At 61.6% G+C, this 92,763-nt stretch carries 88 protein-coding genes and 7 pseudogenes; 44 read left to right on the top strand and 51 right to left on the bottom strand.

The annotated features are described in order from the left end of the window. Positions 1-149: 149 nt before the first annotated feature. The gene (locus GL300_RS20510; protein ID WP_155041558.1) at positions 150-2,528 is read right to left on the bottom strand and encodes a penicillin acylase family protein; all 2,379 of its coding nucleotides are present in this window, start codon (positions 2,526-2,528) and stop codon (positions 150-152) included. A 335-nt stretch (positions 2,529-2,863) separates the two neighbouring features. On the opposite strand from GL300_RS20510, the gene GL300_RS20505 reads away from it, so the two are divergent. Continuing rightward, on the top strand, positions 2,864-3,376 hold the full coding sequence (locus GL300_RS20505; RefSeq protein ID WP_155041557.1) for an AmiS/UreI family transporter: 513 nt from the start codon (positions 2,864-2,866) through the stop codon (positions 3,374-3,376). Between the two features lie 29 nt (positions 3,377-3,405). Here GL300_RS20505 and GL300_RS20500 read toward each other — a convergent pair whose 3' ends face one another. Together GL300_RS20500 and GL300_RS20495 are read right to left on the bottom strand one after the other, a co-directional pair. Then, a complete protein-coding gene (locus GL300_RS20500) occupies positions 3,406-3,936 on the bottom strand; it encodes a dihydrofolate reductase family protein (RefSeq protein WP_155041556.1) in 531 nt (176 codons plus the stop codon). A gap of 152 nt (positions 3,937-4,088) precedes the next feature. Next, the gene (locus tag GL300_RS20495; RefSeq protein WP_246195282.1) at positions 4,089-4,424 is read right to left on the bottom strand and encodes a winged helix-turn-helix transcriptional regulator; all 336 of its coding nucleotides are present in this window, start codon (positions 4,422-4,424) and stop codon (positions 4,089-4,091) included. Positions 4,425-4,550: 126 nt separating this feature from the next. On the opposite strand from GL300_RS20495, the gene GL300_RS20490 reads away from it, so the two are divergent. Then, the gene (locus tag GL300_RS20490; RefSeq protein WP_155041554.1) at positions 4,551-5,399 is read left to right on the top strand and encodes an SDR family oxidoreductase; all 849 of its coding nucleotides are present in this window, start codon (positions 4,551-4,553) and stop codon (positions 5,397-5,399) included. A gap of 93 nt (positions 5,400-5,492) precedes the next feature. On the opposite strand, the gene GL300_RS20485 is transcribed toward GL300_RS20490, so the two are convergent. The 3 genes from GL300_RS20485 to GL300_RS20475 form a co-directional block, all read right to left on the bottom strand. Continuing rightward, positions 5,493-6,608, bottom strand: a complete 1,116-nt coding sequence (locus tag GL300_RS20485) for a zinc-binding dehydrogenase (RefSeq protein ID WP_155041553.1) — start codon at positions 6,606-6,608, stop codon at positions 5,493-5,495. A gap of 204 nt (positions 6,609-6,812) precedes the next feature. After that, positions 6,813-7,490: an alpha/beta fold hydrolase gene (locus tag GL300_RS20480; protein WP_155041552.1), complete on the bottom strand. Its 678-nt coding sequence runs from the start codon at positions 7,488-7,490 to the stop codon at positions 6,813-6,815. A 4-nt stretch (positions 7,491-7,494) separates the two neighbouring features. Further along, entirely contained in the window at positions 7,495-7,968 is a 474-nt protein-coding gene (locus tag GL300_RS20475; RefSeq protein ID WP_343043140.1) for an Lrp/AsnC family transcriptional regulator, read from the bottom strand. Between the two features lie 119 nt (positions 7,969-8,087). On the opposite strand from GL300_RS20475, the gene GL300_RS20470 reads away from it, so the two are divergent. The 4 genes and pseudogenes from GL300_RS20470 to GL300_RS27315 all read left to right on the top strand — a co-directional run bounded on the left by GL300_RS20470 (position 8,088) and on the right by GL300_RS27315 (position 9,499). Beyond that, positions 8,088-8,798 carry an AzlC family ABC transporter permease gene (locus tag GL300_RS20470; RefSeq protein WP_155041551.1) on the top strand — a complete coding sequence of 237 codons (711 nt, stop codon included), beginning with the start codon at positions 8,088-8,090 and terminating at the stop codon, positions 8,796-8,798. After that, positions 8,795-9,091 carry an AzlD family protein gene (locus GL300_RS20465; RefSeq protein ID WP_155041550.1) on the top strand — a complete coding sequence of 99 codons (297 nt, stop codon included), beginning with the start codon at positions 8,795-8,797 and terminating at the stop codon, positions 9,089-9,091. The genes GL300_RS20470 and GL300_RS20465 overlap by 4 nt, the downstream gene beginning before the upstream one ends. A 23-nt stretch (positions 9,092-9,114) precedes the next feature. Next, a pseudogene (locus GL300_RS27320) lies at positions 9,115-9,300 on the top strand (PhzF family phenazine biosynthesis protein); the annotation flags it as partial. A gap of 22 nt (positions 9,301-9,322) precedes the next feature. Continuing rightward, the gene (locus GL300_RS27315) at positions 9,323-9,499 is read left to right on the top strand and encodes a hypothetical protein (protein ID WP_343043139.1); all 177 of its coding nucleotides are present in this window, start codon (positions 9,323-9,325) and stop codon (positions 9,497-9,499) included. 9 nt (positions 9,500-9,508) lie between these two features. Here GL300_RS27315 and GL300_RS20455 read toward each other — a convergent pair whose 3' ends face one another. From GL300_RS20455 to GL300_RS20440, 4 genes are all read right to left on the bottom strand, one after another. Next, complete coding sequence (locus GL300_RS20455; RefSeq protein WP_155041549.1) at positions 9,509-10,648, bottom strand: aldo/keto reductase; 1,140 nt, start codon at positions 10,646-10,648, stop codon at positions 9,509-9,511. Beyond that, positions 10,638-11,357 (bottom strand): DUF4405 domain-containing protein, encoded by a 720-nt coding sequence (locus GL300_RS20450; RefSeq protein WP_155041548.1) that lies wholly within the window; start codon positions 11,355-11,357, stop codon positions 10,638-10,640. The genes GL300_RS20455 and GL300_RS20450 overlap by 11 nt, the downstream gene beginning before the upstream one ends. Beyond that, positions 11,354-11,794, bottom strand: a complete 441-nt coding sequence (locus GL300_RS20445; protein WP_155041547.1) for a cytochrome P460 family protein — start codon at positions 11,792-11,794, stop codon at positions 11,354-11,356. Before GL300_RS20445 ends, GL300_RS20450 begins: the two co-directional genes overlap by 4 nt. Before the next feature lie 134 nt (positions 11,795-11,928). Further along, complete coding sequence (locus GL300_RS20440) at positions 11,929-12,822, bottom strand: LysR family transcriptional regulator (protein ID WP_155041546.1); 894 nt, start codon at positions 12,820-12,822, stop codon at positions 11,929-11,931. A 174-nt stretch (positions 12,823-12,996) separates the two neighbouring features. On the opposite strand from GL300_RS20440, the gene GL300_RS20435 reads away from it, so the two are divergent. Continuing rightward, positions 12,997-13,986: an aldo/keto reductase gene (locus GL300_RS20435; protein ID WP_155041545.1), complete on the top strand. Its 990-nt coding sequence runs from the start codon at positions 12,997-12,999 to the stop codon at positions 13,984-13,986. A gap of 276 nt (positions 13,987-14,262) precedes the next feature. Here the strand turns inward: GL300_RS20435 and GL300_RS20430 are convergent, their stop codons facing one another. Beyond that, a complete protein-coding gene (locus tag GL300_RS20430) occupies positions 14,263-15,576 on the bottom strand; it encodes a tetratricopeptide repeat protein (RefSeq protein ID WP_155041544.1) in 1,314 nt (437 codons plus the stop codon). 29 nt (positions 15,577-15,605) lie between these two features. Further along, the gene (locus GL300_RS26260; RefSeq protein WP_170297755.1) at positions 15,606-15,737 is read right to left on the bottom strand and encodes a YjiS-like domain-containing protein; all 132 of its coding nucleotides are present in this window, start codon (positions 15,735-15,737) and stop codon (positions 15,606-15,608) included. Between the two features lie 191 nt (positions 15,738-15,928). On the opposite strand from GL300_RS26260, the gene GL300_RS26255 reads away from it, so the two are divergent. Both GL300_RS26255 and GL300_RS20420 read left to right on the top strand, forming a co-directional pair. Then, positions 15,929-16,069, top strand: coding sequence for a hypothetical protein (locus GL300_RS26255; RefSeq protein ID WP_170297754.1), 141 nt, complete (start codon positions 15,929-15,931; stop codon positions 16,067-16,069). A 38-nt stretch (positions 16,070-16,107) separates the two neighbouring features. Beyond that, entirely contained in the window at positions 16,108-17,877 is a 1,770-nt protein-coding gene (locus GL300_RS20420) for a BTAD domain-containing putative transcriptional regulator (protein ID WP_170297753.1), read from the top strand. A 27-nt stretch (positions 17,878-17,904) separates the two neighbouring features. Here GL300_RS20420 and GL300_RS20415 read toward each other — a convergent pair whose 3' ends face one another. Both GL300_RS20415 and GL300_RS20410 read right to left on the bottom strand, forming a co-directional pair. Beyond that, the gene (locus GL300_RS20415) at positions 17,905-18,735 is read right to left on the bottom strand and encodes a DUF1194 domain-containing protein (protein ID WP_155041541.1); all 831 of its coding nucleotides are present in this window, start codon (positions 18,733-18,735) and stop codon (positions 17,905-17,907) included. Positions 18,736-18,828: 93 nt separating this feature from the next. Then, positions 18,829-19,533, bottom strand: a complete 705-nt coding sequence (locus GL300_RS20410) for an SDR family oxidoreductase (protein WP_155041540.1) — start codon at positions 19,531-19,533, stop codon at positions 18,829-18,831. 101 nt (positions 19,534-19,634) lie between these two features. On the opposite strand from GL300_RS20410, the gene GL300_RS20405 reads away from it, so the two are divergent. Together GL300_RS20405 and GL300_RS26430 are read left to right on the top strand one after the other, a co-directional pair. Beyond that, on the top strand, positions 19,635-20,507 hold the full coding sequence (locus tag GL300_RS20405) for a LysR substrate-binding domain-containing protein (protein ID WP_155041539.1): 873 nt from the start codon (positions 19,635-19,637) through the stop codon (positions 20,505-20,507). A 205-nt stretch (positions 20,508-20,712) separates the two neighbouring features. After that, positions 20,713-21,252, top strand: a complete 540-nt coding sequence (locus tag GL300_RS26430) for a glyoxalase superfamily protein (RefSeq protein ID WP_155041538.1) — start codon at positions 20,713-20,715, stop codon at positions 21,250-21,252. A 93-nt stretch (positions 21,253-21,345) separates the two neighbouring features. On the opposite strand, the pseudogene GL300_RS20395 reads toward GL300_RS26430, so the two are convergent. The 4 genes and pseudogenes from GL300_RS20395 to GL300_RS20380 all read right to left on the bottom strand — a co-directional run bounded on the left by GL300_RS20395 (position 21,346) and on the right by GL300_RS20380 (position 22,798). Then, positions 21,346-22,056, bottom strand: a pseudogene (locus GL300_RS20395) (TonB-dependent receptor domain-containing protein). A gap of 5 nt (positions 22,057-22,061) precedes the next feature. After that, positions 22,062-22,334, bottom strand: coding sequence for a hypothetical protein (locus GL300_RS20390; protein ID WP_155041536.1), 273 nt, complete (start codon positions 22,332-22,334; stop codon positions 22,062-22,064). Next, entirely contained in the window at positions 22,261-22,488 is a 228-nt protein-coding gene (locus GL300_RS20385) for a hypothetical protein (RefSeq protein ID WP_155041535.1), read from the bottom strand. The genes GL300_RS20390 and GL300_RS20385 overlap by 74 nt, the downstream gene beginning before the upstream one ends. Positions 22,489-22,540: 52 nt before the next feature. Next, entirely contained in the window at positions 22,541-22,798 is a 258-nt protein-coding gene (locus GL300_RS20380) for a hypothetical protein (protein ID WP_155041534.1), read from the bottom strand. 91 nt (positions 22,799-22,889) lie between these two features. Here GL300_RS20380 and GL300_RS26830 point away from each other — a divergent pair, with 91 nt between their 5' ends. Together GL300_RS26830 and GL300_RS20370 are read left to right on the top strand one after the other, a co-directional pair. Further along, positions 22,890-23,054: a hypothetical protein gene (locus tag GL300_RS26830; protein WP_246195270.1), complete on the top strand. Its 165-nt coding sequence runs from the start codon at positions 22,890-22,892 to the stop codon at positions 23,052-23,054. A 215-nt stretch (positions 23,055-23,269) separates the two neighbouring features. Further along, complete coding sequence (locus GL300_RS20370) at positions 23,270-23,719, top strand: metal ABC transporter solute-binding protein, Zn/Mn family (protein WP_155041533.1); 450 nt, start codon at positions 23,270-23,272, stop codon at positions 23,717-23,719. A gap of 252 nt (positions 23,720-23,971) precedes the next feature. Here GL300_RS20370 and GL300_RS20365 read toward each other — a convergent pair whose 3' ends face one another. From GL300_RS20365 to GL300_RS27510, 4 genes are all read right to left on the bottom strand, one after another. Then, positions 23,972-24,133 carry a hypothetical protein gene (locus GL300_RS20365; protein ID WP_155041532.1) on the bottom strand — a complete coding sequence of 54 codons (162 nt, stop codon included), beginning with the start codon at positions 24,131-24,133 and terminating at the stop codon, positions 23,972-23,974. A gap of 184 nt (positions 24,134-24,317) precedes the next feature. After that, positions 24,318-24,785 carry a CYTH domain-containing protein gene (locus GL300_RS20360; protein WP_170297751.1) on the bottom strand — a complete coding sequence of 156 codons (468 nt, stop codon included), beginning with the start codon at positions 24,783-24,785 and terminating at the stop codon, positions 24,318-24,320. Between the two features lie 79 nt (positions 24,786-24,864). Further along, complete coding sequence (locus tag GL300_RS20355) at positions 24,865-25,221, bottom strand: DeoR/GlpR family DNA-binding transcription regulator (RefSeq protein ID WP_155041530.1); 357 nt, start codon at positions 25,219-25,221, stop codon at positions 24,865-24,867. 224 nt (positions 25,222-25,445) lie between these two features. After that, positions 25,446-25,550, bottom strand: a complete 105-nt coding sequence (locus GL300_RS27510) for a DeoR family transcriptional regulator (protein WP_425495930.1) — start codon at positions 25,548-25,550, stop codon at positions 25,446-25,448. Between the two features lie 395 nt (positions 25,551-25,945). On the opposite strand from GL300_RS27510, the gene GL300_RS20345 reads away from it, so the two are divergent. The 4 genes and pseudogenes from GL300_RS20345 (at position 25,946) to GL300_RS27505 (ending at position 28,146) form a co-directional block, all read left to right on the top strand. Beyond that, positions 25,946-26,554, top strand: coding sequence for an ABC transporter permease family protein (locus tag GL300_RS20345; protein WP_155041528.1), 609 nt, complete (start codon positions 25,946-25,948; stop codon positions 26,552-26,554). A 151-nt stretch (positions 26,555-26,705) separates the two neighbouring features. Further along, a complete protein-coding gene (locus tag GL300_RS27310) occupies positions 26,706-26,942 on the top strand; it encodes an ATP-binding cassette domain-containing protein (RefSeq protein WP_343043137.1) in 237 nt (78 codons plus the stop codon). After that, positions 26,941-27,189, top strand: a pseudogene (locus GL300_RS20335) (TOBE domain-containing protein); the annotation flags it as partial. The gene GL300_RS27310 and the pseudogene GL300_RS20335, both read left to right, overlap by 2 nt. 618 nt (positions 27,190-27,807) lie before the next feature. After that, a complete protein-coding gene (locus GL300_RS27505; protein ID WP_155041526.1) occupies positions 27,808-28,146 on the top strand; it encodes a histidine phosphatase family protein in 339 nt (112 codons plus the stop codon). Between the two features lie 1,733 nt (positions 28,147-29,879). On the opposite strand, the gene GL300_RS20325 is transcribed toward GL300_RS27505, so the two are convergent. Then, the gene (locus tag GL300_RS20325) at positions 29,880-31,565 is read right to left on the bottom strand and encodes a Na/Pi cotransporter family protein (protein WP_343043136.1); all 1,686 of its coding nucleotides are present in this window, start codon (positions 31,563-31,565) and stop codon (positions 29,880-29,882) included. A 192-nt stretch (positions 31,566-31,757) separates the two neighbouring features. Here GL300_RS20325 and GL300_RS20320 point away from each other — a divergent pair, with 192 nt between their 5' ends. Then, complete coding sequence (locus GL300_RS20320; RefSeq protein WP_343043135.1) at positions 31,758-32,795, top strand: LacI family DNA-binding transcriptional regulator; 1,038 nt, start codon at positions 31,758-31,760, stop codon at positions 32,793-32,795. A 3-nt stretch (positions 32,796-32,798) separates the two neighbouring features. Here GL300_RS20320 and GL300_RS20315 read toward each other — a convergent pair whose 3' ends face one another. From GL300_RS20315 to GL300_RS20275, 9 genes are all read right to left on the bottom strand, one after another. Then, on the bottom strand, positions 32,799-34,379 hold the full coding sequence (locus tag GL300_RS20315; RefSeq protein ID WP_170297749.1) for a metallophosphoesterase: 1,581 nt from the start codon (positions 34,377-34,379) through the stop codon (positions 32,799-32,801). Beyond that, the gene (locus GL300_RS20310; protein ID WP_155041524.1) at positions 34,376-35,005 is read right to left on the bottom strand and encodes a dual specificity protein phosphatase family protein; all 630 of its coding nucleotides are present in this window, start codon (positions 35,003-35,005) and stop codon (positions 34,376-34,378) included. Before GL300_RS20310 ends, GL300_RS20315 begins: the two co-directional genes overlap by 4 nt. After that, positions 35,002-35,847 carry an inositol monophosphatase family protein gene (locus GL300_RS20305; protein WP_155041523.1) on the bottom strand — a complete coding sequence of 282 codons (846 nt, stop codon included), beginning with the start codon at positions 35,845-35,847 and terminating at the stop codon, positions 35,002-35,004. Before GL300_RS20305 ends, GL300_RS20310 begins: the two co-directional genes overlap by 4 nt. A gap of 84 nt (positions 35,848-35,931) precedes the next feature. After that, positions 35,932-36,774: an inositol monophosphatase family protein gene (locus GL300_RS20300; protein WP_211595246.1), complete on the bottom strand. Its 843-nt coding sequence runs from the start codon at positions 36,772-36,774 to the stop codon at positions 35,932-35,934. A 60-nt stretch (positions 36,775-36,834) separates the two neighbouring features. Further along, a complete protein-coding gene (locus tag GL300_RS20295; RefSeq protein ID WP_246195269.1) occupies positions 36,835-37,935 on the bottom strand; it encodes an ABC transporter substrate-binding protein in 1,101 nt (366 codons plus the stop codon). 22 nt (positions 37,936-37,957) lie between these two features. Then, positions 37,958-39,061, bottom strand: coding sequence for an ABC transporter substrate-binding protein (locus GL300_RS20290; RefSeq protein WP_155041520.1), 1,104 nt, complete (start codon positions 39,059-39,061; stop codon positions 37,958-37,960). A 55-nt stretch (positions 39,062-39,116) separates the two neighbouring features. Continuing rightward, on the bottom strand, positions 39,117-40,205 hold the full coding sequence (locus GL300_RS20285; protein WP_155041519.1) for an ABC transporter substrate-binding protein: 1,089 nt from the start codon (positions 40,203-40,205) through the stop codon (positions 39,117-39,119). 20 nt (positions 40,206-40,225) lie between these two features. Next, a complete protein-coding gene (locus GL300_RS20280) occupies positions 40,226-41,374 on the bottom strand; it encodes an ABC transporter ATP-binding protein (RefSeq protein WP_155041518.1) in 1,149 nt (382 codons plus the stop codon). Continuing rightward, on the bottom strand, positions 41,374-43,200 hold the full coding sequence (locus GL300_RS20275; RefSeq protein WP_155041517.1) for an ABC transporter permease: 1,827 nt from the start codon (positions 43,198-43,200) through the stop codon (positions 41,374-41,376). Before GL300_RS20275 ends, GL300_RS20280 begins: the two co-directional genes overlap by 1 nt. 1,744 nt (positions 43,201-44,944) lie before the next feature. On the opposite strand from GL300_RS20275, the gene GL300_RS20270 reads away from it, so the two are divergent. The 3 genes from GL300_RS20270 to GL300_RS20260 all read left to right on the top strand — a co-directional run bounded on the left by GL300_RS20270 (position 44,945) and on the right by GL300_RS20260 (position 49,899). Then, positions 44,945-46,486, top strand: coding sequence for a carboxylesterase/lipase family protein (locus GL300_RS20270; protein ID WP_211595245.1), 1,542 nt, complete (start codon positions 44,945-44,947; stop codon positions 46,484-46,486). Positions 46,487-46,542: 56 nt separating this feature from the next. Beyond that, the gene (locus tag GL300_RS20265) at positions 46,543-48,075 is read left to right on the top strand and encodes a carboxylesterase/lipase family protein (protein WP_155041515.1); all 1,533 of its coding nucleotides are present in this window, start codon (positions 46,543-46,545) and stop codon (positions 48,073-48,075) included. Between the two features lie 150 nt (positions 48,076-48,225). Then, positions 48,226-49,899: a carboxylesterase family protein gene (locus tag GL300_RS20260; protein ID WP_211595244.1), complete on the top strand. Its 1,674-nt coding sequence runs from the start codon at positions 48,226-48,228 to the stop codon at positions 49,897-49,899. A gap of 406 nt (positions 49,900-50,305) precedes the next feature. On the opposite strand, the gene GL300_RS27500 is transcribed toward GL300_RS20260, so the two are convergent. The 3 genes and pseudogenes from GL300_RS27500 to GL300_RS20245 form a co-directional block, all read right to left on the bottom strand. Then, on the bottom strand, positions 50,306-50,497 hold the full coding sequence (locus tag GL300_RS27500; RefSeq protein ID WP_425495929.1) for a transposase: 192 nt from the start codon (positions 50,495-50,497) through the stop codon (positions 50,306-50,308). A 287-nt stretch (positions 50,498-50,784) separates the two neighbouring features. Continuing rightward, positions 50,785-51,946 (bottom strand): annotated as a pseudogene (locus GL300_RS20250) (IS256 family transposase). A gap of 371 nt (positions 51,947-52,317) precedes the next feature. After that, on the bottom strand, positions 52,318-53,613 hold the full coding sequence (locus GL300_RS20245) for an NAD(P)/FAD-dependent oxidoreductase (RefSeq protein WP_155041513.1): 1,296 nt from the start codon (positions 53,611-53,613) through the stop codon (positions 52,318-52,320). A gap of 157 nt (positions 53,614-53,770) precedes the next feature. Between GL300_RS20245 and GL300_RS20240 the strand changes: the two genes are divergently transcribed. The 10 genes and pseudogenes from GL300_RS20240 to GL300_RS27495 all read left to right on the top strand — a co-directional run. Further along, complete coding sequence (locus GL300_RS20240; protein ID WP_155041512.1) at positions 53,771-54,694, top strand: LysR substrate-binding domain-containing protein; 924 nt, start codon at positions 53,771-53,773, stop codon at positions 54,692-54,694. An 87-nt stretch (positions 54,695-54,781) separates the two neighbouring features. Then, positions 54,782-55,822: an aromatic ring-hydroxylating dioxygenase subunit alpha gene (locus tag GL300_RS20235; RefSeq protein ID WP_155041511.1), complete on the top strand. Its 1,041-nt coding sequence runs from the start codon at positions 54,782-54,784 to the stop codon at positions 55,820-55,822. Positions 55,823-55,824: 2 nt separating this feature from the next. Beyond that, positions 55,825-56,979: a 2Fe-2S iron-sulfur cluster-binding protein gene (locus GL300_RS20230; RefSeq protein WP_155041559.1), complete on the top strand. Its 1,155-nt coding sequence runs from the start codon at positions 55,825-55,827 to the stop codon at positions 56,977-56,979. A 117-nt stretch (positions 56,980-57,096) separates the two neighbouring features. Beyond that, a pseudogene (locus GL300_RS26820) lies at positions 57,097-58,131 on the top strand (DUF2817 domain-containing protein); the annotation flags it as partial. A gap of 108 nt (positions 58,132-58,239) precedes the next feature. Then, entirely contained in the window at positions 58,240-59,016 is a 777-nt protein-coding gene (locus GL300_RS26815; protein WP_246195275.1) for an ABC transporter ATP-binding protein, read from the top strand. A gap of 75 nt (positions 59,017-59,091) precedes the next feature. Further along, the gene (locus tag GL300_RS20220) at positions 59,092-59,892 is read left to right on the top strand and encodes a transporter substrate-binding domain-containing protein (RefSeq protein WP_155041509.1); all 801 of its coding nucleotides are present in this window, start codon (positions 59,092-59,094) and stop codon (positions 59,890-59,892) included. A gap of 64 nt (positions 59,893-59,956) precedes the next feature. Next, entirely contained in the window at positions 59,957-60,664 is a 708-nt protein-coding gene (locus GL300_RS20215; RefSeq protein ID WP_155041508.1) for an ABC transporter permease, read from the top strand. A 1-nt stretch (position 60,665) separates the two neighbouring features. Further along, complete coding sequence (locus GL300_RS20210) at positions 60,666-61,349, top strand: ABC transporter permease (RefSeq protein ID WP_155041507.1); 684 nt, start codon at positions 60,666-60,668, stop codon at positions 61,347-61,349. 978 nt (positions 61,350-62,327) lie between these two features. Then, positions 62,328-62,720 carry a hypothetical protein gene (locus GL300_RS20205; RefSeq protein ID WP_155041506.1) on the top strand — a complete coding sequence of 131 codons (393 nt, stop codon included), beginning with the start codon at positions 62,328-62,330 and terminating at the stop codon, positions 62,718-62,720. A gap of 85 nt (positions 62,721-62,805) precedes the next feature. Further along, a pseudogene (locus tag GL300_RS27495) lies at positions 62,806-62,991 on the top strand (thiamine pyrophosphate-dependent enzyme); the annotation flags it as partial. 143 nt (positions 62,992-63,134) lie between these two features. Here GL300_RS27495 and GL300_RS20195 read toward each other — a convergent pair. Genes GL300_RS20195 through GL300_RS20180 form a run of 4 tightly spaced genes read right to left on the bottom strand, consistent with a single transcriptional unit; the run spans position 63,135 to position 66,000 of the window. Further along, entirely contained in the window at positions 63,135-63,863 is a 729-nt protein-coding gene (locus GL300_RS20195) for a transporter substrate-binding domain-containing protein (protein WP_246195274.1), read from the bottom strand. Continuing rightward, on the bottom strand, positions 63,863-64,621 hold the full coding sequence (locus GL300_RS20190) for a hypothetical protein (RefSeq protein WP_155041504.1): 759 nt from the start codon (positions 64,619-64,621) through the stop codon (positions 63,863-63,865). The genes GL300_RS20195 and GL300_RS20190 overlap by 1 nt, the downstream gene beginning before the upstream one ends. 27 nt (positions 64,622-64,648) lie before the next feature. Then, positions 64,649-65,812, bottom strand: coding sequence for an NAD(P)/FAD-dependent oxidoreductase (locus GL300_RS20185; RefSeq protein ID WP_170297747.1), 1,164 nt, complete (start codon positions 65,810-65,812; stop codon positions 64,649-64,651). Continuing rightward, positions 65,809-66,000, bottom strand: coding sequence for a rubredoxin (locus tag GL300_RS20180; protein WP_155041502.1), 192 nt, complete (start codon positions 65,998-66,000; stop codon positions 65,809-65,811). Before GL300_RS20180 ends, GL300_RS20185 begins: the two co-directional genes overlap by 4 nt. A gap of 119 nt (positions 66,001-66,119) precedes the next feature. Here GL300_RS20180 and GL300_RS20175 point away from each other — a divergent pair, with 119 nt between their 5' ends. Then, positions 66,120-67,022 (top strand): LysR substrate-binding domain-containing protein, encoded by a 903-nt coding sequence (locus tag GL300_RS20175; protein WP_155041501.1) that lies wholly within the window; start codon positions 66,120-66,122, stop codon positions 67,020-67,022. On the opposite strand, the gene GL300_RS20170 is transcribed toward GL300_RS20175, so the two are convergent. From GL300_RS20170 to GL300_RS20135, 8 genes are read right to left on the bottom strand one after another with little or no spacing between them, the layout of a single operon-like run. Further along, positions 67,023-68,261, bottom strand: a complete 1,239-nt coding sequence (locus GL300_RS20170; RefSeq protein WP_211595242.1) for an MFS transporter — start codon at positions 68,259-68,261, stop codon at positions 67,023-67,025. Continuing rightward, a complete protein-coding gene (locus GL300_RS20165) occupies positions 68,254-69,219 on the bottom strand; it encodes a D-2-hydroxyacid dehydrogenase family protein (RefSeq protein ID WP_155041499.1) in 966 nt (321 codons plus the stop codon). Before GL300_RS20165 ends, GL300_RS20170 begins: the two co-directional genes overlap by 8 nt. A gap of 54 nt (positions 69,220-69,273) precedes the next feature. After that, positions 69,274-70,944, bottom strand: coding sequence for a peptide ABC transporter substrate-binding protein (locus GL300_RS20160; RefSeq protein ID WP_155041498.1), 1,671 nt, complete (start codon positions 70,942-70,944; stop codon positions 69,274-69,276). A 36-nt stretch (positions 70,945-70,980) separates the two neighbouring features. Then, a complete protein-coding gene (locus tag GL300_RS20155) occupies positions 70,981-71,922 on the bottom strand; it encodes an ABC transporter permease (RefSeq protein WP_155041497.1) in 942 nt (313 codons plus the stop codon). Then, positions 71,919-72,869 carry an ABC transporter permease gene (locus tag GL300_RS20150; protein ID WP_155041496.1) on the bottom strand — a complete coding sequence of 317 codons (951 nt, stop codon included), beginning with the start codon at positions 72,867-72,869 and terminating at the stop codon, positions 71,919-71,921. The genes GL300_RS20155 and GL300_RS20150 overlap by 4 nt, the downstream gene beginning before the upstream one ends. Positions 72,870-72,873: 4 nt before the next feature. After that, entirely contained in the window at positions 72,874-73,824 is a 951-nt protein-coding gene (locus tag GL300_RS20145) for an ABC transporter ATP-binding protein (protein ID WP_155041495.1), read from the bottom strand. Then, positions 73,821-74,867 (bottom strand): ABC transporter ATP-binding protein, encoded by a 1,047-nt coding sequence (locus tag GL300_RS20140; RefSeq protein WP_155041494.1) that lies wholly within the window; start codon positions 74,865-74,867, stop codon positions 73,821-73,823. Before GL300_RS20140 ends, GL300_RS20145 begins: the two co-directional genes overlap by 4 nt. A 60-nt stretch (positions 74,868-74,927) precedes the next feature. Beyond that, on the bottom strand, positions 74,928-76,325 hold the full coding sequence (locus tag GL300_RS20135; protein ID WP_155041493.1) for a CapA family protein: 1,398 nt from the start codon (positions 76,323-76,325) through the stop codon (positions 74,928-74,930). A gap of 336 nt (positions 76,326-76,661) precedes the next feature. On the opposite strand from GL300_RS20135, the gene GL300_RS20130 reads away from it, so the two are divergent. From GL300_RS20130 to GL300_RS20105, 6 genes are all read left to right on the top strand, one after another. Continuing rightward, positions 76,662-77,324, top strand: a complete 663-nt coding sequence (locus GL300_RS20130) for a formate/nitrite transporter family protein (RefSeq protein WP_425495928.1) — start codon at positions 76,662-76,664, stop codon at positions 77,322-77,324. A gap of 257 nt (positions 77,325-77,581) precedes the next feature. Then, the gene (locus tag GL300_RS20125) at positions 77,582-77,941 is read left to right on the top strand and encodes a hypothetical protein (protein ID WP_155041491.1); all 360 of its coding nucleotides are present in this window, start codon (positions 77,582-77,584) and stop codon (positions 77,939-77,941) included. An 84-nt stretch (positions 77,942-78,025) separates the two neighbouring features. Continuing rightward, on the top strand, positions 78,026-78,757 hold the full coding sequence (locus GL300_RS20120; protein WP_170297745.1) for an outer membrane beta-barrel protein: 732 nt from the start codon (positions 78,026-78,028) through the stop codon (positions 78,755-78,757). A 40-nt stretch (positions 78,758-78,797) separates the two neighbouring features. Then, entirely contained in the window at positions 78,798-79,685 is an 888-nt protein-coding gene (locus GL300_RS20115; protein WP_155041489.1) for a peptidyl-prolyl cis-trans isomerase, read from the top strand. Continuing rightward, positions 79,685-80,671 carry a HupE/UreJ family protein gene (locus GL300_RS20110; protein ID WP_155041488.1) on the top strand — a complete coding sequence of 329 codons (987 nt, stop codon included), beginning with the start codon at positions 79,685-79,687 and terminating at the stop codon, positions 80,669-80,671. Before GL300_RS20115 ends, GL300_RS20110 begins: the two co-directional genes overlap by 1 nt. A 33-nt stretch (positions 80,672-80,704) precedes the next feature. Continuing rightward, on the top strand, positions 80,705-82,654 hold the full coding sequence (locus GL300_RS20105; RefSeq protein ID WP_155041487.1) for a DUF3604 domain-containing protein: 1,950 nt from the start codon (positions 80,705-80,707) through the stop codon (positions 82,652-82,654). Positions 82,655-82,959: 305 nt separating this feature from the next. On the opposite strand, the gene GL300_RS20100 is transcribed toward GL300_RS20105, so the two are convergent. Beyond that, entirely contained in the window at positions 82,960-83,895 is a 936-nt protein-coding gene (locus tag GL300_RS20100) for a LysR family transcriptional regulator (protein ID WP_155041486.1), read from the bottom strand. 139 nt (positions 83,896-84,034) lie between these two features. Here GL300_RS20100 and GL300_RS20095 point away from each other — a divergent pair, with 139 nt between their 5' ends. The 6 genes from GL300_RS20095 (at position 84,035) to GL300_RS20070 (ending at position 89,554) form a co-directional block, all read left to right on the top strand. Then, entirely contained in the window at positions 84,035-84,985 is a 951-nt protein-coding gene (locus GL300_RS20095) for an ABC transporter permease (RefSeq protein ID WP_155041485.1), read from the top strand. After that, positions 84,982-85,776, top strand: coding sequence for an ABC transporter permease (locus tag GL300_RS20090; RefSeq protein ID WP_170297744.1), 795 nt, complete (start codon positions 84,982-84,984; stop codon positions 85,774-85,776). The genes GL300_RS20095 and GL300_RS20090 overlap by 4 nt, the downstream gene beginning before the upstream one ends. Positions 85,777-85,806: 30 nt before the next feature. Then, on the top strand, positions 85,807-86,871 hold the full coding sequence (locus GL300_RS20085) for an extracellular solute-binding protein (protein WP_155041483.1): 1,065 nt from the start codon (positions 85,807-85,809) through the stop codon (positions 86,869-86,871). Positions 86,872-86,878: 7 nt separating this feature from the next. Continuing rightward, the gene (locus GL300_RS20080) at positions 86,879-87,976 is read left to right on the top strand and encodes an ABC transporter ATP-binding protein (RefSeq protein ID WP_155041482.1); all 1,098 of its coding nucleotides are present in this window, start codon (positions 86,879-86,881) and stop codon (positions 87,974-87,976) included. 4 nt (positions 87,977-87,980) lie between these two features. Then, positions 87,981-88,679: an aspartate racemase/maleate isomerase family protein gene (locus tag GL300_RS20075; protein WP_155041481.1), complete on the top strand. Its 699-nt coding sequence runs from the start codon at positions 87,981-87,983 to the stop codon at positions 88,677-88,679. A gap of 407 nt (positions 88,680-89,086) precedes the next feature. Then, on the top strand, positions 89,087-89,554 hold the full coding sequence (locus GL300_RS20070) for a P-loop NTPase family protein (protein ID WP_155041480.1): 468 nt from the start codon (positions 89,087-89,089) through the stop codon (positions 89,552-89,554). A gap of 94 nt (positions 89,555-89,648) precedes the next feature. Here the strand turns inward: GL300_RS20070 and GL300_RS27490 are convergent. From GL300_RS27490 to GL300_RS20060, 3 genes and pseudogenes are all read right to left on the bottom strand, one after another. Continuing rightward, positions 89,649-89,717, bottom strand: a pseudogene (locus GL300_RS27490) (DUF6680 family protein); the annotation flags it as partial. Between the two features lie 211 nt (positions 89,718-89,928). Beyond that, a complete protein-coding gene (locus tag GL300_RS20065; protein ID WP_155041479.1) occupies positions 89,929-90,435 on the bottom strand; it encodes a hypothetical protein in 507 nt (168 codons plus the stop codon). 1,307 nt (positions 90,436-91,742) lie between these two features. Continuing rightward, a complete protein-coding gene (locus GL300_RS20060) occupies positions 91,743-92,165 on the bottom strand; it encodes a glyoxalase superfamily protein (protein ID WP_155041478.1) in 423 nt (140 codons plus the stop codon). Positions 92,166-92,763: the final 598 nt, after the last annotated feature.

Here is a 92,763-nt window from a genome sequence, read left to right as displayed (position 1 = left end):
CGTCAGCCAAGACCTGTCCGCCACTATCACCACATCCGCCGGGAATGACCCTCGGTCGACATGATCGCGGATCACCGGGTTGCGGCTGCAGGAACGCCGCCTTCTGGCGACATGTGTGGGGCCGCCCGGTCAGGGCGGCCCACTTATCTTCAGCGTGCGATGCTGATCGTTTCGCGTGAGACGGCGGCTGCCTCGACGTCATCACGGGACAGCGCCTGCACCCGGCAGTCGAAGTCCTGATACAGCTGCAACTGGTCCCGATAATGCGGCGAAGCCTTACCGTCCGGGTCGATGAAGCCACTCTGGCCTGGTGGAGTGACCGCGCAGAACTCGACCTTCCCGTTCCGGAACGTGACCCGGTTATTCTCGGTGCCACGGTTCATGGCCGTCCCGAGTGATAGCGTTTCGGCTGCGCCCGCCTGCGGAATACCCAGATAGTTCTGCGTCTCAAAGACATGCTGCTTGATCTCGATCCGCCAATCTGCGGGGGTCGTACTGCCGAATTGTTTGGTCAACTTCTCGGCGGCCTTATCCAGCGCAGCGAGGATAATTTCGTTCCGCCCCGCCGCATCGACGCCGTTGAAGAAATCATGGGTCTGTGGGACGCCGGACTTCTCGGCCAGAAGCGCGTTGTTCAGAAGCTGAGCCGGGCGCGAGATGCGATTGTACTGGATCGCCGCAGGGATGGCGGCACCGTCATCGATCAGCACGTCCTGAACCATGATATCCAGCCATGTCTGGAACAGACCGACCGCCGGGGATGTTGCGCGGCCATCCTCGGCACGGATCTGCTGTCCGTCCCAATTCCGCAATATCTCGACCAGTTCGGCACGCGGGCTTTTCGGGTCGAGGTTTTCGGCAGCGGCAAGGATCACCGGCACGAAATAGCGGGCATTGATATCAAGAAAACTGATCTCGCGATTGATGTTCCAGACCTCTTCCGGGGTCAGCTTTTCCTTGGCATCCAGCCGCGAAAAGATCTCGACGGCGCGATCCGCCGAACCCCATGGCGTTCCCTCGAAATCAGAGCTGTCACCCTTGCCCGAGCGGTTGTTCCAGTTCGCGATCCAGCCTTGTTCCGGATTATAGACCTTGGGAGCGTCGGAAAAGGGACGGATGCCCAGCCAATCGTCCTTGCCCGGTTGCGCCGGCAGCCGCGTGTCATGGCCCTTGGCGCGCTGTGGCACATCGCCGGGCGAGACATAGCCGATATTGCCGTCGCGGTCGGCATAGTACCAGTTGATCGTTGTCGCGACCTTTTCAGCCTGCCCCAGCCATTCGGCATAGCTCTGTGCCTTGGTCGAGTTGACCCACGCCATCAATGTCGAGATTTCCTTGCCATCCCAGGACCGCTTGAACGCATAGGCCGTTCCGTCCTTGGCATCGATCTGACCAACCGTGCCGTAGCTGCTTTCCCAAACCGTCGTCGTTACATCCGGCTGGCCCTTGATACGGAACGTTTCGGGACGTGCGCGCATTTCGGCCCAGCCGTCCCCCTTGCGGTATTGCTGCGGGTTCTCGGGGTTCAGTTCCAGACGGTAGTAGTCGTTCACATCGCGCGGCCCGGCGGTCGCGCCCCAGGCAATGGCGCCATTCGTCCCGAACAGGACATTGGGAACGGCAAAGGGGGTATTGCCGGTCAGATCGAAGCCTGCGCCATGCAGCCCGATGCTGAAGACATAGGCCGGGTTGAAATTCCCGAATTGCGGGCCATTGATCAGGATCGTGCTGCCATCCGTGGTCTTTTCCGGGCCTGCAATCCAGAGATTGCTGGCACGAGGGCGTTCATCATCGCCGGGCAGCTTGCCCGCATCCAGAAGGCCCGCAAACTGACCGGGACGGGGCAGATCGACAGCAGCCTTCTGCTGATATTGTTCACCGTCAGGAACGGTCGTGGGGGCCAAAGGATCTTCATTCCAGAGGATCTGGTCGAAAATCGTGGCCGCTTGATCAGGACCCAGCTGCGCTTCAAGCGCGGCCAGCGTCTTGGCATTGCCAAGTTCCGAGCTGTAGCCCGAGAAGCGCCCAGCCATGGTTCCGACATAGATCATTGCCACGTCGAATTCCGTCCAAGGTGCCGGATCAAAGCCGAATTCCTTGAACTGTTTGGGCAGCAGGGCGTCGGGCTTGGTCAATACCTGCTCAAGCCAGCGGTTATAGCCCGCCGCGTAGCCACGCAGGATGTCGCGTTCGTCCGGGCTGAGCGCCTCGATCTGGCGGCGGATCGAGGCGTGATCGAACATCGCGCGTGTTTCGATGTCGAAGGGCAGTTGCTCGGCGCCCAAGACCTCGGAGACCTGACCCAAGACCGAGCGGCGCGCCATTTCCATCTGGAACAGCCGGTCCTGGGCGACGCTGTAGCCGAAGCCAGCGTAAAGGCCGAAAACGTCATCCGCATAGACATGCGGTACGCCCCAATTGTCGCGAATAATCTCGACCGAACTGTCGGCCAGAGCAGGGAATGCAAATAGCACAGGCAAGCTGGCCGAGCGCAGCATGCGCCCAAGCCGAGTCAAAGACCGGACCATATTTTCCTCCTGGAATCGGCGCCTCCCGCGCCGCAGATAAGGCGTATAGTCAACCGATCGGTCGGTCAATTAATTATTGCACAGATTTTCCGCATCCGGTGAACCGCGCATGACAGCGCTGTTTGAGCCCGGCTGCACTGGGATCAGGCGCTGGCACCTGTCACGCGCGGGCCTTTGCAGGTGTCGTCCAAAGCCATGGACGTGGTCCACGTCACAGATGTTCGTGGTCGATTCCCCTGATTTTCGGAATGCTGTTTGTTGGAACCGCGCGATAGTCGCGGCGTCCCGCTCCGGATACTCCCACCTGACCGTGCAGGCGGAGGGCACAGGGATTCATGCTGACCGGTTTCGTTCTATTTTATGTCGGGGCCGTTCTGGTCATCAATGGCCTCTGGTTGCTGGGCAAGATCGATGGGCGCGAGATCGTCATCATCAATCTGGTGACGGCATCGGTCTCGGGCGCGGTGGTCCTGCATGACGCGTTCGGCGACGAAGCGAACGCTGCCTCGATCCGCAATGCGGGTTTGTCGCTGTTGTTCTGTACGACCTATCTTTGGGTCGCGTGGAATAGATTATCCGGGGCCGACGGTCGGGGATTGGGTTGGTTCAGCCTGTTCGTCGCCATAACGGCAGTGCCGGTCGCGGCCCGCGGCTTTCTGGCTGCCAGCACAGGGGCCGAATTCTGGATGGCGGCGAATTGGCTGGCCTGGGCGCTGCTGTGGTTCCTATATTTCACGCTTCTGACCTTGCGCTTGCCGATATCCCGTCCGGTCGGCTGCATTACCGTTCTTGTCGGGGTGCTTACCGGCTGGATGCCGGGATACCTGCTGATGGAAGGTGCGCTGTAGGGGGCGCTCGTGCGCGCTTCGCAGCGTCATCAGGCAGAAATATAGGTCAGTCGGATCACCTGATCGGTGATCAAATCGCTGGCCACAAGGCGAAGCGGTGGCCGGGCAGCGGCGAAGAAGGGCTTACCGCCCCCCAGCACGACGGGATGAAGATAAAGGCGATATTCATCCACAAGCCCCAGATCAGTCAGGCTTTGCGCCAGCTCTGGTCCGCCGACCTGGATCTCGCCAGTCAGTTCAGCCTTCAGCCCGCGTATCGCCGCCTCAAGATCATCCGCGACAAGCGTGGCGTTGGGACCCACCGATTTCAACGAGCGTGACACGACCCATTTGGGCTGGCTGCGCCATGCCGCCGCGAAATCGCGCAGATCCGGAGTCCATTCGGGATGATCCTCGTCCCAATAACGCATCACTTCATACATGCGGCGGCCATATAAACTGCCGGTCAGGCCGCGCACGAACTCGACCCAGTGACGGAAAAGAACGGCATCCGGCGCAAAAGGCTCGTGGTCGACATAGCCGTCCAGTGACTGGTTCAACGCGACGACGAGTTTCGCCATGCTGCATGCTCCATCCCAAGGGCTTCAGAATAGCCTGAAGCGCCACTGCGAGCTACGGGGTATCGCCGGGCTGATATGGTCGGTTGGCAGAGGATGGATCGCGCTCGCCAAAACTGCGTGGTCGGATCGAGGCGTGGGCGATCTTTTAATGCCTACTCGACCGAGCCCCGCCAGTTTTCGGCAATGCGTGGCAGGTTCGTTTCGATCCAATCCGCCAGAAGCCTGACACGTTCTGCCGCCTCGACGCCGAGGGGCGTCAGCCGGTATTCGACATGCGGCGGCACCACATCATAAGCCGTCCGCAGGACCAGGCCGTCTGCCTCCAGCCATTGCAGGGTCTGGGCCAGCATCCTTTCGCTGACGCCGCCGATCGCCCGCCGCAACTGGCTGAAGCGATAGCTGTCGCCTTCCAGCGCAATCAGCACCAGAACGCCCCACCGGCTTGTCATGTGTTTGAGCACCTCGCGCGAGGGGCAGGCCGCCGACATCAGATCGCCACGGCGGAATTTTTCGGACAGGGTCACGGCGATCTCCATACTTACAGAAACGTGCGTACTTACGATTGGTAAGCAGCCTGTCTACATGCGAGTCATCGAAATCGAAAGGACAAACAGATGACCATCGCAGTCACAGGATCGACCGGCCAGCTTGGCCGCCTCGTTATCGCCGCGCTGAAACAAAAGCTTGCGCCGTCGAACATCGTGGCGCTGGCCCGCAGCACGGCGAAGGCCGCCGATTTGGGCGTGACCGTCCGCGAGGCGGATTACGGCTCGGTCGCGGCCATCGAAACGGCGCTGCAAGGGGTCGATACGCTACTGCTCATCTCGTCGAGCGAGCTTGGCCAGCGCGCGGAACAGCATCGCAACGTCATCCGGGCCGCGCAGGCGGCGGGCGTGTCGCGCATCGTCTATACCAGCCTGCTGCGTGCCGATACGTCGACGCTCAGCCTTGCCCCCGAGCATGTCGAGACCGAGGTCGCTCTGAAACAATCGGGCCTGCGTCACACCATCCTGCGCAATGGCTGGTATACCGAGAATTACACCGGTTCGATCCCCGCAGCGCTGGCCAATGGCGCCTTTATCGGCAGCGCTGGCAACGGGCGCATCTCATCGGCGGCGCGGGCCGATTATGCGCAAGCGGCAGCCGAGGTCGTGACCGGCGAAGGTCATGACGGGAAGGTCTACGAATTGTCGGGGGATGAAAGCTACACCCTTGCCGATCTGGCCGCCGAAATCTCGCGCCAGACCGGCAAGGATATCCCCTATACCGATCTGCCCGAGGCGGATTATGCGGCGATCCTGACCAAGGTGGGCCTGCCCGAGGGCATCGCGCAAGCCATCGCCAGTTGGGATGTCGCGGCCTCGCAAGGCGCGCTTTATGACGAAGGCCGGACGCTTTCGGCGCTGATCGGTCGCCCGACGACCCCGCTCGGCGACGTGGTTGCACAGGCGCTTACGGCGTGACCCATGACCAATCCCCATCGGAGCCAGCGGGCTTCGATGGGGGTAATATGCAGCCGTGGACGCAGGTGGGCGTTCGGGCAGCCGCGCCCGCGCTCACGGAACGATCAGATATTTAGCACCGGTGGATTTGCGCTGATAAGCCGCCGCGATCTCGGGTTTCAAGGCGTCGGCCAGACTGATCGTCGCGGTGTAATGGCTTGCGAATGTCGTCGTCATCTCGCTTGTCACACGTTCGCGCATGTTCTGAACGATTGCCGGATCTGTGCGCTGCAAGAAGTGAAACAGCAGCCAGCCGCCAATGCCCCAGCTAAATCCGAAACCCCGCCTCAGCGTCGTCGGACCGGTATCAAGCGCGCCGTAGATATAGACCTGCTTCTTGGCTGCGGAGCCGTAGCGGTCATAGGCGGTCATTTTCCGGACAGCGACCGCCTCCATCGCGTTCAGGATGGTGCTGGTCATTTCGCCGCCGCCGATCGCGTCGAACGCCAATGTCGCCCCGGTCTCGGCGATGGCTTCTTCCAGTTTTTCGCGGAAATCCTCGGCGCTGCTGTCGATGACATGGGTGGCACCGATACCCCGCAGCAAGTCGGCCTGCTGAGGGCTGCGGACGATATTGACCAGCTCGATCCCATCATCCTTGCAGATCCGAACCAGCATTTGCCCAAGATTCGAGGCGGCGGGCACATGAATGATCGCCTTGTGCCCCTCGGCACGCATCGTCTCAACAAATCCAAGCGCGGTCAGAGGATTGACGAAAAGCGAGGCCCCCTCGGCCGCGCTGGCACCATCCGGCAGCACGATGCAGGCCTCGGGCGAGATCAGGCGCAACTCAGCATACATGGCCCCGCCGATCATGGCGACGCGCTTGCCGATCAGGTGTTGCAGATCCGGACCCGCCGCGATCACCGTGCCCGAACCTTCGTTTCCGACCGCCATGGATTGCCCCAGCCGCGCCCGCACCATTGCAAGTCCCTGCGGCGCCACCGTGGCAGACAGGACCGGATCATCAGCGGTCCCCTCGGCCTTGAGCGAGGCCATATCGGCCGGGCCGAACAGAAGGCCCAGATCGGAGGGATTGATTGGCGCTGCTTCGACCTGAACCAGCAACTGACCCGCGGCAGGTTCGGGCACGGATACGCGTTCAAGACTGATCCGCAGCGCGCCTTCGGGCGTGATGGTCGATCTGAGTTCAAGACTGGTTCGTGACATGATGTCCTCGCTGATTTGGGATCCGCGCCCGGTGTCTACCTTGCATGGGACGAGTTCGTTACGGTTTTGTCAAAGCGTTCGGTCAATCGTCCGACAGGGTCGATCTTCGTGCCCGAGGTTGCTGCTGAAGGTCGCAGGCCTTGCAGCGGAGATAGTCGGCCTCATGGCGATCACAGGGGACAAGTCCGCTACGGACGAACCGCGTCAGTCGCTGAGGAACCTCACCAACCTGTCGCTCAAATCCTGCGGCGCCTCCATGGGGATCATATGGCCAGCCTCCAGCATCTCGATTTGAGATCCCGCAACGCCCCGATGCAATTCTTCGGCTTCGTCAAGTGAACGCAGACGGTCCTCGCGGCCTGCGACGATCAGCGTGGGGCACCTGATTTCCGCAAGGCGCGCTGCATCACCCTCTCTTTGGAACAAAGCCTGCCGCCGGAACGTCTCGCCGCCCAACCGCACGCTCATCTTATGTATCCGATCGATGAGGTCGGCGTCCTGCTCGCGGTCGGGATGCACCGATTGGCGTATCGACGCGCGGCTCAGGCCGCGGAACAGCGCCGGGTCCGCTCCTGCTACAGCCGCCTTGCGTCGCTGCTGCACCTGATCGTCCCCACGTGCAGAGGTGGCGATCAGCACCAGATGCGTCACGCGGTCCTGTGCGAGATATACCATCTCGCGCGCGACATATCCCCCCATCGAAAACCCGATCAGCGCAAAGCGGGCCGGGGCCATGCCAAGCGTGTTCCGAGCCATATCCGCGATCGACGCTCCTTGTGTCGGGTCGGAATGGATCAGCGGGCCAAACCCGGCAAGCGCGGGCTCCACATCGTGCCAAAGATCACGATCCAGCATGAAGCCGGGGATAAGGACGACCGCCATCGCGTTATACCGGCATCGCAAAGGACCGCTTCACCATCTGGCTTGGCACGTCGGTCTTGACGTTCTGAACGCCCTTGATACGGCTCAGATGTTCCGACTGGAACCGGCGATAATCCTCGATGTCAGCCGCCACGACACGGACCATGATATCGCAATCCCCAAGCATCAGGTAGCACTCGACCACCTCTGGAAAGCGCACGACCTCGCGTACGAAATGCTCGATCGTGTCCTCATCTTGACTGGTCAGCCAGATACGGCAGAACAGCACCTGCTTCCTGCCAATCTTCGCCGGGTCGACCACAGCAACATAGCGTGTGATCACACCTGCCTCCTCGAGCATCTTCACCCGCCGCAGGCAGGGTGAGGGCGACAGCCCAACCTCTTGCGCCAGTTCGACATTCTGCATCCGACCATTGCGCTGAAGCGCACGAAGAATGCGCCGATCCGTCTCATCCAGATCATAGGTTTCCGATTTCACGATATGGCCTAAATTTAGCAGCTGATGCCAAATATTCTTCGATAACCATCATCTTCGCAACCCGATTGCGCAGCACATTGACTATGTTCCGCCAACACATATTGCGGACGACTACCATCATGACATTCATTACCGAACAGGCCAGCTCGGCCCAAAACTCCGAGATACAGCGGGGCATTCGCGCGGTGACGCCGATCCTGTTCGGCCTTGTCCCCGTGGCTTTGGCCTTTGGTGCCCTCGCCTCGCAGAAAGGCCTGACCGCATCCGAAGTGTCATTGATGACCGGCCTGAACTTTGCCGGAGGCTCCGAGTTCGCGGCCATCGGTTTGTGGCAGGCTGTGCCGCCGCTTTTGCTGATCGTCGCCATTACCTTCCTTGTGAACAGCCGGCACCTGCTGATGGGGGCGGCGCTGACGCCGCATCTGGCCGGGCTTCCCCGCTGGAAGGCCTATGCCGTGCTGGTGCTGATGTGCGATGAAAGCTGGGCTTTGGGCCTTGCGGATGCGCGCAAGCACCGGTTCTTCAGCCTGCCATTCTATTTCGGTCAGGCCGTGACCCTGTATCTTGGCTGGATGGCACTCTCGACGCTGGGCGCGCTGGCGGGCCCGCTTCTGGGCGATATCGAGCAATATGGCGCGGACCTCGCCTTCCCGGCGGTGTTTCTAGTCCTGTTGCGTGGCATGTGGCCGGGCGTGGTGAAAGCATCGCCATGGCTTGCCAGTCTGGCGGTCGCGATCGCGGCCTATCTGGCCCTGCCCGGCGCGTGGTATGTGCCGCTGGGGGCGCTGACCGGGCTGGGCCTGTCGTGGCTGATGGCGGGCCGGACATGATCGATCCGTGGACGCTCATCATCATCATCGGCATGGCGACCGTGACGGTCACGACGCGGATCGGAGGCTATGCCCTTCTGCGCGGCCGCACCCTGTCGCCACGCCTTCTGGCCACGATGGAGGCGGCGCCGGGCTGTGTCCTGATCGCCGTGATCGCCCCGCATTTCGCCACGGGGCGGCCCGCAGACATGCTGGCGCTGGTCATCACTGTCGTCGCCGCGCTGCGCCTGCCCATGCTGCCGACCGTGATGATCGGCATGGCATCCGCCGCGATCTTGCGGCAGGTTCTTTGAACCCTCACTAGGCCGACTATCGCCTGCACATCTTCACGCCCCGCAGCGAATTGCCCTTCGCAGGCCATCCGACCTTGGGAAGCGCCTTCGCGCTGCTCAAGGCTGGCATGGTCACGCCGACGAATGGCCGCATCGTGCAGGAATGCGAGGGCGGCCCGGCCGAGATCGAGGTCCGGTCTTTCGCCCCGTCTTGCGGCGTGAACGAAGATCCGTTCTGCGGCAGCGGAAACGGTGCCGTCGCGGCATACAGGCTGCGAGGCGGCGATCGGCCACGGGCATGCCTATGCCGCAACGCAAGGGGCGCGGGTCGGTCGCTACGGTGTCATTCAGGTCCGCGTGCCGGAAGGCGGGCTGATCACGACCAGCGGGGCCTGCGTCATCACCGTCAGCGGAGAGCTAAGCGCATAGCCACGCAGGTCAGCCGCGCTCGGGTGCTTCGACATCCGAGAAGACCTGAACGGCATCGGGCAATCGCGCGCCCCGAAGCTCGATTGTGCGCAAAGCAGTGTCGAGTTCCGACAGCTCTACAGCCGTGAAACTGATATCGGCGGCCCCGACATTCTGCACCATATGCGCCATCTGCGTCGTGCCCGGGATCGGCACGATCCATGGCTTTTGCGCCAGAAGCCAAGCAAGGGCGATCTGACCGGGGGCGGCATTCTTGCGCGCGGCCCATGTGACCAGAAGCTCCACCAAAGCAAGGTTATGCGGCAGGTTCTCGGGGGTGAAGCGCCCCTCGATACCACGGATATCGCCTTGGGCGAATGTGGTCGCCGCGTCGATTACCCCGGCAAGGAAGCCGACGCCCAGCGGGCTCCATGGGACGAAGCCGATGCCCAGCTCCTCGCAGGTGGCAAGCACTGCGGCTTCGGGTCCCCGCCACAGCATCGAATATTCGCTTTGCACTGCGCTGACGGGCAGTTCGGCATGGGCGCGGCGCAGGGTGTTCAGACCCATCTCGCACAGGCCCCAATGCAGCACCTTGCCTTGGGCGATCAGGTCCTTGACCGCGCCCGCGACATCCTCGATCGGAACCTCGGGATCGACGCGGTGCTGATACAGCAGATCGATCCGGTCGGTCTTAAGCCGCGAGAGCATACCTTCGACCACAAGCTTGATATGCTCGGGCTTGCTGTTCAGCCCCGGCAGCCGGGCGCCGGTCTGCTGGTCGATGTTCCAGCCGAATTTCGTCGCGATCACAATGTCATCGCGGAAACCGGAGATCCCTTCGCCAAGAATGCGTTCGACCTCATGCGGGCCGTAGGCTTCGGCAGCGTCAAAGAAGGTCACGCCCCGGTCATGGGCCGAGCGGATGATATTGTGCATCTCGGGGCGATAGGGGATCGTGCGCTGATAGGTCCGGCTCATGTTCTGCACGCCAAGGCCGATGCTGGAAACCTCGAGCGCGCCCAGATGGCGGCGCCCGGGGGACGGCACGGGCTTTGCCCCCGTTCCAGTCTGTGCCTGCGCGGCGCGGGTCAGGGGAATGGCCGCAAGCGCGCCCGCCACCATAATCAGGCTGCGGCGCTTGATATTCGGCAGGGTGTCATCGGTCATGAACGGTCTCCTTTGGGATGGGAAAGCGGGAACGGTGCCGCGCCAGAAGCCTGACCGCCGTATGCGCCAGCACCGCGTAAAGCGTCGTGATCGCGAGCCAATGGCCGAAATAGGGCAGCGTGGATTCGCTGAAATCCCACATGGTCAGGCTGTAGTCGAAGCCCAGTCTTGTGCCCAAACCCATTACGAAGGAGCTGTTCAGGCCCAGACCGGCCACCAGAATGGCAAATCCCCTACCTGCACCGGCGATGACGGGGGTTTGCAGGAATGGCAGCCGGGTCCGCGCCATCGCCAAGACGATGTGCCAATGCAGACCGATATGCAGCCCCGCGATCACCACAAGCCAATAGGCGGCAAACCAATGGATTTCGCGCAAGGTGAAGATACCGGGCAGCTTCAGGATGCCGCGCAGCGTTTCCGAAATCATGACGCTGGTGGCCAGCAGGATCAGCATGGTCATGGCAATGAGCAGGTTCAGGCCCAATCGGACCAGCCGCGCCGCGTCATAGCGCCCGCGCCCGATCGTGCCGAACCAGCGCCGGTTCAGGATCACATGGCGTCCGACCAGAACCAGAAAAGCGGTGCCGATCACCTCATGGGCAAGGTTGCCAAGCCACCAATAGCCCATGCAGACCAGCAGCAGCGCAAGTGCAACCGCGTCCGGCAGAAGCCGGGTCAGTAGCGGGTTGCGGCGGGTGGGCCTGCTCATTCGAACCGCCGCAGATCGTTATAGGTGAAAAGATACTCGCGATCCGCGCGCGACTGGTGGCAGGACTGGCAGCGGGATGTGGTCTCATCCATGTTGATCGAGCGGTCTGGCCAGAACCACTGGAACTGCCAATCGGCGGTGCGGCCTTCGGGATCATCCGCGCCCCAGCCCTCGCCGTTCTGCATCACGAAATAGCGGTAAACCTGACCGCCCCGGTGATCGACCAGCACGACATGGGTGCCGAACGGGATTGGCTCACCGCGCTTCACCGCCTCGATTGCCGCGCGGCTGGTCAGCATATGCTCGGTCACGTCACCGCGGGTGACGGTGGTGTAATGCTCTAGCTGCTCCAGCGGAGGAAAGGTCACGCGGTTCGGCTCGGCCTGCAAGGGCAGCGTCAGGACCGCGTAGGCAGCGAAGATTGCGGATTTTCGCATGGCGGCAGGGATCTCTCTGATGGTTCAGAAAGAAAGAAGCACGCGCGCGGCCACGGAATTAGCCCATGTCATCCGCAAGGGCCTATTAGGCAGACCGATTAATCACGACGGGTTGATAAGCCTTGGCGGAGAATTCAAAGCCGATGGCGCAGGGTCTGGATGACGAGGGCGAAGGCTGCCGAATTCTGCCGCCGGCTGGGATAGTAAAGGTGATATCCCGGAAAATCCGCGCACCAATCGCCAAGAACAGAAACCAGCGCGCCGCTGGCAATATCCGCGCGCACGAAGGGTTCGGGCAGGTAGGCAAGGCCCTGCCCATCCAGCGCCGCATTCCGACGCAGGGCCAGACTGTTCACGGTCAGCGGCCCCTCGACCCGAACGCGCAACTCGCGGCCATCCTTTTCGAATTCCCAGGCAAAGATCTCTTTCAGGGTCGGAAGGCGCATGTTGATGCAGCGGTGACCAATCAGGTCCTGCGGCACCAGAGGGGGCGGGTTTGCCGCCAGATAGCCGGGGGAGGCCACCACCGCCATGCGCATATCGGGGCCGATCCTGACGGCGATCATGTCCTTTGCGACCCGCTCGCCCAGACGGACCCCGGCGTCAAAGCGTTCGGCCACGATATCGGTCATGCCGTAATCGACCGAGATTTCGACATGGATATCCGGGTATTCGGCCAACAGCGGCACCAGAGCGGGCTGCAGGATCGAGATCGCCGCATGTTCGCCCGCGCTGATGCGGATCACGCCAGCCGGTCGGTCGCGAAAGTCGCCCAGACTGTCCAGCGCGGTCTTAATTTCGGTGAATTGCGGGCCGATGCTATCAAGCAGCCGCTGTCCGGCTTCGGTCGGGGAGACGCTGCGGGTCGAGCGCGACAAAAGCCGCACCCCAAGCCCTTCCTCCAATTGGCGCACGGTCTGGCTGAGCGCGGATTGCGACATGCCAAGCTGGGCCGCCGCGCGGGTGAAGCTGCCAGCCATGGCCACGGCAACGAAGGCATGAAGGTCGTTGAAGCTGCGGCGCGGCATTATGATGATCTTCTTATAAACCCATCCCGTTTATCCACTCTAATCGATGGATATCGCCGGGGCTAGATAACACCGGACAATGCGAGAGCGTGGATTTCACATGCGACCCATGTCGAGAAGGGCCTTCAAGCCTGACCCGCACTTCGCGTCAATCTGTGATCAAGGAAGCCAATGATGCAGTATAGAAAACTCGGAAATCTGGAGGTCTCGGCCCTCGGCCTTGGCTGCATGGGGATGACGGGCGTCTACGGGTCCGGCACCAGCAAAACGGATATGATCGGCCTTGTTCGCGATGCGCATGATCGCGGCGTGACCTTTTTCGACACCGCCGAGGCCTATGGTCCCTTCGCGAATGAAGCGCTGCTTGGTGAGGCATTGCAGCCGATCCGCGATCAGGTGGTCATCGCGACCAAGTTCGGCTTCGATATCGACGCTCAGACCGGCGCGCGCAGCGGCGGCACCAATAGCCGCCCCGAGCATATCAAAGCCGTGGCCGAGGCGGCGTTGAAGCGTCTTCGGACCGACCGGATCGACCTGTTCTATCAGCACCGCGTCGATCCCGCCGTGCCGATCGAGGATGTCGCGGGCGCCGTCGGTGATCTGATCGCCGAGGGCAAGGTCAAGCATTTTGGCCTGTCCGAAGCAGGGGTGCAGACCATCCGCCGCGCCCATGCCGTCCAGCCGGTCACAGCGGTGCAAAGCGAATACTCGCTGTTCTGGCGTGGTCCCGAAATCGAGCTGCTTGCGGTGCTGGAAGAACTCGGCATCGGCTTTGTCCCGTTCAGCCCGCTGGGCGCGGGCTTCCTGACCGGCAAGATCGACGAGACCACGACGTTCGAGCAGGAGGATTTCCGCAACTTCGTGCCCCGCTTCTCGCCCGAGGCCCGCAAGGCCAATCTGGCGCTGGTCGAGGTGATCCGACGCGTCGCGACCCGCAAGGCTGCGACCCCGGCCCAGATCGCCCTTGGCTGGCTTCTTGCCCAGAAGCCGTGGATCGCCCCGATCCCCGGCACGACAAAGCTGCACCGGCTGGAAGAGAACCTTGGCGCGGTCAATCTGGATCTGACCCCCGCCGATCTTGCCGAGATCGACGCGGGAGCATCAAAGATCGCGGTCCAGGGCGAGCGCCTGCCCGAGGCTGTGCTGAAGATGACGGGTCTTTGAGCGATTTCGCGGCGCTCTAAAGGCGCCCTCTGTTCGCACCCGCCGCAGCGCGCACCCGCCGCGATCCGATCTGGCGCGCGGCGGGTTGTTTCGTGTCCTTCACTCGGTCTTGCTGGCACGCTGTTCGACATGGCCCGGTGAATTTCGCGTGAAGAGCTCCGCAGGGGAACCGCACCGCCTCGGGCAGGCCGCGCCCTGACAGGCCATGCCATCCATCACGGGGCAGCGGGGGGCGGGCCGTTGGATCGGCCGCTTGGTCGGGAATTGCACCCCCCCTCAGACCGCCTGCGCCCGGCGCAGGAACAGCTGCGTCAGCGGGCTTTCATGGCGCATCGCCGCACGTTCGGTCGCAAGACCCCGCGCCAAAGCGCCATTGCCGGAACGGATCGCGGCCTCGATCAGGGTCAGGTCCAGCACGTCGCGTTGGGCGTCACTGCCGCCAAAGCGGCGTGACATGCCGCGCACCGCGCGCAGGCGGCAGGCGCAATCGGCATAGTCGCCCCCGCCAAAGCCCAGCAGGGCATGGGCGACGGGCAGGCCGATATCGGCACTGAAGCGGGCATTGTCGCCCGTGCCATGCGCAGCCTCGGCAATGGCGGCCAGAACCTGCTGGGCTGCGGCAGCGCGGCCCGATCCGATCAGCGCCATGATCATATGCACGTCATTGAAGGCATATAGCCCCGGCTGGCCCGACTGCTGCCAGCGATCCGCGACTCCCTCCCAGCGCCCGGCCACATCGACCCCGCGCAGCGTCAAGCGCCACAGCATGGCCGAGGCGTCGATCAGATCGATCACCGTCACCAGCCCCGAGCCGATGATACGGCTGTCGAGCAGGTCGAACACCGCCTCGAACTGGCCCAGTTCAAGGTGATACAGCGCCAGATGCCACCAGTTATGCACGGCAAAGAAGCTGTCCTTGGCCCATGACCCGCCATCGCCCATCCAAAGGATCCCCTCGGCCGAGCGGTTCTGCATCTCCAGCACATGGGCCACCGCGTGTTGCGACCAGCCATCGCGCGGCTCAAGCTCGACGCCCATGCGGCCAAAGCGCTCGGCATCAGCGAAATGGCCGGTCTCCTCAAGGCCAAAGGCCCGCATCCCCAGAAGCGCGTGATAGCCGGGACGGCCCGCATCCCAAGCGGGCATGGCGCGCGCGATACGGTCGCGCAACATGCGGGCATCGCCGCCAAAGAAATCGATCTGGTGGCCTGCGATCAGCGCCAGCCCGTCATGGGGATCGGCCAAGGTGACATCCTCGAGGATCCGGCCCGCCTGATGCCAGCCGCCCGACAGCAGCGCACCAATGGCCGCGACATGGCCCTTTTCGCGCGTGGTCACGGCGCTGGCGGCAGCGGCGCGGTGGCTTGCCTCGGCGATGGCATAACCTGCGGGCTCGGTCCCCAGCAGGTGCAGCCAGGCGCGCATGGCATGGGCCATGGCAAAGCCGGGATCGGCCTCGATGGCGCGGTCGATGGTTGCGACCGGATCGGCGCGGTAGCATTGCAATTCGGCCAGCGCCTGTTCATAGGCGGCGCGGCCGGTTTCCGTGGCCCCGCTCAGGGCAAGGCCATGCATGTCATGGATGGTCATGGTCATTCTCCGTTGGAAATGGGTTCAGGTCAGCGCGGGCGGATGCGACCGGGGTCGATGCCGATGTCGCGCAGCATGTGGTCGGACAGGGTGGCGATCTCGCAGCGCGTCGGGCGGGGCGCGCGCCACGCCGAAAGCCGGTGGTAAATGCGGGGTTTCATCAGAGCGGTCCTTTCCGTCAGGCTTGTTCCGATGCCCTTGTCGCAGGCCCGCGTGATCCCAGCGGTAAAGCGCGGGGGTGAAAGCGTTAAACCAGCGGTAAATCGTGGGACCGTCGCGCGCCTATGGCATTGGCAAGCGCCCCGCTCCCGCACCATAATCGAGGTCGATCCAAATATTGCTGGACTGCGCCATGCCCGGCCCCGCCCTTCACGCCAGCCCCGCCGCCGCCCTGCAGCTGACCTTGCTGGGGGGATTTGCCGCGCAGACAAATGGGCAGGCGTTGGCCTTGCCCACGACCAAGGCACGCCTGCTGCTGCTTATCTGGGCGTAAGTCCGGGACGGCTGCATCCGCGCGGCAGGCTATGCGGGTTGTTCTGGGAGGACCGCGCCGAGGAACAGGCCCGCGGCAGTCTCAGGAACGCCCTGTCCCATATCCGCGCCGCCTTGGGCGAGGCCGCCGTGATCGGCAATCGCGAGGCCGTGGGCCTGCCTGCGGGCGGCGTCGCAAGCGATCTTGCCCGCCTCGAGGCGCTGGCCCAGACCGGCGGCGCCGATCCGCGCGAGGTGCCCGCCCTGACCGGCACCTTCCTTGACGGGATCGAGGCCGAGGGGGTGCTTCTGGGTGATTGGCTGGATTTTGAGCGCAGCCGCTGCCGCAGCCTGTCGCAAACCCTGCTGGAGCGCATGGCGACCGAACTGGCCGCCCGGGGCGACATGCCCACCGCAATCGATCTGGCCAAAAGACTGGTCGCCCTTGACCCCTTCCGTGAGGCGAGCCAGCGCCAGTTGATCCGCCTTCTTGCGGATTCCGGGGACAGCGCCATGGCGCTGGCACAGTTCCACAATTGCCGCGACCTGCTGCGCCACGAACTGGGCATCGCCCCCTCGGCCCAGACCCGCGCGCTGGCCGAGGAACTGGTGGGCGAGCCGCCCTCCGCCCCCGAAACGCAGGGCGATGTCCAGCTTTCGGTCGCCGTCCTGCCCTTCAGCGATGCCGATGGTGATGCCGATGGCCGCTTTCTGGCCGAAGGCATCGCCGATGACATCACCACCGAACTGACCCGGCATCGCGACATCCTCGTCATCGCCCGGCAGTCCAGTTTCCAGTTCCACGGTTCCCATCCGGGCGAGGCAGCGCAAAGCCTTGGCGCGCGGCATATCCTGACCGGCACGGTGCGCCGTCGGGGCGAATTGGTCAGCCTGTCGGTCCGCTTGCTGGATGCCGCCACCGGTCGCAACCTGTGGGCCGAGCGCCATGAGCGCCCCTATGCCCAGCTTTTTGCCATGCAGGATGCGGTCGTGGCGCAGATCCTTGCCGGGGTCGATGCCGAGATGCGCCAATCCGAACGCGAGCGCGCGGCGCGGCGTCCTCCCTCGGATCTGGACGCGTGGGAGTTGTTCCATCGCGGCATGTGGCACGCCTATCGCTTCCAGCCCGACGAGGCCGAGCGTGCGCGCAAGATATTCACCCGCGCGGCCTCGCTTGCGCCGGATTTCGCACTGCCGCTGGCGGGGCTGGCCTATATCGGGCTGGTGGGGATCACATGGCGGATGGTGCCCGACCCGCAGGCGGTGCTGGCGCAGGCAATCGCGCATGGCCGGGCCGCGGTCGAGGTCGACCCGACCAGCCCCTTTGCGCAGGTCGTGCTGGGGCGGCTTTTGACCTATGCCGGGCAATTACCTGCGGCCTTCGACCATCTGCGGCTCGCGCGCGATCTTAACCCCAGCTATGCCTCGACCTATTATGGGCTGGCGACCGCGCATCTTTGGGCGGGCGAGCCGGAAGCGGCCCTTGCCAATGCCCAGCAGGCGCAGCGCTTCAGCCCGCGCGATCCGCTGGCGGCGATGTTCCTGACGGTCCAGTCCTTTGCTCATGTCATGCTGGGCCAGCCGGACATTGCCGAGGAACTCGCCCGCCGCGCCATCGATATGCTACCCCGCGAGATCTGGTCACGCCTTGCCCTGACCTTTGCACTGGTCGAACAGGGCCGGACCGACGCCGCGCGGCAGGTCATCGCGACGGCGGCGCGTGAATTGCCCGGCGTTTCGCTGGAGGGGATCCGTCCGATCAGCGCGGGCGTCACCCCCGAGTTTCGCGACCGGGTCCTTGCCGCGTTGACCGCCGCCGGATTGAACTGACGGGCCGAGGGGCGCGTGATCCTGTTGTCATTCACTCCAGCTTCGTTGCCGTTCTTCCCACAGGCGCTCACCGACAAGGCAATCGCTGGGTGCCGTGCCAGCCACGCGGACCAGCCTGTCCTGCGCCAAAGGTTGCCCGCCCGCGATTTCCAGAACCAGTTTGTGACGAACCGCCATGGCAAACTGATCCCAGCCGGTCACGGCGATGGAAAACGCACCCATGCCGCCGATCACGCAATCGACGTAGTACCGATCCAGATCGGGAATGCTGCTCCAACCGCCATTGTTACCGGTGCCCGTCAGCAAGGGCAGCCCATTGATCGTTATCCCCCGGGTCACGGCCGCATCACGCGCTTCGGTCACGGCGCGGCCCTGATTGTTGGGGCCGTCGCCCGAAACATCAATGACATGGCGCAAACCGGAAAATCCGTTGCCATCGAACAGTCCGGACGAAAAGTCGATGGCCCCCGAAATCGAGGTCCGCGACACCGGCCCGGACGACCCCGTCTCGATGAGGTCGGCGAAAGCATTGGCCGCCTCGGCGCTGTCGATCAGCATCCAGGGGATCGCGACGTTCTGCGACTGCGCCCCGGCCCATTCGACATAGGTCACCGCAATCCGTTTCATGTCCCCGAACAGGATCGCCTTCTGGATCTCGGCACTGCGGAAGGCTGCAGCATAGCCCCGGCGCTGGATCATCTGCTCGGACGGATCGATCGAACGAGAGATGTCCACGGCCAGCACAAGTTCCACCCCGACGCCAAGATCGGTTGTGGCCGATTGGCCAAGTGCCGGGCTGGTCAGCCCGACCACCGCAAGAAGCGATGTTGCAAGGCAACTAAGCGGGACAGGTTCCATGCCACCAGCCTGCCAGAACACCGGCAAAGGCCAAATCACATTTCCGAACTGTAGGTGATCCGGTCCACGCGAACGCCTTCGGGTCCCCGAAGCTCACACCGAACGGATCAACCCGCCATCCACGCGGATGCTCTGACCGGTGATGTAGCCCGCACCCTCGGACAGAAGAAAGGCGATGGTGGCCGCAATTTCTTCGGCGCTGCCATATCGACCCATGGGCACGCTGTCGCGCCTTGCATCCGTCGCGGGCAGGCTGTCGATCCAGCCGGGCAGGACGTTGTTGATACGGATGCCTTTCGCGGCATATTCATCCGCGAAAATCTTGGTGAAGGTGCCAAGACTTGCCCGAAACGCAGCCGAGGTCGGAAACATCAAGCTGGGCTGCGTAACCCAGGCGGTCGAGATATTGACGATCGCCCCACCGCCCTGCGCCTCCATGATCGGGGTAACAAGGCGGATCGGGCGCACGGCGCTCAGGAAATAAACCTCCATCCCCTTATGCCAATCCTCGTCCGAGATATCGAGCAGCGGCGCGCGCGGGCCGTGACCGGCAGAGTTGACCAAGGCGTCGATCCGGCCCCATTTTTCGACGGTTAGATCGACCAGCCGCTTTACATCGGCATTCACAAGGTTTGAGCCGGTGACGCCGAAACCACCCAGTTCGCGGGCCAGCGCCTCGCCCTTTCCCGACGAGGACAGGATGGCGACCCGATAGCCATCCTGCGCCAATTTGCGCGCGGCGGATGCGCCCATGCCGGACCCGCCGGCGGTGATGATTGCGACCTTTTGGGTGGACATGACAGGCTCCTGTTATCGATTCCGGTCAGAATGCCAGATCACGCCTGATCTTTCGCGCCAGAAGGAAACCTGCCAGACTGTAGAAAAATTATCGGTTCCTCATGCCTTCGCGTTCTGGTCTGCCGCCGCTGAATTCTTTGCGCGCCTTTAAGGTTGCGGGCCGCAAGCTGAATTTCCGCGCCGCCGCCGACGAGTTGGGCGTCACGCAGGGTGCCGTCGCACAGCAGGTCCGTTTGCTGGAAAAGCACCTTGGCGTTCCCCTGTTCCACCGTCTGCCGCGCGGTGTCGCGTTGACCGCACATGGTGCCACCTATCTGGCCGAAGTGAACCGAGCCTTCGGCATCCTGACCGAGGCGACGGGGCAGCTTGCCGCGTGCTCTGATGCCGTCACCATCAGCGTCACCCCGACCTTTGCGACAAAGCTTCTGATTCCGCGGCTGGCGGACCTTGCCAAATCCCTGCCCGGGATCGAGCCGCGCATCATCGCGACCGAGGCGCTTTCGGATTTCGACCGCGACCGGGTCGACATCGCCGTACGCCTGACCCGCCCACCCTTTCCGGCCGGTCTGGAGGCGCGGCTGCTGTTCCAGCAGGAACTGATCGCGGTCGCAAGCCCGCAGCTGGTTGGCGCCACGCCCCTGCCCCTCTCCCCCGATCGCCTGCGCGGCCTGCCGCTGCTGCACGATGCCCAGAACTTCTGGCCGCTTTTCTTTGGTACCACCGGCAGCCTGCCTGGGACCGTGTTCAACCAGACGACACTGGCCCTCGACGCCGCCATGGCAGGTCAGGGCATCGCCCTTGCCTGTCGCGCATTTGCACAGGCCGACCTCAATTCCGGCAGACTGGTGCAGGTCGCAGAGCGGGCGCTGGCCACCGAGCCAAGCTATTTCCTTGTCCGCAAGCGCAGCACGTCATCGAAAAATGCCGCCGAAGCAGTGTGGAGCTGGTGCGCCAAGCATCTGGCGTTTCCGTAGCGATCGTCAAAGTGCAGCGTGGAGACCATCGCGAGCATGCTTGACGCCTCCGCGATGGTTTGATCCTGTGGCGGCGGGTTCATGCTGCCTGCCACTCGCGCCGTTTTCGGTCTGGTGAAAGTATCACGGACGATATCCCGCTATCCCCGTCCAGTGTTCTTCGGCAATGCGAGCACCGATCCGTCACACTGGCAGGAGATGGTGAATGACCAATACGGAACAGGCCAAGGCCATGGCGCGCCAATTGCGCGCCGCACTCGCATGCGAAGGGACCGAGGTTTCCCATTCGCGGGCGATGGAACTCGTGTCCAAAGCGATGGGATACGCAGACTGGAACACGGCGGCGGCGGCTTTCGGGCGCGAGGACAGGACAACCGATGGTTTCCGGTTCAAGACCTGCAGCCCGATCCTGCGGATATTCGACGAGGCCAAGGCCCGAGAGTTCTACTGTGATTTCCTTGGCTTCGGGGTTGTCTTTGAGCATCGCTTCGCGCCCGACATGCCGCTTTACATGGGGATCGAGCGGTCGGGGCTTAGCCTGCATCTGTCCGAGCATCACAGCGATGCCAGTCCCGGCTCGAACATCTTCGTGACAACTGCCAATATCCGCGAGTTTCATCGCGAACTGACCGAGAAACAGTATTCCTACGGTCGGCCGGGGCTTGAGCAGCTGCCATGGGGGTTGCAGCTTCAGGTCCATGATCCGTTCGGAAACCGCATCCGCTTCTGCGAGCAGGACGATTAGGCCGCACCGCCAGCGCCACCCGATTCTGCATCGTATGACAAGCATGTCTTCCTGCCGGGCCTTGATCCAAGGTCCGGCAGAGCTGGCAGGGCGTCAGAAACGCGCGCGCAGGGTCCGTTCGGCACTACGCTCATCACCATAGACGACGGTGGCGTAGAACCCGATGGTGGCGAAATACTTCTTGTTCGGGATGTTGTTCACCGTCAGCGACAGCTCGGTCTTCTCGGTCACGCCATAGGCGGCGGTGAAATAAAAGACCGCATAGGAGCCCTGATGGACGTTAGGCTGCTCGACCTCGGAGGCAAAGTCCATGCTGTCCGTGCCGCTTCCCAGCGCATCGCGCCGCCCAGCGTCAGCTTGTCCTCCAAAACGCCAGCCAGCCGGTAGCCGGTGGCAAGCTTCAGGGTATGCGCGGCTGGTCGGCGTAAAGCTAGTGACCGTCGTCATCCTTGGAAAGGCGGAAAGTATGGCCCGCCGAGACATTCCAGCGATCATTGAGCGCGCCAGCGGTCTCAAGCTGAAGCCGCGGGTCTCGGTGCCGTCGATACTGCGGTTCTGGACCGTGTCCCAGTCCAAATATTCAGCCACGTCCTTCTGGTTGGTCTGAAAGATCGCCGCCGAGGCATACATCGCGTCGTCCAGCAGCCCGGCCTTGACCCCCAGTTCATAGTTGTAGCCATAGGTCGGGTCGAGCTAATTGCCGCCGGCATCCTGCACAAGCTGCGGCTTGTAGATGCTGGTCCAGCTGCCATAGGCGGTCCAGGCAGGGTTGATGTCATAGGTGAAGCCAAGATAGGGCGTCATCTCGCCTACTTGTATTCAAAGGTCGGTGCGCCGGCGCTGGTCTCCTTGCCCTCCCGCCAGTTGATCCGCATGCCCGCGAGGATGGCCAGCGCGTCGCTCGCGCGGAACTGCACCGTGCCGTACAGCGCGTATTGCGTGGCATCACTGGTCCATTCGTTCGTCGCCTTCTCCGAGAGGCGCGGACGCGGATAGCTGCCGTCCCAGTCAAAGACATTGCCGACCGGTGCCAGCGTCGAGGTAGCCGTAATACTTGCCCTTGCCGTCCGAATACATCGCACCCAGCACGAACTGATGATCGCGGCCCAAAGCCTGGAAATCGCCATTCATCACCGCGTTGATCGAATTCTGCTTGTAACCGCCATCATATTTCGCGGCGCAGGAAGACATGCCCAGTCCGGTTTCGCGATCCTGCGCGCCACTGATCCAGGGCAATTAGGAATCAAAATCGTTGCTGGCATAGGTCAGCACCACACGCCCAGTCCAGTCATTCTGGAACACATGCTCCAACGAGGCATAAGTCTTGGTCCGTTCGGTATGGACCACGCCCTGCATCAGGCCGAGTGGCGCCGCGCACGATTTCCACATGGTCATACAGCGCCATGTCGGCATTGTTGTCGCCGAACTGCCAGACCCCGTCGCGCGGGATCGGCACGCCGCCATACCGATAGGCGTGGATCGGGAAACCGCGCGAGCAGTAGTTGATCCCGTCGCTTTCAAATGCCTGAACCGGGATGCTGGTCATCGTCGCCTAACTGAAGATCGTGGGCTCTGGTCGGTGCTCTGCCGGTCATCCCTGCGGCGGCGCGGACGGTCGCGCGCTCTGGTGGCTTCCCGTGAGCATCGCCACCTTCGCCACGCTCACGGGCATCCTGCTGCCGATGCAATTCGACCTGCCGGTGCCGTCCGGCGCGGCGATCATTCTGGTCGCGGGTAGCTGCTTCCTGATCTGCGCCGCACAGCGCGCCTTCCTGCCCGCCTTGAGAGGAGATAGCGCATGAAAATACTGGCCTTTGCCGTCCTTATGCTGATCACTCCCGCTGCGCAGGCGCTGGCCCGAAGATCCGCTTTACCCGGCCGCACGTCACGCCGATATCCGCATCGTCGAGATCTACGCTGCCCGGCCGCTGGACGACCCCATGCCAGGCATCGCCTTGCTGAATCAGGATGGCAGGGACGCCCTATTACCTGTCGGGATTGAAGCCGATGCCGCCGCATGGGCGAGGAAACGGCGCCATGGCTATCGCCCACCCGGCTGGGCAAGGTAGCCGAGATCGTCGCGGGCTACCTGTCGCGACTGGCACCGTCCAAGGCAGCGCTGATCGTCGCCAATCCCTCGGCGCTGAAACACGATCTGCTGGTCTTGAAAGCCGAAGCCGATAAGACATTGGTCCAGCGCGACAGCATCGGAATCGAAGCCCTGTCCTCACAGTTCGGCTATTTCGCCGCCGATCTGGGACTGGACCTGCGCGCCAGCATCATCGCCGCGCCCCGCGAATGGTCGCACGAACGGGCGAGCAGGCTGGTCGACTGGCTGCACGCCGAAGGCATTGAAACCGTCCTGACCGCCCGCGATCTGCCCGAGCCCTTGACCGGTGTCCTGAACGCGGCAGATATCGCGATTATGCATCTTGCCCCCTGCCCACGGATAACCCGATTGGCGTGATCGTAGAAATATCGCGGCACTGGCACCACCGTCGTGAACCGCCTGCCTGTCCGCAGCATTTCCCGCGAGCAGCATTCCTCAGCGGATCGATGGGCGTACCGGCAGGTTTTGAATGAAGCGCTGCGACATGCCGGGGTCTGATCCTGAAACCGCTGCTTCGGCGCGGACACATTCCCCAACATGCAAAATCCGGCGCAAGGGGCTGCCGCGACTTGCATTGTCAACCGGATCACAACGTTGAGCCGGGGTCGGTCACCGGCAAAACTGCTTTGTCGCAATCAGATCATCATAGGCGTCTGCAGCGGCCATCAGAATGGTCTTGATGCGATCGCGTTCCAACAGCGCGGCGGCTACAGGATGGTCTGCAAGCTCCATCTCGGCCAGCACATTCTGCGCGGTCACGATGTCGTTCAAAATATCAAGCCTGGTCTGAAGGTTCTTGAGTGCGCACGTCAACTTGTCTCGAGTTTGAAATATTCAGGATAGCGGTCGGAAAGCACTTATCCGCGTTCGGATTTCGACAGCACACCGACCCGAACATCGGACAGATCCGCAATCTCGTTCGCCGTGAAAAACAACGCCAAGACCGGGCCGGAGATCAGTCCCAACTCGCATTCATGGATCGCGGACCGCCGATCGCCCAAACGTATCTCTCCGCTATCCAGCGCAACCTCAATCTGCGCGCCTTCACGCTGCAGTACCCAGAGCGAGCGATCAACATCGATCTGAAACAGTTGCACCAAGTCCCCAGACGATCGCCAAGCAGGTCGCGCACGGGCGTGGCCCCGTCGAGGACCAGGGTGTCTGCGTCAATCAGAATCTCCCATTCCGCGCGCCTGAAAAGGCCACCCGACTTTGCCTTGGCACATTTTACCGTCTGCACAAGCCGGCCACCCTCCTTGCGTATCCGCAACGAAATGCCCGCGTTAAACAGCTTATGGTCGGCGGTATCGAAATAGATTGCGTGCTGACTGCGATGCACATGCGGTTCCGACAGCAGCTCGGATTTATTGAGGGCTGCAATCGATTGCGGTGAAAGCTGCAGTTTCAACTCGATATCGAACACGGCTCCCCCCTTGCCTCTCAATATTTTAACCCAGAGTGGAAGGCGAACAAACAACGGAGAGGCCGATAATCTCGATACGCTAGCAACTGATCAGTCGCCGTCCCAAGACCTGCATTTCCTTTTGGATCTCGGCGGGCAGGACGCCACCACAGATGACCATCTCGGCCGCCCATAACTTGCCATCCACGTGAAGGGCGATACGATCGATCTTGGACTGATCGATCGCCAGAATCCGATGCCGTGCGCAGTCGAAAATGGCCTTGCGGGCGCGGACCTCTGCCATGTTGAAGTCCAGAAGGTCGCCGTCTCTGGACAGCCCGCCCACGCTGAACACCGCAAAATCGGGGCGCAGGCGGGAAAAGAACTCGACACCTTCCGATCCGATGAAATCCAGACCCCGGAGCAGGACCGCTCCACCGGCTAGCGAGACGGTCACGCCGGGTGCCCGCCTGAGAGGTCATGGTCCCCTGGATGCTGTTGGTGAAGACGATCAACCCCGCGTGCTGGCCGAGGGCGCGGGCACATGCCTCGACCGTCATGCCGGTACCAAGGGCCACGCTGGCCTGTGAGGGAATGATGGCTGCAATACAGCGCCAATCCGAGCCTTTTTGTCGCGCGATACCGCCTGCCGGGGCCGGTAGATATTCTCGGTCGGTCTCGTCAGGTGCGCTTACCGTAACGGCGCCGGATCAGCCCACCATCGTCAAGCTGCCTCAGGTCATTGAGAATGGTTTGGACACTCACGTGCAGTCGTTCGGCCAGCATGCCGGCTGACAGTTCCCCATGCGTCGACAGGAGGTTCGGAATCTGATCATGGCGTTGGGCGATTGCGCGGCTATTCATTTTTTTTGAAAGTCATTTTGACCAGATTATCTGCCACGACGATTCCCGATCAAGGCTGAAGATTAAACCAGAAAAACTGCCATTTCTGCGTCATCTCGGGGCGTTACCAGCCATGCCGGATACCGCGTTCAGCTTTCGAACGAAAATCCCATGAGAAGATTGGCAAGGTCCCGTTCCGCGCTTGCATTGGCCTTGGCCCTGTCGCTGCCCTTCGCAGCATCGGCCGACGTGCTCAGGATTTACACCTCGCAGCCCAACGAGGATGCGTAAAAGACGGTCGATGCATTCAAGGCCACACATCCCGGCGTCGAGTTTGAATGGCCTATGGCGTACCTCTGACGCTTGAAAAGGCGATGCTGCGGGCGTGGGACCAGGTCCTTTTCCGTCAGCCCGTGGCCATGCGGGCCTATGGCAATTCGCTGCTGCTGGCCGGATCGGCTGCGCTGATCCTGATGGTCGTGGCTGCCGCTGGCTTGGTTGATGGCCCGCAGGCCCGGCTAGGCGACCCGTGCACTGGATGTGGTGACGATCTGCCCTATGCGCTGCCGGGCGTCGTGCTGACCATCGCTGGCATCCTCAGTTTCCTGCGGATTCCGTTCATCAACCTGACGCTTTACGGCACCCTGACCATTACCCTTCTGACCTATCTCTCGCGCTTTTTGGTGGTGATGTTGCGGCCTGTGCAGGCGTCGGTCGGCCAACTCGACCCTGCGATGGAGGAGGCTGCGGCCAGCCGCGGCGCGGGCCTTGGCCGACGGCTGCACAGCATTTTCCGGCACTTGGCGGCACCGGCTGCAGCGGCAGGAGCGATCTTGGTGTTCCTTGACTGCCGTGAACGAACTGACCTCTCGGCAGGCTCTGGGCCGCCGGGACCGAGACGCTGCGCGTCGTCATCTTCAACCCTGAGGATAGCGGCAAGACGGTGATGGCCTCGGCCCTCGCTGCATCGATCGTAGGGCTGATCATTGCTCTCATGGCAGTCGTGTAACTGGCTGCCTTTCGTCTACCGAAAGGAAGTGCGCCGTAGCAGGCCTGAGTTTCTGCAGCGTCTCGAAGCTTTTCGACGGTCAGACTGCGTTGGACCGGATCGACGTCGAGGTCGGCGCGGGCGAATTCGTGGTGCTGCTGGGGCCTTCAGGTTGCTGCAAGACCACGCTTCTGCGTCTGGCCGCAGGTTCGAACGGCCGATGCAGGCGAAATACGGCTGGACGGGCGACTGCTGGCCTCGGCGGACATCGCGGTCAAGGCGCTTGGCCAGCGGATCTAGGCGCGGGCCACGACTGCGCATCCCACTCATCTATGCACCCGGCCTGAACAGGTGCTGATAGATGCGGACGGCCCGATTACAGGCCGGGTCAGCGCCTGTAGTTATCAGGGCGGACGCTTCCGGCTGGTTGTCGAGACCGAGGGCGAGACACTGATCAACCATGCCGCGACCCGCACCGAAATCGGCACCGAGTTGCATCTGGCAATCCGCGCGCCTTGGGCCTTTCGCGATCGCGATCGCGATCGCGATCGCGACGCTGTTCCGGTCCCGCTGCGGGAAAGCAAGCATGCGTGATCAACCCGTCGAAACCTAAGCCATTACCCTCTGGAGCGCCGATCCGTCCTGAGTAGAAGTCCTGCTGGGCGTGGTAAAAAGGGGCCAGCATGCATCCGACTGTGGACCGGGCGAAAGGTCTGGCTGCTTGATGTCGGCGTTATTACCCATGACCATGTTGACCATAGCGGAGGTGGGGTACATCCAATGCGCGCGGGACCTCCGATTCACGCTACAGCGTAGACCGCACGGTCGCTTCCGCCCGTTGCAACTCGGCTGCTGCTGCCCGCATGTCGCTCTGGGCAGGTCTGGATTGTTCTATTCCGGTGACTGGTCCGAGCAGTCGCGGTGTTTCGCCTTCACAATACGCCCTCAGCAGCCGGTACGGCGCTGCACTTGACCGAGAGCTTAACGCCCTGCCCGTCGGCGTTCAGGCGCTGTTCCCCACGCCTCCTTCGGACCGAGCCGGTGCTGCATCTGCTGCCCCGCGGCGGATGCAGCCTTGACGAGGCCTGCCGCGTCGCTTGCGCGACCATGCTGGAGTTGGGAGGTTAAGGAACGATGCCCGGCTGGCGGGCCTTCTTGACCTACCTTTAGACCTCAGGGCCCGCTTCCTGATCCGCGGGCACGCCGAACGCCATGCCGGGATGGTCTGGCATGGCGTGCAAATACTACCAGACCAGCGCGCAATACTCACCATACCTTGGCGCGCAAAGGATGGTACCGTTGTTCTGCGCGCCCCAAGGATTACCTGCTTCAGCCCAATCTTGGGGCAGAGGTTGTCCTAGGCGGAAGAATGTTCCTCTGACCCCGGTGCGTCGTTTCTGCCTGATCCGTCACGGTTGGACCGATGCGAACCGTGGCGGCTGGTTCTCGGCTTTCACCGAGACACAGTTGACCGATGTGGGTCGAAACTCAGCGCGCAGATCGGCGCATTTGCCATGGCCGACCTCGCTGCGTCTTTACGTCATCCCATAAGACTGCGCTTTGGAAACCACCCGCTCGGCATTTCCTGAGCACGCGCGGACCATCGTGACCGGTCTGCGCAAACGGCACTGGGGGCGACTTCAAGAATAGCCTGAACACCGAACTGCCACATCGGGACGGCACCCTGTCCAATGGCAAAGGCTGGCATACCTCTTTTCCTGCCGCGGCATCGCCCTGAGCATGTGTCTTTCGAACCCCGAAAAGGCAATGCCGATCATCATCTGCCATTCCGGTCTTATCCGTTCCGCGCCCATTTTTATGCCGTTCGTTTGGGGGCCTTGTTCATGGCGCAGAAAAACACTGGATGGCCTTTCACGAGGCGATGGCCGAAGCGCCGTCAATATCGTCTATCATCCAGCCTAAGTGGTTGCCTTCTGGTGCGGCGTCGGCCTGACCGCCTGCAATGCGCATCGGGAGGCTTTTGAGGCCAAGTCTGTTGGCCGCTTGCGCAGAGCATGCACGCCAGGTCTATGATATCCCTAAGATTTCTGGATTTGGCCTGCACATGCCTTGAAGAATGAGGGGGTAAGCTGGCCTTATTTGTGGGCTTCAGCATCCGTACGGTCAGTGGTTCGACCTATGTAATCGATAAAGTAAAGGGATTCCGTTGTCCTGTTCATTGCCTCCTCTTTGATCCAGTCTGGAAGCGAGCGGCATACGAGGAAAATAGACACGCTCAGGTTAATGATGATGAGCCACTTCATATCCCAGACCTCTTTAATAAAAATGCAACAAATTTAAGTTGGTGTATGGAAAATTATCCTCACACCCTGAAGGTGTATTTTGGGTCATGTTTCGGATGAGTGCGTCTGCCAGCGTGGCGTGAGTTCCGGCCTATGAGCTACCCCCAATAGCCCCGCTATCATGAGCTTGTTCACGGGGCTCAGGATCAACTGATTTCAGTCGGCTGCCGTGATTTAGGCTCCGCAAGGAAATCGTCGTTGAGCGCGCCTTTCTGACTGACATGCAGATGACGCATCTGAGCCGCTCTTTCCCATGCGCAATGGCGGTCCCGCGTCGATGACCGGCACGTGTTGAGCGGGATAGGAACACTGACGGTCGTCGCGATCTGGATGAACGCGTTTCCCGTGTTGCGCCGCATCGAACTGCTTGATGGGGCGTGACCTGCGGCCCCATCCGTGCCCGTCCAGCGGAACCGGGCATAACGTCGCCAAGAAGCTGGTCGTCATCCACCACGGACGGACCGAATAGCTGGGGGTCCGTCCGTCCCTATCCGCAGGAGGCAGCTATAGCATGCTTAGGTCCTGCGACACGCTCATGGGGAGGACGGTCTATGAAGGATGTTGTGATCGGTATGGACTTGGCGAAACGCGCTTCCCAGGTTCACGGTGCCAGAAAATCTGGAGAACTCCTCTTTCGAAAGAAGCTTGCGCGAGAACAGTTTCGTGGATTTATGTCGGGCCTTCAGCCCTGTCTCGTGGTCTTCGAAGCTTGCGGCAGCTCTAGCTACTGAGTGCGCGAGGTTGAAGCGATGGGGCATGAGGCTCGCCTCATAGCACCCAATACGTTCAGTCGTTTGTGAAACGGCAGAAAAATGATGCTGCCGATGCCGAAGCGATTGTAAGCGCCGCCCGCCAGCCGGAGATGCGCTTCGTGTCACCGAAGAGCGAGGAGTAGCAAGCCCGTGCTGCGATCTTCCGGAGCCGACCGTGCGGTCAAAATCCTCTTGCTTCGGGGACGGCAACCACAGAGGACAGTAAGGATCACGCATTTCCCGCAGGGCCATCAATGCGCGCTTTGAGAATGGCGTCACTTTTCAACCGACTTTCCTCCAGCATCCCTAGTCCTTCGAGGATGGGATAGGCGACCGAGGCGATATGGGCGTTCACGCGCTTCAGGTCGCGCAGGATGTCCAGATGGATGGTGCTGGTCTCCAACGTCTCGGCCCGGCCGATGCGCATCCGCTGCAAATGGTGCTCGGCGGATTCGGCCTCGATCCGGCGGCTTTCGACCTTGCGGGCCACCAGACGCCGTGCCAAGGTCGCATCGCGCGACAGGAAAATCGCCTGCGCCATGCGCAGATTTTCCTGAGTATGCTGGAAGAAAGCCGCAATCTCGGCCTGACCTTCGTTTGAAAAAGCCAGTTTCTTACGCGCCTTCTTCACCGCGATCTCGGCAAGGCCACCTTCGACGATATCGCCGATATGCTCCAGATTGATGGCATAGGACACGATCTCACCGGCGCGACGGGCATCATCCTCGTCCAGCGCGCCACGGCATAGGCGGGCGACATACAGCTTGATCGCTTCGTGCTGCTGATCGACCTGCTCCTCCAGCCGGGCGATGTCGGTGAAGGGGGCTTCATCGGAATCGCGCAAGGACGTGACGGTGCGCTCCAGCATCTCGCTGACCAGATCGCCGACGCGCAGTGTTTCACGCGCGGCCTGGGCCAAGGCCATTTCCGGCATCGACAGCAGGCTGTCATCCAGATGACTGCGGGATGCCGGAGTGCCTGAGGTTGCGGGCGTCAGCCGTTCAGCCAGACGCGAGATCGGCGTCAGCAGCGGCAGGAAAACGATCAGTAGCGCCAGATTGAAGGCGACATGCGCCCCGACCACGAAATGATCGGGTTGGGTCAGGATTTGGCCCAGTCCCCGCGCAATCGGACCTGCCAGAACCAGCACGGCCAATGCGCCGATCGCGCGGACCAGCAGATTTGCCAAGGTCAACCGCTGCGCTGCCACGCCTTCCGCGCGGACGGCCAGCCAAGGCGGCACGGCGCCGCCCAGATTGGCCCCGGCCACCAGCCACAATGCCAGTTCCGGCCCGACGACTCCGGCCCCGGCCAGCAGCATGACCAGCACGACGACCGCCAGGCTGGACGATCCCAGAATGGCCAGCCCGGCCGCGATCAGCAGGGCGAAGGCGGGCGCGTTGCCAAGGCCGGACAAAATGGCGACGGTGGTTTGCGATCCGCGCAGCGGCTCGGTCACCGCGCCCAGCAATTGCAGGGCCAACAGCATGAATCCCAGCCCGAGCACCGCGCGGCCCATGTTCCTGTTGCGGTTCGAGCCCGTGGTATTTTGGACCAGTACCCCCAGAAAGATCGCCGCACTCGCCATCCAATGCAGATCGGCGGACAGGATAAGGGTAACGATTGCCGTGCCCAGATTGGCCCCCAGCATCATCGCCTGCGCCATCCGCGGCCGCAGAATATCGCGGGCCGTGAATGAGGCGATGATGACCGCCGTCGCCGTGCTGGATTGCAGGCCAAGCGTGGCCACGAACCCCCAAAAGGCGGCGGCCACCCGGTTGCCCGCGCCGCGCGCCAGCCATTGCCGCAAGACCACGCCATAGGCGCGCAGCACCCCGGTCTTGATCAGGCGCAGCCCCCAAAGCAGCAGCGCCGCAGCGCCCAGAAGGTCGATCAGCTGGATGGTAGAATGCACGATGCCGCTCTCCGCTCCGACGGCGGTCGGATCAGGTTACAGTGCATCTATCTGCACAGCAGTGCAATATCTTTGCACAAACGGCACCTGAACTGCGTCGAAGCTGACGGCATGACTTGCAATTCGGCCAAGTTTCCTGAACAAAGGGGGAAAGCAGGATACTGACCCCGCGTGCGAGATCGGAGCCATATCGTGCAGTCCCGGTATGAGGTTGCGGTGGCCAAGTCGAAGCTTAAACCCCGGAAGGCCTCGGTCAGCGCCAGCAGGGTGGCGGAAGTTGCGGGCGTTTCCCGCTCGGCGGTGTCGCGCACCTTTACCGATGGGGCCAGCGTTTCGCCCGAGACGCGTGCCAAGGTGCTCGCCGCTGCGGAAAAGCTGGGCTACCACGTCAACCATCTGGCGCGTGGGTTGATCCATCACCGCTCCGGGATCGTCTGCCTGATCGTGGCCGAGATGCAGACCCCGTTCCAAGCCAGCTTTGTCGAGGCCGCGACCCGCCGCCTGCAGGACAAGGGCAAGGTGGTGATGGTGCTGAATACCGCCGGTCAGCCTGCGAATGTCGAGGCCGCCTTGCGCCAGACGTTGAATTACCGGGCCGAGGCGACGGTTGTGGTGTCAGGTGCGCCGCCGCTATCCTTGGTCGAAACCTGCATCGAGAACGGCCAACGGGTCATCCTGATCAACCGCGACGACGCGATTGAAGGCCCGCAATTCCTGATGATCGAGAACGAAGCTGCCGCGACCGAGGCCTGTTTCATGCTGCGCCGTGCCGGATGCACGCGGCTGGCCGTGGTCAGCTCGACCGCCGGGACCCCCAGCATTGTCGCCCGCGAAACCGCCTTTGTGGCCGCGGCAAAAAGCGCCGGGATCGAGGTCGCGGTCAGCCGCGCCGGCCCGACGGGCTATGCCTCGGGTGCGGAAAGCGCGCGGCAGTTGCTGGCCGGATCGAACCGACCGGACGGGGTGTTCTGCGTCACCGATCTGCTGGCGCTTGGCTTTCTGGACGCGACCCGGATCGAGTTTCGGCTGCGCATCCCCGAGGATATCTGCGTCATCGGCTTTGACGACATCTCGGCGGCGTCCTGGCTGGGCTATGACCTGACCACCTTCCGCCAGCCCATCGCCGAAATCGCCGACTACATCGCCGAAATGCTGGATGAGGACGAGGGCGGCCCGGCCAAAGTCCGCTTCCCGGTCCATGTCGTCTGGCGCAAGACCGTCCGGCCCTGAGGATCAACTGCCCCTGACCGACAGGTCGCGCATATCCAAGGTGAAATCACCATTCGGCAGCCTGCCCAGATAGCCGCGCAGTATCCGCAGCAGTACCAAGAAGCGGCCCGCAAGGCTGTTGTCAGACCCTGGCGGAATACTTTCGCAAAGCCGTCGGTAAAAGTCCAAACGCTCGGGGGCGACATAGGCTTCGGCCAGCGTCCCGGCTTTGCGCAGGCGATACCAGTCCTCGACCAGCTGCCACATGGTCAGATCCGGGGCATCGGCCAGCGGCACGCCCAGCAGCGCCAGCAGGTCGTCGACGCGGGCATTATCCACGAATTCCGCCATTTCCGCAGGCCATTCGCGCGGGACGTAGCGGCCACGGACCAGTTCTACCAAGTGATGGTCCAGAAACGCGCCATGATCCGCAGCATGCATCGCAGGCCCGACTGAGGCCCCGGCTTCGGCCCGATACGCGGCGAATGCCAGATCATGGCCGGGCACCTGCGACAACGGCAGGCTGCGGATCGTCACCCGGTCGCCATCCAGATCGACGATCTTCATCGCCGGGCAGAAACCGACCGGAGAGGGGACCGAGATATTGAACAGACCCCGGCCCCCATAAGGGTGAAAAGCCGTATCATTCACGTGCAGATGACCCGAGAAATGAAGCGGCACACCGGTCGCGGCAACGGCCTCGGCCACCACTGACGGCGGGGTGCGGCGGGCCAGCCCGGTCGGGCCAAAGATCCGCAATTCATCGCTGCCAGTGCCGGCCAGCACGTCCAGCACCGGATAATGCGAAAACGCCACCAATTGCTTGCCGCCCGCCTTGGCCCGCGCCGCCACATCGCGCATCCACGGCAGCAGATGTGCCCGGTGACGCAGCACCGTCGGCCAGCCGCCATCGGTCGCGTCGTGAAAGGCAGCGGGGTCCGTGAAATCCTGCGCATTATCCCGCGGCACGCTGACATTGCTGTCAATGGACAGGACCCAAAGCCCTTCGACCGGCTCAACCAGATAGGAGGCGTCGACCATCCGGCAGCTGGTGCCACCATCCGGGCTGGGCACAAGATAGGTTCGCGCCGCGAAATCAGGGTCGGTGCCGAAGGGGCTTTCCCAATGCATATCGCCCGGCTCGGGCCGATAGCCCAGATGCTGCATCCGGCGCAGCGCCGCATCCATGCCCAGCGTCGCCGCCTCGGGGCAATCGGTGCTGCATAAGGTTTGCGGCGTGCCATCGGCGGTCAGAAAGGTCTTTTTCTGTGGCCGCCCGTGCAAGGCGAAGAAATCGTGATTGCCCGGCGTCGCCAGAACCCGTAGCCCATGCCGGTCGCGATATTCAGCGATCAGCGCCACAGCGGCCGCGATATTCGGTGCCTGCCCATCATCGGTCAGATCGCCGACCAGCAGCACCAGCTTGGCCCCTTCCGCGACCGCGCAGTCCAACGCCGCGCGAAAGGCCGGAATGCTTTCATTGAACACCCGTGTCGAGGCCAGCGTATCGCCAAAGCTGCGGATCGCCGCGTCAAGACCTGCCCCCTCGGGTCGCCAGCCGCAGTCATGGACATGCGGATCGGCAATCACAGCAATGCGGATCACGCGGCGGCCTCGTCCCCGGCGCGCGCGGCCTCGATCAGATGCACCCAGCGCGCCGTGCGCTCGGCGGCGGCGATCAGCATGGGTTTTGGCGTTTCATGCCATTCGTCCGGATGCAGCTCGCGTTTCACGCGGACATGGTCGATGGCAGAATTCAGGGTCGGGAATTCCTTGGGCAAATGCAGATGCAGAAACAGCGCCACCAGAATGACCGAACGCGAACGTCCGGCCCGGCAATTCACCAAGACATTGCCGCGCTCGCGCAACGGATAGCTGGGCTTGTCCGGCATCACCTGATCCAGCGCACCGCGCAGCTGGTAGTAACCAGCCAGCATCATCGTATCGGGATTGCCCGGCCCATCGACGATGCCCAGCTTGTAATAGCGGATCAGCGCCGGGCCATAATCGACCCGACTGTCATGCGAGACCTCATCGGGGACCGGGACATAGTTGAAATCAAGGTTCACCGCGCAATTCAGCACCGTGCTGATGCCATTGGCGCGCAGCAGGGCCACATCCGAGGCCCCCTCGCGCCCGCCGACATACAGATCGATGCCGTAGCCGGGCAGGTTTTCATAAACGGGGCTGATCAGCGGGCGGTCGTGATGCCGTGTGGGTTTGTCACTCATGCGGTCCTCAACAATCCTTCTTCGTCTTGCGCAAGCAGATCTGGTCCGGCCAGCAGCGCGATCCCGGTTGATCGCGACAGCAGTTGTGCCACATGCGGATTGGCGGCCAGAACCGGCGCGCCCTCGGTCAGCCCGCCCAGCGACAGGAACGGGCCGGTGACCCCGCCCGCCTCGCGCACCAGCAGCAGACCGGCAAGGCAATCCCATGAATTCATGTGCAATTCGGCATAGCCGTCGCTGCGGCCATCGGCGACATAGGCCAGACCAAGCGCGCCGCAGGCCCCCCGTCGCACATTGCTGCCCGCCTCGAACAGGGTCGATACGGCGGTGATATAGTCCAGCGTCGGGCGGCGGTTTGACCAGCCCATTTCAAATGAAGTCGCCGTCACATCTGCCGTCGCCGAAACATGAATCGGCTTGCCGTTCATCCGCGCGCCCCGGTCCTTGCGGGCCAGATAGACCTCATCGAGGATCGGGTTCACGATCGCGCCCAGCTGCACCTCGCCATTCGCCACGAAGGCGATCGAGATGCAGAAATGCGGGATGACGCGGGCGAAATTCGCGGTGCCGTCGATGGGATCGACCACCCAAGCCTGACTGCCGGGGCGACCGCCGGTTTCCTCGCCCAGAAACCCGTCTTCGGGGAAGGTCTCGGCGATGCGGCTGCGGATATGAGCCTCGACCATGCCATCGGTTTCGGTCAGATAATCCTGCGGGCCCTTCATGCCGACGGGCTGCCCGACCTGCCGCGAAAAGCCCTCCTTGGCCAGCAGCGCCGCGGATGTCAGCAGCTCAAGCAGAAAGGCTTCGCGGCGGTCGATGGCTTCGGTGTCAAGTGTCATGCATTCGCCCTTTTATGACATCGTCTTCGCTGGATTTGCACAGCAGTGCAACCCTATTTGCAGCTTGGCCTGCGCCATCTCTGTTCAGTCCTGCGTGGCCATGGGCCGGCTGGTGGCCCGATGCCGGGAAATCTCGGTCGCGATGGATTTCAGCGTCGGATAATCGGCCCCGCCACGCAGGGCCAGATAGCCGGGATGCTCATAGGCCGGGGCATTGTCGCTGCATTTTCCCATCGAGAACGGCAGATAACGCCCGCCCGCCCGCTCGACGATCAGAATGCCCGCCGTGACATCCCAAGGATTGGCCCCAAAGCCCGCCGCTGCATCGACCCAGCCGGCGGCGACATGAGCCAGCGACAATGCCGCGCTGCCGGGGCGACGCAGGGTGGCTACCGTCTGGACCATGCGCCCGAAGCGCTGCAAGGACAGCTCGGTCCCGTCCAGCCGGAAATCGCGGGTCACCGGATAGCCGCAGATCAGCGTGGCATTTTCCTCGGCAGGGGCATCAATGCTGCGCAGCGGCTTGCCGTTCAGCCAAGCCCCGGCGCTGGAGGCGGTGAACAGGTTGTCGGCAACCGGATCATAGATTGCGCCCGCGACTACCTTGCCACCGACCACCGCACCCACCGAGATGCACCAGAAGGCAATCCCGCTTGCGAAATTCGAGGTGCCGTCGATCGGGTCGACGAACCATTTCACCTCACCATCGCCGGTGGTGCCGCCTTCCTCGCCCATGAAGGTGGAATCGGGGATCGCGCGAAAGATGCTGTCGCGGATCATCGCCTCGGCGCGGCGGTCATGGATGGTCACCGGGTCATGGCGGTCCACCTTGAAATCCACCTCGATCCTTCCCCGGAAAGCCGCAAGAAGTTCGGGTGCCGCAAGGCGACTGGCCGAGATGGCAGCCTGCAGGATATGGTCGTTCATCATCTGCCCATTGTTTGGATCTGGGGGCCGGGACCGTCCCGGCCCGCCGGTCAACTGTGGCTAACGCGTGTGATGGACGCGCCAGAAATCCTGCCAATCCTGCCGACTGTCCCAATCCTCCATCCCGGTCTTGGCATCATAGGGGAACAGATCGGCCAGATGCTGGGCCAGCCCCGAGGGCTCGTCCTGCGGCAGGGCGATCTTGGCGCTGGTTGGCATCTTGCCGTCCATCATCTGCGGCATGATCCCTTCCTCGGTCAGCACGTAATGGATGAACAGCTTGGCCGCATTCGGACTGTCGGTCCCCGAGGCGATCAGCCCCAGCTTGCTATAGGACCAGCCGACCCAAGGATTCATTCCGGTGCAAAGCCCCAGCCGATAACCCTTGTCGGCATTGTCGCGAAACTTGGCCGAACTCAGCAGGCCCATGAACGGCTCGGGCTGACCCGGGGCGCCGACCGCTTCTGATACGCGGTCGTCGCCGTCCGCCATCAGCGGCGCATTGGCCCCCATGGCCGCCAGCCAAGCCGCCGCCGCCGAGGGCTGGTCGCTGGCCAGCGGCTTGCCATACTGCGCCTGATAGGCCGCCTTCAGCGCATCCTCGCCATGCAGGGCCATCTGGTTGAACCAGTCGGTATAGGTGCCCTTGGTCAGAGGATCGATCAGCACGACCTTGCCCCGCCATTCCGGCTCGGTCAGCTGCCAGATATTGGTGACCGGGCATTCGGGATATTTTTCGGTGTTATAGGCCCACACATTGGCATTGGTCGAAATCGCCAGCGGGCTGCGATAGGATTCCGGGATGTCGGGTTCAAGATCTGCAGGTACCCAGCTGTGCAGGACATTGGTCGGCAAAAGCTGGGCGATGGCGGCGGGCGTGTCGGTCAGCAGCGCCACATCGCCCTGAATATTGCCGGCCTGCGCCTCTCGGATCAGCATTTCCAGCTGGCTGTTGGCGCTGACCTTCTGGCCGGTCGCCTTCAACCCGTATTTCGCGCTGAAGGCTTCGGCCATGTCGACGATCTTGCCGGTGCTGTCATAGATGGTGATTGGCGGCTCAGACTTTGCCGCAGCGATCAAGGCGTTCAGATCAAACGGCTCGGCCAAGGCGGGGCCGGTGGCCAGCAGCAGCGACAGGGCGGATAACTGCAGTTTTTTCATAAGCATCTCCCCAAAGCCAAGGTCAGCGCACATAGTTCAGCCGCCAGAAATCCTGCCAATCCTGCCGGGTGTCCCAATCCTGCAAACCCGAGGACGGGATATAGGCCAGCACTTCGTCCATATGCGCGCCAATGCCCGAGGGTTCGTTCTGCGGCAGACCGACGGTGCGGTTCGACGAGACCTTGCCATCCTCGGCCTGCGGGGCGATGCCCTCGGCGGTCATGGCGTAATGGATGAACAGCTTGGCGGCATTCGGGCTGTCGGTGCCCTTCACGATCACCGCGACGGTGGCATTCGAGAAACCGATGATCGGATCGACGCCGTGGCACAGGCCCAGCGTGAAGCCACTGCCGGCATTGTCACGGAACTTCGCGGCCGAGACCAGGCCGACAAAGGGCTGGGTCTGGCCCGGCGCTGCCACCGCCTCGGCGGCGGCGCTGTCGGAATCGGTCAGCAGCGGGCCGTTCTTGGCCAAGGCGGCAACGAAGGCTTCGGTCGCGCTGGGGAATTCCGTTCCCAGCGGCTTGCCATATTGTTTTTCATAGGCAGCGGCGATTTTTTCATCGGCATGGCTGCGCATCTGGTTGAACCAGTCGGTATAGGACGGCTTGCCCAGCGGGTCCTGCATCGCGACCTTGCCCTTCCATTCCGGCTCGGTCAGTTGCCAGATATTGGTGATCGGGCAAGTCTTTGACAGCGCGGTGTTGAAGGTCAGGACGTTCGGGCTGGACACCACCAGCAGCGGATCGCGTGCCTCGGCGGCGATGTCATTGGCCAGATCCGGCGGCACCCAGCTTTCGGCGAAACCTCCGGGCAGCAGCTGACCGATGGTCGCCGGCACATCCGAGATGAAGGACACATCTGTCTGCACATTGCCGGCCTGCACCTCGCGGATGATGGTTTCCAGCTGGGCGGTGGCCTTGGTCTTGGTGCCCGTCGCCTGCAACCCATATTTGGCGGCGAAGCCCTCGGCCATGTCGGTGATTTTTCCGGTCGAGTCGTAGACCGTCAGCGGCGGTTCGGATTTCGCCGCCTCGATCAGCGCGTTCAGATCGAATTCCTCGGCATGTGCCGCGCCCAGCCCCATCGTCAGTGCCAGAGCCGAAATCAGGTATGTCTTCATCATTCCCCTCCCTCGTTTGAACGGATCCGCGCCCTCCTCGACGACGGGTCCGTTGGTGTCAGCGCTTCAATTCGGTCATCCACAGATCCTGCCAATCCTGCCTGCGCCCCAGATCCGAGGGCGAGGCCGCGGTGTTCCAGACCATCAGCTGCTGCAGATGGGCAGCTATGCCCGAGGCTTCCTCGGCGGGCAGGCCGATGCGGGGATCGGCGGGCAATTTGCCATCGACGCTTTGCGCCGCGATGCCTTCCTCGGTCAGCAGGTAATGCAGGAAAAGCTTTGCGGTATTAGGCGCGGGCGATGCCTTGGCAATCACCCCAAGGCCCGGATACAGCCAGCCGGCAAAGGGCTTCATCCCGGCGCAAATCGCCAGCTTGTAGCCCTTGTCATGGTTGTCGCGGAACTTGGCCGTGGACAGCATGCCGAAGAACGGCTTTTCCTGCCCCGGCGCGCCGATCGCATCCGACACGCCTGAACTGTCGGCAACCAGCGGGCCGTTCGCGGCAAAGGCCTTGACCCAAGCTTCGGTGGCACTGCCCCCCTCGAACGGCTTGCCGTAATGCGCCGCATAGGCCGCCGCCATTTCCGCGTCGTGATGTTCGGCCAGCTGATTGAACCAATCGGCATAAGCGGGCTTTTCGAGCGGGTCCATCATCGCCACCCGCCGGTTCCATTCGGGATCGGTCAGCTGCCAGATGTTTGTGACCGGGCAGGTCGCGCCCAATTCGGCATTATAGGCCCAGACATGGGGATCGCTGACCACGACCAGCGGATCACGCGCGTCGGGGGCAAGATGCGGCGCGATATCCTCGGGCACCCAGCTTTCCACCACCCCCTTCGCGATCAGGTCGGTGACGATCACCGCCGCATCCGAGGCCAATGAGATTGAGCCCGTCACATTGCCCGCCTGATTTTCGCGGATCAGCAGATCAACCTGCCCGGCCTCATTCACCTTCTTGCCGGTCAGGTTCAGCCCGTATTTCGCGTTGAACGCCGCCGCCGTATCCACGATTTTGCCGGTCACCGCATAGGCTGTGGTCGGCGGCTCGGCCTTGGCCGCCGCAATCAAGGCGTCCAGATCAAGATCCTGGGCCTGAGCGGCCGAGGCCATGCCCAGCACCAAGGCGAACCCGCTGATTAATTTCATCTTCTTCTCCATTCGAGATGTCAGGCCTTGCGGACGATCTGGACGCCGCCTTCGGCGCGGGCCAAGGCCTCATCCGCGCCCGCCAAGCGCTGACCGTCGCCATCGAAGGCATGAATCGCGGTCGGTCGGGCATATAGCCAGACCGCTTCTCCGCCGGTCAGGGTCGGACAGCTTGTCGTGGTCAGAAAAATCACGCGGCCCTCGACATTCAGCTCGATGATCCAGCTTCCGCCCGTGGGCAGGATGCCGGTCACCGTGGCGGGATGGGCAAAGCTGCCCGCCGGAACGCCCGCCTCGGATGAGGCAAGCTGCAGCGCCTCGGGCCGCAGCCCGACCGAGCCGACGCGTGCCGCATCGCCCAGACGCGGGCGCAGCCAATCCTGCGCGGCGCGGTCCAAAGCGTGACCCTTGCCCATCTCGATCACGTTGATCGGCGGGCTGCCGACGAATTCCGCGACGAAACGGTTCGCCGGGCGTTCGTAGATGTCATTCGGAGAGCCTATTTGCTGCAATGTGCCCTCATTCATCACCGCAATCGAGGTGGCCAGCGTCATCGCCTCCCATTGGTCATGGGTGACGAAGATGATGGTGGTGTGGAATTCGGCATGGATGCGCTTAAGTTCTGCCCGCATTTCCAGTCGCAGCCGGGCGTCAAGGTTTGACAGCGGCTCGTCCAGCAACAGCACGCCGGGATTGACCGCCAGCATCCGTGCTAGCGCCACCCGCTGCTGCTGCCCGCCCGACAATTGGCTGGGATAGCGACCGCGATATTTCTCGATCCCCAATGCGGCCATGACCTTGGCCACCCGTGCCTCGCGCTCGGGCTTGGGAAGTTTGCGCAGGCGCAGGCCGAAGTCGATATTGCGCTCAATCGTCAGATGCGGCCACAGGGCATAGGATTGAAAGACCAGCCCCATGCCGCGCTTTTCCGGGCCGACGAACTTGCCCTGCGCGGGGCTGTCGATCACCTGTTCGCCGATGCGGATCTCGCCATCGGTCAGGTTTTCCAGCCCGGCGATCATGCGCAGGGTCGTCGTCTTGCCGCAGCCCGACGGGCCAAGCAGGCACATGAATTCGCCATTGCCTATATGCAGGTTCAGATCGCTGACGGCGTTGGGTCCGCTGCCACCATAGGATTTCTGCACATTGCTGAGAATGATGTCGGGCATCAGCTTCCAAGTCCTTCAGCAAGATTGGTGCGGGTCAGCTTTTGCGCCAGCAGCGTTCCGCCGTAGGCAATGCCCGCAATGATCAGCACCACCGCATTCGCGGCTTGGGTGTAGTTGTAATCGACCAGACGCAGCGAGAAGGTGGTCAGCACATCGGTCGCTGGCACCGCAAGGATGACGAAAAGCGACAGGCCCTTGATCCCCGAGATGAAGGGCAGCAGCACCCCGGTGACCAGCGACCCTTTCTGGATCGGGATCACCACCGAGGTCATGCGGCGCAACCATCCCGCGCCGACGACCTGGGCTGCTTCCTCGGGGTCCTTGCCCAGTTGCATCATCGCCGAGATCCCGGCGCGCGACGCATAGGGCATCTGATCGGCCATCAAAGCCAAGATCAGGATCATCGTCGTGCCGTAAAGCGCCGGAACCGGCCCCCGCGCCACCGCGAAAAGCGACAGATAGGCGGCGGCAAAGGCGATGCCCGGGACCAGATAGGGCATGAAGGTGACTTGTCGCATAAAGACCGACAGCGGCCGGGACGATGTGCGCACCACGACATAGCCGGTCAGGATCCCCAGCACCCCCGAACAGACCGAGGCGATGCCGACGATCCAGATCGTGTTCCACGCCGCCTGCCACAGATCCGGGCTGAGCAGGATGCCGGTGCGCATGGCGACGGTCGGCAGGTCCTGCCCGATCCAGAAATCCAGCGTGAAGTTCGACAGCGCAAAGCTGCCGGGCCGCCGCATCACCGTCGACAGGGCCAGCGTCAGGATCGGCAGGCAGACGCTGATCACAAAGATCGTGCTGGCAAAGCCGGTGGCGGGCAGGCGCAGGCGGTTCAACCGCGACGCCCGGTTCATAGATCCCTTTGAGCCGACGGTGACAAAGCGTCGGGCCTCGCGTGCCAGATAGGCATCGACCAGAATGGCGATCATGCCGATCAGCATGATGGCCCCGGCCAGCACCCCGGCAACGCCGGTCTGCCGCGACCCGATCGACCGGTAAAGCGAGGTCGCCAGCACGTCGAATTTCACCGGCAGACCCAGAACATAGGGCACGCCGAACTCGCCTAGGCATTTTGCAAAGATCAGCACCACCGCCGACATCAGGGCGGGCCGCATCAGCGGCAGGATCACCTGCCAGGCCACGGTCCGGCTGGAGGCGCCAAGGATGCGGGCCGAATCCTCAAGCTGGCTGTCAAAGCGCCGCAGCGCCGAGCCGAACAGCAGGATCACGAAGGGGGTGTAATGCAGCGCCAGAATGATGGTGATCGGAAACTGCCCATAGGCCAGCCAATCGGGCGGCGAGAAGCCCATGCTCTCCAGCCAGCCGGGCTGCCCGCCGATGGTGCGGTTCTTGAACAAAGTGGTCCAGGCCAGCGCAAAGGTCCAGGCCGGAAGCATATAGGGCACGATCAGGGCGGTGGCGAACCAGCGTCGCCCGAACATGTCGGTCCGCGCGATCAGCCAGGCCAGAATGCCCCCTACCACGACCGAAATCGCGATGGCCCCGAACCCGACTTTCAGCGTGTTCAGCAAGGGCAGCCAGAACAGGCCATAGGCCACCGGCGAGGTGAAGGCCCGGCGCAGATAGTAAAGGGTGAAGCTGCCCAGTTCGGCCCCTGTCCGCCGCTCATCGCCGAATTGGACGCTGGCGGCATCCGTCAGGATCGACAGGATCGGCACCACGATCAGATACAGAAACAGCGCCGCCATCAGGATGCCGATCAGGGTGGTCGGCTCGCGCAGCATCAGCCGCAGCCTGTAGCGCAACCGGGCGCGCCCGGATACGGGGCCGGTTATGTCCTGATCAGCCAAGGCCATAGCCGGACCTCAGCAGCGCATGTGTCAAGGCGACACCAATTGCAATGGCTTGCAAGGTCACTCTCCTCCCAGATGTTTTGCGGTCCCTCGCGGGTCCGCCGCCGGTCGCGATCCCCCTCGCCACCGTCTCTCCCTGCCTTTAGGATTCCCTGACAGAGGGAGGCTGTCAACACAAAATGCACAGGTGTGCATAAATGAGAGGTAGGTACCCGCAGCGATGGCGATTTGCGTTCGCCCCTGTGGCGAGTAGCGATGACTTGGTCGATCTGAGCTAGGGAAAGTAAGTTTCCGGCGTAAAACCAGCTGACCGCACCTAAGCAATCCGTCTTTTGCGATGCCGTAACCGCATTTCCACCCAGTTCTGGATGACGAATATCTACTGGCAAGGCGCTGATTTTAGCAGATCAATGCACACAAGTGCAGACCTCTGGACGCCCGCACGATGTGGCGGTCCGCCAATTTTCTGCTCCGGCGCATAGCTTGGGTTTGTCACAAATTGGCCTGCGCAACGCGCAAAGGTAACATGTCCGTGGACCATCAACGGTGACTCATCGTACCGGCGCGGCAAACGGCGGTTTTGTCCGCACTACCCCCGGCCATCATGTTCACCGTGGCGGATGGGAAGGACGGGCAGTTGAACCTGCCGCCGAAATTCGTCCGCGTCGCAGCGAATGCTGTTGCCGCAAGTCGCCACCCGATGGCTTCGAGCATGCGACCGATACCAAAGCAAACTCACTGCGCCGCAGCAATCGCCACAAACCTGATCCAGTTGCCAATAGTACGAGATGCAGCGGCGGCGACAGATGGATCACCTGTCGGTCGTTGCCTGACGGAACTAGCTGGATCATGAGCTGATCTATCGCGAGCAATGCAGTCTGCGTCCGAAGGCTGCTGGCAATTTTGACGCTACCGTCGTGGAGCTGAAGCGCCTCAACTGCGGACTTGATCGCGCGGTTTTGGAACCGGATCAGATGGAAGCGGACGGATTGCCCGACTGGATGCGGGGATCGAAGCAGCCAGCCGTGGTTCGAAGCTTTTCAGACGTTTACAAAAGACGCCGCGCATTGGACCCATCACTTCGATGGCACCGCCGATTTTTGCTCTTCCTATGGAAAATTCCGCCGAGGACGAGGTTCCACGAGGTCCGCTATCGGCACCCTGAGGGTACCAATGCGGTAACCTCGGAAATACGTGAGAAGCTGAAGTTTGTATGAAATGTTATATGGTGAGCCTTAACTTTGGGCTGAAGGTTTGACCACAACCCGCGGATCTCATACCGGCCAAGGACGAAGCGACCCGAGAAAAGGTCCGACAAGTGGACGCATTCGATAGTACCCGCCGTATGATACCGGCTGCGGCGATAGCCCGCCAAAAGATGTGACCGCCACCGAGGACGGCATCGGCGTGTTCGCACGATTGACAGAGCCACAAGTCGGGGTTTCCGGATTGGTCATGCCGATATGGCATAACTGAAACTCAATACCTGCCTATTCTGCGACGACTTCCGAGTGCGTTACTCTTGTGCACGGCGCTCTCATCGTCGGGCTTGGGATGAAGGTTTACCCAGAGCGACCTCCATTATTCTTAACTCGGCGGCTCGTTCGCAATCAGCCCGCCTTGCAGCCTTTATCGTTCATCTGACTTTCAACTCGGGAGGAGAATGAAAGTGAATTCCGGCATAATTTCTTTAGCATTGGGATTGGCCGTACTTGCTGGCCAACCTGTTCTTGCACAGGACAGCTTCGTGGCATCCGCAGGCCAGGCTGTGGTCAAGGTCGCGCAAGGCGAACTTCAAGGTGCCATCGAAAATGGGATCTATACCTACCGTGGCGTGCCTTACGCCAAGGCTGAACGCTTCATGGCACCGCAACCCCCGGACAGTTGGGACGGCGTGCGTCTGGCGATGAACTACGGAGAAATCTGCCCGATCCCGGCAATGGATAAGGTCGCGACGGATGAGCAGTTCAATCCGCATCGCTACTTTCCGCAAAGCGAGAAATGCCAGTTCCTGAACGTCTGGAGTCCGGGCATCAACGACGATGCCAAGCGTCCTGTACTCGTCTTCCTTCATGGAGGCGGATTCACCAACGGCTCGTCGATCGAGGGTGCATCCTACGAGGGTGCCAATATGGCGCGACTTGGCGATATGGTGGTGGTTACCCTGAACCATCGCCTGAATGTCTTGGGTGCGCTTGACCTTTCGGCCTTTGGCGACAGCTATGCCGCTTCGGCCAATACCGGCATGCGGGACATCGTGGCGGCGCTGCAATGGGTTCAGTCCAACATCTCGGCTTTCGGAGGCGACCCCGAGAACGTGACGATCATGGGTCAGTCCGGAGGGGGCGGCAAGGTGCGCTTCCTGATGGGCGCACCGGATGCGAAGGACCTGTTCGACAAGGCGATCGTGATGAGCGGCGCGGGCAATATCGCCGCCCTCCCCCGCGAAGTGGCCAGCGCTGTCGGTGAAAAGACAATCGCCAATCTGGGCCTTACCCCCGAGACGATCTCGAAAATCGGTGAAGTCCCCTATGAGGATCTGCTTGCAGCGGGGAATCTTGCCATCAAGCAGATCAACGAATCCGGGTTGGCGACCGGGGTGAACTGGCGTCCCAATGTCGATGGCAGCTTCATGCCCGCCGATCCCGTCAGCGAGGGCTGGGCGAAATATGCCGCCGACAAGCCGCTGATGGTCGGCAATGTCATGGACGAATCCAGCACGATCATCCGCAACGACAACAGCAGTCTGTTCGCGGATAATTGGACCAAGTGGCCCGACGACAAGACGATGGCCAAGCTGACCGAGCTTTATGGCGACAGGGCCTTACCCGCTGCCGAGGCGTGGAAGCGCGCCTATCCCAAGGAACCCTTGTCCCGGCTGGCCTTCTTCACGCCGGCCCAACGGGTCTCCTCGCTGAAGGCTGCGGAAGTGAAAGCGGCCAGCGGCAGCGCCCCGGTCTACAATTACCTTGTCACGTGGGATTCACCTGTTCTCGACGGGATCGCCGGTACTTGGCATGTCGCCGACGTGCCGCTTGCCATGTATACGGTCGATCTGGTGCCGCAGGCCTTTGGCGGCGGAATGGATGCCCGAGCGATGTCCTATGACGTATCGCGCGCCTTCATCAACTTCGCGCGCTCGGGCAATCCCAACCACGCCGGTCTGCCTGAATGGCCTGCCTATACTGCGGAAAACGGTGCGACCATGCTGTTCGACAATTACAGCACGGTCGGATTGCAGCATGACAAGGGCCTGCTGGAAATCCTGACCGCCTCGACAGGCGGCTAATCCCGGCATCCGGGCGAAGTGACACTGCACTTCGCCCTACTCATTCAGGGGAAATCATGGATAAGTTCAAATACCTGCCCAAGGCAGCTGGCCTCTGCATGCTTGTTTGCGCGACGCCCCTTTTGGCTGCGGAGGTCGAGAGCCCGGCGGGTTCGATCATCGGGACAGAAGTTGACGGGTTGTCGCTGTTTCAAGGCATTCCCTATGCCGAGGCTCCTGTCGGCGATCTGCGATGGGCGCCTCCGGTCGCGCGAAAACCATTCAACACCCCCTTTCAGGCCAGTGATCCCGGTGCGGAATGCGTTCAGGCGGCGGTCTTCTGGCGCCCCGGATATCCGGCCAGCTGGAACGAGGATTGCCTTTCCCTTAGCGTCTATGCCCCACAATCGAACCCGAAAAACCTGCCAGTGATCGTGGGCTTTCACGGCGGCGGATCGCTGAATGGCTCCAAGGTGGACTGGGACCCCAAAGGATTGGCGCGTTCCGGGCATGTCGTTGTCACCGTGAACTATCGGTTGGGCGCTCTCGGCTTTCTTGCTCTGCCCGAACTGGAGGCGGAATCCAGCGACGGCAAAAGCAGTGGGGACTATGGCGATCTTGACCGGGCTGAAGCCCTGCGCTGGGTCCAAAAGAACATCTCGGCCTTCGGTGGCGATCCGAAACGAGTGACCATCGCGGGGCAATCAGCGGGCGCCCGAGGTGTCTGCTGGCTTCTGGGCTCACCAACCGCGGCGGGACTATTCTCGGCGGCCATCGTCCAAAGCGGACGCGACTGTCCGATGACGCCAAAGGACGAGGCCATCGCCAATAGCGGGAAATTCGTGGCGGCCCTTGGCTGCGACAAGACTGAAAACCGCCTTGCCTGTCTTCGCGAAGCAACGTCGGCCGAGATTATCGCTGCCCAGAAAACCTCGGGCGTCGGCTGGCCTCAGACCTGGGGCGGCAGCGCAATGCCCGTTCCGGTCAAGGAGGCCATTGCTTCCGGTCAGTTCAACAAGGTGCCGGTGATCTTTGGTCACACACGCAACGAACGAGCGGCGGCGACGTATGAGGGCAACGACCTTCTGCTGCAGCCGATCTCTCGGGACAGTTACGAATCCTATGTTCGCAAACAATACCCGGACCGCGCCGATAAACTGCTGGCAGCGTATTCGGCGTCGGCGGATATCGCGCCGGGCAAGGCCAAGGCCGATATCGACACCGATTCCGGTGCATGCGCGATCGCTCCGTTCATCGGTGACCTTGGCCGTCATGTGCCGCTCTACCTCTATGAATTTGGCGACGAGACTGCCCCCGACCGCCCCTATATGACGATCCCGAAATCCTTCCCCATCGGTACGGGCCATAGCGCGGAATTGCCCTATGTCTGGGAGACGCTGATTTCTGGCCAACTCTCGGACGACCAACGCAAGACCGCCGACGCAATGACCGGCTATTGGACCGCATTGGGGGACGGGTCCCCGATGACCGGTTGGCCCGCCTATGCCGAAGGCTCGGCACAACGCATTCGTTTCCTCGAAAGCGGAAAGACTGAACTTCAGGACGATGCGGCCTATGCGCAGGCCCATAACTGCGCGCTTTACCAATAAGCCGAAACGCCTGCCGCCCATGCAATTCAGCGGCAGGCAATCACATACCCAATCAGCATAACTGAAACCATCACATTCAATATTCTCATGGCGACTGCCCTTTCCGACGCATCGACCAAACTCAGCGCCCATCCAGCGAAGGAGCCCCAATTGAACCCCAAAAGCTTGCTCGGTCAGCTTGGCGCATGGCCTCGTCGTGGCGTATTCTCTGCCGCATTCATCCTTGCAGCATCCACGGCCCAGGCGCTGCCTATTGCCGAAGCGCAAGTCACTGGCGGCTCCGTCAGAGGCGTTCCCAGCGACATTGCTGGCGTGAACCAATTTCTCGGCATTCCCTATGCCGGCAATGTGGGCGGAGAAAATCGCTGGAAACCCGCCCCACCCGTGACCCCCTGGCCAGACGTTTTGGTCGCCGATCACTGGGGTGACCAGATATTGCAGGACCAACCGAACGAATTCAGCGCGGCTCCGGCAACCGATGACGGCCTGAACCTTTCGATCTGGACCCCAGCCGAGACCACCGGGCAAAGGCTACCGGTCTATATGCTGATCCATGGCGGTGCGAACCGCGTCGGGGCAAGTGCAATGCAGGACCTCTACCCCGCCGAACTTGCGGCGCGCGGCGTGGTCGTGGTTTCCGTCCAATACCGCCTCGGAGCGCCTGCGTGGCTGTCACTGCCCGAGATGGCTGTCGAGAACCCTGACGGGCCGAAAGGCAATTTCGGCATTCTGGATCTTGTCGATGCGCTGAAATGGATTCGCGGCAATATCGAGCAGTTCGGCGGTGACCCCGCCAGTGTAACCATTGGCGGACAATCCGCCGGAGGAGAGAACACCGTTGCGCTACTGCGCAGCCCGCTGGCAAAGGGATTGTTCAAGCGGGCCTTCATCCAATCCAGCTTCACGGGATTTCTGCCGGGCAAGGTCGTCTCATACGAAGAAAAGTCCGCTCAGAACCGTGATGCCATTGCAAAGACCTTCGACAAAGCGATGAGCCTGACGGATCTGCGCGCCATCCCGGCCGAGACCTGGCTGGCGCCCTGGAAGGATGGCAAGGCATCGCTTTACTCGGCTCTCGCCGGGGCTGTAGCCACGAACCAATTCTACACGGTCGACGGCTATACCTTCACCGAGGATTCCGTGAACTTGCTGCAACCCAAAGACTTCGACGGGCTTGATATCATGATCGGACAGACCGCGGACGAATATACAGGACTGCGCCCCAATGATCTGGACCTCAGCACCGAGGACCAGCACAAGGCCATGCTTGCTGCCGTCCGCCCGCATCAGGCGGGCAATGTCGATGAGGCTGTCTTCCCGCTCTATGCCACGGATGATGCGCGCGAGGCTTACCGCCTCTCGTTGCGCATGCTCAACGACTACATGTTCCAGTATGTCAAACTGGGGGCAGAACACGCCAAGGCGCATTCCGATGCCAATGTCTACCTGTACTATTTCGATCATTGGCCACCCGGGAAGGATCAGGGGTTTCGGCGGGCCTATCACAGCGCCGATAACTGGTATTTCAATGGCTCTCTCAGGCAAAATGACGCCAACCAGCGCCCTTGGACCGACCCGGACCTGCGGATGAAGGAAGTGGCCGTCACCTATCTGGCCAATTTCATCAAGACGGGCGACCCGAACGGAAACACCGTGCCACATTGGGGGCAGGTCACGCCCGGCGCCGGCGGACAGTTTCTTCGCCTGCATGATGGTGAGGCAGAGATGCGCACCGAAACCCTATACCCAAGCCGAGACCGCTATATGCGAACCCGCATTCTGGACGGCATCGGCATGACCGAGGGCGATCTTCTGGCCGACTGATCGTCTGGTCGCATGCAATCCCCGTGAAATTCACTGAAGCATCCCATGAAAGATCTCATGTCAATCGACCCTTTAGTTGCGGGTCCAAGTCAATCCTGTTTTCAGCCCTTTTCGAGGTCATTGCCTCATGATGATGTTCGGGCCGCACGCCTCAACATGCGCAGCGCGGTTCTTCAGGCCGCGGCCGATTGAACGAGGTCACCGCAACCACCATCCCGGCGCGACATCACAGGTCTGGCGTCAGGCCTGCGATCTCGAGGTCGCGTTAAGGGTCAGGTCGGCTCCTTGCCCTATTCGAATGAGGTGCCGTCGACCCAGATGCAGTGCAAGATGACAGCGAGCTTTCGCGCCACCGCGACCTGCACCTTATGCCATTGCGTTTGGCCAATCGAAACCCCCAGGCCCTTCAGCGCGCACCAGCGTTTTGTCCGATGCAGCAACACGCTGGCAGCCTCGACGAGGCTGGCGCGCAAAGGGACGTCACCCGTCGGAAAACATGGCCAGTGGTGTCCTTTTCACCTGATTTATTTCGCTTCGGTGTCAGGCCCAAATATGCGCCCACCGACGCCGCACTTCGGAAGCGGGACGGATCATCGATCGTGTGCTGGAAAATCTAGGCTGTCACCACACCGATGCCGGGCATTGCCATCAACCGCCGCGTTATCTCGTCGCCTCGTAAGGGAAAGTCCGATGGGCAGCGAAGATATCGGCTTTGAACCCGGCGGCTTGGCTGGCCACAATCAGGGCAGCAGCCAATAACCCACCGTGAATGCAGAGAGATCTCAACCGTCCTCTCCTGGCTCTGCACCAAAACGACTGCAAACCTTCTGGGGCAAGGCACGTCCGTCAAGGCGGTGTAAATTTCGGGGTGGCCGGAGGTCATGATCAGGCGCCTTTCGTGGTGATGCTGAGGATGGGGTCGATCTCCTCTTTGTCGATCTGCGCGAAGGCCTCGACCATCATGTAGCGGCGGGCCGTTTTCCATTCGTCGTTCTGTTCGAACAGCACGGCTCCAATGAGGCGCATGATTGAAGCCTCGTTCGGAAAGATCCCGACCACATCGGCGCGTCGTTTCACCCCCTTGTTCAGACGCTCGATGGGATTTGGGCTGCGGTGCCGTCGAGGGAAGGTCATGTAGGCCAAGACATCATCTTCGCTCTCGTCCATCAGGTCCGCGAGCTTGGGCCAGATCTCGGAGGCATGAACGCGATCGGGCTGATCGCAAATCTAGCGGATTGCCGCAGCCACAACCGTGTGCTGACCCTTGGAGACATGCGTCAAGGCATTGCGCATCCAATGCACCCTGCAACGATGCCAAGTCGCTTCTAACACGTGGGCAATGGCAGCCTTGAGGCCTGCATGGGCGTCGCTGATGACCAGCCTGACGCCATCGAGACCTCGGCTGCGCAAAGAACGCAGGAAATCAGTCCAGAAGATTTCCTCCTCTGAAGGGCCTATGCCAAGGCCGATGATTTCCCTGCGCCCTTCGGTATTTGCGGCCACAGCGATTATGGCCGCGACCGACACGATCCATCCGCACTGCCGTTGCCTGAGATTAGGTGGCGTCCAGCCAGACATAGGGTCCTTCGCCGATGAGCGGGCGGTTCAAGAACTCGCCGACCCGCTCATCGACATCCTTGCAGAGCTTGGACACCATGCTCTTCGAGATCCCGCTCAGCCCCATGGCCTGGATGAGGTCGTCGACGCGGCGTGTCGATACTCCGCCGATCCAGGCCTCTTGGATCACCGCCACCAGCGCCTGCTCGGAGGTTTCGCGGGCTTCAAGAAAGCCGGGTAAATAGCTGCCCTGCCGCGGCTTCGGCAGCTTCAGGTTCAGCGTGCCCAAACGGGTATCGAGCAGGCTTTCTCGCTACCCGTTGCGCCAGATCGTGCGCTCGCCGCTACGTTCGTGCCGACCGGCGCCAAGCAGGCCGTCAACATCGGCTTCCATGATCAACTGCAACACCGCCTCGGCGATGCTGCGTAGAAGTTCTCCCTGATCGTGCTTTGCCAGAAGCTCGGACAGATCCATTCTGGTCTTCGTCATCGGGGGCTCCGTATGGCACGTGGTTGAAGCGTTGAAACTCCACCTCGATCATACGCCGCGATGGCCACCCCAGATTACACCGGTAGAGCCAAGGAAATTACACCATCAACTCGGACACTAACTCTGGTGCAAGGCTCGCAGTTTGAAATCGACCCGACATGGCGCGTCCCTCCTAATGAAACGGAGAAGGCCTACCCTCTATAACAGCAAAAGTGATCCAGAGCCTCGCGGTGGAAAACCGGATCACGTTCCGGTGGAAATCAACATAGAAGCGACACGATGGTCGGGATACGCGCAGCCCTATATCGCCTGACCCGCCGCTACGCCATTGAGCGCCGCAGCTCCCGCGAATTGATCGCTTCCAATACTCACTACCCCATGACCGAGAAACTCGACTCGGCGTTGATTTTGCGCTTTCGGCTATAGGTGCCAAGGTTGATCTCGCGGCCGGTCCGCTCCAGCTGAAAACTAAAAGCCTCGGCATCGTGATCATGCCCGGCCTCGGATTCCGTTATCAGGTGAGTCATCAACTTGCCCACGACAGGTGCCATCTTGAACTGGTTCCCGGATGTCCCGCAGGCGACGTAGAAGCCGGGCAGGCTGGTCCTGTCATAGATCGGAAGCCAGTCGTCCGAAGTGTCGTAAAGCGCCACCAGCCCGCTTGCCTGACCGGGAATGCGCATCTCAGGCAAACGCATCGCCCCACGCATCACGATGGTCGTCCACTGGTCGGTGAAGCGGGTGTCCAGCGCGTCCGGGTCCTCGATCCAATCATGTCCGTCGCAGGCCGGATCGGTCGAGCCGACACAGATGCCGACCGGGTCGGGGCGGGCGTAGAACTCGGCATCCAGATCAGCGATCACGATGCCGTCGTGGCGGTAATCCATATTTGCGGGACCGGGAATATAGGCGACCTCCTGACGGTTCGGGCGGTTGCGGATGGTCATGTCGCCGGTGATACCTGCCATAAGGTTAAGCCCTGCCGACCATGGCCCAGCCGCATTGACCACGACATCGGCGGGCAGCACCGTCCCATCCTCCAGCCGGACGCCCGAAACGCGACCGTTCCCTGTCTCGATCCCCTGCACCTTGGTGCGAAAGCGGAACGCCGCGCCCTCGCGCTCGGCCGCCCATTGCAGATTCTGTGCGGCCAGTTTCGGATCGCTCACATAGCCCGCCTGATGAAAGAAGACCGCGCCGCCGACCTGCTCGGGGTTCGGCTCCCCGAAATCGGGGTGATCAAGGCGCTTGGCCGGAGCATATGATTGCAGGTCGGCCTTGGGCAGATAGTTGCGGATGCCCTCGGGCGCGACGCGGTCATAGACCCCGCCGATCCGGTCCATGATCTCGGTGACCTTGGTCATTGCAGTGCCCTCGCCGGAAAATATCACCAGCGATCCGGTCTCTTTGTAGACCGCGAGCGGGCGTTCGTCGGGTAGATCGACATAGTCGGCCCAGTCGCGCCAATAGGTCCAGCCCTCCAGGGCCATGGCGCAGGTTTCCATGACCGAATAGTTGATGCGGATCACGGCCGAGGAACTCGAGGTGGAGCCATAGCCAGCCTCGGGGGCCTTGTCGACAACCGTGACCGCCCAACCTGCCTTCGCCATTTCATAGGCGATCGCCCCGCCGATGATCCCTGCCCCGATGATGACGACCTGCTTCATTGCCCGTTTCCCCTTGGTGACAGCGAGACAGTCCACTGGTCGCGCCGTGTTGCCTAAGCCTTCGCCGATGCTATAGGCAGGCCTTCGGGGCGGGCAAATCAGTTCGCCTTGCCGGTGCGACAGGCCAGCTAAACTAACGACCAGCAAGCGGGGTCCCATGGCGCAGCTTCCCCCATTGCGCGCGATGCAGATCTTCGAGGTCTTCGGACGCCTCGGCACGATCACTGCGACGGCGCAGGAACTGAATGTGACACCGGGCGCGGTCAGCCAGCAACTGCGCCTGCTTGAGGAACACCTGGACATGGTGCTGCTGGTCAAGGACGGCCGTCGCGCCGCCCTGACCCCTGCCGCGCGCGGCTATCACGAACTGATTTCGCAGGGATTTGGACGCTTCGCACTGGCGCAGGACTACATCGCCGAACAACGTCTGGCACAGGAACTGACCATATCCTGCCTGCCCACTCTGCTCCAGCGTTGGCTGAACCCATTGCTGCCCGCCTTTCAGGCCGAGGCGCAGGATTCGACGCTGCGGCTGATCGCACAGGATCTCGAACCCGATTCACATATGCTGGAACACACATTCCGTCTGACCTATGGCGAGGTGGGACGCCGTTATACACATTCCCGCGTACTTTTCACCGATTACTGCTTCCCCGCCGCCTCGCCAGAGTTCCTCTCCCGCCACCCCGAAGCCCGCACTGCCGAAGGGTTGTCGCGACTGCTGTTGGTCGGCATCGATTGGGGCGCGCAATACACGACCGAGCCGCATTGGCGCGACTGGTTCAAGACGCAGCTTGCGACCGATCCGCCACCCCTGCGTCATGTCGCGGTCTATTCCGCCTCGGGGATGGGGCTGGAAGCGGCGAGCGCGGGACAAGGTGCGGTGCTGGCGCAGTGGTCCTTCGCCAAGGATGATCTGATGGCCGGTCGACTGGTGCGGCTATCACCCGACCGGCTCTATCTGCCTGATCCCTATTTCGTCTGCTGGGGCCAGACGACGCTGAATCAGCCCGTCGCGCGCCAGTTCCTGAACTGGTTGATGCAGGTGACCAAACCGCTGCGAGACCAGACGCAACAGTAAAACTAAACGATTGTCGACTCCTTCTGCGCTTATCCTGTGCGGCTGCGGCGCTAAGCTTCACCGAACACAGCTACGAAGGATGCAGCCATGTTTCTGAAGAACGCCTGGTACGTTGCGGCCTGGAGTCACGAGGTCACCCACAGCCTGCAACAGATCGTCGTTCTGGGTGAAAAGATCTGCGTCTATCGCAACAGCCAGAACGAAGTCATCGCGCTGGAAGATGCCTGTCCGCATCGCAAGCTGCCGCTGTCCAAGGGCCGGATCAAGGGCGACAATGTCGAATGCGGCTATCATGGCCTGACATTCGATTGCGCCGGTCAATGCGTCTGGGCACCGGGTGGCGGGCGCATCCCCTCGGCGGCCAAGGTGCGGCCCTATCCGGTGCATGAAAAATACGGCCTTGTCTGGATCTGGATGGGCAACGCGGCCATCGCCGATGCTGATGACATCATCGACATCCCGAATTTCGACAGCCCGGAATGGGGCATCAATCGTGGCGCCGCGATGGAGCTGCATTGCAACTACCTGCTGATGTGCGACAATCTTCTGGACCCGACCCATGTCGCCTGGGTGCATGAAAGCAGCTTTGCGCAGGCCGCGACCAAGGATGCGCCGCTGAAGGTGACGCGCACCGACAATGGCGTCATTGTCCACCGCTGGATGATGGATGTCGAACCTGCGCCCTTCTACAAGAAGATTGTCGAGTTTGACGGAAACTGCGACCGGTTGCAGCACTATGAGGTGCGCTATCCCAGCCACGCGCTGATCCGCGCTGTCTTCACCCCCGCGGGTACGGGCGGGCCGGACGGGACGCTGGATGAAAAGACCTTCGTCATGGACAGCTACAACTTCATGACGCCAACGACCGAAACCGAGACCCGCTATTACTGGTTCCAGCTGCGCAATATCCGCCCCGACGACGAGGATCTGTCGCGGATGATGTCCGAGGACGTCCGCCATGCCTTCGAAGAGGACCGCGCCGTACTGAACGAGGTGCAGGTCGGCATGACCACCAAGACCTCTCCCCATATCGACCTATCCATCGATGCGGGCCAACTGCGCTTCCGCCGCCAGCTCGAGGCAATGATCGCCGAGGAACGCATGGTCGACGAAAAGATGCGGGCGTGACCATGGGCGGGGCATTTCGCCGGTTCCGGGTGGCCCGGAAATTGCCGGAAAGCAGCGTCATCACCTCGTTTCACCTGACGCCTGCGGATGGCGGCCCGCTTTGGGACATGCGCCCCGGTCAATATCTGACCCTGCGCATCCCCCTTGCCGAAGGCCCGGTGCTGCGCACCTATTCGCTGTCCTGCCCGACCGAGGGGCGGGATCATCACCGGATCAGCGTCAAGCGCGAGCCGCAGGGCGCGGGTTCGGGCTGGCTGCATGACCGGGTTTCCGAAGGCGATGTCATCGAGATCGCAGCCCCGCGCGGCAGCTTCTGTCTGGACCAGACCAGCGAACGCCCCGTCCTGCTGCTGGCGGGCGGTGTCGGGCTGACTCCCTTGCTGGCGATGCTGCATGCTTTGGCGCAGACCTCGCGCCGCGTCTGGTTCATCCATGCCGTCGAAAACGGCGAGGTTCAGGCCCTGCGGGACGAGGTTGCGGCACTTGCCGACGTCTCGGGCGGGCTTATCACTGCGCTGAACGTCTATCGCACGCCCAGCGAGCAGGACCGCGCGACGGCCCGTTTCGATGCGGAGGGGGTGATCGATCGCGCCTTGCTGCAATCGACTTTGCCGCTCGACGACTATGAGGTCTATCTGTGCGGGCCGACGCCCTTCATGGTCGCCATGTGGCGGGTCCTGACCGGGTTGGGGATCGCGCCGGCGCGGATCGCCTATGAATTCTTTGGCAAGGGCGGATCGCTGGCGGCGCTTGCGGCCACGCCCGCGCCACTGGTGCAGGCAGATCGCCGAATGCCCACCCGCGCGCCGCAATCGCTGTCGAAGCTGGACTTCATCACCGACCCGGATGCCCGTGCCCTGCCTGAACGACCGGCCCAGCCGGGTTTGGCCCCCGCAGACGGAGCAAGCGAAGTGGTATTCGCCCGATCCGGCGTGACGGTTCCGTGGAGCGACGCCGCGACTTCGATCCTTGAATTGGCCGAGGGCGCAGGGCTTGCTCCGGCCTTTAGTTGTCGCGAGGGGATCTGCAGCACCTGCAGTTGCAGGATAGACGAAGGTTCGGTCGACTATTTTTCGGACCCGCTGGACTCGCCCCGGCCCGGTCAGGTGCTGATCTGCTGTTCGCGTCCCACCGGACGCGTCGTTCTGGACCTTTAGGGCCGATGGCGCGTTTGTACCCCTTTTCTGATTGCCGCGCCGACCTGAAAGCCTGCGAAACAGCAGGTGAAATGTCGCAAGGCCATTCTGACGCCCCGCCAAAGAAGGAGCCGCACCATGGCCTTCATGCCGCTTGATTATGCGACGATGCGCGCCGAGTTCCTTGATGCCGCCAAAGCGGCGGGCGCGGAAATCACCGAATACCGCCACCCCCTGCCCGGCCCGCATGGCGAAGCCCTTGCCACCGACGTGGCCCTGATCGGCAGCCGGAACGCGACGAAGCTGCTTGTCGTCAATTCCGGCACGCATGGGGTCGAGGGCGCCTATGGCTCGGCCGCGCAGGTCGCGTGGATGCGCCGCCACACGCCCTGGCACCTGCCCGACAATGTCGCGATCCTGATGATCCACCTGATCAACCCATGGGGCGCGGCATGGTCGCGTCGCGTGAATGAGGATAATGTCGACCTGAACCGAAACTTCATCGACTGGTCGCGGCCAGCGCCCGAAAATCCGGGTTATCCCGCGCTACATCCGGCGCTGACCTTCACCGATCTGGACGGCCCTGACCGGGCCCGCGCGCATCAGGCCTACTCGCAGGCCTTGCGGCAGGCGGGCGGCTATACCGGGCTCGCATCGACCATCGAGGCTGGCCAATACACCCATCCCGACGGGCTGTTCTTTGGGGGAACAGGCGCTGTCTGGTCGAACCTGACGCTGAATAGCATTCTGGCGGATTTCGCCATGGGGGCCGATGACGCGGTCGTCTTCGACCTGCATACTGGCGCGGGTCCCTATGGCTATCCGGCACTGCTATCGGTCACGGTCGAGGCCCATGCCGGGCTGGACTGGGGCAAGGCGCTGTTCGGTCCCGCTATGTCCACCGTCCTGACCGGCGCGGGCAGGACAACCGATACCGGCATCGCGGCGACCGCGACGGGCTATGTCTCGGACGCGGTGCGCAAGGGGATGCCACAGGCGCGCGTCCTGCCGCTGGTGATCGAATGCGGCACCCTGCCCGGCGAAGAGGTAAATGACGCGGTTCGCGCCGACAACTGGTTGCATCTGCACGGCGATGTCGCCTCAGTGCAGGGGCAGCAGATCAAGGACCGGCTGCGCCACGCCTTCATTCCTGCGGACCCGGAATGGCAGACACAGGTGCTGGCGGTCAGTCTGTCCTATTTCGACCGCGCGCTGGCCGATCTTGAGGCCAAGGGCGGCAGCACGCCGAAACGCGCCGTTGCGGCCAAGCCCGCGGCCAGCATGCCGCAATCCGGCCGTCCGGCGGTCGAGGTCTATGACCTTCACAAAAGCTATGGCACCTTGGAGGTGCTGAAGGGGGTCGGCCTTATCGCGCAGCCGGGCGAGGTCGTCTCGATGATCGGCTCGTCAGGGTCTGGCAAATCCACTTTCCTGCGCTGCATCAACCTGCTTGAGCAGCCCAAAAGCGGCCGCATCCTGATCGATGGCGAGGAAATCCGGCTGAAGCCCGGCAAGGGCGGCGGCGCGGTCCCAGCCGATCAGAAGCAAGTCGAACGCATCCGCGCCCGCGTCGGCATGGTCTTTCAAAGCTTCAACCTATGGCCGCATCTGTCCGTGCTGGACAATATCATCGAAGCCCCGATCCACGTCCTGAAGGAAAGCAAGGCCGAGGCCAGCGAACGCGCCCATGAGCTGCTGAGGAAAGTCGGCCTTGGTGACAAGCATGCGCAGTTCCCCGGCCAGTTGTCCGGCGGCCAGCAGCAGCGCGCCGCCATCGCCCGGACGCTGGCCATGCGACCCAAGGTCATCCTGCTGGACGAACCGACCTCGGCGCTGGACCCCGAACTTGTCGGTGAAGTCCTGCGCGTCATCCGCCAGCTTGCCGACGAAGGGAACACCATGATCCTCGTCACGCATGAGATGCAGTTCGCGCGCGAGGTCTCGCATCACATCAAGTTCCTGCATCAGGGCCGCGTCGAGGAAGAGGGCAGCCCGGACCAGATCTTCACCAATCCCCGCTCCGAACGGCTGAGCCAGTTCCTCGCCAGATGCAACTAGCCCGGCGCGTCCTGCGCGGCAACCGCACGATCACACGGAAAAGAATGTGACGTCATCCAACCAAGGGAACCACAAATGAAACTGAAATTGCTGTCTTTTGCTGCCATTCTTGCCTGCGGTCTGGGACCGATCGCCCATGCCGCCGAGGGCGAGTTGGTCATCGGCACCGAAGGCGCGTATCCGCCCTTCTCGATGGCCGATGCCAATGGCAACGTCACCGGCTTCGACGCCGATGTCGGCAACGCGGTCTGCGCGAAACTGCAGCTGAAATGCCGCTTCGTCGTGCAGGCCTTTGACGGTCTGATCCCGGCGCTGAATGCCAAGCGCTTCGACATCATCATCTCGGGCATGTCGATCACCGATGAGCGCCAGAAGCAGATCGACTTCTCGCGCAGCTATGGCGAATTCCCGAACCACTTCATCGCCAAGAAGGATTCCGAGCTTGCCGGGGCGAAGGATCTGGACACGCTGAAGAAGGATCTTGGCGGCATGCGCGTCGGGGTGCAGGCCGGGACCACCCACGCCGCCTATGTCGAAAAGAACCTGCCGGACGCTCAGCTGATGACCTATGATACGCTGGACCAGATGCAGATCGACCTGGCCAGCGGGCGGCTGGACACCTCGTTCGCGGATGTCACGGCACAAAACGATTTTCTGGCCAAGCCCGACGGTGCGGATTTCCAGCTGGTCGATGTCGTGATCGACTCCAGCTCGGACGCGACGCTTGGCACCGGCCTTGGCATCGGCATCCGCAAGGATGAGGCCGAGCTGAAGGAGAGGATCAACCAGGCGCTGTGCGATCTGGGCGCGGATGGCAGCATGAAGGCCGCATCCGAGAAATGGTTCAAGATGGACATCTCGCAGACCTGCAAGTGAGCCTTTCCGACCGGGAGGGCAAAAATCGCCCTCCCGCCCCCACCCATTCAGGCAGGCGGAATCAATGCACTTCGGGCTAATGCAACTCTGGGAAGGTGGCTGGGTCGGCGCGATCCTGCGCGGTGCCTCGGTCACCATTCTGGTCGGGATCGGCGCGATGCTGCTGGGTCTGACGATCGGGATCGCCTGTGGCCTGATCAAATGGGCACGGGTGGTTCCGCTGAACTGGCTGGTCGACATCTATACGACGGTCGTGCGCGGTGTACCCGAATTGCTGATCATCTATCTGCTGTTCTTCTCGTCGGTCGAATTCGTGGCCCGGATCGGCACGGCCTTTGGCTGGGCCGGACTGGCGGAAACCGGTTATCCGTTCCTGATCGGCATCATTGCCATCGGTGCGATCTCCGGTTCCTATGCGACCGAGGTGGTGCGCGGTGCGCTTGCGGCGATCCCAAATGGTCACATCGAGGCCGCCCGCGCGCTCGGCATGCCACGGACGCGGATCTTTCGCCGCATTATCCTGCCGCAGATGCTGCGCATCGCTGCGCCAGGGGTCAACAACGTCTGGCAGGCGACGATGAAGGACACCGCGCTGATTTCGGTCGTCGGTCTGCAGGAACTGATGCGCACCGCTTTTGTCGGCGCCGGTTCGACCCGCAATCCCTTCATCTTCTATCTTGTCGCCGGAGTGGTCTATCTTGCCATCACCTTTGTCAGCCAATCCGGTTTCAAGCGCGCCGAGCGCGCTTTGGTTCTGAAGGGAAGGACCTGAGATGGATTGGGATCTGCTGCACCGCGCCGTCACCACAATCGGCAAGGGGGTCGGAACGACACTGACGCTAGCCTCGGTCTCGCTGGCACTTGGCTTTTGTCTGGGGCTGGGACTGGCCGTCATGCGCATCTCCGGCAATCGCCTGCTATCGGGCTTTGCCGAATATTACAGCGCCGTATTCCGGGGCACGCCGCTTCTGGTACAGTTGTTCCTGTTCTATTACGGCTTGGGGCAGTTCGATTTCGTCCGCGAAAATCCCATCCTGTGGTGGGTGATCGGCGGCGGCATGCATTGCGCGATCATGGCGCTGGCGCTGAACACGGCCGCCTATACCTCAGAGATCCTGCGCGGCGGTCTGATGTCGGTCCCGGTCGGCCTGATCGAGGCGGCAAAGGCCGCGGGCATGTCGCGTGCCCTGCGCTTTCGCCGGATCGAATTTCCGCTGGCAATCCGGCAGGCCTTGCCCGCCTATGGCAACGAGATGGTATTGGTTATCAAGGGCACCAGCCTCGCCTCGACGATCACGGTTTTGGAAATCACCGGTTACGCCAAGCGGTTGATGAGCCAGACCTATGCCATTTTCGAGGTTTTTACCATCGCCGGTATCTTCTACCTGCTGATCAATGCCGCTCTGATCTTCGCCATCCGCCGGATAGAGAACCGGCTGACAAGTCCGGGAAGGTGAAGTCATTCCCGATCCATACGTGCGGATGTCTCGTGGTTTTTGGAAAGGGCGATTATTTAACTCGACCGGCGCTGTCTCGCTAATCAGCTCATGTCGGCATTTTCCGTTTGCGATAGCCGTCGAATTCGGTCCGACGTGTGCATTGCGCCATCACTTCCGGATCCCGGCCAGCTTACCACCATCCGCATACCGGCGGCAGTTCTGACTTTCCCGAATGATGCGTCTGGATTCCGAACGGAGGCGCCAGACTGATCGGTAACGTCAAGCAGGTCCCGTTTGCCCTACAACTTGGACGGCCCAAACCCGCCGCTCGCTCTCGGTTCATGCTGCACGGCGGCATTCCCGAAACCGCCAGTCGGGTATGCGCCATGGTGAGCACGGCCGCTCAATTCAGCCATCTGCCAACGCAAAAATTCTTGTCCCACAGCAATCGGCAGGGGCACTTGGACTGGGGAAACTGTGAAGTGATTAATCGATGAAAGCTGGTGCCGGGATGATACTCGCGCCGACGTTAACGAGCCGGGTTTTCTTCATCCTTTGGCGCGTGTCCCGAAAAAACCCGCTAACTTCGATGCCGAGATCAAGCGCTTAACCGACGAGAACACCGGGTTCCGCATGCGGCTCGAAGCGATCCTTTCCGCCGAGGCAGAGGCAGCCCGTTTGCGTTCCTAGCCGTCCTTGCTCGAAACGCAGATCGAAACCACACGCGCCGCAGACAAAGAGAAACGCACCCTCCTGGACAGGCTGTCTGAGCAAGTTGCAATCTACGATGAACGCTTGGCCTTCGCTGCGCTTGGTGCCCATCCGTCCCAGCATCCGGGATCATGGCACGCATCAGCGCCAGCGCCCCACATCCCGACGATCTTGCGATGGCGCTTGAACAGATCGCTGCGGTAAGGCGGATCGTGGTCCTTGGCGGCTTGGGTGCAACCTCTGCTGCGGCGGTTATGGTTGCACGCATGCTGGCCGGAAAGGCCGATGGCTTGCTGGCAATCACGCTTCCCACGCGACGATCCGTACTCCATCGGCATTACCGGGGGGCTGGCGACGGCTTCAGGCGCTGCGGCGTTGTGCGAGGTCGATCTGTTGATCGCCGCCGGAGCCTTGATGGCCCATCATACGTCAATGGGCGGTAAGCTTTGCTCCAATGCCAAGACGCTCCGGATAGACAATGCACCCGCCACGCTTCGCCAAGGACGAGTAGCGGCGGAGATGACCATCCGTGCAGATGCTGCGCGGACCCTGCAGGCGTTTGCAGAGGCGGCTCGAACTCGTCCTGCAGATTGGCGTTCGGACGAGCTTGCCGAACGACTGCGCGGCCCCGTCTTTGACCAGACGCCAGAGAGAGCGAATGGAGTTCACAGCCCGTGAACTGCCATTGCTGCATTGGATGGCACCATTCCGCAGTACCGGCATCTGCTGATGTACTTCCGGCCATGTCAGCTTCTTCACCACGCAAATCTTCGGCCGCCCGCATGACTGCTTCCCGACCATCCGCGAGTTTGGCGCCATCGAAAACGGGACTTCTTTCGCCATGGGCGTGGCCGCCGCCAATCCACAGGTCCCAGCGGTCCTGCTTGATGGTGACGGCAGCCTTCGGCTACATGTTCAGGGACTCGAAGCCATGCCCATGCAGGCATGAAAGTGCTGGTCGTCGCGCTGAATGACGGTGCCTATGGGTCCGAGATCCACAAGCTGCGCGCACGCTGCGTGACCGATTGCGGCACGCGCCTCGCTCACCCACTGAACCGGAAAGGGCGGGGCGAACCCGCCCTTTGGATACGCTCACATGTCCGGCATGACCGCACAGTCGCGATCGACGCCATGTGCCTCCAGTATCCGCGCCACGGTTCCGTCCCGCGCCCGCACTGCAAGAAACGCCGACAAATGCGAAAGTGCACGGTCCCGCCCTGCCGGAACGCCCATGGCTTGGCGGATCTCCATGAAGGGTTTGTCAACCACATGCATTCCGGGAAGCGCGGCCGCAATCCCCTCCATGGCCCGCCTGATCCCGGCAAGGCCATCTATATTACCGCCTGCGAGCGCCGCCCTTGCCTCGGCGATATTGGCAAAACTCACAAGACGGGCAGCCCCGGGCACGCGCGCAAGATGCAGCGCATAAGCGCTGCCCTCCACGATCCCTATCTGCAGGTCTAGGCCTACGACATCCTCCGGGGTTGTCGCGCCTGAAGCCTCGGCGACGATATAATTGCCCTCGATACGGATATAGGGCTGGGAAAAGCCAATGACCTGCGCACGGGTCTGATCAACCGCCAGAAAACACAGATCCCAGACATCCGCCTCGGCGCGGGACGAGACATCTACTGCCCGGTCGAATTCGACGAACTCAGCCTCACAGCCCAGTTCCGCGGCAAGCGCGCGGGCCAGATCGACGCTGATCCCTTTCGGTGCGCCCGCAGCGTCACGACCCGCAAGAATGACATTGCCATGATTGATCGCGACGCGCAGCCTTCCACCGGGTGCATAATCCCGAAACGTCGCCACAGGATGCATCACGCCGCTTCCTCGCCGACTTGACGCATCCAATCATCCTGCAACGGAAACACTGCCACCATGACCTCGGCACCCTCGATATCGGCGCGCAGCACCGGGGCGGGCTCGTCATGACGTACGAAAAGCAGCGACCAGGGCTTGAGCGTCTCACCGTCGTGGATCAGCGCACCGTTCATGACGATGATGTAGTAACCGCCCGTTCCAGCCGTCTCCGGCGCCGAGATTTCCTGCGAGGCACCAAGCCGGTAGACCTTGACGGTCATGCCGTCACTGTCTGGCCGCTCCTCCATCACCGTTTCGATTTCCGGGGCGGCGCGATGCTGCATCACCGGGGGGATTGAGAGCGTCACGGGTGATGACACACCATGCCGCCGCTTCGTCGGCTTGAGCTGTTCGCGCACATTCGGTGTGGACAACTTGACGAGTCCGGCATCCGTTTTCGACCGAAGCGTCAGATAGGACATGCCCTGCGGACCCGCCACCAAGGGGCCATAACCTGTGTGGTGATCGGCATAGTGGGCGGTCACGATGTCCGTGCTGTCCCTTCCGATCGTACCCGAGCCGGCAATGAAGATCTGGAACTGGTCAACGATGTGGAAATGCGAATCCAGTACCTGTCCCGCATTCATATCGATCCGGAAGGCCTGCAGATCGGCCTTGGGCACATCCGAGTTCTTGCCGAACAGATTGACCTTCCAGCCATTGCCGCGCTTAAAGCGGTCGGGTTCCTTCATCGCATATGAGACGGTGTCGACCATGTTATCCTCCCAGGAGTCGCAATTTGTTCAGGATGTGGCAGCTTCGGCCCGAAAATCGGCTTCGCAACTTCCGATCCGGGCAACTGCCGTATTGAAGGCCCTCGGGGCGTCCATCGCCTGTACCGAAGACAGCCGACCCGTCGAGAAGCCATAAAGGATATGACCGCCCTCAGCCGCAGTGATGTGGCCGTGGGTTGCCGCTTCGATCGGGCCTGCCATCTGGATCCGCATAGCGCCCTGTTGCGACCAAAGACGCAGTGGCGTGGATGCTGGCAGCGGGCGGCCGGTCAGTGCCGCTGCAACCGCCTTGGCTTGCCAAAGAGTTGCAGCGATACTCTCATGCCTTATTCCTCGGGTCAGGCCCGGATCGGGCCAACGGGCACAATCACCCAAAGCAAATATCCCGGTAACCGAGCTGGATCCGTCGACGCCGACAAGGATGCCATCGTCACAGGTCAGCCCGGCACGGGCGGCCAGTTCGGTGCGTGGCTGACTGCCGACCGATGCGATGACCAGATCGGCAGGAATGAAAACACCGTCAGTCAATTCAATGCCTTGCGACGTCACGGCTTTGACATTGCTGGACATATGGAAGGTGATGCCTGCAGCGACGTGGCGCTCTCTGACAAGGTTCGCCAGTTCCGGCGAGATACAGCGCGACATGAGACGGTCTGCGCATTCAACCACGTCAACCGACATCCCCTTGGACCGTGCGGCAGCCGCGATTTCCAGTCCAATCAAGCCGCCGCCAATAATGGCAAGTTGCCGTGACGTCGCCAATCGCGCGCGCAATACGCCCAGATCAGCCCGGTCACGCAATGTCAGCGCCAGTTCTGCCCCCGGAAGCCCAGCGGGCAGCCCTCTGGGCTTGGCACCCGTTGCAAGAATGAGGGTTGCGTATTCGAATGATTTTCCGTCGCTCGTCACGATCCTGCGCCCGTCTGGATCAATCGCATCGACCCTTGCATTGAGACGCTCGATCCCCTTCTCCTCATAGAAGGTCGTCGGTTTCAGCATGCCCGGTTCCGCATCGGTCGCGAGGCATTCCTTGCTGAGATGCGGGCGGTGATAGGGCTCGGAGGTCTCGTCGGAAACCAAGGTGATCGCGGGTTGAAAACCAGCGGCCCGCAACTCTGCCGCGACAGTAACCCCGGCATGGGATGCGCCGACGATGATCAGCCCAGCACTCATGCCACAAGCCTCATGTCGAAATCGGCCTTTTTCGCGCCGCATTCCGGGCAGAGCCAATCCGCCGGAATCTCCTCCCAGCGGGTTCCGGGTGCGACACCACCATCCGGATCACCCTCGGCCTCGTCATATATCCAGCCGCAAAGGATGCATTCCCAGACGCGCCAAGGCCCTCCTACCGGTTCCGTCATTTTCCCACTCCACAGCAAATCGCGTCACAACTGACCCTAAAATATTGACCGACCGATGACTATTCGTGCTAACTGATTATCAGCTATACTGTTTCGGCATGGAAATATGGGAAGAACACATGGATATCCGGCAGCTGTCCTATTTCGTCCGGGTCGTGGAACTTGGCAGCTTCAGCCGCGCCGCAGCCTACCTGCATATTGCCCAGCCCGCGCTCAGCCGCCAGATCGCCAGCCTCGAGACCGAACTCAAGGAACGGCTTCTGATCCGAAACGGCCGCGGCGTCACGCCGACGGAAGCGGGCGAAAGACTTCTGGGACACGCGCATTCCATTCTCGACCTGTTCAACCGCACCCATGAGGATATGGAGAACGCCCGTCTGGGTCGCACGGGCTCGGTGGCGATCGGGATGCCGAATTCGTTGTCGAATGCGATCAGCTCGGCCCTGATCCGTCGCCTCCGCGCCGAGCTACCCGATGCCAAGGTTCATATCCTCAACGGTCGCTCGACCCAGGTGCAGGAATGGATCCTGTCGGGGAGGCTGGACATGGCCGTGATGTTCGACGCCCCGAATAGTCCGATGCTGGAAATTACCGACCTTGTCGAGGAACGGCTGCACCTTTTCGAGCCGATGCCCAAAGGCGAAACCGAGATTGATGGGCCGACCATTACCCTTTCCGATCTGGCGGAAATGCCCCTGATCATCACGAGCCGCCCCAACCGAATTCGCGAGATACTCGAGAATGAGTTCGCCCGCTCCGGCTACAAGCTGCAGGTTGCCAGCGAACTCGACTCGCTCGACGCGACCTTCGACATGGTCCATGACCAGATCGGTGTCACCGTTGCGTCGCTGCGCTCGCGTCGAATGATCGGGCCCGCCCGAAGCCTGCGCGTCCGGCGCATCGTCGAGCCGGAACTTGCGTTGAAGGTGCAGCTTGTGCAGCGGTCCCGCCGACTGAATAACCGGCTGCACGAAGCCGCCTTCAGGATCCTGAAAGACCTTTCCCTGAAGCTGCTGAAGTGATCACAGGGTCCGGTCGGCCACTGACCTCGCATAAGGAAAGAGGATCGCGGCAAAGACCAGCATGGTGATCGACGCCGCGGTGACGCCGACGGCCAGGCCAAAACGATCGGCAAGATAGCCGATGATAAGCGCTCCAAGCGCAGGGCTTGCCCGGGCGATCAGGCCATGTGTGCTAAGCGCACGCCCCCGCAATTCGTCCGGGGTTTCAAGCTGAACGAATGTCTGGGTCGAGATCAGGCTGCGCGACACCGAAAATCCAAGAACCGCCGCCGCCAAACTTGCGACCAGAGGATGACGCGTCCACGCAAGCACCAAGGCCGATATTGCGCCGACCGTCCAGAACCCGATTACGCCCAGAAAAAGCCGCCTCGCCCCAGTCCGCGCCATGGTCAGACCGGATATGACCGCCCCTGCCGCCGTTGCTGACGACAGAACCGCAAGTCCGGTTGCCGAAACGGCAAAAGTCTGGGCCGCGAGCGCGGGCGTCAGTTCCTGAATGGCGCGCACCATCATGCCACCGACCAGCATGAACAGCATGATCAGCCGGACAGTCGGCATACGCGCGACATAGGAAAACCCTTCTGCCATCTGTTGCCAGATTCCACCTTGCCCTGCGGACTCCGCACGTGGCGCAAGACGTATTCGTCCAAGCGCCACGACGAACAGCGCCGTGACGACAAAATTCGCGATGAATATCCATTCAATGGGAAAGCGAAGGATCATCGCACCCGCGACTGCGGGTCCGATCAGCCGGGCCAGGTTCACGTTGACCGAAGCAAGTGCCACGGCTGTCGGCATGTCTTCGCGCGCGACCAGTTGGGGCACCATCGCAAGCCGCGCAGGCTGAACCATTGCGATCAATGTGCCTTGCAGCGCGATAAGAGTGAGCAGCCCGAAAAGTCCGAGCATACCGGCCATCAGCAGGACCGCATTGATCAGCGCAAGAATTGCTGATGCGATTTGCGCGATGCGGTTCTGCCACAGGCGATCCCAGCGATCCGCAGCCACGCCGGCAAAGGGGCCGGTCAGGACAACTGGGAGCAGATCGCAAGCGGCCAGCACACCGACCCAGAAGGCAGATCCCGTCCATTCCCAGATCAGCCAAGCGCTGGCAATCCGCTGCATCCACGAGCCGATCAGCGAAAGCCCGTTGAAGGTGAAAAACAGGGCGAACTGGCCTTGGGTCAGCAGCCGAAAGACAGTGGCAGCACGGCGTTCCGGCGGGTTGCCGTCACGCATTCCCCGACACCACGCGGATTGGTCTCCCGTCGAGGAAGGCGCCGATGTTCTCGATCGCATCGCGATAATAGCTGGCCAGCATCTCATGGGTGAAGTAGCCCAGATGCGGGGTCAGGACGACATTCGGAAGCTGCCGGATCTCATGATCCGCGGGCAGAGGCTCAGTGGAAAAGACATCAAGTCCCGCCCCGGCGATCCGGCGCTCGCGCAGCGCGTTGATCAAGGCACCCTCGTCCAGCAGTCCTGCACGCGCGGTGTTGACCAGATAGGCCGACGGTTTCATCAGTGCCAGATCCCCTGCCCCGACAATTCCCGCGGTCGATGGTGCCAGCGCCAGATGCAGGCTGAGGATATCGGATTTTTCGAACAGTTCGGTTTTGCTGACCAGTCCGACACCCGCCGCCACGGCCCGATCAGATGTCAGATTGGGACTCCAGGCAATCGTCTCCATGCCGAAGGCTGCACCGATCCGTGCCACCCCGCTTCCCAATGCACCAAGGCCAAGAACACCCAGTGTCTTGCCCCGCAATGTCGTGCCCGCAAAATGCTGCCAACCGCCCTCTCGCATCAATCGATCCTCGACCGCGATATTGCGGGCAAGCGCAAGGATCAGACCCCAGGTCAGCTCAACCACCGCGCCCGATCCGGCACCCGTCACCGGGGTGTTCGACACTGTAATCTGCTGTTCGGCGGCTGCCGCAATATCGACCGTGTCGTAGCGCTTGCCGGTTACACATAGATAACGCAGCTTTGGCAGTGCCCTGATCAACTCTGCCGGAAATGGCGTCCGCTCGCGTAGGGTACAGATGATATCGAACTCTGCCAGCGCCTCGGCGGCTGCGGAAGCGGTCGGCAGCGGTCGGTCGATCACACGGATTTCGGCACGATTGGCCAAGGCTCGCCAATCCGCGACCTGCTGCGACAGGCCGAGGTAATCGTCCAGTACGGCAATTTTCATTTGATGCTTTCTCCGGAGGGGCGGCGGGCCGAGCGGACCACCGCCGGGACACCGTCAATGGCGGTGCCATTCCTCGGCAAAGTTCTGCAGCGGGTCATAGGTCGACTGTCGGAAGTCGGTCAAATCCGGTACCGAGACATAGGCCCTGGCATAGAAGTACAAGGGCAGCATCGGCAGATCTTGCGCGAAGGTCGATTGGATCTCGGTCCACGCCGCCTTGGTCTCATCCGCGCTCAGTGCCGTATCAAACTTGTCGAGTGCGGCATCCATCGCCTCGCTTTTATAGCCCGAGAAGTTGTTGCCCGTGAACTTGTTCTCGGAATTCGGAACCCGGTTGGACCCAAGCGCGATCCGCGGCGAGGTCGAGGGCGAAAAATCGATCGAGGACATGATCAGCCCAGTGAACTGGCGCTTGCGCGCGAGTTCGCCATTGTATTCCTGTAGCGGCACGAATTTCGTGGATATCTCGACGCAGGCTTCCGAAAGCTGGCTCTGGATCACCTGCGCGATCTGCTCGCGCGTCTGATTGCCTGCTGTGGTCGCCAGTTCCAGCGTCAGCCTGTCGCCCTTCCCATTGACGCAGATACCATCCGCACCCGGCGTCCAGCCCGCCTCGGACAGCAGCGCCTTGGCCTTTTCCAGATCGTAGGAATAGGTCTCCATCCCGTTGTTGTAATATGGGCTGGTGTTCGAAAGCAGGCCATTTGCCACCATCTGCTTGCCCTGGAAAAGGGCCTCGGTGATGGCGTTGCGGTCGATGGACAGCAGCAGCGCCTCACGAACCTTGACGTCCGAGAGGATCGGGTTGTCCAGATTCATCGCGATGCGTTCGAGGTTGGTGCCGTCAGCGATATGATAGCTAAACTTGTCCGGATTCTGCCCCTGGATATCCAACATCTGGCTGAAGCTGATGCCGCCGGGGCTGACCGGAACCGCATCAATCTCACCCGACAAAAGATTCTGCATCAGTGCAGAGGAGTTGTCGCGATAGCTGAGAACCACGCGGCTCAGGCCCGGTTTTGCCCCTGGCCAATGCGGGTTAGGCTCCCAGATCAGTCGCGTTCCGATCTGGTAATCGGTGAGCATGAACGAGCCGTTCCACAGGCCGGGCGTTGTCGGCTTGGTGTTGTAGAGCGATTGCTTGGTGTAGCTTTCAGCATCGGGATTGGCGGCATAGATCGGTTCCTCCAGATGGACAGGAAGAATCTGATCCCATGACGCAAAGCTGGAAACCACCTCCGGCAGGACCAGCACGAAGGTGCGGTCATCGACGACCTCGACCGAACTGGCGCGGCTCCATGGATTGTAGTTCGAGAAGCCGATCTTCTCGTCCGAGCCCATCTTGTGGGTGAACACCACATCCTTGGTTGTCACCGGCGTGCCATCGCCCCAGCTCAGCCCCTGTTTCAGGGTGAACCTGACGCGCATGCCTTTCGTGCCGTCGGGATTGTCGACCACTTCGGCAAGGCCATTTTGCAGCGACGGGACCTGGTCGCAAAGCACGCATTGATTGACCACATTCTCATCATAGGCGGTGATCGGCCGCAGGCCATAATTCACCACCAGCCGCTTGGTATTGTTGACCTGAATCAGCGGGTGGAAGTTGGTCAGGAACTGCAGTTGGCCAACCACAAGCGTGCTCTTGTCTGGCTGGGCCTGAACGCCTCCCGAGGCAAGCACGGTCGCTGCCAGCAGGGCGCCGGCAAGGGCCTTTTTCATCTTCATTCGCTCTCTCCTCCCATGAGCGTCATTATTCTCCGGTCAGTGCGACCGGCCCTCGTTTTCGGCCCGCGGATCAAAGGCATAGCGTACGCCATCGCCGACGAAATTCACGGCCATGACCGTCGCGAAGATCAGCAGGCCCGGATAAACTGCAAGATGCGGTGCCGAGATGATCAGCTGCTGCGCATTGGTCAGCATGTTCCCCCAGGTCGGAGTCGGCGGGACGATGCCGAACCCAAGGAAACTGAGTGTCGACTCCAGCAGGATTACGCGCCCGACCGTCAGGGTTGCCGCGACAATCAGCGGGGTCGAAATGTTCGGCAGCACATGCACCAGAACATTGTATCGCCGCTTGGCCCCGGCCACGGTGGCGGCCCGGACGTAATCCCGATCGCGCACCTGAATGGCCCCCGCCCGCGCAATTCGGGCCATGGTCGTCCAATCGACCAGTGCAATGATGATGACGATGCGCAGGAAGATGAACAGGGGTGAACCGGCGGAAGCGGCGCTGAGACCCAGTTTGGTCAGATCGACGGCCCCCAGGACAATCAGCAGGGGGATCAGCGGCAGCGCGATCATGCAATCGGTGAGCCGCATCAGGACCGCATCGGTGCGTCCGCCCAGAAAGCCCGCGGTCACCCCGACCGCGACCCCAAGGACAGTCATCAGAAAGGTGGCCAGCAACCCGACCGCGATTGAAACCTGCCCCCCATACATCAGGCGGATCAGCACATCGCGACCAAGATCGTCGGTGCCAAGCCAGTGCTGTGCGTTAGGCGCCTTGAACCGCGCAAGCAGGTTGGTCTTGTTGGGATCGATCCCCAGATACTGGCTCAGCGGCCAAGCCATCAGGCAGATCGCGGTCAACACTGCCAGAAAAACTAGCGAATACATCGCCAGTCGATGGCCGCGGAACTTCTCGAAGCGGAGCGACCAGATTGAACGGGGGGCGGGCAAAGCCGCGACGGTCACATCGGTCATAGCGTGATCCTCGGGTCAAGCAGGGCGTATGCAAGGTCGGCAAGCAGGTTGGCCAGCAGCGTCACGATCGTGGCAAGCAGCAAGCCGACAAGGGCGAGGTTGAAATCGATATTGCCGATGGCGTCGTAGATCATCTTTCCCATCCCGAGCATGCCAAAGATCGTCTCGACCACGAGCGCACCCGAGAACAGCGAGCCGAAAGAGAGTGCAAGCACCGTCACCATCGGGATGAGCGCATTTCGAAGCGCGTGGCGGACCATCACGCTGCCTTCGCCCAGCCCCTTAGCGCGGGCGGTCCGGACAAAATCCGCCGAAAGCGTTTCGATCATCGAGGCCCGGACATATCGCACCAGCGGTCCGACATGAAACATGGCAAGAACTGCCACCGGCAGAACCATGTGGCGCATTTGTTCCAAGGCAGACGGCGCGGCCGATAGCGGCGTCCCCGACGCCGGCAGCCATCCCAGCTTGACCGAGAAAAGGATGATTAGCAGCAGCGAGACCCAGAAGTTCGGCAACGAGATCGAGGCAAAGGAAAACACGCCCACGACCGAGTCGATCAGCCCGTTGGGTTTGCGGGCAGCAAGCGATCCCAACAGCAACGCCAACGGGACCGAAACCAGCAGCGTCAGGCCCATCAGTTTGACGGTCTGCAGCATTGCCGGGAAAAGGACATCGGTCACCGGGCGGAAATACAGGCTGGAGTAACCTAGGTCGCCACTCAGTGCGGCCATGAGCCAGTTCCAGTAGCGGGCAAAGACCGACTGATCCAACCCGTAAAGTTCGCGCATCTGCGCCATCAGTTCCGGTGTCAGCGACGGGTTGCCTTCAAGCATGTTTTCAAGCGGATCGCCCGGCATCAGCCCGATCAGCATGAACAGCAGAAAGGACATCACGAAGGTCACCAAGATGGCCTGCGACAAGCGGGACAAGGTATAGCGTAACATCCGGTCATTCCTTGTGATGGCAGGCAGCGAGTTGCGCGGGCCGGCTGACCAGCGGCAGCAACAGCGGTCGTTCGGTCGAGCAAATCGCCGTGGCGCGCGGACAGCGGGTGTGGAACACGCAGCCCGAAGGCGGATTCAGGGGTGTCGGGATCTCACCCTTGAGCACCTGTCCCCGCTTGCGGCGCCCGCGTCCAATGCGCGGAACGGCATCCATCAAGGCGCGCGTGTAGGGATGTGCTGGATTGGCGAAAATCTCGTCTGCCGGGGCAAGCTCCATCAGACGCCCCAGATATAGCACCGCGACACGATCGGCGAGGTGACGCACGACGCCGAAGTCGTGGCTGATAAAGAAATAGCTGATCCCGTGCCGTTCCTTGATATCGCTCATCAGGTTCAGGATCTTGGACTGGATCGAGACGTCCAGCGCTGAAAGCGGCTCATCTGCCACGATCAGCTCCGGATCTCCGATCAGAGCGCGTGCGATGGCAAGACGCTGACGCTGCCCGCCCGAGAATTGATGCGGATAGCGCTGCGCCGCTTCGGCCGGCATTCCAACCTGCTCGAGCACTTCAAGCACACGCCCGCGCCGTGTTCCCCGGTCCTGTCCCATAAGACGAAGTGGTTCGCCGATGATGTCCTCGACGGTCATGCGAGGATCGAGGGCTGAAAACGGGTCCTGAAAGATGATCTGCACCGGCTTGCGCCCGTTCTGGTGAGGGCGCGAGGGCGTGATCTTCAGGCTGCCACCTGTCTGCTGGCGCAGCCCAGCGACGACATAGCCCAGCGTGCTCTTGCCGCTGCCGCTTTCCCCGACAATGGCCAGCGTTTCTCCGCGCTGCATGGTCAGCGAGACCTCATCGACCGCACGAAGCTTGATACCAGAGGACAGCAACCCCTTGCCGCGCATCGGGATGTGGACCGAAAGCCGGTCGATTTCCAGTAGCGGATTGCTCATTGGGATACCTTCAGGCAAGCGACATGATGGCCGGGCTCCACCTCGATCATGGGGGGAATAGCGGCACGGCAGATATCCGAGGCAAGCGAACAACGGCCCGCAAACGGACAGCCCGGACTCCGAGACGAACGGAGTCCACCCGGGATGACAGGAAGCTTGGCGACCTTGCGGTCGGGGTCAGGCAGTGTCGCGATCAGGCCGCGGGTATAGGGGTGCAGCGGGCGCTCGAACAGCTTTTCGGCAGGCGCATATTCCACGCCACGCCCCGCATACATGACAAGAATATGGTGCGCGAGCTCCGACACGACCGCCAGGTTATGCGTGATGAACTGGACCGCCATGCCAGTGTCTTCCTGCAACTCCAGGATCAGATCCAGGATTTGCGCCTGAATGGTCACATCCAGAGCTGTCGTCGGTTCGTCTGCCACCAACAGCCGCGGTTTGCAGGCCAGCGCCATGGCGATCATCGCCCTTTGCCTCATGCCTCCCGAGAGCTGATGAGGATAGTCGTCTGCCCGACGCCGGGCCGACGGAATGCCGACGGCTTCAAGCAGACCTACGGACCGGTCTGCCGCGTCACGACGCGACAGCCCCTCATGGCGGATCAATACCTCGGCGATCTGACGGCCGACAGTCATCACCGGGTTCATTGCGGTCATCGGCTCTTGAAAGATCATGGCCGCGTCGCGGCCCCTCATGCGACGCCATTCGCGATCCTTCTGATCTGCAAGATTGCGACCGCCGAACATGATCTGACCACTCACGTTTCCTGCGGTCGGCACAAGGCCCATCAACGCCAGTGAGGTCATGGTCTTGCCGCAGCCGCTTTCACCGACCACACCAAGGGTTTCGCCAGCTTCAATCCGGTAGTTGAGCCCCGAGACGACGTTGCTGCGGCTGCCTCCCTCTCCCGGGAAGGACACTGTAAGTTCGCGCACTTCAAGCAGCGCTTGGTTCCCGGGCCGCTGAACCTTAGCAGCTCCACCCGACCCAAAAGCCGACGATGCTGGGACCGCGGTATCGATGGAAAGGTTCAAACCCATTCCCTCCTCCCTCAATGGCCCCGGTTCCTCCACCGGAGCCCAGCCATTTCGACGCAGGCCTTAGCCGACGAGCTCTATCTTACCGGTGCCCTTGCGCACGAGATCGATAACCCCGACACCGTCGCGGATCTCGACCGGTGTACCAAAGGGTTCCGACAGGCGCTTGAACCGCTCAAGGATACGAACAGCATCATCGCCCTCGGCCAGCATCGGACGCCCTTCTGTAAAGGGATGATCCGCCTCGCCGGTCTGCCGCCGGATCGGAGCGTCCGCCGTCGAGTCCCGTCCCATCTCGACCGGATGAAGATATATGCGCTGCAACTCACCGTCCTTCATGTCGAGCTTGATGACGCAGCTGCCCCACCATGTCGGCACTGGACTGTCCAGACCGGGATGCAGGGGATGTGCCGCCGGCGTCAGCGTCGGAAGCCGATCAACATCATGGCCCCAGGCATCATAGCTGTCATAGGGTACGCGCTGAATGAACTCGGACTGGGCGAAGAAATTGCCGATCCCATAGATGATGGGTTTGCCCTTGTAGATCTCGATGCCCATCGTCTTGTGCCAGCCATGACCGACATAGATATCGGCACCGCCATCGATCACGGCGCGGGCGAATTCCTTGACAAAGCTCGGTGGTGTGTCAAGGCGCGGACCATCTGCGACGCTGAAGTGATGGGCGACGATGACAAGATCAGCCATGGACCTCGCCTCGTCAACCGAGCGCAGGTTGCGCGCCAGATCACGCTTGTTGCAGGACGAGATGATTTCGTTTTTTTCTCCGACGAAGAAGGATTCCGGATCGCCCCATTGTTGCGCACCCGGGATCAGGAAGCCGAAGGAGCCCTCGCGCCCGTGCTTCGGTGCGCGGGTGATATTGAGCGAGCTGGCAAAGGCCTTGAGGTTGTCTGCGGTCTGTTGATCGACCTGAAATTCGACCTGAAGCCGCTGAGGGTTCACCCCCGGCCTACCTTTCAGCGCCCCCTTGGCCAGCCCGGCCCACATGAAGTGCTGGTTGCCCGACGAGGTCGAGACAAGGGCGACCCGACCGCGCTTCTTCTCGACATAGCCCGGCTCGGAAGCCAGTTCGAGATCCGCGCCCGTCCCGGCGGTGACGATCCCTGCCTCTTTCATATGCCGCTTCGTCGCCAACAGCCCTTCGGCCCCGAAGTCAAAGCTGTGGTTATGCGCCGTCGACATGATGTCGAAGCCCGCCCACTTGAGATCCTTTGCAATCGTCGGGTCCGCCATCATGAAGCTGCCGATGCCCTGCCCTCGCGCGGGCCATTGCAATTCGTCGTAATCGGCGAAGTTCATTTCCAGATGGCCGTAGGTTACGTCTGCATCCCGCAGCAACTCCCAGACGCCCGTAAATTCGGGTTCGTCATGCATGGCGAAGGGACGACAAACCATGCACTCCCCAGCCAGCGCGACACGCCACTCACCCTTTTTGGTCATTCCTCTCATTCCCTTCTGTCGGAATACGATGCGGATCGCACACGAAGACCAGCTCGATCGGTCAGTCTCGAACTTCGTGTCGACCCTCTCCGTCTGGCGGCGCCTCAGCCGCCTTCATAAAGAAAGCTACCGGGTCGATCGACCTATCACTAGATTGTCTGGCTATCTTTCAGATATCGCAAATCAGCATATCTTTGTGGATAGCCGCCACCCCAGCTCACTTAGATCACCGGATTGTAAGTAAGCTCAGTCCGCAATTGTGAGGGCGCTTGCGGAGGCATCGCCATGAGCCTGTCGCTGGTCGCGCGCGGCATTTTTCAGGTCAATTTGCCTTAGATTGAACTGGGTTTCCTGATCGAGGCGGTGGGTTACACATTCGGCTTCATCTTCGTGATCGCGGCGGGCCAGCAGGCTTTTACCGAAAACACCGTAACCCCGATCCTCCCGGTGCTGCGCCAGCCGAGCATTGGCAATATTGCCCGCCTTCTGCGGCGATGGGGAACGGTTCTGGCGGGCAATATCATCGGTGGCGCGATTGCGGCGGCGGTCTTTGTCTGGATGCCGCTCTTCAGCCCCGAGACCGACGAAGCCTTCCTGTCGATCAGCCATCCCCTGATGGAAAAGAACCCCATCCAGATGTTCACTGGTGGCATCGTCTCTGGCTGGCTGATCGCGACCATGGTCTGGGCGATCCACGGACTTGAAGCGTCCAAGCTCTCGCTGGTTTTCCTTGCGACCTATCTCGTGGCGATCGGGGACTTCCCGCATGTCGTCGTCGGCAGCATCAAGGTAGCTTACCTGTTGTTCATGGCTGATGCCCGCGCCCCCGAAGCGCTGTTCACATTCCTAATCCCGGTGACTTTGGGCAATATCGTTGGCGGAACCGCAATACTTGCACTGGTCAGCCGTCTTGAGGCCCGAGCGGATGAGGACGAGGCGGCGCTTGGTCAGATCGGCAACGGGACGGTGCAGCTTCGTGTGAGAAAGTTACCCGTATGACCGATATTGGCCCGGAGCCGGTGGGCGAACTAGCAGCCGAAAACCGTCATGCGCCGCAGCCCGTTCAGAAGGCCTTAAGACCGCAGATCCAGACTGTTTGCCAAGGGCAAAGCGCTGTATGATGGCTTTGACAGAACTGCCGACCTGAACGGCACTGACGGTCTTGCCGTCCGGCTGGGTCGGTTGCCAGCAAGTTACGGTTACCCCGCGCCAATATCTGGTGATGGCATGGCGACTTGGCAGTATAGGACCGATCAATGGACAGGGTTCTGACCCTTGCCGCCATCGGCGAAGCGGTGACCGGCTTGTTGCTGCTGCTCATCCCCGGCCTCGTCTGCGCCTATCTGCTCGGCAGCGATGTGACCGGATCGGGCGTGGTCGTTGCCCGCATCACGGGAATGGCGCTGATAGGGCTGGCCCTGGCCTGTCTTCCCGGCCCGGCATCGCTTGGAATGCTGGCCTATGGCGCATTCATCACGATCTATCTGGCGTGGCTTGGGGCGACGCAGACGGCAACAGGTCCGCTTCTGTGGCCCGCCGTAGCCTTGCATGCTGTCCTGACCGCGGGGCTTGCGATCAATTTCAGACAAAGGCGGCGGACCGATGCAGGGACATAGGCCCGATCAGTCAGGCTGCTGGTGCGCCGGCAATGCCAATACTTTGAGATGGGCCAGCGTCTGGGTAGCCGATGGAGGATGAGGATGACCAAATTTGCAATTCTGCTGCTTGGCCTGATCAGCGCGGATGGCGCTGCGGCGCAGGACGCAGACTGGACCTACAAGGCGACGATCTATGGCTGGTTTCCGGGCATGTCCTCCTCGGTGGACACAAGGTTCGGAACGGTCGAGGCGGATTCAAGCTCCAGTGACGCCCTGTCGGATCTGGACATGGCGTTCATGGGCAGCTTTTCGGCGCAGTACGGACGCTGGGCTTTTATCGGTGATCTTCTTTATTCCGACCTGTCATCGTCGCAGGACACGCCATTTGCGCTTTACGGTGACGGCACGGTCGACGTAAAGACGACTGCGATCAGCGGCTATGTGCTTTACCGCGTCGTGGAAAATCCGCAGATGCTGCTCGATCTGGGCGCGGGTTTTCGCCATTTCGACGTTGATGTCGATGTAGCACTGAGTCCGGGCCGCCGCCCCGCCGCCTCGCAAAGCTTCAATGGCAGCTGGACCGATCCGCTGATCGCCGCGCGCCTGTCCGTGCCCATCAACGACAACTGGTTCCTGTCCGGTTTCGCCGATTGGGGTGGCTCGGGTGGCGATGACGAGACGTGGCAGATCTATGCTGGCGTCGGCTATGCCTTTGACGAGAAGTGGTCGACCCAGTTCGGCTACCGGCACATGGAAATCAGCAAGGAACTCGACGGTCCCGACATGTCGATCGGGATGGGCGGCCCGGTTCTGGCGCTGACCTATAATTTCTGACCCCAGTCCGACGCTCCACGCCGCTTCCAGCGAGGATGAAATGGCCAAGCGACCCAAGCTTCCCGCCCGTCTCCTGCGTGAGCCGCTTTTGCATTTCGCGATCCTTGGCGGGTTGATCTTTGCGTTTTTGAGCGAGGCGAAGACGACCCAACCCGCCGCCGAGGATCATCGGATCGTCATAACCGGAAACGAGGTTGAAAGGATGGCGGCCGCTTGGGCGCAGCGATGGCAGCGCCCGCCGACCGCCGCCGAAATGGACGGGCTGATCCGCGAGGCGGTCAGGGAACAGGTGCTGTATCAGGAGGCATTGGCCTTGGGGCTGGACCGCGACGACGTGGTGGTCCGTCGCCACCTCCGCCAGAAATACGAATTCCTGACTCAGGATCTGGCCTATGACGCGAACCCGGATCAAGCGGTGCTGCGCGCCTATTACGACGCGCGGACCGACCGCTACACCGAACCGGCCCGGCTGAGCTTCAGCCAGATCCGTTTCGATCTTGAGCGACCGGGTCTGCCTGCGGAAACGGCGGCGGCCAGGGCGCTTGCCGCGCTGCAAGGGGCAACGGGGCCGCAAGCAGCCGATACGCTTGGCGATGCCACATCTCTGCCCACCAGTTTCGACATGATCGACGATGCCGAGGTAGCCGCCATGTTCGGCCCGGACTTCACCGCGTCCGTGTTGCAGGCCCCGCCCGGAAGCTGGGCCGGTCCGATCGCTTCGGGATACGGCCTGCATCTGATCTGGGTTTCAGACAGGGCTCCGCGCGCCGTCCTGCCGTTCGAGAAGGTCAGACAGCGGGTCGAGGAAGACTGGCGCTATGACCAGCGCCGCGCGGCCAATGAGGCGGTCTATCGCCAGCTGCTGGCCCGTTACGAGGTGGTGCTGCCGCCCCCTGCCCCCGTTCAAGCAGGCGGGGGCGGCTCGTGATGCGCGGGCTGCTTGTCGCAATATTTGTGCTGCTTGGCCTGTCCCAGCCGCTGGCGGCGCATGAATCCCGCCCGGCCTATCTGGATATTCGCGAATTCGGTCTGGGACAGTATGACGTTTTGTGGAAGCGCCCGATGCGCGGCGACTATGTGATCGGCTTTGCCATCGATTGGCCCGAGGGCTGCAGTGCCGCAACCAAGCACGAGTATCAGGTCCCCGGTGCCTCGGTCCAGCGGATGCTCTTGGACTGCGGCAAGGCCGGGCTGATCGGGCGACAGATCGCGATCGCCCGCCTCCCCGAGACCAGCGCCGAGGTCATCGCCCGTATAGATTTAGCCGATGGCACCACCCAGACAGATCTGCTGCGCCCGTCCTCGGCGGTGATGATGGTCAGGGGACCACGCAGCGCGCTGTCGGTGGGGGCGGAATATGCCGTGCTGGGCTTTGACCATATCCTGTCGGGAACCGACCACCTGCTGTTCGTGCTGGCCCTGACCCTGATCGTTGGTGCGAACTGGCAGCTGGTCAAGACGATCACCGCCTTCACGCTGGCCCATAGCATCACGCTAGCCCTGTCAAGCTTGGGGGTGGTGCGGGTCTCGCAGGTCCCGGTCGAGACGGTGATTGCGCTGAGCATCGTGTTTCTCGCCCGCGAATTGCTGCTGATGCGGCAGGGGCGACCGGGGTCGACCGCGCGCGCGCCTTGGATTGTGGCCTTTGTCTTTGGCCTGCTGCACGGGCTGGGATTTGCCGGTGCGCTGCGCGAGATCGGCCTGCCGCAAGGCGATGTTCCAGCAGCACTTCTGGCCTTCAATCTGGGCGTCGAGGCGGGACAACTGACCTTTGTCTCAGTGACCCTCGGGCTGTTCTGGCTGCTGCGGCGACCCGTATTTCCTGCGCCACCGAAATGGCTCGGGCAGATTCCGGCCTATGCCATCGGCGCTGTCGCCGCGTTCTGGACCTTGGAGCGACTGATGACAGCCTGACCCCATCCGACAATCCCATGCAAGGAGGCGAAGATGAAACCGGACAGACTAAAGACAATCGTCCTTGCCGCGATCGCTGCCAGCCCTTCCGCGACGCCTGCCTTGGCACAGCAGGATATCGCTGATCCGCATGGCCATGATCCCGCAGCGCTCACCACCCTGAACAAGGCACCGCCATACTCCCCCAATGCCGGACGCAACTTTCCCGACCGCCCGCTTTTTGGCGAAACCCATCTGCATACGACCCTGTCTTTCGATGCAGGCACATTCGGGGCACGCCTTGGCCCCCGTGACGCCTATCGCTTCGCCAAGGGCCAGGAGATCGTGTCGAATACCGGCCAACCCGTCCGCATCTCGCGGCCACTGGATTTCACCGCCGTCACCGACCATTCCGACAATATGGGCTTTTTCAACGAGTTCGCCGCAGGCAATCCCGACATCCTCGCCAATGCGCAGGCAAAGGGCTGGTATGATCTGATGCAGTCCGGCAAGGGGGCCGAGGCCGCCATCCAGATCATCACCGCGTTCTCGAATGGCAGCTTTCCCATCGAGATCATGTCGCAGCCCGGCACGAAACTGTATCAGGACACTTGGAAGGACATCATCGCTGCCGCCGAGGAAGCCAACGATCCCGGCAAGTTCACCGCGCTGATCGCCTATGAATGGACCTCACAGGTCGGCACGGGCGACAATCTGCATCGCAACGTGATTTACCGCGATGGCGGCGATCTTGCGGTGCAGATGGACCCTATGGTCACGCTGCCGCCGCATGGCAGTCAGGACCCGGTCGACCTGTGGAAATGGATGGGCGCCTATGAGCAGAAGACCGGCGGGCATGTGCTTGCGATCGCGCATAACGGCAATCTGTCCAACGGGTTGATGTTTCCCACCATCGAGCAGTTCGGCAAGCCCGTTGACGCCGATTATGTCGCCGAGCGCGCCAGATGGGAGAAGCTCTATGAGGTGACCCAGACCAAGGGTACGGGCGAGACACACCCCAATCTGTCGCCGAACGACGAGTTCGCGGATTTCGAGATCTGGGACAAGGGCAACCTGACCATGACGGTGGCCAAGAAACCCGAGATGCTTCAGCACGAATACACCCGCATGGCACTGCTGAATGGAATGAAGCTCGAGACCCAATTCGGCACCAACCCCTACAAGTTCGGTCTGGTGGGATCGACCGACAGCCACCTTGGGTTCTCGTCCTTCGAAGAGGACAATTTCTTTGGCAAGACCGTCTCGATGGAGCCGAGCCCCGAGCGCATTGCCAAACCTTTCGTCAAGACCGACATCGGCACGGTCAGTGAATGGGAGGTAGGCGCGGCGGGATTGGCCGGGGTCTGGGCGGTCGATAACACGCGCGTCTCCATCTTCGACGCAATGGAGCGCAAGGAAACCTATGCCACCACCGGCACGCGGATCACGGTGCGGTTCTTTGGCGGCTGGGACTTTGGTCCCGGAGATGCCGAAACCCGCCGCCCGGCTCAGGTAGGCTACAGCAAGGGCGTGCCGATGGGCGGCGATCTGGTAAACGCACCCGCTGGCAAGTCCCCCAGCTTCCTCGTCGCGGCGCTGAAGGACCCGATCGGCGCCAATCTGGATCGGGTCCAGATCATCAAGGGCTGGATCGATGCCGAGGGGAATGCACAGGAAAGCGTCCATGACGTGGCTTGGGGCGACGCCACAACGCGCAAGCCCGATGCCGCGGGCAAGCTTCCCTCGGTCGGCACCACCGTCGATATCGCGGATGCCAGCTATACCAATACGATCGGAGATCCCGAGTTGATCGCCGTCTGGACAGATCCCGATTTCGATCCGGCGCTGAAGGCCTTTTACTACGCCCGCGTCATCGAAATCCCGACACCGCGCTGGACAGCCCGTGATGCGAAATTTTACGGCCTGACACCCGGTCAGGACGTGCGCATGACCATCACCGAAAGGGCATTCACCTCGCCAATCTGGTATATCCCGTCCCGATGAGGCCTATGAAAGAAACCTTCACTTATGGAGGTGATCAGGCGAACTGGGCTGCCCACAGAGCCGGGCGTTCCAACTGCTGTTCCGGCTTTACGGGCGGGCCGATGCCCTGCCCAACAAGAACTCGGCGCTGTCCGATATCGTGCTACATCCCCTTACCCTTTAGGCGCTCGGCAAGACCGCATGTCTTTTAACCTGCCAGCCGATGAGGGCTCAGCCCGTATTCTGATCGCGGTAGGTCGCTGCGGCGCAGGGTAGCGGGGCAGAGGATGTGCAAAACCTCCGTGCGGTGGGCCGGGCTCGGGTCCTCAGCGGGTGCCAGCCGCGCGCGCATCCTCAAGAGCCCGCTGCACGCGAGCGGTCAAGCCGTCCGCGACGATGCGCGTGACGCGCGAGAACGGCGCGCTGGCATTGATCGCCACGCTGACGCTTTGCGGTTCTGCTGCCTTGTCGCGGACGGGCAGGAAGATCAATTCACCCGCTTCCAGTTCAGGTGCCGCGTCAAGCTCCGAGGTAAAGGCGATATACCGCCCGCTGCGGGCCAGTTGCTTGACGAGTTGCAGCGAGTTGGTCTCGACCAGCTTGCGGCTGCCCTCAAGCGCCCAGTTGTAATGCGCATCGAGGAAGCGGCGGATCACCAGCGCCCGGCTTTGCAGCACGATCGGATAGGCGACGGCTTCCTGCAGACTGGTGGTGCCGCGGCGAGCGAGGTCGTGGCCGGGGGCGACGACGCAGCCGAAAGGCAGTTCGGCGCTCCACAGGATATGCAGGTCGCGGCGGGGGGGCAGGTTGAAGACGGCTGCCAGATCGGCCTGGCCGACGGCGAGCGACTGAATCACGTCGTCGGGGCTCGCGACGGTGACATCTAGCGAGATGCGCGGATGGCTGACCGCCAGATCGGCGATGAAGCTGGGCAGGAAACCGTTCACATGGCTGTCCATCACCGCCAGCCGCACATGGCCCTGATTGACGCCCTGCAACTGCTGGACTTCCGCGACAACCCGGCGTTCATCGGCCTTCCAGCGCCGCACAAGCGCGATCAGCGCATCGCCTGCGGGTGTCAGGCGCATGCCGCGCGGGACGCGTTCGAAGAGCGCGGTGCCGATGTTTTCCTCCAGAAGCGCGATCTGGCGGATGACGGCAGAGGCGGCGACGTTCAACTCCTTCGACGCGCGCTGGACGGAACCGGAGCGGGCGACCTGATCGGCATAACGCAAGGCGGCAGGCAGAAGCGATCCGCGCATCGGGAAAATCCGTTCTAATTTCTAGAATGAAACTTTGCTTAAACTGAGATGGACGGCAACGGGTTCTTGCGGGAATGTCGGGTCAGATACCACGCCGCGACGGGCCAAAGCCGGACGCGGATCACCTCGGACACACCCAATGACCGGACTGATCGCAACGCCTTCGGCCATCGCCGAAGCGCCGGGCGCCCTTGCGCCCCTTGCGGCGAAAAGCGCCGCCTCGCCGCTCCAGAGCGGCCAGCATGTCGGCTGGCTGATGGTCGCGCCGACGATCCTGTTCCTTATGGTCTGGTTCGCCTGGCCGGTGCTGTCGATGGTCTGGCTTAGCGTCTCGGCCAAGGTGGTCGAGGGGGTGACGGTGCCGGGGCTGACTGCCGATAACTACCTGCGGCTGTTCCAGACCGACCTTTATCTGCGCATCCTCGCGCGCACGGCGCGGGTGGCGGCGCTGACCTGCCTCGTGGCTGCGTTGCTCGCCTATCCGCTGGCCATCGCCATCGCCCGCGGCAAGCCCGGTCTGGCGCGGATCGTGACTCTGACCATCCTCGCGCCACTGCTGGTGAATGTGGTCGTGCGCTCCTATGGCTGGCAGACGATCCTGAACAAGACCGGGGCCTTGGCCTGGGCTCTGAAACAGGTTGGCATCACCGGTACGCCTTCGCTTCTTTACACCGAATGGGCGGTGCTGATCGCCTGTGTCCATGTCTACCTGCCGTTCATGGTGATGCCGCTGGCATCGGCCATCAGGCGGATCGAGCGGTCGGTCGAAGAAGCCGCCCGCGTCGCCGGGGCGTCGCGGTTCCGGGTGTTTGTCCGGGTCATCCTGCCGCTTAGTCTTCCGGGCCTCGCAGTCGGCAGTTCGCTGGTCTTCTCGCTGGCCGCCGCCGCCTACGTCACCCCGCAAATCCTTGGCGGAAACTTCTCGCCGCTTTTGGGCACACTGATCGAGCAGCAGATCCTTACGCTGAACGACTGGCCTTTCGGTGCCGCCATCTCGACCTTGCTGATCATTCTGGTGCTGGGGTCGAACATCGTCTTCCTGCGGCTGGTCAACCGCCGCTTCGCCAAATGGACCGGAGGGTCGAAATGAACGACGACATCAGCCCCGTCCTGAAAATCTGCGTCTGGGTCTTGCTGGCGCTGGTCGTCGCCCCGCTGGTGGTGCCGGTGCTGATGTCGGTCTCGGACACGCCCTTCATCACCTTCCCGCCGCAGGGCTTCACGACCGAGTGGTATGGCAAGGTACTGACTGATGCCGAGGCGCAGGGAACCTTCCTGTTCTCGCTGAAGCTCGCCGGCGTCGTCACCCTAATCTCGCTGATCCTCGGGGTTCCCTGCGCCGCCGGTCTGGTGCGTTACGACCTGCCGGGGCAAGGGTTGATCCTCGGCCTGATCCTGTCGCCGCTGATCGTGCCGCTGATCGTGATCGGGGTTGCGCTCTTGCAAACCTTCGCGATGCTCGGCTCTCGCGCCACCTTCGCGCAACTGGTCATCGGTCACACCGTCGTTTGCCTACCTTACGTGATCCGCACCGTCTCGGGCAGCTTCGTGTTGGTGAACCGCTCGCTGGAGGATGCGGCCTCGGTCATGGGTGCCTCGCCCCTTACTGTGGCGCGCCGGGTGGTCTGGCCGCAGGTGCGACCCGGGATCTGCGCCGGTGGCATCTTCGCTTTCATCGTCTCGTTCGACGACTACCCGATCTCGATGTGGCTGGCCGATGGCCGCAACTTCCCGGTGCCGCTGTTTCTGCATTCGATGATCGAACGCTCCTTTGATCCCTCCATCGCCGCCATGGCCGCGCTGATGATCTTCTTCGCCCTCCTCCTCGTGCTGATGATCGAGAAGGCCTTCGGCATCAGCCTCGCCCGCCTGATTTCCTGATCCTCAACCCGTCATCCGAAAGGTTCCGACATGACCCTTCTGTCCCGTCGCCGCTTCGCCGCCCTCTCGCTTTCCACCCTTGCTGCCCCGATGATCCTGTCCAAAGGCGCCTGGGCGCAGGGCAAGGAAATCCAGATCGGGATCTGGGGCGGCTCGCAGGGCGAGTTCGTGCGCAAGAACATCATCCCGCAGTTCGAGGCCGATTTCGGCTGTACCGTCATCGCCGAGGAAGGCTTCACCCTCGCCAATGTCGGCAAGATGCAGGCCACCAAGGCGAACCCAAAATTCTCGGTCATGTTCATCGACGATGTGGCGATCCCCACCTGCCGCGCCGAAGGGCTGATCGAGGAACTGCCGGTGGTCGACATGCCCGCTGCTGCGCATCTGATGCCGCGTTTCGCCTATGACGGCTGGGGCACCGGTGTCGCGATCTCGGTCGCGGGGCTCTTTCACAACACCAGCATCGAAGCGCCGAAAACCTATGCCGAGCTTTGGGGCGACGCCTATCGCGGCAAGCTGAAGCTGGTCAGCCCGAAAAACACGCCGTCGGTCTTCTTCCTGATTGTCGCGGCGGCGGTGAAATCGGGCAAGCCCTTCGCGGAAGCGCAATACCTGATCGATGACAGCTTCGATCAGGTCGAGGCGCTGAAGCCCAATATCATGAACCTCTTCGACAATGGTCCGCAGGCCGCGAACGAGGTCGCGCAGGGGCAGGCCGACATCGGTCTGATGGAGCTGTCTAAATACGTCTATCCCTATGCCGCCAAGGGTGCGCCGATCACCATGGCCTTCCCGGCCGAGGGCAGCTTCGGCGGCAATAACTGTCAGGTGCTGGTCAAAGGCGGCCCGAACCGCGATCTTGCCGTGGCCTTCATGAACCGGATGCTTGAGGCACAGGTCCAAAAGAGCTTCTCGGAATTCGCGCTGACGGCGCCGCCGGTGTCGGGGATCGCGTTCGAGGAGCCGACGTTGAAATACATCGCCTATCCCGAAACCCAAATGGACAGCCGCGGTCTGTTCAACCCGGATTGGAATTTCATCAACACCCGCCGCTCGGCCTGGACCGAGCGGATGAACGGCATCTTCGCGGTCTGAGGGCAGCATGGCACCGATCACCAATCAGTCCCGCGGCGCGGAAGTGCGCCTGACCGGACTGGGGCGCAGCTACGGCGACAACCGCGTCGTCCAAAGCGTCGATCTGACGATCAAGGGGGGCGAGATCCTCGCCCTTCTCGGACCCTCGGGCTGCGGCAAGACCACGACCCTGCGGATGATCGCCGGCCTGATTGAGCCGACCGAGGGCGACGTCATCATCGATGGTCGGTCGGTGATTGGTCTGCCGGTCCATAAGCGCAACCTCGGCATGTTGTTCCAGGACTACGCGCTGTTCCCGCATCTGACCGTGCGCGAAAACGTGGCCTTCGGGCTGGAGATGCGCGGTGTGCCCAAGGCTGAAATCGCCGCCCGTGCTGACGAGGCCCTGCGCAAGGTCCGTCTGGCGGGTTTTGAAGCCCGCATGCCCGCGCAACTGTCCGGCGGCCAGCGCCAGCGCACAGCTTTGGCCCGCGCCATCGTCTATCAGCCGCGCGTGCTGCTGCTCGACGAACCCTTCGGCGCGCTCGACCGCAAGCTGCGCGAAGAGATGCAGGTCGAACTGCGTGCGCTCTGCGCCGAACTGGGACTGACCACGATCATCGTCACCCATGATCAGGAGGAAGCCCTGATCCTCGCCGATCGCGTGGCGGTGATGGAGGGCGGGCGCCTCCGGCAGGTCGCCCCGGCGCAAGAGATCTATCACCGCCCCGCCACCCAGTTCGTGGCCGATTTCATGGGGGTGACCAACCTTCTGCCGGTCACGGTGACGGGCGGTTCGGCCGAGGGGCTGGCGCTGCAAGCGGCGGGAGTGATCTGCCTCAGCACGGTCGCCCCCGATCTGCCAAAGGGCACCAAGGCGACCATCGCCATCCGCCCCGAAAGCATCGTGATGCAGATGGGCGAGAGCATGCCCCAGCCGAACCACGTCACCGGGACCGTCGCGCGCACCGCGTTCCGCGGGCAGGCGCTGTCGGTCTGGCTGCAACATCAGGGCGGCGAGATCGTCGCGGCGATCCCGACCGGCCAGCTGGTCGAGATGCCCCAGATCGGCACGCGGTGGACCGCGAGCTGGCCGGCTGCACGCACGCTGGTGGTGCAGGGCTGAGCCGATGACGACCGACCTTGCCCCTCCCCGCCGCGCCATCGGCTTGATCCTGCCGTCTTCCAACCGAGTGGTCGAGCGCGTCGCCCATCGCATGATCGCAGGGCGCGACGATATCGATCTGTGCTTCGCCCGCGTGCCCTATGCCGGTCACCCCGCCGATGGCTACGATATGTCGGTCTTCCGCGCTGCCGCGCGCATGTTGGCCGAAGCGCGGGTCGAAGGGATCTGCTGGAACGCCACCCGCGGCGCGCTTCTGGGCTTCGACCCCGACCGCAGGCTTTGTGCCGAATTGCAGGACCTGACCGGCGTGCCGGTGACAACGACGGCGCTGGCGACGCTCGACACGCTGAAGCGCCACGGCGTGACACGCATCGCATTGCTTGCGCAAGGCGACTGCGCCGAAACCGACCGGATCGCCGCGAACTTCGCCCGCGAGGGCATTGAAGTCGCGGTTTCGCATTCCCTCGCGATCCGCGAGAACTTTGATGCGGCGCGCGTGCCCTCGGACCGGCTGCTATTAGATTTGCGACAGATGGATGGATCTGCTGACGTGCAGGCGCGACTGATCTGGAGCACCAATATTGAGGGCTACTCCCTCAGCACGACGGCAGGTAGCGTGGCTCTGGTCTTCGATTCTGCCTCAATCGGGATGCAAACACTGTTTGGTATTCTGGAGAACAAATCTATCTTCATTCGATCATAGCTGTGTATGAGATCGTCGTCGGCAGGCGGCCCAAAGCACCGGCAAGGCACCTCTGGCTGCGGCTTTTGATGACTGGCTCCGGCCCATTCCAGCCTTTCGGCTCGCCACTATGCGGCGCTGCAGCATTCACCGAAGCGGCCGGACAATCATCGCGCAGCGAGAGACTCTCGGCCGCAGTAGAAATGCGGACGAAGCCGCGTTCGCAGTTGCAAAAGCATAGCCTTACATACCGAAACTACTTGAAGGCCGAACTGCCCGCAGCTACGATCTGTTTCGGGCTGACGCCCCAGCCTCCCCCCTCCAAAGGGAAAGTATTCAGCATGCAGGGTCTGACATAGAGCTTTTTCTGTTCGAGCGCTCACATAAGGAGGGATTGTGAAATACTGCTCGCAATAGGCGAAACTCAAGTGAACCTATCTGCTCCCACCAATGAGTTGAAGCGGAAAGCTAAACTTCTGCGCGGAGAAGAAGGCATGCCATTGAATCAGGCGCGTGCTCTCATAGCCAAGCAGGAAGGATATGCAAGTTGGGGCTTGTTGATCCGAGACTATGAAGCTCAAAAGCCCAAACGCCCGGCGAGGATCATGTCCGGCTATCTCATCAAGTCCCTTCCGTTTGATGCGGCATATCGAAGGGAAGCTATCGCCTTAGCAAATTCTACCTTTGAGAGTGTAATTCGCAGTATGGAATCTGATAATCCCGAAGAGACGCGGGCTCTTTGGGACGCTGCAGAGTATGTCGACCACCACCATCTGAGTGTAGACATGCTGCCGATCGACAGCGAGTATGCGCTGTCATTGATTGAAGCGTTTTTGGTCCACTACGTGATCGAACTTGCCGGTCGAACTCATAGCAAGGCAAAGGAGCGCGAGTAACTGAAAACTTGGTGGGGGCATCAGCTCCCCACCAACGTCCAACCTGGTGGGCCGCGGTGTCACGCGAAAGGCGCGACATAAATGTCGGAACCGCATTCAGTGCTTCAACGTGCTGTGGAGACAGCGAAGATGCTCTTGTTGCCATCAAGGTACGAAAGATGGCACGGCGACGCTCTTACTTCTCGCGTCCAGCCTCAAGCCATTTTTGGGCCTGCACCGCAAGCACTGGGCCGACGAGGGTGGCAAACACTATAGCGAGGCCTGTGACCTTGATCGTAAAGTCCAGCGGCGTAGTCCCTCACGGCGTTTCCCAGACTTCAGAGCAAGTTAGGCGAGCCCTGCCTATGTTCAAACAGGATTGATGGCGGCCGAGTTCAACCGTCCTTCAAACACTTGCTGAGCATTGAATTGAATGCCACCGTGCTCCCTGTGGCCTTCAGCAAAATCGGCTGATCCGACATCGTATCCTTGATAGCGATCTGCTTCTTGGCACCGGAAAAAGCTTTTGCAACTAGGCGAGCATTTTCGAAGTCGAATACCGCCTCTATCGCATTGAGGTTTTGGCCCACCGAACCCGCCGAGAGAACTGGATCATCGGTAAATTCTAGAACGCTCCCATCGACGGCAATCTTCAACTCGCCCTGCATGGGCTGTTTGCCAGTATACTCGTACCCGGGTACCACTTTGATATGCATACTTAACCCGCTACACATGACGAGGACACCTGAACGGACTGACATGGCATACTCCACAGTGACCTGGCTATTTCCACTGAACGGATCGTCCTCAACTTCTGCTGTCCATGTCTTGAAACCAGCGATGGCTGGAGCACTTAACACAGTCAGGGTTAGGACAACGGCAGGAAAGTATCTCGCAATCATAGCAATACCTTCGCTCAAAGTCGGATCGAAGATAGCATGTCGCTCGGCTCGTTAACTGAGCAAGCATTATTGCGTGGCGGAGATGATACGGCGATCTCTGGAAAGGCGGACTCCCCGTCCGAGCAACGTCCCTTGACACCATTAGACTTTTTGAGACTGCCCGCCCGTTTTCCCTCAGTTTATTCCTCAGCGATCAAGACTTGCCATTCTGGCGATCAAAGCGTCGACATTGCGGACAAAACGGACACTCAAGCGGGGAGACTTTCTTCCCGCACCGAGCAGTGCAATAATTCGGCAACCTTTGCCAAATAAACAAGACATGATGTTCATCATGCACTGGGCCAGGATGTCGGTAGCTATAAAAATACCCTAGCGTGACTACGCTCGGTTATTTATGGTTCGAGTGCTGCAGATGAAAGATTCTCTATCGGAAAATTCATGCCCACCTTTGCGCGTTTCATTTGATGGACTTAGATTTGCCTGTGATTGCAAAAATCTCGTCTGGCCATCCATCGTGCAAGAGCACCAAAGATCGTAACTTTTTTACGCCAGCATTGCTCCTGTTTACTCTGTTTTTGTCAGCTTGCGGTGGCCCCAGAGCGACACATATATCTCCTCGGGAGAACCGATCGGCTGTCCGCGATATTCACATGGCGAGCTACACTCTGAACCGAGTGGAGAATGACATCGGGGCCGCCGCGCAGGCTCGCGATCTCTTAAAACATACAAGAAATGCGTGTGTGCGCAGAGGGAGTGATCTTATCTGCCAAGTGAATAGCGTGGTAGCTTACAATAATGTAAAAGGAAAGCCACGCAAATCTACTTTCAGCGCAGTTGCTATTTACGGCGACAACTCCCACTGCAGAACTAATTTTATATTATCTAGACCAGATAGCCCAATTGCCGACATAATGACTTATTCTATCTATATTACCATCCGAGATCAGGAGCGTATTTTTAGTATAACGCAAAATGAGGCGATTACGATAATGAATACGAAAAACCGCTTCTTGGAAATATGTGACGGTGTGATGGAACGGTACAACAATTGACGTTCCGACAGGAGTGATTGGTTTGACCAAACAGTAGGCAGACACCGGCGACCGCATTTACTCTATCTCGCTACAACAGCTAACCAAGATGCTACGCCCCGCGTGAGCGTCGGCTAAGGGCTCAACCATCGCTGATAACCATAAAGAATGGCCTCTCAAACTGAGAGGCCAAGAAGGTCATGCAGAGCTTGACGGATAGAGCCCTAAAAGAGAAAGGTCCCGCTCGGCACCCTTTTTCTTTGAGTGGAAGCTGGCTCAAACCGCATCCAGAACCAAATGCGGCTGGCCGTCCGAGGTCTTGCTGAGACTTACCCCCGCCGCATTCACCGTCGCGTTGATCCGCTTTCGCGGGGCCGAGAAAAGCTCGGATCGCGACACGTCCACCGCTTTGTCGAAATCAATGGTCAGCGCATGATAGCCGCGACCGCGTTCACGCGCCGCGATGACCCGACCGGTAAAGGTCTGGCCAAGGTAGCGGCCGCGCACCGTGCCGCCAAAGCTCCAGGGTGCGAGTTCGGCCGCTACCGCATTTGCGGTATTCCAATCGCGCAGCCCGTGGCTTTGGGCGACCAGCTCCAGCGCCTCGGAATGGCTGATGGGCCTGCCGCCACGCTCCAGCGCCGCGCGCAGGTTCTTGGCCTGCGATTTCAAGGACTTCACATCATGGTTCAATGCCATGTCTTCACCTATTCTTGCATGATGCCTCAACAGGCGGGGCTCACATTGCCGCCAACCGGCAGATGCCAGATGGGGGGATAGCAAATCAGGACTTCACCATGGGCGTCTTGCCTGTGAGCGGCCGGGGCCTGAACCCGAAGGCCCGAATATGGGGCCGTGGCGGTTTTCGTCAAGTGCGTGGCCATCATGCAGTGAGCGCAATGAAAAAAGATCTGATGATTGGGAGACTGCCAAACCTCCGACCGAGGCACTGCATTCCTCCTGTATGATGCGAAAATCTGCTGAAACGCCAAACGATGGAGGTTCGCTATGCAATTATGGGCTTTCGGCTGGTTCACTCACAATACCTAAACGTGAGGGTAACAGATGAACGACAGGAATGGGCTCGAATTAACCCGTCTTCTGTTGTCGGTCCCTTGATAGTCAAAGGGCACGGTCCGTAAGTATACTGACACGTCCGAGATGAGGACGTGCTCTGCCCCCTCGAAACTGGACCGTTTGAAGCTAGAGTTTTCGGCTAACCTTCCCCGGCTGGGACAGGAACTGAAAACGATGAAGGCATCGAAGTTCACGGAAGCGCAGAAGGCGTTCATTCTGA

Origin of the sequence: Paracoccus litorisediminis (genome assembly GCF_009711205.1) — a bacterium.
Classification (GTDB): Bacteria; Pseudomonadota; Alphaproteobacteria; order Rhodobacterales; family Rhodobacteraceae; genus Paracoccus; species Paracoccus litorisediminis.
This window is presented reverse-complemented; position numbering and strand designations above follow the sequence as displayed.

Bases quoted from the DNA above. Each gene is read 5' to 3' on its own strand.
- GL300_RS20485 (WP_155041553.1), bottom strand. From the start codon at position 6,608: ATGTCACGAACCAGTCTTGAACTCAGATCGACCATCACGCCCGAAGGC.
- GL300_RS20370 (WP_155041533.1), top strand. From the start codon at position 23,270: ATGGGCGAGGAAACGGCGCCATGGCTATCGCCCACCCGGCTGGGCAAG.
- GL300_RS20175 (WP_155041501.1), top strand. From the start codon at position 66,120: ATGGATATCCGGCAGCTGTCCTATTTCGTCCGGGTCGTGGAACTTGGC.
- GL300_RS20480 (WP_155041552.1), bottom strand. From the start codon at position 7,490: ATGGCGGTCGTCCTTATCCCCGGCTTCATGCTGGATCGTGATCTTTGG.
- GL300_RS20190 (WP_155041504.1), bottom strand. From the start codon at position 64,621: ATGGTCGACACCGTCTCATATGCGATGAAGGAACCCGACCGCTTTAAG.
- GL300_RS20235 (WP_155041511.1), top strand. From the start codon at position 54,782: ATGTTTCTGAAGAACGCCTGGTACGTTGCGGCCTGGAGTCACGAGGTC.
- GL300_RS20105 (WP_155041487.1), top strand. From the start codon at position 80,705: ATGAAACCGGACAGACTAAAGACAATCGTCCTTGCCGCGATCGCTGCC.
- GL300_RS20510 (WP_155041558.1), bottom strand. From the start codon at position 2,528: ATGGTCCGGTCTTTGACTCGGCTTGGGCGCATGCTGCGCTCGGCCAGC.
- GL300_RS20085 (WP_155041483.1), top strand. From the start codon at position 85,807: ATGACCCTTCTGTCCCGTCGCCGCTTCGCCGCCCTCTCGCTTTCCACC.
- GL300_RS20410 (WP_155041540.1), bottom strand. From the start codon at position 19,533: ATGTCCACCCAAAAGGTCGCAATCATCACCGCCGGCGGGTCCGGCATG.
- GL300_RS20290 (WP_155041520.1), bottom strand. From the start codon at position 39,061: ATGATGAAGACATACCTGATTTCGGCTCTGGCACTGACGATGGGGCTG.
- GL300_RS26260 (WP_170297755.1), bottom strand. From the start codon at position 15,737: ATGAAACCCCGCATTTACCACCGGCTTTCGGCGTGGCGCGCGCCCCGC.
- GL300_RS20075 (WP_155041481.1), top strand. From the start codon at position 87,981: ATGACGACCGACCTTGCCCCTCCCCGCCGCGCCATCGGCTTGATCCTG.
- GL300_RS20185 (WP_170297747.1), bottom strand. From the start codon at position 65,812: ATGAGTGCTGGGCTGATCATCGTCGGCGCATCCCATGCCGGGGTTACT.
- GL300_RS20135 (WP_155041493.1), bottom strand. From the start codon at position 76,325: ATGACCAAAAAGGGTGAGTGGCGTGTCGCGCTGGCTGGGGAGTGCATG.
- GL300_RS20500 (WP_155041556.1), bottom strand. From the start codon at position 3,936: ATGGCGAAACTCGTCGTCGCGTTGAACCAGTCACTGGACGGCTATGTC.
- GL300_RS20305 (WP_155041523.1), bottom strand. From the start codon at position 35,847: ATGACACTTGACACCGAAGCCATCGACCGCCGCGAAGCCTTTCTGCTT.
- GL300_RS20455 (WP_155041549.1), bottom strand. From the start codon at position 10,648: ATGACCGATGACACCCTGCCGAATATCAAGCGCCGCAGCCTGATTATG.
- GL300_RS20165 (WP_155041499.1), bottom strand. From the start codon at position 69,219: ATGAAAATTGCCGTACTGGACGATTACCTCGGCCTGTCGCAGCAGGTC.
- GL300_RS20430 (WP_155041544.1), bottom strand. From the start codon at position 15,576: ATGACCATCCATGACATGCATGGCCTTGCCCTGAGCGGGGCCACGGAA.
- GL300_RS20495 (WP_246195282.1), bottom strand. From the start codon at position 4,424: ATGTCGGCGGCCTGCCCCTCGCGCGAGGTGCTCAAACACATGACAAGC.
- GL300_RS20120 (WP_170297745.1), top strand. From the start codon at position 78,026: ATGACCAAATTTGCAATTCTGCTGCTTGGCCTGATCAGCGCGGATGGC.
- GL300_RS20280 (WP_155041518.1), bottom strand. From the start codon at position 41,374: ATGCCCGACATCATTCTCAGCAATGTGCAGAAATCCTATGGTGGCAGC.
- GL300_RS20145 (WP_155041495.1), bottom strand. From the start codon at position 73,824: ATGAGCAATCCGCTACTGGAAATCGACCGGCTTTCGGTCCACATCCCG.
- GL300_RS20345 (WP_155041528.1), top strand. From the start codon at position 25,946: ATGGCCTATGGCGTACCTCTGACGCTTGAAAAGGCGATGCTGCGGGCG.
- GL300_RS20090 (WP_170297744.1), top strand. From the start codon at position 84,982: ATGAACGACGACATCAGCCCCGTCCTGAAAATCTGCGTCTGGGTCTTG.
- GL300_RS20440 (WP_155041546.1), bottom strand. From the start codon at position 12,822: ATGCCGCGCCGCAGCTTCAACGACCTTCATGCCTTCGTTGCCGTGGCC.
- GL300_RS20380 (WP_155041534.1), bottom strand. From the start codon at position 22,798: ATGACCAGCATCCCGGTTCAGGCATTTGAAAGCGACGGGATCAACTAC.
- GL300_RS20295 (WP_246195269.1), bottom strand. From the start codon at position 37,935: ATGAAAAAACTGCAGTTATCCGCCCTGTCGCTGCTGCTGGCCACCGGC.
- GL300_RS20205 (WP_155041506.1), top strand. From the start codon at position 62,328: ATGGCTTGCTGGCAATCACGCTTCCCACGCGACGATCCGTACTCCATC.
- GL300_RS20240 (WP_155041512.1), top strand. From the start codon at position 53,771: ATGGCGCAGCTTCCCCCATTGCGCGCGATGCAGATCTTCGAGGTCTTC.
- GL300_RS20140 (WP_155041494.1), bottom strand. From the start codon at position 74,867: ATGGGTTTGAACCTTTCCATCGATACCGCGGTCCCAGCATCGTCGGCT.
- GL300_RS20180 (WP_155041502.1), bottom strand. From the start codon at position 66,000: ATGACGGAACCGGTAGGAGGGCCTTGGCGCGTCTGGGAATGCATCCTT.
- GL300_RS20110 (WP_155041488.1), top strand. From the start codon at position 79,685: ATGCGCGGGCTGCTTGTCGCAATATTTGTGCTGCTTGGCCTGTCCCAG.
- GL300_RS20115 (WP_155041489.1), top strand. From the start codon at position 78,798: ATGGCCAAGCGACCCAAGCTTCCCGCCCGTCTCCTGCGTGAGCCGCTT.
- GL300_RS20160 (WP_155041498.1), bottom strand. From the start codon at position 70,944: ATGAAGATGAAAAAGGCCCTTGCCGGCGCCCTGCTGGCAGCGACCGTG.
- GL300_RS20310 (WP_155041524.1), bottom strand. From the start codon at position 35,005: ATGAGTGACAAACCCACACGGCATCACGACCGCCCGCTGATCAGCCCC.
- GL300_RS20065 (WP_155041479.1), bottom strand. From the start codon at position 90,435: ATGATTGCGAGATACTTTCCTGCCGTTGTCCTAACCCTGACTGTGTTA.
- GL300_RS20415 (WP_155041541.1), bottom strand. From the start codon at position 18,735: ATGGAACCTGTCCCGCTTAGTTGCCTTGCAACATCGCTTCTTGCGGTG.
- GL300_RS20230 (WP_155041559.1), top strand. From the start codon at position 55,825: ATGGGCGGGGCATTTCGCCGGTTCCGGGTGGCCCGGAAATTGCCGGAA.
- GL300_RS20080 (WP_155041482.1), top strand. From the start codon at position 86,879: ATGGCACCGATCACCAATCAGTCCCGCGGCGCGGAAGTGCGCCTGACC.
- GL300_RS20150 (WP_155041496.1), bottom strand. From the start codon at position 72,869: ATGTTACGCTATACCTTGTCCCGCTTGTCGCAGGCCATCTTGGTGACC.
- GL300_RS20450 (WP_155041548.1), bottom strand. From the start codon at position 11,357: ATGAGCAGGCCCACCCGCCGCAACCCGCTACTGACCCGGCTTCTGCCG.
- GL300_RS20470 (WP_155041551.1), top strand. From the start codon at position 8,088: ATGACATTCATTACCGAACAGGCCAGCTCGGCCCAAAACTCCGAGATA.
- GL300_RS20490 (WP_155041554.1), top strand. From the start codon at position 4,551: ATGACCATCGCAGTCACAGGATCGACCGGCCAGCTTGGCCGCCTCGTT.
- GL300_RS20155 (WP_155041497.1), bottom strand. From the start codon at position 71,922: ATGACCGATGTGACCGTCGCGGCTTTGCCCGCCCCCCGTTCAATCTGG.
- GL300_RS20505 (WP_155041557.1), top strand. From the start codon at position 2,864: ATGCTGACCGGTTTCGTTCTATTTTATGTCGGGGCCGTTCTGGTCATC.
- GL300_RS20060 (WP_155041478.1), bottom strand. From the start codon at position 92,165: ATGGCATTGAACCATGATGTGAAGTCCTTGAAATCGCAGGCCAAGAAC.
- GL300_RS26430 (WP_155041538.1), top strand. From the start codon at position 20,713: ATGACCAATACGGAACAGGCCAAGGCCATGGCGCGCCAATTGCGCGCC.
- GL300_RS20220 (WP_155041509.1), top strand. From the start codon at position 59,092: ATGAAACTGAAATTGCTGTCTTTTGCTGCCATTCTTGCCTGCGGTCTG.
- GL300_RS20210 (WP_155041507.1), top strand. From the start codon at position 60,666: ATGGATTGGGATCTGCTGCACCGCGCCGTCACCACAATCGGCAAGGGG.
- GL300_RS20095 (WP_155041485.1), top strand. From the start codon at position 84,035: ATGACCGGACTGATCGCAACGCCTTCGGCCATCGCCGAAGCGCCGGGC.
- GL300_RS20285 (WP_155041519.1), bottom strand. From the start codon at position 40,205: ATGAAATTAATCAGCGGGTTCGCCTTGGTGCTGGGCATGGCCTCGGCC.
- GL300_RS20245 (WP_155041513.1), bottom strand. From the start codon at position 53,613: ATGAAGCAGGTCGTCATCATCGGGGCAGGGATCATCGGCGGGGCGATC.
- GL300_RS27505 (WP_155041526.1), top strand. From the start codon at position 27,808: ATGCCGGGATGGTCTGGCATGGCGTGCAAATACTACCAGACCAGCGCG.
- GL300_RS20100 (WP_155041486.1), bottom strand. From the start codon at position 83,895: ATGCGCGGATCGCTTCTGCCTGCCGCCTTGCGTTATGCCGATCAGGTC.
- GL300_RS20195 (WP_246195274.1), bottom strand. From the start codon at position 63,863: ATGCATCCTGTGGCGACGTTTCGGGATTATGCACCCGGTGGAAGGCTG.
- GL300_RS20435 (WP_155041545.1), top strand. From the start codon at position 12,997: ATGCAGTATAGAAAACTCGGAAATCTGGAGGTCTCGGCCCTCGGCCTT.
- GL300_RS26255 (WP_170297754.1), top strand. From the start codon at position 15,929: ATGCCCGGCCCCGCCCTTCACGCCAGCCCCGCCGCCGCCCTGCAGCTG.
- GL300_RS20465 (WP_155041550.1), top strand. From the start codon at position 8,795: ATGATCGATCCGTGGACGCTCATCATCATCATCGGCATGGCGACCGTG.
- GL300_RS20300 (WP_211595246.1), bottom strand. From the start codon at position 36,774: ATGAACGACCATATCCTGCAGGCTGCCATCTCGGCCAGTCGCCTTGCG.
- GL300_RS20445 (WP_155041547.1), bottom strand. From the start codon at position 11,794: ATGCGAAAATCCGCAATCTTCGCTGCCTACGCGGTCCTGACGCTGCCC.
- GL300_RS20170 (WP_211595242.1), bottom strand. From the start codon at position 68,261: ATGCGTGACGGCAACCCGCCGGAACGCCGTGCTGCCACTGTCTTTCGG.
- GL300_RS20125 (WP_155041491.1), top strand. From the start codon at position 77,582: ATGGACAGGGTTCTGACCCTTGCCGCCATCGGCGAAGCGGTGACCGGC.
- GL300_RS26815 (WP_246195275.1), top strand. From the start codon at position 58,240: ATGCCGCAATCCGGCCGTCCGGCGGTCGAGGTCTATGACCTTCACAAA.
- GL300_RS20265 (WP_155041515.1), top strand. From the start codon at position 46,543: ATGGATAAGTTCAAATACCTGCCCAAGGCAGCTGGCCTCTGCATGCTT.
- GL300_RS20275 (WP_155041517.1), bottom strand. From the start codon at position 43,200: ATGGCCTTGGCTGATCAGGACATAACCGGCCCCGTATCCGGGCGCGCC.
- GL300_RS20405 (WP_155041539.1), top strand. From the start codon at position 19,635: ATGCCTTCGCGTTCTGGTCTGCCGCCGCTGAATTCTTTGCGCGCCTTT.
- GL300_RS20215 (WP_155041508.1), top strand. From the start codon at position 59,957: ATGCACTTCGGGCTAATGCAACTCTGGGAAGGTGGCTGGGTCGGCGCG.
- GL300_RS27510 (WP_425495930.1), bottom strand. From the start codon at position 25,550: ATGCTGGCCGAACGACTGCACGTGAGTGTCCAAACCATTCTCAATGAC.